Origin of the sequence: Methylophaga marina (assembly GCF_030296755.1) — a bacterium.
Lineage (GTDB): Bacteria > Pseudomonadota > Gammaproteobacteria > Nitrosococcales > Methylophagaceae > Methylophaga > Methylophaga marina.
The window spans coordinates 1,382,094-1,496,142 of the sequence record NZ_AP027741.1; the positions used below are offsets into that span (position 1 = coordinate 1,382,094).

Here is a 114,049-nt window from a genome sequence, read left to right on the forward strand (position 1 = left end):
ATTAATCACTCTGCCGGGACGCATTACACGTTGGAAAGGTCAGGCTGATTTTATAGAGATTATTGCTGAGCTAAAAAAATATTATTCTGATGTGCACGGTTTGATTGTTGGTGAAACTAAAAAAGGAAAATCGGCTTTTTTAGGTGAATTACAACAACGTGCAACTGAACTTGGCGTTTTAAATGATGTAAGTTTTATCGGCCACCGGAGTGATCTGAGAGAAATTATGTCAATTTCCAACATCGTCATGTCATTATCATTGCAGCCGGAAGCGTTTGGGCGAGTCAGTATAGAAGCCCTGAGTTTAGGGGTGCCGGTTATTGCTTATGCTCATGGCGGTGTGGAAGAACAACTAACGGCCGTACTGCCGGAAGGCAAAGTAAGCACGGGTGATAAAGCCGCTGTCGTCAGCTTAAGCACAAAATGGTTACTTGCACCGCCTGTTGTTCCAGAATCACATCCTTTTGTACTGGAGTCTATGTTAGAAACCACGCTATCTGTTTATAAACGCGCATTAAAACAACATTCGCCCACATGAACATCTGCCAATTGTTATTAAGCACAGGCGGTGGTGGGCTTGAAAAACATGTCAGAGAACTGTCTATCAGCCTCCACAAAGCCGGTCATTCTGTCAGTGTTATTGCCGACCCTCAATTTCTAGAGACCTTACCTGTACATATCCAAGGTTTTCCAGTTAATACTGAGCAAAGCCGGCGTAACCCACTTTTGTGGTTCAGCGTGCTTTATTATCTGCATAAGTCCAACGCGGATATAGTGCATGCTCAGGCTAATAAAGCGACGGCTGTACTAAATAAGTGTCGCTATTTTCATCGCGCAAAAACCGTAGGTACATTACATAACATCAAAAGCCGAGTGAAAGATTTTGCCAAGCTCGATCAGGCGATTGCGGTTAGTCATAGTCTTCGCTCACATCTGAACATAGCGAATGCCACAACAATATATAACGGTATTTCTACCCCAAAAGTTGCACCTATTGATATCCATCAAGAGTTTGGACTCAACCCTGAGTTACCAACATTTTGTGCCGTTGGTCGACTAGTAAAGGCAAAAGGCTTTGATTTGTTATTGGATGCCGCAGATGGCCTGGCTTTGAATTTACTGATTATCGGTGAAGGAGAAGAACGCCAACGGTTACATAGTCGAATTCAACAGATGTCAACACAGACACACTGTCGTTTGGTCGGTTATCGTCCAGATGTCAGTTCACTGATGCACGCTTGTGACGGCGTATTAATCAGCTCGAGAAGAGAAGGCTTTTCTTATGTAGTCAGTGAAGCATTATTATTAGGCAAACCCATTTTATCTACGAATGTACCTGTCGCTAACGAAGTCCTTGATAAGGCATTAATCACACCTATCGCTGATACCCAGGCTTTTCGTCAACAGCTGGCCACACTTAGCAAAGACATAGTGGGCTGGCAAGGTATGATGCAGAAAGCGATGCTGCTGGCTCAGCAATCAATGACACTGGAAGCCATGACGGAAAATACCCTTTCTGTTTACCAGGGTTTGCTGGAACCATAATTCATGACACAAGCAAATAAGATTTTGCTTATCAAGCATGGGGCATTTGGTGATCTAATTCAGGCAGACGGTATTTTCAAAGATATCCGCCAGCACTTCCTTGATGCTGAGATTATCTTGTTGACCATGTCCCGCTATGAATCCTTAATGGTGCGTTCACCTTATATCGATAGCATCATGATAGATGATCGCCAGCCACTGAGAAGGCTGAAACACCAATTCAGGCTACGCAGACAACTTATTCAACACCAGTTTGATCTGGTTATTGATTTACAAAACTCGGATAGAACAGCCTTATATCAGCGCTTTTTTTACCTGATGTTGACTGGATTAGTCGGCGTGGAGCAAAGGCGTCTGAGTCAGGTTTGAAAGGATTGAAAACCTTACTCACTCAGGCCGATATACCCACTCATCATGCTTTTTTTCCAGATGTGAAGTGGATGACGGAAAGTCACGCTATCGAATTTCTTTGGCGCCATGTTAAACAACCTTATATTGCCCTTATACCTGGCAGCTCTGCACAACATAAAGAAAAACGCTGGCCGTATTATGCCGAGCTCTCTTTTAAACTCATTGAGCTTGGATATGATGTGGTGAATATTTTGGGGCCAGATGAACAAGATATGGCAGCAAGACTGGCAGGTTACACACCGGCAAAAGACCATGGAATGCTTAACTGGTTTCAGTTGGCAACCATTCTGAATCATGCACAGTTTGTGGTTGGTAATGATACCGGCCCCAGTCATATCGCCTCATGTTTGGGTAAATCTGGTCTTGCTCTATTCGGACCAACAACTTCTGTTGAACGATCAGAACTTCAACGTGGGGACTTTCGCGCGCTTCAGGTTAACGATTTGTATGACTTAGATGTTCATGAGGTGTTAAAACACTTGCCCTAGATACCGCCAACGCCCAGCCAACACCTAACCAAACTAAAGCTGCCACCCAGTTGCTCAGCACACTAATCCCTCCGGACAATGGCCAAAAACTGACCGTTAGTAATGCAAAACATAATGCTGTTTGTAAGCCATTCTTGGCTTTAATACATGGCAGCAATACCTGCTTGTACAATAAACACAGCATTATCAGAAATAAAATTAATCCAACCACACCTGTTTCAGCCCCCAGTTGCAGGTAGAGATTATGCGGATGGCTGCACACCATGCCTGCACTAGCTAATAATTGCTGTTGTTGACAGACGCTTTGATAAGTATGCAAGCCACTGCCAAACCACCAATTATCCTGCCATACTTGCCAAGCGGCTTTAAAAACCAGCCCATAATCGGATTCGGCAAATGACGATAATTTAGTACCGATACTCATGATGCTCCGATCGAGCATATCTGGAGAGATCAGTATGATCATACCCAGTGATAATGCAAAAATTACCACCATACTTAACAAGCGTCGCTGATAGTCTCGGTAGATAAACAGCATAGTTATAAACACAACAGCAGCCCCGGCACAATAAAGAATTAATGCCATTCTCTCGCCTGTAAGATAGGTGAAAACAAACCCGACACTCATAATGGTCATTAATGATGTTATTTGTCGGACGGTCGTATATTTGAACCATGGCATAAGACAAGCGATGAATAGCACGATGAACCACAGTCGTAATAACATCGTTCCGGGAATAGGGCTTCTGAATGGCCCTGTTAAGCGTGTTTCAGTGAAACGTTCAATGCCAAACCAATCCACACCAAATAAATACTGCCATAAAGTATCAGCTACAACGAATGCCATAATAAGTGAGAGGCTGATAATAAAATGACGTCTAATGTCACTATTATCAAAAATCCAATACGCCAATGCCATTGCAAATAAAGGCCATCTTATAAAAGTAAGCACATACTTCAAACTTTCTGATGGTTCACTACTTTGGGGTAAATTAAGTAAAATTAGATAGGCGTTAAATACTAAAAAAGCAACAAACCATGACTGCTTTAGCCATGGCCAATACTGATTTTTATAGCTGATAAACAAAAAGGTGAATGCCACCAGAACGACTGTAATATCCGCTATTGCTCTCGAGAATAATAATAAGGCCGGTAGAAGATAAACAAAGACCTTTAAGGCAGGTGAGGGTGCGGTCAGCCTGATGGGATGCATAACGATATTCAATCAAAATGGATATCGTATCCGTAATATGTGACAGTTTAGTGGCAGACGAGTCAGCCAGACTTCAAGACTGGTTACATTAGCAGGGAATTATTCAGCAGTCTGAGGTTGCGCGACGATGATGGCTGCTTCCGGTGCCTCAATAGACAAACTTTCCATTAACCGCCCCATTGTTTCGGATAACCAGTAACAGGCGTAAATATGATCATAATAGGCATTGGCATAATCATTTCTGGCTGTTAGCAATTCATTTTCTGTATCAAGCAAGTCCAGTAAGGTCCGTCTGCCGACATTGAACTGTTCAAAATAGGCATCACGCGTTTTTTCAGCAGCCAGCATACGTTGCTCAAGAATAGGTAAACGTCTCGACAAGGTTTCAACATTACTCCATGCCAGCCGCACATCTCTATCAACGTCACGTTTGATAATTTCGGCGTTTTGTTTGGCTTGTTCACTGAGATACTTGGTTTCTTCAATACGTGCTTTGTCAGCGCCGCCATTCAAGAGGTTGTAGTCCATGCGAATCATCGCTTGAACTTCTTTCTCATGCCCACGTGTTCCGTCGAGATCATTATCTGCTCTGGCGCTCAAGTCAGCTCGCACTTGTGGATGAAATGGTGCTTTAGCTCCCTCTTGCTGGGCCAATGATGCTTCGTGATCAGACATAGCTGCCCATAATGCTGGATGCTGTCTGTAGGCAATTTGTATGGCATCTTCAACCTTAGCGGGTGCACTGTCACAGCATGACATACCTGGATCGGTTAGCGCTTCAGGGGCTTGCCCTACTAATCGCTCATAACGTGTTTCCGCATCTTTTAAATTACCTTCGGTAGAGCGTAAATTCGCTTCCGCTAACGCCACACGACCAGTGGTTTGATCAAGGTCTGAGCGATTGCCTACACCCGCATCTGTTCGTAACTTGATTTTATCGAAGATCTTTTCATGTTGAATCAAGTTCGCTTGAGTGTTTTCAAGTAATTGCTGACGTTTCATTACATCAAGGTAGCTTTGTACAGTGTTCAGACCAATACTCTCCGATAAATCTGTCACACTGTAACCAGCAGAATTAGCTTGTGCCTGAGTTTGTTCAACTGCACTTTTTGTGGCAAAACCGTCATACAGCATTTGAGTTGCTTCAATCTCAGCCTCGCCACGAGAAAGAGATTCATGACCGGGTCTTGTTGCTGAGTTTTTAGTTCGCTCAAAGCCGATACCCAGAGTCAGATCGACTCTTGGATAGTAACCGGCTCTCGCCTGATCAACCGTTTTATCAACGCTATAACGGCGGTTTGCTTCAGCCAGAACTTCAGGATTTTGTTTTAGTGTTTTATCTACTGCTCCCTGCAGAGTTTCAGAAAAAACGGGACTGCTGGCGATAGCCGTCATAAATGCAGCAATGAGAGTAAAGCGTTGCGATGTAACCATATGTCTAAATGCTCCAGATATTAACGCAGATCAATCTCAACCCGGCGGTTACGTACTTCTTCAGTGCCATTTGCCGTGGGTACTTTCAGATCCGTTTCCCCTTTCCCTGACACAGAAATCTGATTGGCTTCAACACCGGCATTGATCAAATCCTGCGCTACCTTGTTAGCGCGACGCTCTGAGAGCTTTTCATTGTATGCGCTGGCGCCAAGCGTGTCTGTATGACCGACAATTTCAACATGACGATTTTTTCTTTCCAGAATCGCTTTGTATACATCAACAGAATCACGGAGAGAGGCTGGTGTAAACGTCGTTTTGTCTAACTCAAAATAAAGCGTTGCGTGATAACGCTCTGGAACACGCACCACTTTTGGCGTGACTGCAACCACCGTTGCTTCCTGACAAAAAGGCGAACCACTATCAGAAACAGTCAGCGGCGCCTGCAAAGATTCTCGTAACTCAGACTGAGGAGTGTCTGGACCAATGGTATTGTGAATACTGCTACATGCAGATAAGGCCAAACCTATTAAACTGGCAAATACCAGTCGATAAACAATACACATCCTTTACTCCAGCATTCCTTTTGTGTGCTAATAGACTTTGTTAATGATAACAACAAAGTATCAATAACAGTAGAGTATTGACCTTGCTGGGTATATAGTCAACAAGCTATGCGTATCTCTTGAGCTTAGGGATTATCTTCATTCTTACTCAGAGTGGAATCAATAGTGTTTAACAATTCAGGATCATCTGGCTCAACTGAACTGGCAAAGTGTTTTACCACCTGCCCATCAGCATCAACGATGTATTTATTGAAGTTCCAATCTGGCGCTTGGCTTTGTTGATTAATTTCCCTGAAAACTGGGTTAGCACGCGAACCTGTTACATAACTTGGCGCAACCATGGTGAATGACACACCAAAGTTTTCTTTACAAATTCTCGCTGCTTCCACTTCTGTTTTGGCTTCTTGATCAAAGTCATTGCTCGCAAAACCAATTACCACTAAACCTTTATCTTGGTATTGCTGATGTAATGACTCCAAACCACCAAATTGGCGCGTATAGCCACAGTGACTTGCGGTATTAACGACTAATAAGGTTTTATCTTTGGCTATTTCACATAAATTCACCGTGTCATTCGAGTGAAGTTTGGGCAAGTCATAATCCATATATTGTGGGCAATCTTTTGCTTGGACAGTAGAAGCTACCATCATAAGTAAGCCAGCTTTGAACGAATTATTCATATTCTTTCTCCATGTATGTTTGTCTGATTTTGTCGACAGATCGATGAAAAAAATGTGATGACCGTATCCATACGGCTTATCGAAAATTGGCATCCGTAAAGCATTGTTATAAGAGAATTAAACTGCTAAATTAATGAGCACTGTTTCACAAATTTACACAAGGATCGTGTTTTGGAAGCCAGATCGTTATCAGAGTGCGGCGTCATATCAAATTGGGGCTTGGTAGAAGTCCAAGAAACCCAAGAACAACATATTTTTGGCCACTCCAGCCATTACGATTTTTTTATCATCACGCAACAAGTGACTGACTTTCACTATGATTTCAAAACACGGCAAGGCTCAGCCATTACCGATTCTGGCATTCTCTACTCGCTGACGGGCAAGCCCGTCCTCTATAAGCCGAACAAACAGTTACAACTGCGTGAGTTTATGGAAAAAAACAACTGTGTGCTTGTGCCGGTGAAGATCGGTCGATTTCATTTTTTTCACCTGAATGCTTTGGCGAAAAAACTTATCCCTGAATAAGTAATAAAGCCTGTATTAGTTCAGGATTCATGACAGCACTGAAAGGTCCGACTTTAGATCAATATCGGTCAAAACTGAAGACGATTTCACATTCACTTTTTCAATCAGCTTCTCGTTCTCGAGCAGAATACTTTTAGCCCCTACATCACCTGATAATGCCAGTAATGCATCACGATAAATTTGAGAAAAAGCAACTGGATGACCACGTCTACCCTCAAAATAGGGAGCAGCGATAGGAAAGCCTTGCTCAAGCTTATTGACCAGATTTTCAAGTATTTCTGGCTCAATCATTGGCATATCTGCCAAGCCTATCAAATAACCTTGTGATGAATGACAAGCTTCCACACCGGCAGCAAGCGAATGCCCCATACCCAACTCACTCTGTTCTGCTTTGATAAACTCAATGCTGTGATCAATAGAATGACAGGCTTCTTCAATAAGCTGATTCTCTTTGGGCGTCACCAGATAAACGCGCTCAAACACATCCAACCAGGGTGATAAAGTATGCAGTAGCAACGCTTGTCTGATGCCTTTAAATTCGACTTCTGCCAGTAACTTGTTGGATCCAAAGCGTGTTGACTTACCAGCAGCGAGAATAATCGGCGCTACCTTTTCAAGCGCCATGTTTAGGTGAGCACCTTATCCAATGAAGCTGAAGTCTGTTGTGCTCGAATACGTTGACGATAAATAGCGACTAACTCGGCCGCTATCGCCACCGCAATTTCTGCAGGCGTTTTACTACCTATGGACATACCAACCGGACCATGCAGCCGATCAATCTCTTGTTGAGTCAGATCAAATAATTTGAGTCTTTCCCGACGCTTATTGTTATTCGATTTGGCCCCCAAAGCCCCCACATAAAAAGCCGCTGATTTGAGCGCCTCAAGTAATGCCATATCGTCTAACTTCGGATCATGCGTTAAAGCCACCACTGCCGTATTTAGATCGGGCTGCAGTGAGGTCACAGCATCATCGGGCATCATTGTCAGTAATGTACTTTCTTGATGTGTCCATGTCTGCTGCATCTCAACTCTTGGATCACAAACATAGACTTGATAATCGAGCGCAGTGGCTATATTGGCCAGATAATATGACGTTTCTACAGCGCCAATAATGAGTAAGCGTAAACGCGGTCCGTAGACGAATGAGATGGACTCTGGCCGTTCGCAGACCAGAGGCTCATGACTTAGTGCTAAGGAGCAGGTTACCTGTAAAGACCTCAGAGAAACGTCTCTTTTGATCAGCTTTTGGGAGGAAATGGCGGTGATAACATCATCAAGCCATTGGTCATCAATGACTGGCTCTACCAGTAATTTTAATTGCCCTCCACAAGGTAGCTTGAAACGTGCTTGCTCTTCCTGATTAGCGCCGTAGGTTTTTATTTGAGCTGAAGCTGACGAAAGTGCACCATCACGTAAAAGTGTCACTAAATCATCTTCTACACAGCCGCCGGAAACGGAGCCAGTGAACAGCCCGTCATCACGTAATACACACATAGAGCCAGGCTGGCGAGGGCTGGAACCGTAAGTGCTAAGTACCGTCACTAACCAGACCTTATGCCCTTGCTGATACCAGCTTTGCAGCTGTTTTAGCACGTTTGTATCATGCCCCGTCATAACATTACGACTCTAGTTGATAACGTATTGGCAGTTCACGGATACGTTTGCCTGTTGCATTAAAAATGGCGTTACACAGAGCGGGTGCAATCGGTGGCATACCTGGCTCACCAACACCACCTAGCGGTTCACTAAAGTCATTAGCCGGCATCAGGTGCACATTAATTTCCTTAGGTGCAGCATCCATGCGAGCAACCTGATACCCATCAAAATTATCTTGAACGGTAACGCCGTCTTTAAAGGTAATCTCGCTAGACAGGGCAAGGCTCATGCCCATAATACATGCCCCTTCAATCTGTGAACGAATGCGTTCTGGATTCACTTGAGGACCGCAATCTACAGCAACATCCACTCTGGGCACGCTGACTTCTCCATCGTCATTCACCGTCACTTCAACGACAACCGCGACGTATGTCACGAAGCTATAATGAGCAGCCATTCCCTGACCAGAACCTGTCGGTAGTGATTTCCCCACTCAGCTTTGTCCGTCACCATGTTAATCACGCCTTTCATACGTTTTGTATTCAATGGGTAAAGCTCGGGGGACTCGCCATAGTTCCACTCATCTTTTAATGAGGTCGGGTCTACTTCTCGATCGGGCCCAATCAGAGACAATAAGAAGTCTTTATGGTCTTTTTGCTGTTGGTGAGCCATCTCAGCAATAAATGATTGAATAGCAAAAGCATGTGGAATATTCGCTACCGAACGATACCAACCAATACGTGTATGAGCTGGTGCTTCTGGGTTTTCGATTTGAATATTCTTTATATCAAAAGGAATATTCACCACCCCCATGCTCAACTCCATCGGCATTTCATGTTTGGCACCTTCCGAAAAGGTTGAAGCAATGGTTGGAGCGACTGTACGGTGCAACCAAGCGATGGTATCGCCCTGCTCATCAAACGCGGCTTCCATATGTTCAGCAGACACAGTATGAAAATAGGAATGCTGAATATCATCTTCACGTGTCCATACTGTTTTCACAGCGCGCCCATCCAATGCTTTGGAAATCAGCGCGGCTTCAACCAGGTAGTCTGGTTTCGACTTCCGCCCAAAACCGCCGCCCAATAGGGTCACGTTGACCTTAACCTGCTCAGGTTTTACTTCCAGCCATTTCGCAACGGTATCAACACCAGCCTGTGGGTTCTGGGTTGCAGTCCAAATCTCACATATACCATCAACAAACCGTGCCGTCGCAGCAGGAGGTTCCATTGGCGCTTGTGCTAGGTGAGGAATGTAGTAGTCAGCAGAAATTGTTGAACTGGCATTGGCCATTGCCTTATACGCTTGACCTTTGCTTCTGATGACCTTACCCCCTTTTTGCTGTGAGGAACGCTCTAAAGTCTTACGAAAGGCTTCTGAATCATACTGACGGTTAGGGCCCGCGTTCCATTCGATAGATAATTTCTCTCTACCTTGAATTGCCGCCCAAGTGTTGGTCGCGACAACAACCACCCCACCTAGTGGATTAAATACAGCTGGAGGCGGGCTACTGGGCAAGGTCAGAACTTTGAGTACGCCAGGTACTTTTAAGGTCTCCGTATCATCGTAAGATTTGAGTGTATCGCCATAAGCTGGAGGATGCGCGATAACAGCATAGACCATATCATCAAGGCGTACATCCATACCATACGTTGTTTGGCCAGTAGCGATATCGGCCCCATCAACGAGCCTATTGTCACTTTTGCCGATGTAATTGAATTCATCTGCAGTTTTATAAATCAGGTTTTGGCTTTCGGGCACATCCATTTCGGCCGCTTTCTGAGCAAGCTCACCATAACCTAGTGATTGTCCACTAGCCGCATGAACGACCTGATGATTCGCTGCTTTTACTTCACTGACAGGCACCGACCATATCGCCGCGGCGGCAGCTTCTAACATCATCCTGGCTGCTGCCCCGACGTTACGCATTGGCATGAAAAAATGGCGCATACTTCTCGAGCCATCGGTATTCTGGTTGCCATAGCGCATCTCATTACCCTCTGCCTGAACAACTTTTACTTTTGCCCAGTCAGCAGACATTTCATCGGCAACCACCATAGGTAAACTTGTTTTAACGCCTTGGCCCATTTCAGAACGATGAGCGACAATCGTGACAGTGCCATCTTCAGCAATTGAGACAAACACGAGAGGATCATCAACCCAGCCATTAGGCATCCCGTCACGTCCATATTTTGGGGTTTCATCCGCAGCAAATAATTGTGACGGCATACCAACAGCTAGTACGAGTCCGCTTAATGCGAAGCCCTTAAGAAGTTTACGTCGACTCACATTGGCTATTTCAGGAAGATCAGAATGATTCATTATTTACCCCCTGTTGCGCTGCTTGCTTAATTGCTTCGCGTATCCGCGTATAGGTACCACAACGACAAATATTGCCACTCATGGCAGTGTCGATATCTTCATCTGTCGGGTTTGGGTTGTCACGAAGCAAGGCCGTTGCAGCAACAATTTGTCCTGATTGGCAATAACCACACTGAGGCACATTTATCGATTGCCAAGCCGTCTGAACAGCTTGCCCAACTTTGTCCTCTGATACCGCTTCGATAGTGGTAATTTTTTTATCTTTTGCCGCACTGATTGGTGTGACACAGGAACGGATTGGTTTACTATCAAGCATAACTGTACAGGCGCCACAAAGCGCTTTACCGCATCCAAACTTTGTGCCTGTCATACCGAGTATGTCTCTGAGTGTCCATAGAATTGGTGTATCTTCAGGTGCGTCTACCTGACGGCTTTTACCGTTAATCATGAGCTTCATTTGATTCATCCTAATTCTGATTCGAGTAATCTTTTTTTTGCGCCTGACAATCACACTTAGTTAGCCAGCTAATTATTATTCAATTATACATGACCAGTATTGAAAAATTTAGTTCCTAGACAAAAAACCATGGTGTAAAAAAAGATAAAGGTTTCTCTATCTTTTATCAGTTATGGTAATTTTATGCCTGTCTTAAAATAGGAGTGTTTATGAAACCATTGGCTTTGTTACTATCTGTTTGTTTCATCTTATTTCTAGCTGGCTGTAATACGATGGAGGGCATCGGTAAAGATGTGGGTGCGGCAGGAGATGCTCTAGAAAAGAGTGCCAGCGAGAATAAAGGTTATTAATAAAAAAGCCTCAATGAATTGAGGCTTTTTTATTTTTATATATGTTAAGTGACATTAACTTTCGTCAAAGTATTGCTTCAATGCAGACTTAACAACAGACCTAGCTTCCTGACTATAACCAAATAAAACACCAGCAGCTAAAGTTGTTGCTAGAGACTTGCCTGGGTGTTTTTTGATCACATCAACCAGCACAGGGTCAGAAAATTTTTCCAAAAGTGCGGTTAACTCCTCAGTTTGTTGAGTATTGTACTCGCGCCCCTCTCTATTACGAGAGGGTGCTTTATCAGAAGTACGGTTCAGTACTTTTACAACGGCTAAAATAATTAACGCCACCAGAAGGTACGCGATGGCTGTTAACAAAGCTGCTAGAGGCGTATCAAAATATGCCTGAAGAGCTATATAGCCAGCAATCCCGGCAAAACCAATAGCAAATAATCCGAGAATGATTGCCAATGCAAACGCTAAGGTTGTTACTTGTATTCTTGAAAACAAACTCATCGTAACCTTCTTATTTAGTTAGGGTGAATAGAGTTATTTTCTATCGAGCGCTTTACCAATCACCAAGCCAATACCAAAAGCAACGGCCATACTTGTATATGGGTGTGCTTCAACTTCGCCTTGTGCTCTAGCAATACTCTCTTTTGCCTGTTGTTGTGCCTGCTGTGCAGTCGCTTTGACTTTATCTTGTCCTTGTTGTGCATATTCTGTAGTTAGATTTTTTAAAGTACTGGTAACTTCGGCAAAATCTTTACGTAATGCATCTAACTGTTCTTGTAATTCTTGATTTGTCGTTTGTGTAGCCATTTTTATCTCCTATTGATCTGTTATAAACGTATCTTCGAGACTATTATCCGTGGCAACTATTTATCCATTGCATCTTCAGCTTCATCTGCTGAATCTTCAATAGCATCACCAGCGTCATCTGCAGCATCGTCAATTGCATCTCCAGCATCTTCAACCGTGTTGTCGATTTTTTCACCCATTTCTTCTGCTGGACCATCGTTATCACAAGCTGAAAGCATACCAACGCCTGCAAAAGCAAACATAATTAGAAATGCTTTACAGATCATTGAAAAAGACTTTGATTCACTCATTGATTTCATACATACATCTCCATTTAGAATTGGGCTGAATAAAAACATTATTCAACTAGACTGACAAACTTATTAATGCGTTTGTTCATCAATACTGACATTAAAAGAGCTTTCATAGCAAAAAGTATTTATCGGAAATACTTATTGTTCGGCTCTTCTTAATCTAACCTATCGCTGATTAATGACTACTGCCTTAACCTATGTTAAAGACGAGGTAATCAAATACACATATCGTATTCATTCCCATTCACTATAAAGGAAGATAGATATGTTAAGTTGGGCATTGACGTTTTTAATCATCGGTATCATTGCTGGTGCGCTTGGTTTAAGTGGTGTTGCTGGTACAGCGACCAACATTGCTTGGATTTTATTTGTTATTGGTTTAGTTCTCGCCCTCATTTTCTTCATTACTGGTAGACGTCCACCTATGTAGACGTATATTCTCACGAAAAATATAGACATTCTTAATCGATGATGGCGTATTCAAGAAGGTCTCTTTTGAACTACATTATTTGAGCGAGTCTTCATGGAATCTGTTATCAGCGATACAGAAAGTTGTATTGTTCGTCAGTTTGAAAAAATGGTCGAGTTGTCAGAGTCAGAAGTAAACCTTCTTGCCGCTCTAGAAAGAGATGCTCGTAAGTTTGGCTCTGGTGAACGTCTAGCGTTCGCTGGTGAATACAGTGATCGTTTTTACACCCTAAAATCTGGCTGGGCCTGTGCGATAAAGACCATGGCAGATGGCCAAAGGCAAATTCTGGATATCTTTTTGCCAGGTCAGATTATAGGATTAAGGGAAATTGGACTGAGTCATTCACTCACAGAGTTTAGGGCGCTGACACCAATAGAAGCCTGTCCATTCCCTAAACAAAGATTGACTGAGATTTTTGAAAAATCACCAAGATTAACCGATTTATTCTTTTTGATCATGGCCAGAGAACAGGCCATGCTGATTGAGAGAATCGTCAATATAGGCAGACGAAACGCTGCTGAACGTCTTGCACATTTCATTGTTGAAATGAAAGTGAGATTACATCAGCGGGCATGTGAGTTTCACCTACCTATGAATCAGGCGATTATCGGTGATACCCTTGGTATTTCTTCAGTTCATGTAAGTCGTACGTTTAAACACTTACGTGATTTAGGTCTAATTGACAATAAAAATGGTCAAATAGAAATAAACGATTTAGACGGATTAATTGATCTATCTGGTTTTGATCGGAGTTATCTTGATACGTATCCGGACTGGACCAGACTTAATAAACCCTCTCAACAATAATTGGAGGAGCAAATTATGAAACTTACTACCTTATTAATTCCATTATCTTTGGCACTTTTCTTATCCGCTTGTAACACGATGGAAGGTGTTGGCAAGGATGTTGAATCAGCAGGCGATGCGATTGAAGATTCCGCCTCTGAAAATAAAAACTATTAAAACCTACCGGTTTACTCTCAGCCCCTTAATTGGGGCTTTTTTTACAAAAAAAGCTAGGTATATACCTAGCTTAATCAATTAGAAGGAGCAATAATTGTGAGAACTGAAACCCATCACCTCACAATAAGTGTAGCGTCGTACAGATAAAAAAATTGAATATAAAGACACTAAATTATGAGCAAGATCACATTTTCTATCAGTTTTATGGCGCCAATCGTTGTTTTATCCATTGACCATCTGTTTTTAAGCTATAAGCAATGCGATCATGTAGCCTACTAGATCGTCCCTGCCAGAACTCCCAATACTGAGGCATGAGTCTATACCCTCCCCATGACTCAGGTCTTGGCGGTGTTAGTCCAAACTTCAATGCGTATTTCGCGGCGTCTTCAACAATCACTTTCCGACTTTTAATAACTTGGCTTTGTGGTGATGCCCAAGCACCGATACGGTGGGTTAATGGCCTCGAAGTATAATACTCATCTGACAATGATGTAGTGAGTTTCTCAACTTTCCCTTCAATTCGGATAACACGCTCTAACTCTGGCCAAAAGAATTGTACTGAGGCGTAAGGATTAACATCTAGATTTTGCCCTTTTCTACTTTGGTAATTAGTAAACCAGACAATGCCATCTTCATCGAACCCTTTTATCAAGACAGGTCTAGTTGATGGTCTACCCTGTTCATCTGCTGTGGCTAAGGTCATTGCATTAGCTTCACACACACCTTTTTCCAGCGCGTCTGATAACCACAGCTTAAACTGTTCAAGTGGTGATGCTGCACTCATACTCTCGTCAAGAGAGTCTTTTTCGTAGCTTCTTCTTAAACCAGACAAATCCAGATCATCACTCATAACTACTCACATATTAATCAATTAATAACACCATGCCTGTCGTATTTTTTTATCACAACAGGGATATGCTGATGCTATGACTATAATCAATCTTTTGTGAATTATTTATCAATGTCAGGCATAAAAAAAGCCTTGGCAGAACTTAATACCAAGGCTTTGATTGTATTGGTGGGCCCACTAGGACTTGAACCTAGGACCAATGGATTATGAGTCCACTGCTCTAACCAACTGAGCTATAGGCCCTTTTGACTAGCTTACGAACCTTCTGAATCTAGGAAGCTTCGTAATTGATCAGAACGTGAAGGATGGCGCAGTTTACGTAATGCTTTCGCTTCAATCTGACGTATACGTTCACGTGTGACGTCAAATTGTTTGCCTACTTCTTCAAGCGTATGATCGGTATTCATATCGATACCAAAACGCATACGTAAAACTTTTGCTTCTCTCTCTGTCAGGCCGTTTAATACGCCTTGAGTCGCTTCACGCAAGCCTTCTATTATCGCAGAATCTGAAGGTGAAATCACGTTCACATCTTCAACAAAATCACCTAAATGTGAATCTTCATCATCACCGATCGGTGTTTCCATCGAAATTGGCTCTTTAGATATCTTCAGTACTTTACGTACTTTATCTTCAGGCATATCGACACGTTCAGCTAACTCATCCGGTGTCGGCTCACGCCCCATCTCTTGTAGCATTTGGCGGGCAACACGGTTCAGTTTATTGATTGTCTCAATCATATGCACAGGAATACGAATAGTGCGTGCCTGGTCGGCAATTGAGCGGGTGATCGCCTGACGGATCCACCAGGTTGCATAGGTTGAGAACTTATAACCACGTTGATATTCAAATTTATCAACGGCTTTCATCAAGCCAATATTACCTTCCTGAATCAAGTCCAAGAACTGCAAGCCACGGTTTGTATATTTTTTCGCAATAGAAATAACCAGACGTAAGTTCGCCTCAACCATTTCTTTTTTCGCGCGGCGGGCTTTAGCCTCTGCAATCGACATTTGGCGTGAAATTTCTTTTATTTCAGAAATTGACATGCCACGACTTTCTGCAATCTCAGCTAAAACTGATTGTGCAGCAATGATTTCGTCGTGATGCTTCTTAATGGTAGAAGAGTAATGTTTTTTGGCTCTGATATGCTTATCAGCCCAGTTAACATTGCTCTCATTACCTTGAAATGAATCAATAAAATCACGGCGATTCATGCGAGCTTGCTCTACTACGATATCCATAATAATTCTTTCTTGATTACGGATTTCGTTGACCGTATCGCTCATTAAGACATTGAGATAAGCCAATGTTTTTGGAGTGAGTTTAAACTCCATAAATTGAGCACTTGCCTGTTCGCGTAACGTCTCAGCTTCTTTATCTTCAGCTTTCAGATAGGCATTAAAGCTGTCTTTTAATGCTTCAAACCGAACCCGCGCTTCTTCAGGATCGATTTCACCTGAATCATCATCATCACTGACGTTGTCTACGCTATCGTCATCATCGTCATCATCTGAATCGCTGTCAGAATCATCATCTGAGTCGTCATCTGTATCGCTGAGATCATCCTGCTCTTCTACCAGCTCTTCTGCTGAAACAAAGCCTTTTATTAGCTCATTCAGACGCATTTCCCCTGCTTCTACAGCGTCATACAGCTCTAAAAATGATGAAATACATGCAGGATATGTTGATAGCATCATCAGGCTTTCACGCAAGCCCGCTTCAATGCGTTTGGCAATGACAATTTCGCCTTCGCGTGTCAGAAGTTCGACCGAGCCCATTTCACGCATATACATACGCACTGGATCAGTAGTTCGACCAAATTCGCCATCAGAGCTTGCTAGGACAGCAGCAGCTTCTTCATCGGAGACTTCGTCGTTCGACGAAACCGCTTCAGCAAGACGCTCCATTTCATCGGTATCCATGCCATCTTCGTGGACCATAATACCGAGGTCACTAAACATGCTGACAATATCTTCGACCTGATCAGCATCTACCAAATCTTCCGGAAGATGATCATTAATCTCACCATAGGTGAGATAACCACGTTCTTTACCTAAGGCGATCAGTTCCTTAACGCGTGATTGTTGATCTTTCATGCAGCCCCTTTAACCCTGTGACGCTTATAGACGTGAACACTTCATTATACTGAAATGACAAATTTATTGCATCAAATTAACATAAACATTTATTTCTGCGATAACCGTAACTCAGCTTTTTCTGCTTCGGTTAACTCACTGAGCGGTTTTGACTCGAGATAAATTCGTCGTTGTTCCTTAGCTTGTTTTTGTAGTTGCGAAAATATACCGAGCAACTCGTGTTTGAGCTCATCAGCTGACAAACTCAAACTTTGCAGCGCTAACTTCTCAAGATGCGCACCATTTTCCCTGTCGCGCCAACGTTCTAGAAGTGCCGCAGTAGTAAGATGGGGATACTGATGAAGAGTTTCAAGCAATTCTTTAAGAATATTCACACCTGGTAACTGAAGAGAACTAATCGATGCTGTGTCATCAATCTCTCTCGCCAATATGGGATATTGCAGAAGAATGCTAATAGCTAGCCTTAATGGCGTCATGGTCGCTAATGTTTGCTTCTTTGGTGCTCTCTGCAGTCTCGATGCGGGCTTCTCTATATGCCTGTTTAATGTAGCGATATTAGTTTGGCTTAACTCCGCTAAACGTTGTTCTAACATATCCCTATAGACCCCCGCTGGAACATGTTTCAGGTATGGCTTGGTGATTTCTACCAGACGAGCGCGTCCATCCATTGAACTGAGGTCAACCTTCTCGGTTAACCATGTGAAGAAAAAATCTGAATAATTTTGGGCATGTAGCACTTCTGACTCGAATGCCTCTGCACCATGCCTTCGCACCATACTATCGGGGTCTTCACCATCGGGCAAAAACATAAACTTCAGTTGCTGATTACCACCCAACATAGGTAATGCATTTTCCGCTGCTCGCCAGGCAGCTTCTCTACCTGCACGATCGCCATCGAAGCAAAAAACCACCTCCGGACTGGCCCTTAATAATTGTTTTAAATGATCTGGTGTGGTTGAAGTACCCAGTGTGGCAACTGCATTTGTAATACCATGTTCGGCCAAAGCAATAACATCCATATAACCTTCAACAATGAGTACTCGTTCAAGTTTACGGTTCTGTTTTTTTGCCTGATAGAGGCCGTACAGTTCTGTTCCTTTATGAAAAATCGGTGTTTCAGGCGAGTTAAGGTATTTTGGTGTTGAATCGTCTAATACTCGACCGCCAAAACCAATAACTCGGCCTCTGCGATCACGAATTGGAAACATAAGACGATGTCGAAAGCGATCGTAGGTCCGTCCAGTATCATTTTTGATCAACAAACCGGCATCCAGAAGCTGTTTAACTTGTGCTTGAGAAGAACCAAAGGTTTTTAAAACATTATCCCAACCATCTGGCGCCATACCGATGCCAAACATTTCAACTGTTTTTTTAGATAACCCTCGAGTCTTTAAATAATCCACAAAAAGCTGTCTGTCGGGGTGAGTTTGTAACTGATGGACGTAAAATTGGCTGACTTTATCCATCAAGTCATAGAGGTTTTTCTGTTGCGGAGATTGCGAGACATTTTGTGTGGTCGGCACAGTCATCCCCACATGATCAGCTAGTTCCTGAATAGCTTCAGGAAAACTAAGTTGATCGTATTCCATGAGGAATCCTATTGCTGTGCCATGTGCACCACAGCCAAAGCAATGATAAAACTGCTTTTCCGGACTAACTGTAAACGAAGGAGTTTTTTCATTATGAAAAGGACAGCAGGCATGCAAATTCTTGCCTGCTTTTTCAAAGCAACCCGGGCATCTATGATATCTACGATATCAACCCGGGCTAGCAGTTCATCAATGAATTGTGGGGGTATTTGACCAGCCATATCTGGTATTATGGCTGAATTTTATTGAAAATATTAACCATATCTTATGAGATACGGCAGCGTTGCTGTTTTAATTGCTTAACGCTGATTTTACTTTTCCACTAACTGCGGCCATATCAGCACGGCCTTGAATTTTTGGTCGCAACACATTCATGACTGCGCCCATGTCTTTAATACTGCTTGCATCAGCTTCTTCAATGGCTGTTTGGATTTCTTGAGCAACCTCTTCTTCAGATAGCTGCTCAGGCATGAACTCTTCAATAACGGCAAGTTCAGCTTTTTCGATATCCGCCAAATCTGCACGAGAGGCATTTTCATACTGTTCTAATGCTTCACGACGTTGTTTGCTCATCTTTGTCAGGATGACAACAATATCGTCATCAGAAAGGTCAACCCGGTTATCTACTTCAACTTGCTTAATCGCTGCTGAAATTTGACGAAGCACGGCAAGACGTTCTTTGTCTTTCGCACGCATAGCGTCTTTTATGCTGTCTTGAATAGTAACTTTTAACGGGCTGGCTTCTGCAGGCATGGTATTGGACTTGTCTCTGAATAACGATTTTAGTAAAGACGGATACGGCTTGCGTTTTCGCGAGACAGTTTCTTCTGGTGACGTTTTACGGCTGCTGCTGCGGCACGTTTACGTACAGTTGTTGGTTTTTCATAAGCTTCACGAGCACGGGCTTCGGCAACAGTGCCAGCTTTTTCACATGCACGTTTAAAACGACGTAGAGCGACGTCAAATGGTTCGTTCTCTTTAACTCTTACTGCAGGCATTCAAAAAACTCCCTAAACAATTCTTGTATGGAAACCCCTAATTGTACGAAATATTTACCGGAAAGCAAACAGTTAAATCACTTTATTTATAAAAAAGGGCATAATAGTCACGTTTACTCACAATATAGTTTAGGTAAAAAATGCGTGTTTTAGGTATTGAATCTTCCTGTGACGAGACAGGTATCGCCATTTACGACACTGAAAAAGGTTTATTAGCTCATCGCTTATTTAGCCAAATAGCTATGCATGCCGAATATGGTGGTGTCGTCCCAGAGCTGGCTTCGAGAGATCATATTCGTAAAACCTTACCTTTAATCGAAGAAGTATTATCCGAGGCAGGATTATCCAGAAGTGATATTGATGGCATTGCATACACGGCTGGACCAGGTTTAGCTGGTGCATTACTGGTTGGCGCCGCGATAGGTCGCAGCCTTGCCTGGGCTCTCAATATTCCTGCCTTAGCGATAAATCACATGGAAGGGCATTTATTATCTCCTTTACTCGAAACACCATCTCCAGCCTTTCCTTTTGTCTCATTACTCGTGTCAGGTGGTCATACTTTGCTAGTGGATGTAAAAGGGGTTGGCCAATACGAGCTACTGGGTGAATCCATTGACGATGCCGTTGGCGAGGCTTTTGATAAAACAGCCAAACTACTTGGGATGGATTATCCTGGTGGCCCCTATCTGGCTGCCAAGGCCGAACAAGGTATTGCCGATCGCTTTGTTTTTCCTCGTCCGATGACCAATCGACCTGGCCTCGATTTTAGCTTCAGTGGCTTAAAAACATTTGCTATGAATACCTGGCTGGACACAAAACAAACGGAACAGGATAAAGCGGATATTGCTTTAGCTTTTCAGACAGCTGTTGTCGAAACCCTCGCTATCAAATGTAAAAGAGCCCTCAAACAAACAGGGCATAAACGTTTAGTGGTGGCCGGAGGCGTGAGTGCCAATAAAGCGCTTCGTCATAAACTAGACTCGATGAAGGGCGTTGAAGTGTTTTATCCGCGACAAGCATTTTGCAGTGATAATGGCGCTATGATTGCTTTTGCAGGCGCCATGCGCCATGAGGCAATGAAATATCAAGATGTGCCAAGTTTTACTGTCAGACCTCGCTGGCCGCTGAATGAACTCAGCCCACCATAAACTAACCAGATTTAGATTCTTCTTTAGCGAGCAAACGGCGTATATTGCCATGATGTCGGGCAATCAATAGCAGTGCTGTCAGCAAGATAATCCAACGTGCATTAACACTGTCAATCAGCCACAAGCTGTAGACGGGTGTTAAGCCAGCAGCCACGAGGGCAGATAGCGATGATATTCGTGTCGCAGCAAAGATAATTAACCACGTCGCTAAGCCTGCAGCAGCCAGAGCAGGGGACAAAGCAATAAAACCGCCCAACGCTGTCGCGACTCCCTTACCCCCTTAAACTCAAAGAAAACGGGGAATAAATGTCCTAAAAAGGCTGCGAATGCCGTACCCGCTACCCATACCATTTCAAGACCGACTGCATGTGCCACTGCAACAGGAATGACACCTTTTAGAACATCAAACAGCAATACGGTAGCGGCAAGCTTCTTTCCTCCAAAACGCAGCACATTAGTGGCTCCAGGGTTGCCAGATCCCTGCGTTCTCGGGTCAGGTAAGCCTGCCAGTTTACAGAGAATGATGGCACTGGATAATGAACCAAAAAGATAAGCGACCACCAATAAGATGACGGGTAAGGTATAAGTCTCAAGCATGATATGATGCTACCTTTTAAAAACGTTGCGACATTATAGGTCGCGAATCAGTGATTGCCACCCTTTAACAGATCGAGATATGGATAAAATTTTTCTTAACGACCTTAAAATCGATACCATTATTGGTATTTACGACTGGGAAAGACACACCCAACAGACCCTGACTTTTGATCTCGAAATGGACTGGGATATTCGTAAAGCTGCGGAAACAGACGACATCAGTAACACTCTCGATTATGGTGCGATCGCCCAAAAAATTGTTAACTTTGTTAAAGCCAGTGACTATCAGCTCATTGAGACACTCGCTGAAGATCTTACGCAGATGCTACTCACTGAATTTTCAATTCCAAAACTCAAGCTGACACTAAGCAAACCTGTCGCTCTTCATGGGCAAAACACCGCGCGGATTGTGATTGAACGAAGCAAATAATGCACAAGAAAAGAAACGGCTACCTGCTTGGATTAGGCTGCAATATTGCGCCTTTTGAGAATTTTTCTCAGATTATTGCCCAGCTCTTGGCACATTTTGCGAGTTTTGATATCAGTCGGGTATTACACATTCCTCCAGTAGGAATGAACAGTCAGCATGACTTCCTTAATGCTGTAATTTTCATTGAGACTGATATATCGAAAGAAAGTCTGAAAGATATCTGTAACGACATAGAAACGACACTTGGACGAGATCGAGCAGATCCTGATCGCAAACATAAAGATCGACCTGCCGACTTAGATATTCTTTGCTCACTGACTGTACCGGATGACCTGAATACTCCTGCCAGACAAGTGACAGATGAGTATTTTCTTTACCCATTAATCGACGAGTTGTTTTTATTCTTAGCTGACAAGCCCATTACGAAGAGCATTCAAAGTGGCACCGCTATCCAAGTGGGTCATTTATCGTTTGGAGAGTCGGCGACCACCATCCACCGCGATTGATACACCGGTCAGAAAAGGGTTATCTAACAAACTTCTTACCGCCAAAAAGACTGGTTCGGCGCCACCTTCACAGCCTAATGGGGTTTCAGACATCATCTGTTGCCTCACCTCATCAGAGTGTGACTCGGTGAATAGCACAGGCCCTGGAGCAACGGCATTGACTTTTATCATTGGCGCATATTTCTTAGCCAACACCAGCATCATATTATGAAGTCCAGCTTTAGTGGTGCCATAAGTATCAAAACGAGCGGTCGGATTTTCCACGTTGATATCGGTAATATGCACGATATCAGCAGGCTTGTTTTCATCTCCCTGAAACTTATTCTTCAAGCCTTCGTTGATAAGAAAAGGCGCCATCATGTGCACATAAAAAAACTGTTCATACTGCTCAGCAGCCTCTGCTAAATCATCTGGTGTGGGTGAAAAAGAAGACGCATTATGGATAACGGCTCTTATAGACTCACAACGTTGTTGGCAATCCTCAATAAAGGTCATTATTGTTTCTGTCGAAGAAAAATCGGCCTGCACTGTTTCGATACCCAAGTCACGCATTTCTTGGACACCCGACGTCTCAGTACGATAATGTGCTAATACATTACAACCTTGTTCATGGAATCGTTTGGCCATATGCAAACCCACTCGACGACTCGTACCTGTCACCAATACAACCTGTTGCAATTGCTGCTCCTTAATGATGAATAATCCAGATACATTATCGACTGTTTCTCCCGAAGCGCAACAGCACAGTGATGCGTTAAAAGAAATCATAAAGACACAGATCTATTCTCAAGCTGGTTCAATTCCTTTTTCTGATTATATGCAAGCTTGTCTGTATACCCCAGGCTATGGATACTACAGTGCAGGCAGTCATAAACTGGGCAAGTATGGTGACTTCACTACAGCTCCAGAGATCAGTCATTTCTTTGGTTATAGTATTGCCACACATATACATGACGTGTTGGTACAGTTAACAAAAAAGCAGATACTCGAATTTGGGGCAGGATCGGGACAGCTGGCCGCCGATATCATGACTTATCTCAAAAGCCAGCACCAGTTACCTGAGTATTATTTCATTCTAGAAATCAGCGCAGATTTACGACAACGGCAACGGGCCTATCTGCAGCAACATATCCCTGAACTTATGGATCGCTTTATTTGGTTGGATAGCCTGCCAGAAAAGTTTGAAGGGGTTATTGTGGCCAATGAAGTATGTGATGCCATGCCAGTTAACCTTATAAAAATAAAAGATAATGAATTATTTGAACGTCATGTTGGCTGGAATAATAACGCGTTCGCATGGCAAGACAGGGCCATCACGAAAGCTGATCTTCAAAAACAAGCTGAGCGTATTCAATCCTTTATTTCAACTGAATATTACGAGACTGAAATCAACTTAACAGCACAGCAATGGCTACAAACTACGGCTCAATCACTAAAAGCCGGCGCCATCTTTATTATTGACTATGGTTATAGCTTTACAGAGTTCTACCGCGAAGAAAGAGAGCAGGGGACCTTATGTTGCTATTTTCGTCATCAAATCAATGATGACCCATTCTTTTTACCTGGGCTGCAAGACATCACGACACACACTGAGTTCTCAACTCTTGCTGACATTGCTTTGGAACAAGATATGGATGTCGCCGGATTCCATGAACAAAGTGATTTTCTAATAGCAGGCGATATCACCTCAATTGCGGCGAAGTGCCATAGTGAAATGACATCAGCTGACTGGCTACAACAAAGTGCGGCTTTAAAGCAGTTATTGATGCCAGGTCAAATGGGACAGCAATTTAAAGTCTTGAGTCTGATAAAGAACATTAATTCACTGCCACGACTTTCAGTAAGTGACAGGCGCTATCAACTCTAAAAAACAGGCACAAAAAAAGGGGCACAAGGCCCCTTTTATAGTAGAAAATGAACCGCTGGAATTATTTCTTCAGCGCTTCCAGTTCTTTTTGTAACTTATCCATTTTTTCACTCATATCAAATAATACTTCTTTGATATTAGCCATATCATCGCGAAGATTGCTGGTTTCTTGCTTATTACGCGCAATATCTTCTTTCAACTCTGGGCTGATGAGTGCATCTTTTGAATCAGCTTGACGTTCTGCAACGGTTTGTAAGACTGTAGGAATATCAATCTCAATCCAGTCTGTTCTTTCTTTACCCGTCTCAGGATCAATGTGATATGACATACCATTATCAAGAGCAACTCTTACAGCAGGTTCTGAGTCAAACTTTCTTGTACCAGGCAGCAAAGGATTAACACGGCGGTCAATTTCCTGACCTGTGTATTGATCTTTGTCACGATAATCTTCATGCAACAAACCGAAGATGATGTTTAAACGTCCACCACTCATGAAAACACGACCACTATCACTTTGACGCTCTTTCGCAATCATGCCCTGATGCACACCAAGGGTCACGAAAGTCACATCTTCATTTGGCTGCGCACGGCTCAATCCGTTCGCTAAGCCATTACTCAGAATTTGTAACTCTGCAGGTGAAAACAAGGGGTTTTGGCGTTGGTTGAACAGTACTTTTTCATTTACATAAAGAGACTCTAAAACCGTACGCATTGTATCTGGAGATATTGAGTAAGGATGGTCGTTAGCCACACCCGGCACATCACGATCGACAATTTTAACGTACTGCAAACCTGTTTCAAATAAGGTTTTTCCCTCTGTAGAAATTTCTACTTCATCAGATTTTTTCAGTGGGTTACCACAACCACTCAGCCCCAGGCTCAGGGCTAAAGCAACGGTCACTGCCGTGCTGTACTTCACAATGCCTCGCATAGATTCTTCCTCGTTTTAGTTAACCCGTTTATTAGCGGGAGGTGTGAGTTCTGCTTTTTGTTCTCTGCATAACAACGTCTGAACGGATTCTCGTGGATCGTACCCTTCAAACAAAATTTTGCATACTTGTTCCACTATCGGCATTTCAATTTTAGCTTGTCGAGCTCTTATCATGACCTCTTTGGCAGCATGCATGCCTTCTACCGTTTTACCTACAGCTTGAACAGCATCTTCAACACTGAGTCCTCTTCCTATCGCCAAACCTAATTGGCGGTTACGACTTTGGTCATCCGTACAGGTTAAAATTAAATCACCAATTCCAGACAAGCCAAACAGTGTTTCAGTTTCAGCCCCTAGTGCTGCGGCTAAACGTCTTATCTCCGCCATACCTCGTGTAATCAATGCTGCTCGGGCATTAGCCCCAAAGCCTAAACCATCAGAAATACCTGCGCTGATCGCTAATACATTTTTCACTGTGCCGCCAATCTGTACTCCCAGCACATCATAAGTTGTGTACACACGTAGTGTCGAAGAGTGAAATAGTCCCGCCAATTGCTCAGCAAAATGCCCCTCTTCCGACGCGACAGTAAAGGCAGTAGGAAGATTAGCGGCAACTTCTGCAGCAAAGGATGGACCGGATATGACAGCCAAAGGATGACTTTCACCTAATACCGAACGAGCAACATCATAGAGCAACTCACCCGTATCTGGAGCCAACCCTTTGGTCGCCCAACTAACTGGCGTTGTCTCTCCAAGCCTTGGCTTGATCATATGCAAGCTTTCAACAAACGCTTTACTGGGAACAGAAACTAGTACATGTCGACAATCACGTATGGCTGTATCGAGATCATCAACAACGGATAAGGCCTCAGGAAAAGCTTGACCTGGTAAATAACGCGTATTCTCACGCGACGACGTCATCTCCGAACGATGTTGTTTATCACGTCCCCATAACCAGGTCTGATAACCATTTCTGGCCATCGCCATCGCCAATGCCGTTCCCCAGGCACCGGCACCTATAACTAATGTTGGTGTTAAATTGGCCTGTTCTGCCACAGCCGCTACCCAAGTCTTAGTGAGTGGTGTTTGATTTTGCTTCGCGGGCTTGTCTTTCTACCTGTTCTTTCTGGTGCAAGTACATCGCATCAAAATTGACTGGCGCTAAGACAAGTTGTGGGAAGCCACCTTTGGTCACCAGATCAGAAACGACTTCTCTGACGAAAGGGAAAAGGGTATTCGGACAATAGCTGCCGACTAATGGTCCCATTTCTTCAGTGGTGTAGCCCGTTAAAGTAAAAATACCAGCTTGTTTGACTTCAACAAGAAATGCCGTCTTATCACCTACTTTTGCTGTGACAGTAACTGACAAAATAATTTCATGTGTATCATCGTCGATACGGTTGTATTCATTACCTAGCTGCAAATCCAATTGCGGACGCCATTCCTCACGGAAAATTTCTGGTGAATTAGGTGATTCAAAAGACACATCTTTTGTGTAAATTTTTTGAATCACAAAACGTGGTTTTTGCTGCTCTTCACCTGCTGCTGTATTTTCTTCAGCCATCTCTATTCCTTCTTGTTTTAAGATTGCGCCAGGAGGCTATCTAACTCTTTGCTGCGATCAATCGCAACTAAATCAGTGTAGCCGCCTATGGCTTTATTATTGATAAATATCTGTGGCACGGTTCTTTGTTGGCTCTTTTTCATCATCTCTTCTCTTTTAGAGGGATCAAGATCCACACGAATTTCGTCGTACTTAACACCTTTACGCTCCAGCAGTTGCTTTGCCATCACACAGTAGGGACAGTGAGCGGAAGAATAAACGATTACTTTTGCCACAATAAAAATCCTGCCATTTTGTTTAATTAACTAAAGAGGGGTAATTTTGCCTCTTTCCATCCATTAATGCCGCCAGTCATCACATAGACTTCTTCGAAGTCATTCGATTTGAACTTTTTAGCAGCATTTTTTGCACGCTGACCACTTGCACATACAATGACTAATGGCTGCGATTTATTTTTTAGCTTACTGATTTCTTCATCCAACTTGGAGAGTGGGAGGTTTACTGAGTCAGCAATATGCCCTTTTTCAAACTCTTCCGGTTCACGCACATCAACAAACTTACCTTTGTACTGATTGACTAGTCGGACTGACTGGTTCACATCAAGCGGATGTAATCCTGTCAGTTTACGATTAATTGCATCGGAAAAAACTAACCAAGCTAATACAATCCATGCCGTGCTTAAAATCCAATGATTAACAATAAACTCGCCCAAATTTTCCATATCAACCCTTAAAGCTGTCTTAAAATTAGATTAATTTTTTGCAGAACAGAATACTTCACGCATCATCTCAATCAAACGAAGCGTTCGTTCATCGTTTACACGATAATAAATGCGATTAGCGTCACGACGAGACATGAGAATCTCTTTTTCACGCAATTTTGCCAAATGCTGGGAGACGTTACTTTGTGTCGTGCCAACATGCTCTACGATATCCTGAACGGATAATTCATTTTCTCCAATCGCGCAGAGAATCTTCAAACGAAGAGGATGAGACATCGCTTTCAGTGCAAATGCAGCACGCTCGATATCATTATCAATCGCGATAGAATCCATGTTTAAAGCTTGTGCCACAATTTTGCCCGTCAGTACCCGTGACTGTATTTCATCACAAAACACCATATAATACACGGCATCAATTCTTAATGACATACAAGACAACGGTGAGTCAGCAGAGAGCCAGACCACCATTCGTTTTAAGGACTAATCAATGACTCAAACACACAGACCTCTGGCGCTCATCATCTTCGATGGATGGGGCTATAGCGAATCCGCAGAAAACAATGCTATTCTCGCAGCAGATACCCCAAACTGGGATAATATGTGGAAAAACTATCCACACACATTAATCAATGCCTCAGGAGAGGGTGTTGGGCTGCCTGGCGATCAGATGGGTAATTCTGAAGTCGGTCATTTGAATTTAGGCGCGGGGCGCGTGGTTTATCAGGAATTTACCCGTATTAGTCTGGCAATCAAGAATGGTGAGTTTTTTAACAATCGTGTTTTGATTGATGCCGTAGAAAAAGCAAAAAAACGGATAACGCGGTACATATCTTTGGCTTACTGTCTGATGGTGGTGTTCACAGTCACGAACAACATCTTCATGCGATGGTCGAACTAGCCGCGAAGCAGGGTGCTAAAAACATTTACGTCCATGCCTTCCTCGATGGACGCGATACACCGCCGAAAAGCGCTCACACGGCTATTGAAAAACTTGAGGACAGTTTTAAAACATCAGGCGCCGGAAGACTTGCTACAGTTATCGGTCGATTCTACGCCATGGACAGGGATAATCGCTGGAATCGTGTCGAAGAAGCTTATCAACTCATCACTGAAGGTAAGGGTCAGTATCAGGCAGCAACAGGCATCGAAGCCCTGCAGGCGGCTTATGAACGAGAAGAGACCGATGAGTTTGTTAAAGCCACTACCATTGGCGATCCAGTGAAAGTGAATGATGGTGACAGCATCATCTTTATGAACTTCCGTTCAGATCGTGCCCGCGAATTGACAGAATGTTTCATCAACCCTGAATTTTCAGGTTTTACACGACCACGACACATCGAAATAGCAGATTTTGTCACACTAACAGAATACAAAAAAGACTTTACCGCACCTATCGCCTTCCCCACAGAAAAGTTACATAACATCTTGGGGGAATATTTATCGGCTCAGGGTAAAACTCAACTACGTATTGCCGAAACAGAAAAATACGCACATGTGACTTTTTCTTCAACGGTGGTCAGGATGCGCCTTATGAGGGTGAGGACCGTATACTCATCCCATCACCTAAAGTGGATACCTATGATCAACAACCTGAAATGAATGCACCCGAAGTCACTGAAAAACTGGTCGAAGCCATTAACAGCGAAAAATACGATGTCATCATCTGTAACTTCGCCAACGCTGACATGGTAGGCCATACCGGTAATTTTGCTGCAGCGGTAAAGGCCATTGAAACACTGGATGTCAGTTTAGGTAAAATCTGGTCAGCAATAGAAAAAGTCGGCGGTGAAATGCTGGTAACCGCTGATCATGGAAACGCCGAGCGCATGGTCAATCATGAGACGGGGCAGCCTCACACCGCCCATACAAACAACGTTGTTCCGTTATTATTCGCGGGTCGTGAAGCCGACTGTGTTGATGGGGGCACTTTGTCTGATATCGCACCAACGATGTTGTCTTTGATGGGGCTGACAATCCCTGATGAAATGAATAAAAAACGATTAGTTCTGCCCAAGTAAACAAAAACGTGACATTAAAGATCTTACTGGCGAGCTTAAGTCTGCTGATCTGTTTCAGTGTTCATGCTGAGACAGATTCAGCGTCACGCTTAGATGACGTTCGTGATGAAATAAAATCCCTAAATAGCGATCTCTCGGCAAAGAAGGCTGACAGGGAAGCTCTGTTCGAGAAATTAAAAAAACAGAGCCGACAAGTTTCTGAACTGAACAAACAGCTGCGAAATATCGAAACCCAAATAGACAATAAACATAAAGAGGTTGAGGCCTTACGTCAGGAAATGGGCATTAAAGAAAAAGAACAAAAACAACAACTAGATGCCCTTTATAGTCAGATACGCACCGCTTTTATTCATGCCGAACCCAGTTATCTTGAACTCTTACTTAATCAGAAAGATATTTCTACTCTGAGTCGAGGCAGTACGTATTTTCGCTATTTCCATCAGGCCAGACAGCAAGAGCTACATAATATTCACCAACTGCTAACCAAGCTTAACAATGAGCAACGTGAAGTATTGCTTGCTCAACAGTCACTGGAAAACATGCTAACTCAACAGCGTTCTAAGCAAACTGAGCTTCAGCAACAAACCGAACAAAGAAAAGCGACATTGGTCGCGCTAGATAAAAGCATCTCCAGCCAAGATAGTCGTTTAGCCTCTTTAAAAGAAGAAGAAAAAACCTACAACAGCTACTCAATTCACTGAGTAAAAAGTCTACACCAACACCACCGGCACCCAAGCCAGGCAAGAAACTCACGGCTGTGAAACCAAACACACCTTTTTCACGTCTGACAGGTAAACTAGATTGGCCAGTGAGTGGAAAAATACTTGCCCGCTATGGTAGCTCGAGAAATCTTGGTAAACTCAAGTGGCAAGGTATCGTCATTGCGTCACCAACTGGAAATGATGTCAAAGCCACAGCAGCCGGCACCGTTGTCTTTGCTGACTGGTTGAGAGGGTTTGGTCTGTTAATCATCATTGATCACGGTGATAAATACATGACCCTCTATGGCAACAATGAATCACTACTGAGAGATGTCGGTGAATATGTTAAGGCCGGCGATGTTATAGCACAGTCAGGCGAACAAGGAATTCGCGGCCTTTCCGGCCTATATTTTGAAATTCGTCACCGAGGCAGCCCAACAAATCCATTAAAATGGTTGGGAAAACAAGGCTGACAAGTCTTATCGATTAAGGAAGGAATATGAGTTTGTTTAAACGTGATTTCGGCTTAATTACCAGCGGCGTAATTTTAGGTGCCACCCTCGTATTTGGCCAAATGGTTTTTGCTGACAGGGAAGCCACTAAACCCGATCTACCTCTTGAAGACTTGCGAACTTTTTCTGAGATTTTTGGCAGAATAAAAAGCAGTTATGTAGAGCCAGTAGAAGATAAACAATTATTAGAAAATGCCATTCGCGGCATGCTTTCTGGTCTGGATCCACACTCGACATACTTGGATAAAGATCAGTTCAAAGAGTTACGTGAAGGCACCTCTGGCGAGTTCGGTGGTTTAGGTATCGAAGTCAGTATGGAAGATGGCTTTGTCAAAGTAGTGACACCTATTGATGATACCCCTGCAGCTAAAGCCGGTATCAAGCCAGGTGATTTAATTATTCGTCTTGATGATACGCCAGTTAAAGGAATGACACTGAACGATGCCGTTGACATCATGCGCGGCAAACCTGGTACGGATCTGATGCTAACCGTCATTCGTGAAGGCGAAGATACACCGCTAAAAATTAATATCACTCGTGCCATTATCAAAGTGGAGAGTGTTAAGAAAAGAATGTTGGAACCCGGTTATGCCTATGTTCGGATTTCTACCTTCCAGTCTCGAACGGGTGAAAGCTTAAGAGAAGCTATTTCTGACCTGAAAAAAGAAAATAATGGCGCCTTAAACGGACTGGTTCTGGATTTACGTAACAATCCAGGTGGCGTACTAGATGCCGCCGTTGAAGTTTCTGATGCTTTCATAGAAAAAGGCCTTATTGTTTATACCGAAGGTCGTATTGCAGACTCAGATCAGAAATTCCATGCGACGCCAGACGATATGTTGAAAAGCGCGCCACTCGTTGTCTTAGTCAACGGTGGCTCTGCTTCCGCTTCTGAGATTGTGGCTGGTGCCTTACAGGATCATGACCGTGCCGTCATTATGGGAACAAAAACCTTCGGTAAAGGCTCTGTCCAAACAGTGATGCCTCTTACCAATGACACAGCTGTGAAGATGACGACTGCTCGCTATTACACGCCATCAGGTCGCTCAATTCAAGCAGAAGGTATTGTGCCTGATATTGAGCTTAAACCCGTGCATATTTCAGCCATCGAAGATGCAGAGTTTACGCCTCTTCGTGAGCGTGATTTGGCACATCATCTTATGAATGGTGATGAAGAAGAAGAGACCGATGCAAAACAGAACCAGGCTGATAAAGAGAAAGAGCAGCCGCTAGAAGTCTCTGATTATGCTTTATCTCAAGCACTTAATTTGTTGAAGGGAATGACCATCCTTAAAAAATAAAGGATAGCTTATGTCTACTGTATTGATACCTCTCGCCGAGGGTTTTGAAGAGATTGAAGCGGTTACCGTTATCGATCTACTGAGAAGAGCAGAGATCAATGTAGTAACGGCTAGCCTTAGCCAGCGACATCAGGTTACAGGCAGTAGACAGATTGTTCTGTTTGCTGACCATTTACTTGAGGATATGGTTAACGCTGATTTTGACATGATTGTTTTGCCGGGCGGACAGCCCGGCACAAACAATCTTAATCAAGACTCCCGTATTTCAGTGTTATTACAAAAGCAGTTAAATGCTAATAAACACATCGCTGCCATTTGTGCTGCTCCGCTGGTACTAGCTCATGCTAAAATTCTCAATCAGCATAAAGCCACTTGCTATCCGGGAGCAATAAAGCAAGAAGATTGGCCTGAAATCTCACTTTCCGATGAGTCTGTTATCGTCGATGACAGAATAATTACTTCAAAAGGACCTGGTACAGCGATGGATTTTGCCTTAACCCTTATTGAAGTTATGACAAACCATCAAACTCGACATACCGTTGAACAAGATTTGGTAAGAAAGTAAAACCTATGGCCTTACTTACAGCTAACGATTTGTCTATTCTTCTGGTTGAACCATCAGCCATGCAGCTCAAACTGATTATGCGTCATCTGCATGAAGAGGGTGTGCATAAAATTGATGGTGTCAGCAGCGGTAAAGAAGCATTAGACTTTATTGATAAATATCCGCCAGATCTGGTCATTACCGCCATGTATTTACCGGATATGACTGCCAATGAGCTTATAGAGACCGTTATACACAAACACCCTCAACTGAATATGTCCTATATGCTGATCTCAAGTGAAAAAGGGCATGCGGCACTTGAACCCGTTAGGCAAGCTGGTGTGATTGCCATTCTACCTAAACCCTTCGATCATAAAGATCTACAACGTGCTATCAGAGCCACACTCGATATCATTGATCCGGAAGAGATTACTCTTGAAAGCTATGATGTGAGTGAACTCAGTTTGTTGGTGGTAGATGACAGCCTGACATCGCGTAATCACATTATGCGTATTTTTAGTACGATGGGGATCTTACATATTGATGATGCCGAAAATGGCCGCAAAGCATTAGATAAGATCAATGAAAACCATTATGACCTCATTGTGACTGATTTGAATATGCCGGAAATGGATGGGCATGAATTAGTACAATACATCAGAAATGATATGGGTAATGACGCTATCCCCATCATGATACTCACCACCGAAAATAATGAAGCACGATTAGGGCAGGTCGAGCAGGCCGGAGTCTCAGCCATTCTCAACAAACCTTTCGAGCCGCATACCATTCGCGAAATGTTATTCCGTTTACTTGACTCATAAAAGAATTTTGTCGCTACATTGCTTGATATCAAGCCTATCATCATAGTTCGTTTTTTTAGCTGATTACACTGTTCAGCTCTGTCTGATAAGAGGAATAACTTATTCGCACCCACCTATTATAGCCAGTTGGTCGGTAAATTCTGATGCAAAAACTCCTGCAGAACCCTAACTTTTAATGTTTTAGCAAAACGATCAGCGACACAAAAATAATAGTCTAATGGCTCAGGCTCACCATGAAGCTCTGTATGACTTCCCTCCTCAAATAAAGAAATAAGCCTGCCTTCCGCCACATGTTGAGTCACAACAAAAGCGGCGATTCTAGCAATACCTCCTCCAGCGAGTGTGATATTAGCCAACATATCGATATCATCACAAACCATGGCTGTTCTCACTTCAGGCTGAAAGCGTTGCCCATGCCGTAAAAATGACCAGCCTACAATTTTCTCATCAACAGGTATCTTAAATAACAAACATCTATGCTGACGTAATTCAGCGATGGAATCCGGTATACCGTTTTTATTCAGATACTCTGGCGACGCACAATAAACTAACGGAACCGTGGTTAGTCTGTTCGCCACCAGACTGTCATCTAACTGCTCACGTATTCTGATGCTGACATCAATACCTTCCTGTCGATGATCGACATGTCTGTCACTGGCAATCAGCTCTATACTCAAATCCGGATATTGTTCATAAAATATGGGGAGGAGGGGAGCGAGAACATGTCGTGCAAATGCAGCTGAGCAGGCTATTTTTAGTCTTCCAGACACCTTGCCTTCTACGTATGAAACGGCCTCAGCTGCCAACTCCATTTCCTGCAATAAACCCTTAACACGCTGGTAATACACCTCACCAGTATCGGTCAATGCCAGACTTCTTGTTGTTCTGGTCAATAAACGTGTACCAAGAGATGACTCTAAGCGTGCAATATTTTGGCTGACCGCTGCGGCACTTATGCCAAGTCTTCTTGATGCCGCGGCAAGACTACCTAACTCCACCGATCTGACAAAACTCTCAACGCCACGCATTGTGTCCATTTGTACTTTACCAACAATAATAATGAAAAATTAATAAGCTTAGCTTAACAGTAAAATTAGTTTATATGGACTACAAACTTAACAATAGCAAGACTAAACTGCTCACATTGCTTAAGAGGAGTTAATTAATGAATACAAAAAAATTACCCGTTAAACTCACGTCGTATGTTTTTGCACTTTATATGGCAGGTATTATGGCCTTCTTAATGTGCTTAATTATTACTGGCGTTACTCAGGGCCTATCCTCACACTACATCAGTGATGCCCTAAACGCATACAAAGTTGCCATGCCCGCCGCCTTTATTTGTATTCTTATTGTTAGACCTTTTGTGGCTTTTCTGGTGAAAAAAACCGTGCATATGGCCTAAGTGTTCTCATACAGTGATATCAAGCTCAACCATGTCTCTGGTTGAGCTTGTACTGCACTGAAAAAACTAAAAAAGTGAAACAGGTTTAATCCAGATCGGTCTCGCGAATACGCAAAAAGCGGGCAAACCGAGGCAATCCAGTTTTAGTAACCCCCTGATAACGATAGGTAATGACACTGCCGATGGGAGGTGGGTTAATACGGTCTTGATCTGATAAGCCGCTACCGATCGAAAAGACCCGGCCTTGCTTATTTTTAACACGTAATGCGCCTAACTGATTAGTGTATTTACCTTTGCCTGGCAAATGCGCAATAACGGTGGCTTCAGCATCATCATATGGCTTGAGTTTTAATAAAGCCTGCGTTCTCCCACCGTGATGTTTAGCTGACGCCAGATGTAAAATCAGACCTTCAGCACCGTGTTCTATCTTATCTTGTAACAGGTCTTGTAAAGCCGTTTTGTTTATCAGCCGATATTGTTTAACAGGTTTAATATGTGGCAGATTTAGTTTTGTGATTAAACTTGTGTAGTTTTGATAACGTTGTTCAAAAGGCAGTTCACGATCGGGCATATCAAACACCCGATAACTCACTTTTCGCCAAGCTTCATCATCCGGTATTTGTGTTCTTATAATGCCACTGAGCCGTGCAAAGTCTTGATGTTTAGTCCACAACTCACCATCCAACCATACATCGGGTAGGGAAGCAGTAAACCAGTCTGGGGCGTTGATAATATTGCCACTACGGGTCAGAAGTTGTTGACCTGTCCAGATAGCCCGTACACCATCGAACTTTTCACTGACGAGATAGGCAGATACTGGCTCAGTCCTCTCTGGCTTATAGACACTGGCCAGTTGCACGGGTGGCATAGTCTGAGCAGCATGAACTAGCCCATTAAGACTAAGCAGGGTGAAAATGAAAACAACAGTGATAGCACGCTGTATACGTGGCATATTTGCCTCCTTGCAAATTAATTAATAGTAATTGCCTCTGGCATCCTGCCAATAGACGTCTTGACTCGGTTTACTCTAACTCTGATGCGATTGTTTGAGCTAATGTCGCTGACAGTGATGCGTTTCTTCTGCGCTCAGGACACAGAGCACTACGGAATCCCAGATAGTCGGGTTTTAATGCGCGTAGGGTAGCAATATCCTCAATGCGTAAAGCACCTGCCAAGCCACATAAACTTTCTGCGTTTTTCACTATGTTTACAAACGCTGTCAACGCATCAATTGACCATAAATCCAATAAAGAGCGACCATTTTTTTCTGCGGTATCAACCATCACACCGCTAAAACCTGCTTTTAGAACCTGTTCTATTACATCAGTTTCATAATTACGATCAGCAAATATCACAGCAATTACCGGCGTGGTGAGTTGTTTGATAACTGGCGTTAATGCTTGTAAACAGTCCGCTTGTTCTTCACCTCCGAATAAGCCAATTTTGACATAATCCACGCCTGTTCCAACCATATTCATGATTGCCGGCTCAATGACATCAAACTGCATTGGCAAATCACCAATTGTCGCGCTGGTTAGACAACGTCCCGATACCGACTTAACAATATCTTCCACTATATCTACAGGCAAAGCGCCTAAGGCCCCTTTTGCCGGCTGTTTCATATCAAGAATATCTGGCAGACAGCCATTGAGGCTCTGAGCTTCTTCCAATGACTGTACACTGGCTAGCCATTTTGTATTATTCGACATTGATACCTGCTTCTCTCACCTTTTTCATTAACCAGCCCCACGCTTCCCACTCGCGTTCACCCGCTGTTTTTTCCATACCGATGGTCAAATAGTCAATTTCATCGCGAATTTTTTGTTCTGGCAACATCGACAAACGGCTAACCAATATGGCGGCTTCAATGACGGCACTTTGTGCACGGTTATATCCACGAAATAAGCCATGTTGCTGTTCATGTACAACATCGCCATAAAAACAGGCGCGGGGATCATCGTCATCAACATTCTGGATAGCTATTTCTGTGTGGCTAAGTGCATTTGTTAAATAGAGACTATCTATCTTTTCACATGCTGAAGATGGCCATTGTCGGTGCCCGGTTAATGCTCCTGCAAACACGCGTACATCATCCGTGTAGTTAATACTACATGAGCGATGACGCATTAAGTTATTGTAAGTTGTCGATGGTTTAAAAGGTTTTATTTGAAAGTAACCATTTACTTCACTAACACCCATAGGCGCATGATGTGCTGTACCATCAGCATTTTTTGTCGTCACAATAACTTCATGAATTTTTGCGGTCAGCCGTACCACTAGGATGCTCCTTTTTTATTTTTCTTAGGTTCAGCCGTACCACACGCCGTGCGAGTTTTTTTGACTTTTGGGGCATGCTCGTCACGGACGACTTTTTTCATACTCTCTCTTGGTGTATCGGTTTTATCTGCTGTACCGCAGGCACGATCTTTCTTGGTTTTTTTCATGGTGGTACCTTCCACCTTTTGCTCTGTTAAATCTTCTTCTGCCACATCAACGGCACAACCCCATTGTAAATCTTCATCTTGGGTATAACGCTTACCTAACTGCCAGGCGACTTCGGCGCGGGCCAGTTCAACACCAAGATAAAATGCATGGCCGGGATCATTCTCTACGTCTAGATGGGGATAGAATTCAAATGGATCAATATCCTGCACAATACCATCACGATTGAACATAAAAATGCCTTCTTTTGCGACTTTTATCCGGTAGTTCGGGTCTCGAATCGTGTCGGCCAAAGCATGAATTTCATCAGCAGTATCCGTAAACGGGTGTCGTTCGTGTGACACCAACAAGTCACCTGTAAAATCTCTTGGTAGACTATTATCCTGTTTGGCGGCAAACATCATTCGTCTCGCCACATCGGCTTCACGTATGGCCCGTCGTGCATGCGAGCTAACTTCTGTTGCTAATACACAGTTAATATTTAACTCAGAAATCATGCCAAATAACATGGCATTGATTCCGGTAGTATCCGCGTCAGTTAACTCTGTCAGATTACCTACTCCCATCATGATCGGCGCATCAGGGTATTTCCGCCGTAATTCATGGTAACGAACAATTGAGGCCGTTAAACCAAAATGAATGGGATCTAAAATCGGATCTGCCACCCACGGTTTACCAATTTTATCCATGGCTTCCATAGCTCGCTCCAGTGAGGCAAGGGAACCTGGCTCAGCAGGAACTAAAATTGGGACGGCGTCTGTTTCTTTTGCCAGATCAATCGTTTTTTCAGTCAAACTTAATAAATAGTCAGCACCTGCTTTGGACGCACGCTGCAGGTCATGAATCGAAAGTGAGTCCACACTCACTTTAAAACCATTATCATGTAATGCTGCAATAGCTTCTTCCATTAATGGAAATTTTTCTTCAGGTAAACAGCCAATATCAATAACATCCGCCCCTTGGCTAGCATAATACCGGGCACGTTCTAACAGACTTTCAATAGAGCGTTCAGGAGCATCGACGATTTCGGCAAATATTTTGACAGCGTGGTGAGATAAATCTGGTTTTTTACGGGCTTTACCAAACTGCATTGGTAGATCTTTGATTTCATCTGGGCCACGCGTAATTTTAATACCCAGATCTTGGCTTAGTAGCTCGAGGTCTCCTCGACAGCGGCCTGGGACTATGATTTCATCAAACCCTTCAAAATCTTCAGGCTTGAGTCGTCTACCTATCATTTTATCTGTCATCAATGCTGCGACAGACACGCCTATCTGATGAACTCGATACTCAAAGGGGAGTGGCGCCATTTCTTCCAACACTTTATGCACACTGGGCTCAGCCAGTTTGCCTGTAAGAAATAATATCTTCCTCGCCATCAGAGGTACTAACCGACCTCAGCCAGACGTTGCTTCAGTACATTGAATAATTCATCAGCATTATCTACCACGGTTGTTGCCTCGAACTGTTTTAATGTAGCCGTATGTTGTAGATCTATCGCTCTGGGTGAAACATGCACAATTCTGTCTGGTGCAGGGGTATCTATTTCTGGTTCAGAATCACAGGCGAGCACAATGCTTGGTATACGACATTTTCCTGCTTGGGCATATATATTCGTTACCAAAGTATCAGATAAGCCCATGACCATCTTAGCAACGGTGTTAGACGTAGCTGGAGCTACAACAAGACTATGATAATCACCTCGATAAAATAAACCGACTGGCGGTGAGCTCGCCGCTCTATCACGGTAGACTCGTCCCTCTGGTACGAATGATTTTGGATCATAGCCATACATCCTTACAACTTCTTCACCAGCTCGGCTGTAAAACAAGTCCACGTCATCTAACTCATGGACAATTTCCAAACATTCTTTCAGATAATGTCCTGAGCCTGTAATAGCCCAAGCCAGACGTGGTTTTTCAGGCCTTGCTTGCATTTTGTTTCTCTGTGAATAAGTTAAGACGTAAATTTTGCCAGACTAAGTACACTTAGTAAAAATAAGATAGGTTTTATAGGGTTTTTTACGTTAAAATCGATAACTCATTGTAATTTTGCGTCAGATTGGAGTCTTTGCGAATGTCTAACAGTATTCCAAAAATTGTGGTTGTCGGAGGCGGGGCAGGTGGTCTTGAATTAGTCACTAAACTCGGCAAAAAGTTGGGTAAAAAAGGCAAAGCTGAAATTACGCTTGTCGATAATACACATACACACATATGGAAACCGCTTCTTCATGAGGTTGCTGCTGGTACACTCGATTCGCATGAAGATGAAATTGAGTACTTGAGTCAAGCCAATGCCAGTGGATTTCGTTTCCGTTTGGGTAAAATGGATGGCTTAGACAGAGACCGTAAGACTATCTCTCTGGCCCCCACGCTGAATCAAGATGGGGTGGAAATTATCCCACGTCGTGAATTTGAATACGACTACCTTGTTATATCTGTAGGTAGCGTTAGTCATGACTTTGGTATCAAAGGTGTTCGTGATCACTGCTTATTCCTTGATACAACCAAGCAAGCCGAATCTTTCCAAAACAAATTACTTGAAGCCTATCTTCGCGCGCACACTCAAGGTAAGCCTTTGCACGAAGGTCAGTTGAACATTGCTATTGTTGGTGCAGGCGCCACAGGTATTGAGCTTAGTGCTCAACTTCACGAAGTTTCTCACTTACTCACAGCTTATGGGCTTGATGAAGTACAGCCACAAGACGTCAAGATTAGCATTATTGAAGCAGCCAATCGTGTTTTACCTGGCTTACCAGAAAATCTCTCTGCGGCTACAACGGATGAATTGACGAAGTTAGGCGTTGACGTTCTTACTGGAGAACGCGTTGTTGAGGTCAATGACAAGGCTATATTCACAGAAAGTGGAAAAACCATTCCGGCTGCCATTAAAGTATGGGCGGCAGGTATCAAAGCGCCAGAGTTCTTAAAAGATATCGCTGGACTTGAAACCAATTGGATGAACCAATTGGTTGTAAGACAAACATTACAAACGACCTTAGATGATGATATCTATGCCATCGGGGATTGTTGTGCATGTAAGTGGCAGGGACATGATGAGAACGTACCACCACGTGCTCAAGCAGCTCATCAAATGGCATCTGTTGTGTATAAATCTATTCGTAATCGCATGGCAGGTAAGGTTGCCCCTGAATTTGAATACCATGACTATGGCTCACTAGTATCGTTAGGTAAATACAGTACTGTTGGTAATTTGATGGGTAACCTAAGTAAAGGTAGCATGATGATTGAGGGTTTCATGGCGCGCCTGATGTATCTTTCTTTATATAAGATGCACCAAGTTGCACTGTTTGGTCCTTTCCGGGTTGCTATGCTCTCTCTGTCGCATATCTTCAGACGTAGTGTTCACCCTAAAATCAAACTACACTAAACACTTGCTACATCTCATAAAAAAGGCCCTTTATAGGGCCTTTTTTATATTCTCTACATCTACTTTTTGGAAAACAATGACATGCGTTGAGTAATACCATTATTATTTATTCGGTGTTTTACTGCTGCACCTATATGCAAAAGTAATAATGCAATTAACGTAAATGCCAACACTTCATGTATTTCACTGAAGTACTCCCTCATATCTGGGTCTGCCTCCGCCAGGCGCGGTAAAACTATTCCCCACAGTTTCGTATCGTATTTACTGTACATTGATTGTAGATAGCCCGTTAGTGGCATAGCAATCATTAACACATACAATAGCCCGTGGACGCCGCCAGAGAGCTTCTGTTGCCATAATGGGATAGAAGAGGGAAGAGAGGGTGCTGGATGAAATATACGCCACGCTACACGCATTAAAATCAGTACAGCGATACTGATCCCCAAGGATTTATGTAATAAAAACCAAAATGCCCGAACACTTTCTTGACCTTCAGGCAACTCCCATTCTTTCGGAAGCTGAACCATGTATAGTCCGATTGCGATCATGGCTAGAATGGCGAACGCAATTAACCAATGTAACCATCGCTGTACCAAGTCGTACTGTTTTATCTGTTCGGGCATATAATTTCCTTCACTTTCTTTTTATGCATAAAAAAGCCACACAACCTTGCGGCTGTATGACTTATTTTACTCAGGAAAGATTCCTATATTAGATATCTAAATTTGACACCTGTAACGCATGCGTCTCAATAAACTCTCTTCTTGGTTCAACATTATCACCCATCAGTGTATTGAACGTCTCGTCAGCGACGATAGCATCATTGATTTTCACCTGTAAAAGTCGACGTTTATCTTTATCCATTGTGGTTTCCCACAACTGATCAGGATTCATTTCACCTAGGCCTTTATAACGTTGAACATGTTGGCCACGGCGTGCTTCAGCTAGCAACCAACTCACGGCTTGTGAGAAATAACTAATCTCTTGCTGCCTTTCACCACGTTCTACCCTTGCACCCTCACCAAACAACCCATTGATTTTATTAGAAAATGCAAGGATTTTTTGATACTCAGTGCTATCAAAGAATTCACCAGGGATATGGTAGTCTGTGCTGATACCATGTCGACTGTAGCTGATATTGATCAAACCAACTGGGTCATTTTCCTGTGTTTTAATACTCAGTTTAAACTGCGTACCTGTTGGTAAACCTTTATTGAGTTCCACCTCGATGACTGATAACCAGCTATTTATCGCATCACTATCACTCATTTCTGGAATCTGAGGCTGATAAACAAGCTTATCAAGAAACGCAGGATAATAATGATTAGACAATCTGCCAATTATTGAATTGACCGTTTGGTATTCAGTGACCAAAGATGCTAACGCACTGCCCTCGATAGCATTGGCCTCTTCTGTTGGGAATAACTTGGCATTTGTCAATGCAACCTCTGTTAGATAACGCTCCATTTCTGCATCATCTTTCACGTAACGCTCTTGTTTACCTTTCTTAATTTTATAAAGCGGTGGCTGTGCAATATAGACATGACCACGTTCAATCAACTCTGGCATTTGTCGATAGAAAAATGTTAATAGCAATGTTCGGATGTGTGAGCCATCAACGTCCGCATCGGTCATAATAATTATGTGGTGGTATCTGAGTTTTTCAGGATCGTATTCATCACGGCCGATTCCACATCCTAATGCGGTTATTAATGTGCCTACCTCAGCAGAGCTGATCATTTTGTCAAAACGCGCTCTTTCTACATTAAGAATCTTTCCTTTCAACGGTAGAATTGCCTGCGTTCTTCTATCACGACCTTGCTTGGCGCTGCCGCCCGCTGAGTCCCCTTCCACTAAAAAAGTTCTGAGAGGGCAGGGTCTCTCTCCTGACAATCGGCCAATTTACCAGGCAGACCGGCTATATCGAGTACGCCTTTTCTGCGCGTAAGTTCTCTAGCTTTTCTTGCGGCATCACGTGCACGAGCAGCATCAATCATTTTGTTAGCGATTAATTTTGCATCAGTAGGGTTCTCAATTAAGAAGTCATGGAAGAACTCGTTCACATAAGACTCAACAATCGTTCTTACTTCTGATGAAACCAGTTTATCTTTAGTTTGTGAACTGAATTTCGGATCAGGTACTTTTACGGATAGAACGGCGGTCAATCCTTCACGCGCATCATCACCACTTGTTGTCACTTTGGACTTCTTCGCTAGTCCTTCACTCTCAATGTACTGGTTGAGTGTTCTGGTCAATGCAGCACGGAAACCCGCTAAATGTGTTCCGCCATCGCGCTGCGGAATATTGTTTGTAAAACAATAAATATTTTCTTGATACGAGTCATTCCACTGCATCGATAACTCGACCGTTACATCATCTCTCATACCAGAAATTTTGATGATATTTTCGTGAATGAGATCTTTATTTTTATTCAAATGCTGAACAAAAGCAGTAATTCCGCCCTCATAAAAGAATGTTTCTGTTTTTTCATCACGCTCATCTGTTAAAACAATTCTGACCCCTGAGTTCAAAAAGGCTAGCTCTCTGATCCGTTTTGCCAGGATATTGTAATCAAACGTGACGTTAGTGAATGTTTCTTCACTTGGCCAAAACTGAATTTTCGTGCCTGTGATGTCTGTATCAGATACATCTGTTAATGCTGAATCTGGCACACCATGTGTGTAAGTTTGTTTATAAACCCGGTTGTGGCGATGAATTTCCATCGCTAATTTTTTTGATAAGGCATTTACGACAGAGACACCAACACCATGTAAACCGCCTGAAACTTTGTATGAATTGTCGTCAAACTTACCGCCTGCATGCAATACCGTCATGATAACTTCTGCTGCAGAGACACCTTCTTCTTCATGGATATCTACTGGAATACCCCGTCCATTGTCAATAACAGAGACGGAATCATCTGGGTGAATTCTCACCTGAATTTCACTACAGTGACCAGCTAACGCTTCGTCAATTGCATTATCCAAAACTTCAAAAACCATATGATGCAAGCCGGTACCATCATCGGTATCACCGATATACATACCAGGTCTTTTTCTTACCGCATCAAGTCCTTTTAGGACTTTTATATTTGAAGAATCGTATGTGTTGTTGTTTTTTTCCGTTGTCATAGTCAAACTATTCCTGGCCAAATGGAGGATGTGCTGAATAACCTTCTATTCTACTACTTATATAGAAGTGTTGACAGTCTCATTATCCTCTCTGATTTCTCCATGTTTCACGTGAAACACTTTCTCTTTTTCATTACTTATTAACCTAGCTAATTCAGTATTGGTACTTGTAATAAAAGTTTGTACGGGCAAACTTCTGAGTGTTTCCATTACTGTTTTTTGATGTTGCCAGTCTAATTCTGAGCTTAGGTCATCAAGCAATAAAATCGTATTTTTAACCCCTTTAATCTCCATCAATAGTGTTATCTGTGAGAGACACAATGACAAATAAAAGAGTTTTTGTTGACCACGGGATAACATTTCTTCAGGTGAATCATTGTTAATTCTTACCATCCAGTCTGCAGAGTGTGGTCCAGCTCGACTGTAACCTAAAATACGATCTCGCTCATAATTTTCAGCAAGTGTTTCGGGAAGTGATTTATCTTTATTCCATCCTTTGCTGTATCGAATTGTAAATTCACATTGATCAAAGGTCGGGCAAATTTTGCTAAATATAGGTTTGAATATATCAATAAGTCTATTGAGATAAGTAGTACGTAGGTCGGTAATTTGGTCACCATGTTTTACCAGATACTGATCCCATAGTTCTATTTCAGCTTTGGATTTCTTATTTTTCAGTGCTGCATTCTTTTGTATTAGTGCTTTTTTATATGTTTGCCAATGATAATTAAATTTATGTTCCACGTGAAACACACCCCAGTCGATCATGCGTCTTCTGAATTTTGGACCCAATTCAAAGAACTGATGACAGTTCGCAGAGATATATTGGAGTGGTGTGTTAACAGCAAGGTCAGAAAGTTTTTTTAGTGGGGCATTATTCAAGCGGATTTGAAGACCAGTGTTCGTATCAAAAAGTAAACCTACCGGTGTCATTTCCGATGAACGCGCAAAAACCGTGAATTGTGCATGCTCAAACTGAATGATGTTTTTTAAATTGCGCGAGCGAAACGAGCGACCCATAGCGAGCAAATGAATCGCTTCAAGAATGCTAGTCTTACCGGAGCCATTTTCGCCGATGAATAAGTTAATACCAACAGAAGGACTTAAAGAGACCTGGTTAATATTACGAAAATTTGAAAGCGTCAGATGTGATAACACAGAATCAGAGCTACAGGAATTAAAGCCATATTAGATATCATGCACTTGCTTTACATTGTTACAAAACAAATAAAAAGAATTAATATGGCTAAATGAATGTATCAATATAAATAATAATGAGGTTTAAATTTCTAGCATCTCAAAGTCATCTTTACCAACGCCACACTCTGGGCATTCCCAATCTTCAGGTATATCTTCCCAAGCCGTGCCAGGTGCAATACCTTCTTCAGGTAGGCCTTCAGCTTCGTCGTAAATAAATCCACAAACAATGCACTGCCACTTTTTCATACTGAAACTCCGAGATTTTTTAAGTTTATTTATGTGTGATGTTAACAAAATTGGGAGAGTTACGTTAGCGAAGTTTCAATAATGGAATAAAACTATTTACATTGTGACAGGTCGTACTTTTAAGACTTTTTAAATTAACTATATATTTATGCTATAACTTAATATTAGACAAATAAACGAAAAAGCCGATTATGCGACTCCCCACACTCAGACAACTTCAATACCTTACGGCAGTAGTAGAAGAAAAGCATTTTGGCCATGCCGCAGAGAAATGTTTTGTTACCCAATCAACATTAAGTGCCGGAATTCAAGATTTAGAGCAACTGCTTGAAGTCTCTTTATTAGAAAGAACGAATAGGAAAGTCTTACCAACTCCGATTGGAGAAGAAATTGCCAGCAGAGCACAACAAATATTGTCATTGAGTGAAGACCTTGTTGATCTGGCGTTATCAGAAAAAAATCCACTATCGGGTCGAATACAAATAGGGATTATTCCGACGATAAGTCCTTTTTTATTACCGAAAGTATTACCAACGGTTAGAAAGCAGTTACCAGAGCTGGAAATCGTATTAATAGAAGACCAATCGGAGCGACTTTTAGATCAGTTAGAAAGCGGTAATATTGACGTGGCGGTATTAGCATTTCCATACAACACACGTGGTCTCACACATAGAGAGTTTGCCAAAGAATCCTTCTGGATAGCGCTGCCTAAGAACCACCCCTTAGCTGAGAAAGAAGAATTAAAAGCGAGCGATTTACCTACAAACGAATTGCTTTTATTGGCAGAAGGGCATTGCTTGAGGGAGCACGCACTAAGTGCATGCCAATTGCCTGCATCCGCACAAAGAAAGAGTGTACAAGCGACAAGTCTTTATACACTGATTGAAATGGTCGCCAGTGGGTTGGGTATTACACTTATTCCAGACATGGCCGTTAATTCAGATATGGTTATTCATTCTGAGATTTGTTTAGTGCCCCTATCGGCAGATAACGATCAGGCATTAAGAGAGATTGGCCTGGTCTGGCGACCAAGCTTCAGAAGGACGGCGACGTTAGAACAATTAGCGAAGACTTTTTCTGATGCGCTCGCTGATACAAATTATTCACTACGTGCATAAAAATCGCGCAACCTGAAGAAAACATGCTGTATAGCAAGTGATGTAAATGGAGGTTTAAATACAGCATAGACACGACCTTGTGGATCGACTAGATAAATATAGTGTTGCTGCTCGACTTTATTACTGTTCTGATAACTTTCCGGTTCCAGGTATAAAAAATCAAAACTACTAATAACAGAATGAATAACATCAGCAGAACCACTATAAAGTTGTAGTGAGCTTTTAGGTAATGCAGAACTTTCGCCCTGATTGTCGAAGTTAATGAGTAAGAACTGGACTGTTTGCCCAGCAAATAAACGTTTAAGGTTTTGCATCACATCAATGACAACATCACATTCTGGCTGACAATGTGAGTGTGTGAAGTAGATAAAGCTCCAGCGACCATCAAAGCTGACATTCGTCAGAATCTGATTTGACTGACTATTAAGAACAAACTGAGGTAGTGTTTTAGGAGGTGAAATAAGAAACGGACTTAGCTCATCAGGAATATCTCGCCTATCTGGTTGCGAAATCTCCATCCGACTCACCCACAAAACTAAAATAATCAGGGTAATAGTGAGATATAACAGCAGAAAAGCCTTAGAATTGACACTTTTAATTGGCTTAAACATATAACATCTAACCTTGAATAGCCGGATGAACCCCTGTTGTGAGTAAAAAATGAGCGAGAAACTCTTCAAGTCTACCGCAGTTGTCAGTGTGATGACTTTTTTATCCCGGATATTGGGGTTTATTAGGGATATTGTCATAGCCAGAATGTTTGGCGCGGGCCTGGGAGCAGACGTATTTTTTGTCGCCTTCAAAATACCAAACTTTTTAAGACGCTTATTTGCAGAAGGGGCTTTTTCGCAGGCTTTTATACCAGTTCTTGCTGAGTTCAAAGAACATGGAGATAAACCTTTAAAAGACTTAATTGCCCAGACAAGCGGAACATTGGCTGTAATATTAACAATGATTACAGCAATAGGGATGATTGCCGCACCGGTCATCATCATGGTGTTTGCACCCGGTTTTATTGAAGATCCAGTAAAGGCAGATTTAGCTGCAGATTTACTGACGATCACATTTCCTTATATCTTCTTTATCTCTTTAACTGCACTTGCAGGATCCATTCTGAACAGCTTTGGCAAATTCGCCATCCCCGCATTTACACCGGTTTTTTTAAATATTTCATTGATTAGTACCGCAATATGGTTATCGCCTAATTTAAGTGAGCCAGTGACGGGCTTGGCCTGGGGGTCTTCATAGGCGGCCTTGTACAGTTTATTTTTCAATTACCTTTTCTGATAAAACTTGGATTATTACCCTGGCCAAAATGGGGATGGAAAAGTGAGGGTGTCAGAAAAATTACCAGATTAATGATACCCGCGATGTTTGGGGTATCAGTAGCACAAATAAATCTTCTATTAGATACCTTACTTGCCTCGTTTTTAGTGACGGGCAGTATTTCCTGGCTGTATTACTCAGATCGTCTTGTTGAGTTTCCATTAGGCGTTTTTGGCATCGCTTTGTCTACCGTCATTTTGCCGAGTCTTTCTAGAAAACATGCGGCCAAGTCGACAGAAGAATTCTCAGACACTATCGACTGGGCCTTACGCTGGGTATTTCTAATTGGTACACCAGCAGCGATAGGGCTTATTTACTTGGCAGAACCACTACTAATGACCTTGTTTCAATATGGCGAATTTACGGTGATGGATTCACATAAAGCTTCATTGAGTTTAATGGCTTATGGTTTGGGACTGTTGCCATTCATATTTATTAAAGTATTAGCGCCAGGTTATTACGCGAGGCAGGATACAAAAACTCCCGTGAAGATTGGCATTATTGCGATGATTAGTAATATGGCATTGAACGTCGTACTGATGATCTATCTTGATCATGTTGGTTTGGCATTAGCAACAGCACTGTCTGCCATGCTGAACGCGGGTTTGCTATATCACGGACTGAGGAAAAGATCCGTTTATACCCCCAATTCAGGCTGGGGTAAATTCTCATTAAAATTACTCATTGCTAATAGCGGTTTGTTCGTTTTTTTACTCCTACTTAATCCACAACACAATGAATGGGTAATATGGGATGCATGGCAACGAGCCGGACATTTATTCGGTCTGATCGTTGGTGCTGCAGTCACTTACTTCACTTTTTTACTCGTACTACGTATCAATCTAAAAAGTTTAGTCAGGCCAATAATGAGATAAAAAAAGGCCCTCCGAGGAGGGCCAAGCACTACGAGGACATAAATTTCTTAGAAGCGGCGTCCGATACCAATACCCCAAACGAATGGGTCAATATCTGCTTCAATTTTTGCTTTACCGACAGGTGTACCAGAGAAATGAGCTTCAGTATCAATATCGATGTATTTCACATCAAAGTTAACAAACCAATCGTCATTTAAAGCCACGTCTACACCGGCTTGTGCCGCTAGACCCCATGAACTATCCAATTTGACTTTCGCACCTGGAACATCCAGAACAGGGCCGTCCACTTCTTCGTCAAAAAAGTATGTGTAGTTGACACCGGCACCGATATAAGGACGAATGTTTGAATCAGGCATAAAATGATATTGCAACGTTAATGTAGGGGGTAATACTTTAGTATCAATAACATCACCTAGACCCTGAGCCGCCCAATAACCTTCAGATTTCACTGTATGTTGAGAATAACCAAGAATTAGCTCAACACCCCAGTTTTTAGTCATCATATAAGTGATATCTAATTCAGGAACAGTGTCAGAATTAACACTCACACCTTTTTGACCTGAATCTGCGCCACCTACATATAAGGTTCCACTATCATCATTAGGGTTGACGTTAATGATACGACCACGAACTAACCAGTCGCCTGCTTCATAGGCCATTGCTGGTGCAGCAACAGTAGAAAGACCTAATGTAGTAAGTAGTGCTGCAGCTAATGTTGTTGTTTTCATTTTTTCCTCCTGGGACAAACTATGTTCTGTAAGACATGGTTTGAATTTTACGGAGGTGTGGACTTAATGCATTGACCTGGATCAATAAAGCGAGCGCTTACCAATTTTTCCCAATATTAACCACACAATGCTTTCAATTTTTCAACATCACGGATGGAAATCGACTTATTATGAATGTCGATCAAGCCTTCATCTTGAAAGCGAGAGAAAAGGCGGCTGACTGTTTCTACAGCTAAGCCCAGATGATTAGCGATATCACCACGAGACATACTCAGTTGAAATTCACGCGCAGAAAAACCCCGATCTTGGAAACGACGGGAAATGGATAATAAAAATGTCGCTAGTTTTTCTTCAGCGGTTTTTTTGCCAAGCAAAAACATCAGGCTTTTATCACCTGATAATTCCTTACTTAAACGCGACATCATCTGCACTTGCAGTTGAGGCATATTTGCGCCTAGCTCTTGCAACATATCAAAAGGTAATTCACAAACACTGCTGCTTTCTAAAGCCTTGGCATTCGAACGGTAGGCTTGTTCGTAAATGGCATCAAGGCCAACAAACTCACCTGGAAAATAAAACCCGGTGACTTGTTCCCGACCATCGACAGCAGACACCGTAGTTTTAAATGAGCCTGAGCGGACAACATAAATAGAATTGAACGGTGTTTGAGTGCTGAATAAAGGCTGACCACGTGAGTAACTCTGACTACGTTTAATGATTTTATCTAATTGAATCAGGTCATTATTATGTAAACCAAGAGGCAAACATAATCGATAAAGTGAGCATTCCTGACACGCAAGATTATGCTCATGTTCAACTTTGGCGAGGTCCTGAAATAGGGGGTAACGTTGCCTAACTGAGTCATTGTTAATCCTGTGTTGTGAACATCGACTATAATAACGCTTCAAACCCTTGTTCGAAACAGTTATTATCTCTTTTTATTATTAATTTCAGGAACTCAAATGACCACTCGTAGCGCGTCAGTTGCGCGAAACACGCTAGAAACACAGATCGAAGTATCAATCAATCTGGATGGAAGCGGTCAATTCAATGCCGAAACCGGTGTCCCATTTTTAGATCACATGATGGATCAAATTGCTCGTCATGGTTTGTTTGATTTATCGGTCAAAGCCAATGGTGACTTACATATTGACGCACATCACACTGTTGAAGATGTCGGCATTACGATAGGTCAAGCGCTGAAGAAAGCCTTGGGTGATAAAAAAGGGGTTGTTCGCTACGGACATGCCTATGTCCCCTTAGATGAGGCTCTGTCTCGAGTGGTACTCGATCTCTCTGGTCGTCCTGGTCTCGAATTTGATGTCACATTTACCCGCGACAAGATTGGCGAATTCGATGTCGACCTGTTCTATGAGTTTTTCCAGGGCTTAGTGAATCATGCTGGTATGACTCTGCACATCGATAATTTAAAAGGCCGCAATGCTCATCATATTGCTGAAACCATATTTAAGGCATTTGGTCGTGCATTACGAATGGCTGTTTCACTGGATCAGCGCGCACTGGAGCAATTGCCTTCAACCAAAGGTGCTTTATAATCCTTTATTAAGAATTATTAGCCAATAAAACTAAGTAAATAAACAGGTTTAACATGCATCACATAGCAGTGATTGACTACGGCATGGGTAATTTACGCTCAGTATCAAAAGCACTGGAAGCAGTTTCTAATAATGCCTCTGTTGTTGTCACATCTGACCCAAAAACCATTCTTTCTGCCAGTCATGTTTTATTTCCGGGTGTCGGCGCAATTCGTGATTGTATGGCGGAACTCAAACAGCTGGAATTAGAAGATGTTATTTTGCAAGCAACACAAGAAAAGCCTTTTCTAGGTATCTGCTTGGGTATGCAAGCATTGCTGTCGCATAGTGAAGAAAATAGTGGTGTGGACACGCTGAACCTTTTTTCAGGTAGCGTTAAATTATTTCGACCTGATGCTTTAATTAATGGCGAAAAATTAAAAGTGCCGCATATGGGCTGGAACCAAGTTCATCAAACCTGTTCACATCCTTTATGGAAAAACATAGAGCAAAATAGTCGTTTTTATTTCGTTCACAGTTTTTATGCTGAACCCACAGATAAAGCAGTCATTGCAGGTACTTCAGCTTATCCAGATGATTTTGCTGCAGCATTGTACAAAGATAATATTTTCGCTGCGCAATTCCATCCAGAAAAAAGCCAACGTGCTGGACTGCAGTTATTAGAAAATTTTGTAAACTGGGACGGTCAGTCCTAACAGACATCAACAAACGGAGTAAGAATATGTTGTTAATCCCTGCCATTGATCTCAAACAAGGTCACTGCGTGCGCTTGCGTCAGGGGCGAATGGAAGATAACACGGTATTTTCAGAGGATCCTGTTGCAGTTGCTCGGAAATGGGTAGAAGCAGGGGCGAAAAGACTTCATATGGTCGATCTTGACGGTGCTTTTGCAGGTAATCCGGTCAACGCTGACGTCATCCACGAAGTTTGCAAAACATTTCCTGACTTGGATGTCCAAGTTGGAGGTGGTATTCGTGACGAGGAAACCATTGAAACCTATCTTCATGCTGGTGTTCGCTATGTCATTCTTGGAACAAAAGCGATTAATGCACCGCATTTTGTGGGTGATGTCTGTGCTGAGTTTCCAGGGCATATCATTGTCGGCCTAGATGCAAAAGACGGTAAAGTAGCCATTGATGGCTGGTCAAAATTGTCTAATCATGACGTTATCGACATCGCTCAACAATTCGAACAAGATGGCGTTGAAGCCATTATTTATACTGACATCAGCCGAGATGGCATGATGCAGGGTTTCAACCTCGAATCAACGCGTGACTTAGCTCGAGCCATTCAAATCCCAGTGATTGCTTCAGGCGGTGTCAGTTCATATGAAGATATTGAGTCGTTATGTGCCTGTGAAGATGAAGGTGTGATGGGTGCTATTCTAGGCCGTTCTATATATGAAGGCAGTATTGATTTGAAAAAAGGTCAGGAGATGGCTGATAAATTAAATCCGCCTCTGGAGTTTTAAATATAACCATGTCTCTTGCAAAACGCATTATTCCTTGTCTTGATGTTGATGGTGGGCGTGTTGTTAAAGGTGTCCAATTCGTTGATATAAGGGATGCTGGCGATCCGATTGAAGTCGCTAAACGCTATGATCAACAAGGTGCTGATGAAATTACCTTCCTTGATATTACAGCTACTCATGCTGAACGTGACACTATGGTTCATGTGGTTGAAGCGGTAGCCAGTCAGGTCTTTATTCCATTAACCGTCGGCGGTGGAATCAGAACGGTAGAAGATATTCGTCGCATGCTGAATGCCGGAGCCGATAAAGTTGGCATCAACTCAGCAGCTGTTAACAATCCAGAGTTTGTTCGTGAGGCGGCAGAAAAGTTCGGCTCACAATGTATTGTCGTTGCTATTGATGCAAAAAAGTCTCTGCTGAAAACGAAACTGATAAATGGGAAATTTTTACCCATGGTGGACGAAAACCTACAGGTATTGATGCCGTAGAGTGGGCTAAAAAAATGGTCGAGTATGGTGCGGGTGAGATTTTATTGACCAGCATGGATAAAGACGGCACAAAGTCAGGTTTTGATCTGGCGCTTACCAGAGCAGTCAGTGATGCTGTTAACGTACCAGTGATTGCTTCAGGTGGTGTTGGCAAACTTCAAGACTTAACGGATGGCATTAAATTAGGTCATGCGGATGCCGTTCTGGCTGCAAGTATCTTCCACTTTGGTGAACACACTGTTGAAGAAGCCAAACAACAAATGGCTGCACAGGGTATTGAGGTGAGGTTGTAAATGACAACTTGGCTGGATCAAGTGAAGTGGAATAGTGATGGTTTAGTTCCTGTCATTACGCAAGAGTTTGAAAGCAAGCAAGTACTCACTTTAGCTTGGATGAATAGAGACGCATTAGCGCTGACAGCTGAACAAGGACATGCCATTTATTGGTCACGTTCACGACAAAAGTTATGGCATAAAGGTGAACAATCAGGGCACCAACAGATCGTTAAATCAATACGAATGGACTGTGATAACGATGCTATTTTGTTGGAAGTGATTCAAAAAGGGGGCATTGCCTGCCACACTGGACGGCATCACTGCTTCTTTAATGAATTACAGTCAGATAAATGGCAAGCAATTGAGCCAGTTTTAAAAGACCCAAAAGACATTTATTCATGAGCGATATAATTAAACAACTTAGTCAAGTACTTACCGAACGCAAAACAGCTGATGCTGATAGCTCATACGTTGCCAGCCTCTATGCTGCAGGCACAGATAAAATTCTGAAAAAGCTGGGTGAAGAAGCCGTTGAGACAGTCATCGCAGGCAAAGGTGGTGTGAAAGACGAAATTATCTATGAAACTGCTGATTTATGGTTTCATAGCCTTGTCTTACTGGCGCATAATGATATCGATTCTCAAGCTGTTCTTGATGAACTTGCCAGACGCTTTGGCTTGTCTGGCCTGGAAGAAAAGGCTAACCGGAGCAAATCATGAACGATTGTATATTCTGTAAAATCGTCGCAGGTGAAATACCTTCAAACCGCGTTTATGAAGATGAACTAATTTATGCCTTTACTGACATCGCTCCCAAGGCATCTGTACATGTGTTAGTGATTCCGAAACAACATATCGCCAGGCTGGATCACGCAAATCAAGAGCACGCTTCGCTCCTTGCCCATATGATGCTCAGCTTACCCAAAATAGCTGAATCACAAGGCCTTAAAAATGGGTTCCGTACGATTATTAACACCGGACCTGGTGGTGGCCAGGAAGTCGATCACCTGCACATTCATATCCTTGGCGGTAGTAAAATGCCTGGATTCAATTAGGAGATAACCCCATGTTAGGTGGTATTAGCATTTGGCAATTACTTATCGTTTTAGCGATTGTTATTTTATTATTTGGCACAAAAAAACTGCGATCGCTTGGTGGTGATTTAGGTAGTGCAATCAAGAGCTTCAAAGACTCTGTGCAAGATGGCAAAGATGATATCGATAAAGAAAAAAATGACGCTATCCAACATCATGATGCACATGATGACATTTCACAGAAAAGTGATAATAAAGATAAAACTTCTCACTAGTCTAAATCGGCACATTCGCCATGTTTGATATTGGATTCTGGGAAATCTTAGTCATTGCTCTGGTGGCATTGATTGTCGTCGGTCCTGAAAGACTGCCAAAACTGGTCAGAGTGACTGGACTTTGGATAGGCCGGGCTCAAGCCTCATTACATGCCATAAAAACAGATATTTCCAGAGAGCTTCGAGCGCAGGAGTTAAAAGATGCGCTTAATAAAACTAATCAAACCATGTCTGATATGAATCAAACGATTCATATTGACGAAAGTCTGCAAGAGAATAAAAAAACCGCTCAAAAAGAAGAGACCGATAAAAAAGATGGATAATCACGATCAACAACCTTTTATATCCCATCTGGTTGAGCTAAGAGATCGTTTACTAAAGGGCGTGCTAGTCGTTTTAGTTATTGCTTTATGTTTACTGCCTTTTTCCAATAACCTTTATCACTTTTTGTCTGAACCTTTACTCGAGCAGCTACCAGAAACCAGTACCATGATAGCGACAGAAGTCGCCTCACCATTCTTAACGCCGTTTAAACTCACGTTGAGCACGGCCATACTGCTGGCTGTACCAGTATTGTTATACCAATTATGGGCTTTTGTCGCGCCGGGTTTATATGCACATGAGAAAAAGCTGGTGTTCCCATTATTATTTGCCAGCACGATTCTATTTTTCTTAGGTATTGTTTTTGCCTATTACGCCGTCTTCCCACTGATATTTGCCTTTTTGACTCAAGCCGCGCCTGAAGGGGTGGCGGTGATGACAGATATCAGCAGTTATCTGGATTTTGTTTTAAAACTGTTCTTTGCTTTTGGCTTGGCGTTTGAAGTCCCTATTGCCACTGTGTTGCTCATATGGACACAAGCAACCACAGTGGAGTCATTAAAGCAAAAGAGGCCTTACATCATCGTAGGGGCTTTTGTCGTAGGTATGTTACTCACGCCGCCAGATGTCATTTCTCAAACCTTACTCGCTGTGCCTATTTGGTTATTATTTGAAATGGGGTTATTCAGTGCCCGTTTTTTACCTAAAAAACAGCAGCAACTTTAGTTCTTGTATCGCATCCGCGTGCCATGTTGTAAAGACAGCAAGACTTCTTCTGCTTCTATCTGTTTAGGAAAATACACACCAGAAATCTTTGCACCATGAATACTGGCGCCTTCCATGCTGACACACTCAGTAAAATCGATACCCCTTAAGTCAGCCTGGCGAAAATAACTATTTGAAAAATCTAAGCCTTTCGCAAGTAGTCCGACCAGTGTCAAGTGTCTAAAATCACACCCTCTTAAATCGACTTGCTCACCAGCAGCGACTCTCTGATTAAACTCCTGTACCTTACCGTCTCGAAGCAATTGATATAGCGGATTATCTGTAATGATTGGAGCAGCCATCGTTATTTTCTCCCTTATTAACGTTATTATTGTTTAGCGGCTAAATATTAAATAAGTTCATCATATTTATATACAACAGAAAATATTCGGATGTATTTCACAAATAGCTAAATCAGTATCACCCTTTATGCTATGTTAAATCCATAAATACAACAAAGGGCTCAGACAATGACAATCAACAAATACCTAATAGAAGAAATCGAAGTCTTACTTCAATTCCCTCTGGATAGCACTCAGGCGGGTATTAAAGTCCATCATAATGCCAGACAGGAAATGATTGATGCCACTGAGAACCTATATAAAAAAGGACTTATCAGTCAACATGATGGTGGCTATCTGACCGATCTCGGTTATGAAGCGGCTGAACACTTACAGCACGCTTTACAAATCATACGTTCTGAATCCGTTTAAAAAGTCTGAAACTATAGTCATATTGATTTTTTTCATCGGCTTGATAGTCTTCTGAACTCAGTAAAGTCCAGTCGGAACGATCCCATTCTGGAAACCAGGTATCTCCACCATCAATCGTGGTATGGACTTGAGTAATATAGAGTTTGTCGCATAGTGGGAAGCATTGTTTATATAACGATGCACCTCCCATTATCATCACTTCATCCACATCCTTACACTCTTCAAGAGCTTGCTCCACAGAGTGGACGACTTCACAGCCTTGTGCGATGTAGCCCTGTTGGGTCGTCACGACAATATTTCGCCTGCCTGGCAAAGGTCTACCGATAGATTCATGTGTATTTCTACCCATAATGATAGGTTTGCCCATTGTTGTCCGTTTAAAAAACTGTAAATCCGCTGATATTTTCCAAGGTAAATCATTATCTTTACCAATCACACCTTGCTCATCCATTGCCACAATCATTGCTATTTTCATTGACTCTCCAAAGACCTTTTTATTGCCCAATTAAGACTAAATTTTATCCATGATAACTGCTGTATAAGATTCCTATAAGATCGATCACAAGTTGTGGATAACTTTTCCTGTGGATAACTCGTCTTTTTATCCACAAGATTTAGACTGCGCAGCTTTGTAGTTATTAACATGTCGTAACACAGATAAAATATTGATTTATATGTTGTAATAAGAACTATCCAACAATCCACAGGCATAAATCATTAACATCACTAAAAAAATATCTTTCTTTCTTTATGTTTAATTAATGACTTGCATACTTCACATTAGCGTACCCTGTCCTCTCAGACAATTGTTTGATTACACCTCTGACTTACCCATCACAGAGTGGAAGATAGGAGCACGAGTAAAAATAAACTTTGCTAACCGACTCTGTACTGGCATCGTTATGAAAATTAGCGAAGTCACTGAACAAACAGAAATTGCCAAGTTAAAACCCATTGAAGAAAAATTAGACAATGAGCCCCTCATTCCAAAAGAGTTAATACAAACATTGTTATGGGTAAGCCGTTATTACCATCATCCTTTAGGAGAATGTTTCCAAACGGCTTTACCTAAACTCTTAAGAACAGGCAAACCTGCAGAAATCGAGACAGAAAATTGGTGGAGCAGAACTAACAAAACCGTAGAGAAAAAAATAGGGTCGAAACAACAGCAGTGCTTAGATTTACTTAATGATTATCCTGACGGTATTAGTCAATCCCAGCTAAAGCATTACCTTGGAAATATTAATACTTCTTTAAAATCGCTTGAAACAGCAGGTCTTATATCGCAACAACAAAAAGCAAAGTTACCGATAGCAAGGAATGAACTTCATTTTGATTTAGAACTTAATGATCAACAACAAAACATTGTAGAAAACGTTTGGAAAAAAAGGACCAATTTCAACCATTTTTGCTAGAAGGAATAACAGGAAGTGGTAAGACGGAAGTCTATATTGAACTCACCGAAAGGGTGTTAAAGGACAATCAGCAAGTATTAATACTTATCCCAGAAATTGGTCTGACGAGTCAATTTGTTGATCGATTCAAGAAAAGATTGAATACAACCATTGTCATCTTAAACTCATCCGTGTCTGATAAAGAGAGAAAACAAGCCTGGCTATTAGCAAAAGCAGGATTAGCTCATGTCATTATTGGTACACGCTCTGCCGTTTTTACTCCTTTAAGCCAACCTGGCCTTATCATTATTGACGAAGAACATGACAGTTCTTACAAGCAACAGGATGGTTTGCGCTATCACGCCAGAAATGTCGCGTTGATTAGAGCTCAGAAGTACGATATTCCTATCGTAATGGGAAGTGCGACGCCTTCTCTGGAAAGTTTGTATCAAGTAAAAAAACAACGCTTTGAACTTCTGGAATTAACACAACGTGCAGGAAGTGCTCAATTACCCAAAGTACGTTTAGTTGATTGTAGTCAGGCTAATCCTGATCACGGTTTTAGTGACATCCTACTTAAGGCAATAAAAAAACATCTTGATGCGGGCAATCAAGTCATTTTGTTTATTAATCGGCGTGGTTATGCTCCCGTTTTGATGTGTCACGACTGTGGCTGGCAAGCAAAATGTAAACACTGTGATGCAAGAATGGTGGTTCATCAACATCGTCATATTCTGTTTTGTCATCACTGTGGCTATATTCAGCGTTTAGTTGAGGAATGTCCTGAATGTGAATCCAGCTCTCTTAAAAGTTATGGAGCTGGTACAGAAAAAATAGAGCAGCATTTACAACAACTTTTTCCCGAAACGCCGGTGATTAGGGTAGATCGGGATACCACACAAAGAGTGAATGCTTTTTCTGACTTAGTCGCTGATATCAAACAGGGAGAAGCGAGAATTTTAGTGGGCACGCAAATGCTGGCAAAAGGTCATGACTTCCATGATGTGACTTTAGTGGGGGTGCTTGATACGGATCAAGGCCTATATAGTGCAGACTTCAGAGCCACAGAAAATCTGGCACAAATGATTACTCAAGTCACAGGAAGGGCTGGTAGAGGAGAAAAGTCTGGTGAAGTTATTATTCAGACTGAACAGCCCGCACATAATTTCTGGAAAACATTGATCTCCAATGGATACAAAAAAACGGCAGAAAGTCTATTACAAGAACGAATAGAAATGGCATTACCTCCAGCATCAAACTGGGCGGTCATTCGAGCTGAGTCTGCTGATAGAGAAGAAGCCACCGCTTTTTTAGAAGCATTCAGCGCACAGTGTCATCAACAACTCGCTGAGGATGTCCTCATTTTAGGTCCTGTCCCTGCCATTATGGAAAAAAGGGAGGACGATTCAGAGCACAATTATTATTAAGTAGTGCACAACGAAAACCCTTACACCAACTGTTGGATCAACATATCAGTGTGATTTCAAGACATAAACTGGCGCGAAAGGTAAGGTGGTCTATTGATATCGATCCGGTCGATATTCTTTAAGCAGGCATACAGTAGTCAAACTTGAGACAATCAAGGATGTAAACCGAGTGGATGATCGGGTAAAATGCGCGACACTATTCAAATTGCATTCAAGGTTCATTAACGTTGAAAAATCAACTGAAAAACCTGCTCGGTCAGGCTTTATCTACGTTTATTCAAAAACACGCTTTAGACATTGAGCTACCTGAGATACAGATAGAGCGAACTAAAGATAAATCTCATGGTGATTTTGCCGCCAATATCGCGATGATGCTGGCCAAACCAGCCAAAATGAATCCTCGTCAAATTGCCACCGAAATCGTTGAAGCATTGCCCGCGACAGAGTTTGTTACCAAAGTTGAGATTGCCGGCCCTGGATTTATCAATTTTTTCCTTTCTGCTGAAGCGAATCAGAAAGTCATCACAGATGTACTTGAGCAAGGTGAAAAGTTTGGTTTAAGCCAAGTTGGGCAGGGTAAGAAGGTACAGGTAGAGTACGTTTCCGCGAATCCAACTGGACCTTTGCATGTCGGGCATGGTCGTGGTGCTGCTTATGGCTCTGTTGTGAGTAGCCTGCTATCCGCGGTCGGTTTTGACGTTCACCGCGAATATTATGTGAATGATGCCGGCAGACAAATGGATATACTGGCTACCAGTGTCTGGCTGCGTTATTTGGATGAATCTGGTGAAGTGTTTACTTTCCCGAGTAATGGTTACCAAGGCGAATATGTAAGAAATATTGCAGGTGAGTTAAAAACTGAGTTCGGTAACCAGTTTTTACTTTCGGCCAGTCAGGTTTTTGAAGATATCCCTGCGGATGAGCCTGATGGTGGCGACAAAGAAATGCATATTGATGCATTGACCAATAAAGCGAAAAGCTTATTAGGCGAAGCCAATTATCGGATTATTTTTGATAAAGGTCTCAATGCCATCCTGAATGACATTCGTGATGACTTGGCTGAGTTTGGTACAGAGTATGACGAATGGTTTTCCGAACGTTCCCTCGTTGAGTCAGGCGATGTAGACAAAGCGGTTGAAGTGCTCAAAGCTGCTGGTCACTTGTATCAGGACAAAGGGGCATGGTGGTTTAAATCCACGGCATTTGGTGATGAAAAAGATCGTGTTGTTGTGCGTGATAATGGCCAAGCTACCTATTTTGCTTCTGATATTGCTTATCACCTCAACAAATACCAACGTGGTTTTGATCGTATTATTGATATCTGGGGTGCTGATCACCATGGGTACATCCCACGCGTTAAAGCGGCTGTCGAGTCAATGCAACTTGATGCAGACAAATTAAATGTCTTATTAGTGCAGTTTGCGGTGTTATACCGGGGAACTGAAAAAGTAGGTATGTCTACCCGAAGCGGTGAGTTTGTAACGTTGCGTGAATTACGTAACGAAGTGGGTAAAGACGCAGCGCGTTTCTTTTATGTGATGCGTGGCGCTGATCAGCATATGGATTTTGATCTGGAGCTCGCAAAATCTCAAAGCAATGATAACCCCGTGTATTACGTACAGTATGCTCATGCTCGTGTGTGTAGTGTTTTCAGACAGCTGGCTGAGCGCGGACAAGACTGGAATCCAGATAGTGCAAAACAGTACCTGAACAAACTGACAGAACCTCAGGAAGAGACATTAATGACGATGCTGTCACGTTATCCAGAAATTCTGGAAACAGCAGCATTAAATCATACCCCTCATTTGTTGGCTCACTATCTGACTGATTTGGCTAGAGATTTTCACGCTTACTACAACGCACATCAATTTATTGTGGATGATGTGGAGTTAAGTCAGGCACGTTTATTACTGGTCTCAGCAGTCAGACAAGTGATTAGAAATGCCTTATCTGTGATGGGTGTTTCAGCGCCTGAGTCGATGTAAGAGGTTGAGCTTTGGCGGCAAAAAGAAATACACGTAACGAGCCATCATCCCGTTCCCTACCATGGGGACCGATGTTGTTGAGCTTTGCTGTTGGTGCTTTTGTGATGTTTTTACTGCACCTTAAAGATAATGTTCCAGCCGATAAGTCTGGTAGTGTAAAAACAACGGAGTCTAAACAGCAGAAAAAGCCTGAAAAGAAGGAAGGGGTTGAACCCACATTTGATTTTTATACCTTACTTCCTGAGATGGAAGTGATGGTGGATAAGAAAAATAAAGGGTCACAACCGATCGTCACTTCGCCTTCTGATGATTCAGATGCTGCTGAGGCCACAAATAGTACAGAAGCGGAAACGTCAGCTGAAACTGATGTCAGCTATATGATACAAGTTGGTTCCTTCAAGAGGGCTGCGGATGCGGACGGTTTTCGCGCGAAGTTAGCCTTATTAGGTATTGAGTCTAAAGTTCAGAGCGTTACTATAGACAATAAAGAAACCTGGCATCGAGTTCAGGTGGGTCCTATTGCTGGTCGCAGCAAGGCAGATGCTTTGCAAAAGCAATTACGTGAAAATAATATCGACTCGCTACTGTTACGGGCCAAACACAATTGATAATAGAAAGTTGAATAAATTCGTGACTGTCATGGTCCAGGCTGTTTATTATCAAGCGCTACTGATTTCAGTTTTGTAATTTGAGTAATTGAGGACACCGACATGACGGACAATACAGAAACTCACATCTTTGAAGATGTAGTCAGTCCTTTTTGTGGTATTGCTTCTGATGATTTGGTCATCGAAGTTAAGGGTAATACCATCACGGTGAAAGAGAATGGCGATGCGGTCACCAAACCTGGTTTTGAGACACCGATAACTGATCTTTCACCACGAATAAAAGGTCAGGATGTTTCATTTGAACAAGCAGTCAATCACATTGCAGGTTTGCTGAAATCAAGCAAACAACCTCTAATAGGTGGAATGGCGACTGATTTAAATGGTGCCAGGGCGGCAATGTCACTCGCCGATATGACGCGAGCTACGGTTGATAGTTTTTATTCTGATAACGCTTTCAAAAATATTCTGGTACTACAAGACACTGGTTACATGACAACCACACTGACTGAGGTCAGAAATCGTGTTGATTTGTTGATTGTTGTCGGTAGTGATATCGAAAAAGGCTTTCCTCGGTTTTATGAGCGCATGATCTGGCCACAAGAAAGTATGTTTGGTCAGGATATTGAGTCAAGGGAAGTTATTTATCTCGGTAAATCACCTTCTGGTGACGCTTCCACCTCTCCTGCAGGTAGAAAAGCCAGTGTATTACCGTGTGATATTGATGATTTGCCAGAAGTCATTTCTGTATTAAGGGCCTTAGTCAAAGGCAAAACAATTCAGTCAGAATCTGTGGGTGGGATAGCCACTTCCGAACTTGCTGAGCTGGCAGAAAAAATTAATACTGCAAAATACTCTGTACTTACTTGGTCTGGCTCTGAAATGAGTATGGAGCATGCTGAAGCAAGCATTCAAAACCTGTGTGAAATGATAAAAGAGATCAATGAAACCAGGCGTTGTAATGGATTAATGTTGGGTGGTAAAGATGGTGATACCACAGTGAATGCCGTGTCATCCTGGCAAGCTGGCTATCCGATGCGAACCAGCTTCAGCAGAAATATGCCTGATTACGATCCCTTCCTGAACCGTGGACAACGTATGCTGGATGAGGGAGAAGTGGACTGTCTGCTTTGGATTTCCAGTTTCAACACGAAGTTAACGCCACCAAAAACTGACGCAGCAACAGTTGTTTTAGGCCGTTCTGGAATGACGTTTGAGAGTGAACCAGAAGTCTTTATTCCGGTGGGGGTTCCCGGTATCGACCATGTAGGACGAACATTCCGTTGTGATAGCTCAGTATCACTTCCACTTACAAAATTACGTGACAGTGGTTTACCCAGCACACATGAGGTATTAACGGCTGTTGAGAAAGCCCTGTAAACGGAGAAAAAATATGCTGACAAAATTAACAGGTGGACGCATTTTTGACCCAGAACATGGGCAAAATGATGTAGTGAGAGATATTTATATCCGCGATGGTCGAATTGTAGACGCACCAGCGGACGGAAAAGTCGACGAAGAAATTGATGTCCGTGGCAAAGTCGTTATGTCTGGCGCGATCGATATGCACACCCATATTGGTGGCGGTAAGGTCAATATTGCCCGTACTATGCTACCGGAAGATCATGCCGAATCGTTAATTGAACGTACAGAACTCATGCGAAGCGGTAGCGGTCATGCTGCACCAAGTACGCTAACAACAGGTTATCGTTACGCTGAAATGGGCTACACAGCCGGATTTGAACCTGCGGTGATGCCAGTTAATGCGCGTCAGGCACATATGGAAATGCATGACACACCGATTATCGATAAAGGTGGTTATGCCATGTTGGGAAGCGATGACTTCCTATTACGCATGATGGCGGCCAATGAAGATCAGGAAGCCATTAATAACTATGTGGCCTGGACATTAACACACAGTCAGGCTATTGGTTTGAAAGTGGTCAATCCCGGTGGTATTAATGCATTTAAATTTAACCAACGTAAGTTGGATCTGGATGAGAAAAACAGTTTTTATAACGTCTCTCCACGTGAGATTTTGCAGCGTTTATCTCGTGCGGTGACTGAACTGGGTGTGCCACATCCTTTACATGTTCATGGTTGTAATCTAGGTGTACCAGGTAACAAAGATACGACACTCGATACGATTCAAGGTATTGAAGGCTTGCCGATGCATTTAACCCATATTCAGTTCCATAGTTATGGCACTGAAGGGGACTTTAAATTCTCATCAGGTGCAGCTGAGATCGCTGAATCTATCAATAGAAACAAAAATATCACCGTTGACGTTGGTCAGATTCTGTTTGGTCAGACAGTGACCGCCTCTGGCGATAATATGCGTCAGTTTGATGGCAGCAAACATGCCCATCCTAATAAATGGGTGTGTATGGATATCGAATGTGATGGTGGTTGTGGTGTTGTTCCATTCAAATACAAAGATCAAAGCTTTGTAAATGCCTTGCAATGGATGATTGGTCTGGAAACCTTCCTGATGGTGGATGATCCATGGCGTATCTTCCTGACCACAGATCACCCCAATGGTGCACCGTTTACCAGCTACCCACATTTAATTAAATTATTGATGGATAAGTCTTTCCGTAACGATATGCTGTCTACGCTGCATCCAGAAGCACAAAATGCCACCCATCTAGCCTCATTGGATCGTGAATACAGTCTTTATGATATTGCGATTATGACGCGTGCTGGTGCAGCAAAACTGGTTGGACTGGCTGACCGTGGTCATTTAGGTGTCGGTGCTGCTGCAGATATTACGGTGTATACCGATCATGCTGATCGTGAAAAGATGTTCACTTCACCAGATTATGTGTTTAAAGATGGCAATATTGTTGTGAAAAACGGCGAGCTGGTTAAAGTCACTTGGGGTACGACGCATGTGGTCAAACCTGAATATGACAAAGGTATTGAAAAACCATTAAAAGAATACTTCGATAAATATCACACAATGACCATGGGTAACTTCAAAATCAGTGATGATGAAATCGTTGATGATGGCCGCGGAAGTTTGACCGTACAGCCGTTGAAAAAAGGAGGCAAGTTATGATTATCAACGGCGTCACTATAGATGAGACGTTTGCTGAAGCTTTTCCAATGAAAGGCACACGGCTGATTATTACAGCATTAAATGCCAAATGGGCCATGATTTCAGCACAAGCATTCACCGGTTTTGCGACTTCTGTTATCGCCTGTGGTTGTGAAGCAGGTATTGAGCGCGAACTGGATCCGAGTGAAACACCGGATGGTCGTCCAGGTGTCTCAGTACTTATCTTTGCAATGGGTGGTAAAGGTCTGGCGAAACAAGTAGAAACGCGTGCTGGCCAATGTATTTTAACGTCACCTACATCAGCCTTGTTTTCTGGACTGGATAACAGCGAAAAAGAAATCGCTCTAGGTCAGAACTTGCGTTATTTCGGTGACGGTTTCCAGATTTCGAAAATGATTGATGGTAAACGTTACTGGCGTATTCCTGTCATGGATGGTGAGTTTTTAACACAGGAAAAGACCGGTGTTCATGACTCTGTCGGCGGTGGTAACTTCCTGGTCTTAGCTGAATCACAAGCGCAAGCATTAGCGGCGTGTGAAGCGGCGATTGAAGAAATGAGAAAAATTCCAAACGTCATCATGCCTTTCCCGGGCGGGGTTGTAAGGTCAGGTTCTAAAGTGGGCTCCAAGTTTAAAGCGCTGAATGCGTCTACCAATGATGCTTTCTGTCCGACCTTAAAAGGTCAGACTAAGAGTGATTTATCACCAGAAGTTGAATCGGTCATGGAAATTGTAATTGACGGTTTGACCAAAGAAGATATTGATAAAGCAATGCGTGTGGGTATACAGGCGGTCTGTGATTTAGGTGCTGAAAATGGTATTCGTCGTATCAGCGCGGGTAACTATGGCGGTAAATTAGGTCCATACCACTTCCACTTGCAGGAGATCATGGCATGAGTGCATTAACATTCACGTTAAAAACATCACCTGCACAGCGGGTGGATTGTTCACCATTAACAGCCGACAAATTGGCTGATAAAACAACGGCGGAAATTGCAGCAACCACCCTAGTGGTTGGTAACCAAGCTGTACGTACGGATGAGATTTTTGATATTCAGGGTGATGATGTTGCGAATATTCATTTCGCTAAAGCCTCAGATAAACTGGATCATATCGGTCATGCAATAACCACGGGTAAGATAACTGTGGATGGAAATGCAGGCGCTTATCTTGGACAGTTTATGGAAGCTGGCGATATCACCGTTAATGGTAATACCGGCATTTACACTGCCTGTGAAATGAAAGGCGGTACCATTAAGGTTAATGGTAATGCCGGTGATTTCCTGGGTGGTGCCCGTATTGGTTATAAGAATGGTATGACGGGTGGTACTGTGATTGTCACTGGTAATACAGGTGCAAGAACAGGTGATCACATGCGTCGCGGCTATATCTTTATTGAAGGTGATGCCGGTGATTACTGTGGCTCAAGAATGGTGTCAGGGACGATTGCCGTATTAGGTAACGTGGGTAAACATTTTGGTTACGCGATGAAACGTGGCACCTTATTACTGACCTCAGCACCGAAACAAGGTATATCTGCTAACTTTAATGATTGTGGTTCACATACATTAGCGTTTTTGCCGCTGATGTTTGCGTCATTTAAAAAGTTTGATACCAAGTTTGCCGAGATTGAACCTTTTTCACGTGTTCAACGCTATGCTGGCGATGTTTCCGGCATAGGCATGGGTGAGATTTTAATTAAGATTTAAACCAGAAAAACCCGGCTTCTAGCCGGGTTTCTTTTCTCTCCGTGTTAGAAATGATGATAGCTTTAATGTGTTAATGACGGGGATGTCTTTATGTCTGATATCGGACAATCAGTTAATCAATTCATTGTTGAAACGCAACGTGCTCACCCATCAGCGACAGGTGATTTAACAGGACTGTTGAATGATGTCATTAGTGCCTGTAAAAAAATCGCAAACCTGGTCAATCGAAGTAGTATTTTAGGTCTGGAAGGCTACGCTAACAGCAATAATGTGCAGGGCGAGCATCAGAAAAAACTCGATATTCTGACCAATGATGTCATGGTGGAGCACTTAAACTGGACCGGTCATCTGGCGGCGATGGTGTCAGAAGAAATCGATGACATTATCACTATTTCTGATGATTACCCAAAAGGTAAGTACTTACTTTGTTTTGACCCATTAGATGGATCGAGCAATATCGATATCAATCTGAGCGTAGGTACCATCTTTTCCGTATTACGCTGTCCTGAAGGCATTGAAAATCCCAGTCACGAACATTTTTTACAAAAAGGCAAAGAGCAAGTCTGCGCCGGTTTTTGTGTGTATGGTCCCAGCACTATGCTCATTCTTACCACTGGTTTTGGTGTAAATGGCTTTACCTTGGATAGAGAAGTGGGTGAGTTTATTTTGACTCATCCGGATATGCAGATCCCAGAGGACACGTCTGAGTTTGCAATTAATATGTCGAACCAGCGTTATTGGGAACCACCCGTTAAACGCTATATTGATGAATGTATTCAAGGTGTAGATGGTGTGCGTGAGAAGAATTTCAATATGCGCTGGAATGCTTCCATGGTCGCCGAGGTCTATCGCATTTTGACACGTGGAGGGATTTTTATGTATCCACTCGATAGTCGTATCGCACAGCAAGGTGGGAAGTTACGACTGCTGTATGAAGCCAACCCGATGAGTTTTATCATTGAGCAAGCAGGAGGGGCTAGTAGTACGGGTAGAGAACGTATTCTGTCTCTACAACCCGAATCTATTCATCAGCGTGTACCCGTTATTCTGGGCTCAAAACATGAGGTAGAAAGACTGGAGTCTTATCATCTTTGAGTTGTCCATCCCAAAAGGATTTTGGAGGTTAAGGATGTTACGTGTTTTATTGTTACTAATTCTGGGCATCAGCATGGTTGCTCAGGCAGATATTTATAAATGTGCTGAAAAAGGCCAGGTGCATTTTCAGGATAAACCTTGCCTGTCACAGTCTGAAAAGGTTGAAATAAAACTTCATCAGCCTTCTAAAGACGATATTGATCAACAAAAGCAACGCACGGCCGCTTACAAAGAAGATGCGCGAATTCAAGAAATTTTAACGCTCAAGAAAAAGAATATAGCGCTACAACGCCAAATTGATGATTTGGCGGTAGAAAATAAGGCGAAATATGAGGCCTTGCAGCAGCAGACTTATGATGTGGGTAATGGCATGGTTGCCACACGTGATCCCACAGTATTAGAAAATATGCGAGTAGTGCTGCAACAGCATTTACAAGAAATAAAACACTTACAGCAGGAAATAGAAAACAATAAAAACCATATACAAACGCTATCTGCTCAACGATGATAGTCATATGAGAGGGGAGTGCGATGAAGAAAGTATTACTGTTACTCACTCATAGTGTCATGCTGGTAATGGGGTTTGCCTTGGGCATTTATGCATTACCTATTCTCACGCAGCCAGATAAACCTTCGATGGTTGAGATTGGTCAAGTGGCCACCTCAGCACTATTCACCGGCGACTTTGAACGTGATCTTGAGGGGAGTGATGTGCTGCATTATGGTAGCGGCACGGTCTACATCAGTGCTGACAAGATCGCCTTTGATGGACAGATTACACCTGGTCCAGATTACAAGTTGTATTTATCTCCTCTGTTTGTTGAAACGAAACAAGCGTTTCTAGCCAATAAAGATAAGATGATAAAAGTAGGTGATGTCAGAACCTTTAATGGTTTTATGCTGGATATGCCTGAGGGTATTAGTCCGACTGATTATCAGGCTGTAGTGATTTGGTGTGAATCATTTAATATTTTCATTACAGCCGCCAAATATCATTAATGATGTTAAGGCAAACTAAGTTTAAAAAGGTAATAAGGTAGTGATGACATATATGTTCCGCATCCTGAGTTTTTTTGTCGTTTTGTTGCTCATCTGCAGCGCCGCATCAGCAAAGAATAAATCCGGTTTCAGATTAGAGAATTTTGACTATCCTTATCCAGTCCAGTTTATGTCTCTTTCCAGCCAGAAAAAGCAGCTTGAAATGGCATATATGGATGTAAAACCGACTACTGAAGCGAACGGGAAAACCGTCGTTCTGTTACATGGTAAAAACTTCTGTGCAGCCACATGGGGGAGACTATCCGCGCGCTGTCAGCTGCCGGTTATCGTGTTGTGGCAATCGACCAGATAGGCTTTTGCAAATCATCCAAGCCTATTGATTATCAGTACAGCTTTCATCAACTGGCAACCAATAGCAGAAGCCTGTTAAACCAGTTAAAAATTGATAAAGCAGTGGTAGTCGGACATTCAATGGGTGGAATGCTAGCCACACGTTATGCCCTATTGTATCCGGATAATGTTGATGCTTTATTTCTAGTAAACCCCATTGGGCTCGAAGATTGGTTAGCGAAAGGTGTGCCTTATGTGTCGATTAAAGACTGGTATAAAAACCAGTTAGGTCTGACCGCTAAAAAAGCCAGAAACTATCAGCAAAACACCTATTATGCAGGTCAGTGGCGTGATGATTATCAACACTGGATCGATATGTTGATGATGCCATACAAAGCAGATAAGGAAGATTCAGCCTGGTTGTCGGCTATTCACTACGACATGATTCTAACGCAACCTGTAGTGCATGAATTTGATCAGCTTTCGGTGCCGACCTGGTTATTTATTGGCGAAAAAGACAATACCGCGATTGGTAAAGCTTTCGTCTCTGATGAGGTGAAAAAACGACTGGGTAATTACCCAGTGTTAGCGAGAAAAACAGCAAAAGCGATTCCAGGATCACATTTAGTGTTATTCGATGACTTGGGGCATTCTCCTCAAATTCAAGATCCTGAACGTTTTCAACAGTCATTGATGAATGCATTAAACAATGTGTTTTCTAAATAAAGCGAGTGATTTATGCCAGTTCTATTATGGGTGTTATTTATTGTAGCGATTCTACCAATGTTATTGGCCATGTTAGGTGGCTATTGTCGATATAAACAGTTTGGCAAATTTGATAACCATTACCCACGTGCACAACAAGCACATATGACCGGGTTGGGGGCGCGGGTACTCGCCGCTCAACATAATGCTTGGGAGTCGTTGATTTTATTTTCTGCTATGAGCTTGTTGGCCTATGCCTCAGGCCTGAACCTGGCAGATTTTAGTTACCCGGCGGGTTTGTTTTTGTTAAGCCGACTGTTCCATCCGTTGTTCTACATTCTCGATATGGATACATACCGTTCGCTAGTATTTTTGATTGGCTTTTTTAGTGCTGTATACATTGGAGTCAAAGCCTTACTGGCATTTTAGTTTTTTATAGTGTCTAAAGGGAAACAATAGCGCCTGTTTGTGTCCTACTGATATAGCCTCATCCATAATAATAATCAAAGGAGAGAGATATGCGTCTATTCGGGATGCTGTTTTTTTTAGTTATCAGCGCTGTGGCTTGTACTGGCACACCAAAAGGCGTGACAGCAGTAGATAATTTTGTTCTAAATCGCTATCTCGGAAATTGGTATGAAATAGCCAGATTAGATCATGGCTTTGAGCGGGGGTTAAGTAACGTCACGGCACAATATTCTCTAAAAGGAGATGGTGGTGTCAAAGTGATTAACCGTGGTTACTCAGCAGAAGAAAAAGAGTGGAAACAAGCAGAAGGTAAAGCCTACTTTGTTGATGGTCCTCATAAAGGTCATCTGAAAGTTTCATTTTTTGGTCCATTCTATGGAAGTTATGTCATCTTTGAACTAGATGATGATTATCGTTATGCCTTTGTTTCGGGTCCGAATCATGATTATTTATGGTTACTCTCACGAACACCTACAGTGTCTGATGAGGTAAAACAACGCTTTATCAATAAAGCAAAAGCAGCTGGATTTGATACCGAAGAACTCTTGTTTGTTGAACAAAAAACGTTGAATTAAAGTACTCGCTAATGGCATGGTAGGACTTACAACTCAATGAGATAGCATCATGCCCGAAATTAACTTTGATCAGGTTTGGTTTAATTTATATCAAATCGGTATTGCTTTTATCCTAGCTCTACCTATCGCAATGAATAGAGAATATGTCGATACCGGGGGGCCGGTTTAAGAACCTATCCTTTAGTGTCTATTGCTTGTTGTGCCTTTATGCTAGTCGCAATGGATGTCTATCAAGGAAGTGATGCGGAAGCACGAGTGATGTATGGCGTGATTACCGGTATGGGATTCATCGGTGGTGGTGCTATTGTTAAAGAGTCTGGTAGAGCGATGGGAACAGCCAATGCGGCTGGAATATGGTTAACAGGTGCAATAGGGCTTTCAGTCGCTTACCGTAGGTATGAAATTGCTATTGTTCTGTCGCTGATAGGTTTTCTTATCTTTCAATTTGGTAGCTACCTGAAACGACGCCATGAATCATAAAAAGTGAGTGTGAGTTTATTCGGACCAGACTGCATATTCATTACCATTTGGATCTGTAAAATGAAAACGGCGTCCACCGGGGAATGAAAAAATGTCTTTAACAATTTCACCGCCAGCCGCTCTTACGTGTTCAAGGGTAGTCTCTAACGTTTCGCTATAAAGCACAATCAACACGCTACCGGCATCTTGAGTCGATGAAAGTGGCGTTCTATAAAATCCACCATCAATACCCGCGTCTTCGATGGCTATATAATCTGGACCATAATCAATAAATTTCCACCCGAACACATTACTAAAAAAAGCTTTGGTTTTGTCTAAATCCTGAGAGGGAATTTCAAGGTAGTTAATTTTTCCCGTTTGTTTCATTCTTTTCTCCGGCAGTATCGCTTAAGTTGAGACACTAACTGTAAATCTGTTTTATAGATGGAATAATACAGTTGTATGCAAATGAAATAAATTTGCTTTCTAATAAAAACAAAAGTTTGCATACGATATGTGTTTAAATGATAATAGTTATCATTAATATCTTTTACGGTTTCACCGCTGAACATGTCGAGTAATAAACAGATTGCTTTTAATCAGCCGAGTGATGAAAGCAGTTTCATCACCTCGTTGTATGAAAATCATCACTATTGGTTGACTGGATGGTTATGTAAAAAATTAGGCTGTTCACAAAATGCCAAAGATCTCACACAGGACACCTTTGTTAATGTTATCAGTAAGCAAAGAGATTTAACTCAAATCGAAGAACCTCGTCCTTGGTTGCTGACCATTGCCAAACGCTTATTAATTGATAAACGGCGCCGCTCTTTATTGGAACAAGCGTATTTAGAAGAGTTAAAAGTTAGCTTGGATGATGCTGAACCAATACCATCAGCAGAAGATGTTTATGTGGCGATCAATGCATTGGATAATATTTCTCAGGCGTTAGATAAGTTACCTATACATGTCAGACAAGCTTTTATTCTTCGGCATATTGATGGTTTAACCCAGTCTGCTATTGCCAAAAAACTGGGTGTATCCACAAGTATGGTGCAGAAGTATTTGATTCAAAGTTTAGTCGCCTGTCAGCAGGTGTTTGAAACAGAGTCGTATTAATGTCCACGAATTCATCAGCTGAAAGGACAGATTCGGAAAATATCTCTACTCAAGCTGCAGAGTGGCTTGTGTTAATGTCTGATGAAGAAAACCCACCGTCAGCAACACAAAAACAAGCCTTCTTTGACTGGAAAAACCGGGATCCGCGCCATGCCGATGCGGTGGATAAGTTAAACGCCATGTTGGGCAGTATTCAGCAATTCCCCCGGTCAGCATCGAAGGCGGCATTATCTGTCTCGGTCAATGACAGACATCATCAACATTCCTGGCAAACCCTGGCAAAAACATTTGTGCTGCTAATGGTCGTTTTTCTGCCAATACTTACTTGGTTGCCAAATAGCATTACGCTGAAGATGGCCGATAAAAAAACAGATGTGGGACAATGGCAATCCTTCACCCTGGCAGATAATTCAGTTATCACGTTGAGTAGTGATAGCGCTATTAATGTCGATTTTAATAACACTCAACGAACCATTCATCTGTTGAAAGGGGAGATACGAGTCAAGGTCAGTAAAAATCCGCAGCGACCGTTTGTAGTGAGAACAGAGCACGGTCGTCTCACCGCTCTGGGTACAGAGTTTAGTGTGGATAAGCGGGACGATTACAGTTTACTGAAAGTGATCGAATCTAGTGTAGCGGCGACCTGTCAGCGACAAGGGTGTGATGTTAAACCTATTCACCCAGGACAGCAGATTCGTGTTTATGCAGAACATCTGGGGAAGGTTACTGACTTTAGTGTCAGCGATGCAAGCTTGATGTGGGACAAACACCAGTTAATGGTGGATGGTATGCCGTTAGGGGATGTGCTTGCGATTCTGAGTCGTTTTCATAAAGGGTATATCTACTTTGATGATCAACCGTTAGATAATTATCATGTCTCAGCGGTACTGCCTCTAGATAAGCCGCTGGAGGCATTAGCCTTATTAGCAGATTCATTCCCAATAAAAGTCAGCACACTCACTCCGTGGTGGACAACGATTACGATGACATCAAAATAATAAAATGATGTTCTTGGTGGTGATTTCCTTATCTCATTCGTCAACGTTAATAAGACAAATGAAATAAGGGAGTCTCATGTTTATCAATCGTTTTCTTTCACCAGCACGGTTTCGCTATAGCCTGATGGTGTTTTTATTAAGCTGGCTTTCCATTGCTTCGGCAGTAGAGAGTGGCAAAAAGCCAATTGACATTGCTGCAGGTTTTTTATCAATCAGTCTCACTCAACTTGCCAGTCAGGCAGATATATCCATCGTGGTGAATACCGATCTTGTAAAAAATAAATCAGCAAAAGCAATTAAAGGTTTATACACGCCAGAGAATGCGTTAGCTACATTATTAAGCGGTCATAAGCTTAAAGCAGAAAATACCGGGACAGGCTTTGTGATTAAAGCTGTAGCAAATGATGAAGTGGTATTAAATGCCATTGATATCAATGCAAAAGTAGTAAGAAAGTCATTACAAATGGAAAAGTACGCCGGTGGTCAGGTAGCCAAACAAGGTCGTGTCGGTATCTTAGGTAATCGCGATGTGATGGATACTCCGTTTAATATGACTAACTTCACCAGTGATTATATTGACGATATACAAGCAGAGACATTAGCCGATGTAGTGGCGACAGATCCTTCAATTAGAACAGCACATGTGAGTGGTGGCATGCTGGATTCTTTCCGTATTCGTGGGTTTACTATGAATGAAGGTAATTCAGGCGATATCGCCTTTGATGGTGTGTATGGTGTGGCTTCTAATTACCGGGTGTTGGCTGATTATGTCGACAGAGTCGAGGTTATAAAAGGCCCAGCGTCTATGATCTATGGCATGTCACCAAACAGTAGTGTTGGCGGCAGTATCAATATCGTGCCCAAACGTGCTCTGGATGAAGACTTAACACGATTTACCGCATCTTATGCTTCTGATAGTCAGTTAAAAGGCCATCTTGATCTGAGTCGACGTTTTGGTGATGACGAGCAATTTGGGGTCAGATTTAACGGTACTGTCAGTGATGGTGATACCGAACGTGAAAACCAATCACGCGAGGTCGATTCATGGGCCTTAGCTTTGGATTATCAGGGCGAAAAACTGAGAGTGACAGCCGATCTTATTCATCAAAAAGAAGATCTCGATGCCCCATTGCGCCATCTCTGGTTAGCCAGTGGTGTGGATGTCCCATCGGCCCCGGATGGTGAACATAATATTACTCAGGACTCGGAATGGTCGAAGGTGGATGACAAATCATTACTGGTCAAAGCCGAATATGACATCTATGACCAATTAACCCTTTTTGCTGATATCGGTGTAGGCAGAACCCGTGTATCCAGATTATTTGGCTACCCTAGCATTACGAGTGCATCTGGTGATGTGACCGTTACACCAAGTAATGCGGATTTTAATGTGGATAGATATACCGTCAGTACCGGCCTGAGAGGCTGGTTTGACACGGGTATGATTAATCACAATATGACGCTGCAATTAACCGAGTATCGCGATCAGCTCGAAAAAGCGACAATCAATGCCAGTTCTTCCTATTTAAATAATCTGTATTCACCGACCGATCAGGCTGAGATTATAGTTGCTAATCCGCAGCATGCGCCCAGAGTCAGTGAGAGTCGGCTGCGGGGGATTGCCTTAGCAGATACTTTGTCTATTCTGGATGACAGAGTGCAACTGACATTGGGCGTCAGAAGGCAGCAGGTGGAATCAGACAGCTTTAATGCCAGCACAGGTGCCGTCACTACTCATTACAATGAAAGTGCCTTAACACCGATGGTCGGCATAGTATTTAAACCCTGGGAAAATGTATCGCTCTATGCCAACCGTAGCGAAGGTCTGAGCAAAGGCGATATTGCTCCTGATAGTTCAGCGAATGCGGGTGAAGTATTTGAGCCTTATAAAACCAAGCAATATGAAGTAGGAGCTAAGGTCGATTTTGGTGAGTTTACCTCGACAGTCAGCTTGTTTCAGATTGAAAAGCCCAGTTATCAAACAGTGAACAATATCTCGTCTGTTTCGGGTGAGCAACGTAACCGAGGTATTGAAATGAATGTCTTCGGTCAATTAACGTCGGATATCCGTGTATTAGGTGGTTTCATGTTGCTGGATGCGGAATTAAATAAAACTAATAATCCTGCAACCAAAGGTAATACACCTGTCGGTGTAGCTGAGCGGCAGGCGAATATCAGTGCCGAATGGGATATGCCAATGGTGCCTGAGTTAACCTGGACGGCAAACCTGATCTACACTGGCAAACAATACGTGAATCAGACCAATACTCAGAAGATACCCAGCTGGACCCGGCTCGACTTAGGCGCACGTTATGGTCTGCTGGTGGCCGGTAAAGATGTCACGATTCGTGCCGGTATTCATAATGTCTTTGATCGTGATTACTGGTCTGGTGTCGATACCTGGAGTGGTATGGCTTATGGTGCACCACGTACATTCACCGTCTCTACCACCATCGACTTTTAAGACATGCCTCTCTTGTTGCCATGACAAGGGAGGTTTTCTCTATTTGATGTTATAGGCATTACACTTCAGAATGCTGCCTTGAAAATTTTTGATTGAAATAATAATGCGGATTGAAAAAGCAACAAAAGCAGATTATCAAAAGCTGATAGAAATATGGGAAAGCTCTGTTAGAGCAACGCATGATTTTCTGGCCGAGCAGGATCTTCAGGTATTGAAACCATTGATATTGGAAAACTATTTTGATGTGGTTGAGTTAAATATTGCTAAACGTGATGATGGTGAAATAGTCGGATTTTGTGGTGTGAGTGATGGCAATATTGAGATGTTGTTCGTTTCACCAGAAGCAAGAGGGCAGAGAGTTGGGGTAAGACTTGCTACTCACGCAATAAATGATCTCGGTGCAAATAAGGTCGATGTGAATGAACAAAACAGACAGGCATTAGGCTTTTATGAGCACATTAGTTTTGCCGTGGTTGGACGTTCAGCTGTTGATGGTCAGGGTAAACCTTATCCATTGCTGCATATGCAACTAGCAGAACGTTAACGCTGCTTATATTGAAAAATGAAGATTAAAACAATCACTGCCGATGAAACATTAAGCTTAAGAAGTGAAGTTCTGCGTTCTGGTAAACCGCTTTCTCAATGTGTGTTTGAGGGTGATAAGGCTGTCACTACCAGACATTTTGGTGCTGTGGATGAAAAAGGCACTATCGTAGGAGTTGTATCAGTTTATTTGAAGGATAATCCTTTGCTTAAGCAGACTAACACCTATCAAATAAGGGCGATGGCGACAGCGACAAATTATCGAGGTAAAGGGCTTGGAAAAGCACTATTGAGTGCTGGAGAAGACTATGCAGAATCGCAAGATGCAGAGCTAATCTGGGCTAATGCCAGAAGCACAGCAATGGGTTTCTATACAAACTCAGGTTATAAGCAGGCTTCCAAAGAGTTTATTATTCCAGAAATCGGCCCACACTTTTTAGTGACTAAAGTCTTGTAATAAACACATTGTTATTCGCTTTTTAGTTCTAATCTTATGTCGTTGATATCTCTTTTTTCTGGAAGAAAAGCGTTCAGCCCAGTTCAATACTGTAATTAATAAACTGGGTAAAAAGGTCAGTGTGACAATCATTGAACATAAAATCCCAACCAGTACCACGATACCGACACCGCGATAGAGCTCAGTACCAGCACCTGGAATAAAGACTAAAGGTGCTAGACCAAATACGGTAGTGGCAGTGGACATCAAAATTGGACGTAAGCGCGTGGCAACGGCCTGATTGACGGCATCACGAACCGATACAGCTTTATCTTCCAAATTTCTTCGTGCCTGTTCAACAATCAGAATCGGGTTATTGACGACTGTACCCAGTAAAATCACAAAACCGAGCATGGTAATCATATCGAATGGCTGAATAATGGCGGGTAGACCAAAGATATTTAGCACTGGCCCAGCGGCATTTACCGCCGCTAAGCCAACAATACCACCGGCGATGCCTAGAGGGACTGTCGCGAGAATCAGCAGTGGATACCACCAGTGACTAAAAATAGCGACCAGCAGCAAATAAATAAGAATTAAGGCAATGACCAGGTTGCCTGATAAGGATTCACGAGTGGCATCTAACTGATCGGCGGCCCCAGATATGCTGATAGACACACCTTTTGCCACTTCACCCTCTGCCTGCATATTGGGCAGCATTTGAGTACGAACCTGATTCACGGCAGTTTCCAGCGCGATCTCTCTTGGCGGAATAATCAATAAAGTGACGGTACGACGACCATTCACACGTCGTAACTGATCGCTATCAACTGTATCCACAATATTGGCTAGTGCATTTAAGGGTAAAACAGTCCCTTGTGGCGTCATGATAGGCACATTAGCCAGTGAGGACAGGGTTTGGTTTTGTCCGGCGGTGCTGAAGATGAACATATCAATTTTGTCATCATTCATAAAAAACTCGTCCACATAAGCGCCATCACTCAGTGCCGCGACTGTGTAACCAAAATCATCTGCAGACATATTGATCTCAGCTAGTCGATCCCAGTTTGGACGAATTTCGACTAAGGGTTGATCTAAAGACAAGGCGGAAGGTTCGGATTCAATCTGTGGGTTACCAAACAGCTTTTCAGCACGTCTTATTGCGTATTCAGCTGTACTATAGAAGCTTTCCTGATCGGCACCAGAGATATCAAGATTCACGGCTCGTGTGCCGCCTTGGCTGCTGGAAATAATTGAGCCACGGTTTGAGAAGCCACGCATGCCTGGATATTCCTTAAACATGGATGTCAGTGCATCCATCATGGCTTCTAAGTCTTGTGGTCGAACAGGTTCACTCAGAATCCATATTGAGCCTGGATTAATACGCTGAAAATAATATTTCAGGGCGGGTAGTTTGTGTTCATCCTCATCAAATTTATTTGGGTCAGCCTGCAAGGCTTCACTTAAATGCTGGCGGATATCATCTGCCAGTAAACGCATTTCAGGTAAGTTATAGCCAGGTGGAGCCACCATCATACTGAACGCTTTCGGTTCCTCACCCTCTGGTAAATATTCGGCCGGTGGAAGTAAATACCAGCCAGCACCCATTGTGCAGGTAAAAATAATGACAATGGAAAGGAGGCGTTTAAAGGGCGAAGTATTGAGCCAGCTGACCATTTTTAAAATCGGGCCGGGATGACTCAAATCATCACCATGATCACGGTCATCACCAAAGCCAACGCGGGCACAAGCAGCAGGTACGACAGCGACGGCGAATAACATGGAGGCTAATATCGCTGTCGATATCGCAATAGCAATATCTGAATAAAGCTGCCCGGCTTCTTCATCGACAAATAATACTGGTGCAAATACGAGTACGGTGGTCATGCTGGAGGCCAGTACCGCGGTCCAGACTTCTTTTACACCAGTGATCGCGGCTTGAATACGGTCCAGGCCACGTCGACGCGCCTGCTCAATGCTCTCTAGTACCACAATCGTGTTATCCACTGTCATACCGATAGCAAAGGCGATCCCCGCCAGTGAGATGACATTGATGGTGCGATCAAAGGCTAATAGACCAATAAAAGCAGCAATCGTACACACCGGCATACCGAGCAGGCCAATTACGGTCGCTCTGCCTGAACGCAAGAATAAATACAGAATAAGTGTCGCGAGAATAGCCCCTAGAGCCAGATTTTGTGTGACCTTTTCTACCGAGGCCTGAACATAGCGAACATCATCACCAATTAACGAAATCGTTAAACCGTTAGGATGAAGTTGATCTTGCCGAATCTCATCCACTTCTTTCAGCATGGCCTGTTTGATATCAATAACGTTTGAGCCTGTTTCACGTTTTACTGCCATGGTCAGTGCGGCTTCGTCATTGACGATGGATAAGCCCCGGACTTCATAATGATCTAGGCGGACTTCCGCTACATCTTTGAGTTTGATGTCGGTGTTATTTCGGTGGGCAAGTGTCAGTTCTTTCAGGCTTTCAACATCCTTAAACCGACCGACCGTTCGAATAAAATAGCGACGCTTACCATCATCAAGATCACCGGCTGAGGTATCTCTGTTACGCTCACGAATAGCATCTCGGACATCAGTTAGAGAGAGTCCACGCTGCGCCAGTTTTGCAGGATCAATATGGATCTGTATTTGTCTTTCAGCACCACCTCGAAGTTGAACCTCAGACACACCTGCTACACGTTCCATTCTAGGTCTGACATCATCATCGATAAAGTCAGTGACCATATCCATATCCAGGCTCAGAGGGTTGCCAGGCAGTGGGGTCACAGCAAAATACATAAAGGCATTTTCAGAAAATGAACTGCTGTAGAGACGAGGTTGATCAACATTTTCGGGATAATTGGAGACCTGACTGAGCGCGTTAGAGACCTCAATTAATGTTTCATTAATATCCACACCAAATGGAAACTCAAGCTCAATGGTGGCCTGTCCGGTATCGGCCAGTGACTCCATTCGCGCCAGATTGGGAACACTTCGCAGATAACGCTCTTGTTCTATCAGGATTTCTTTTTCAATATCCTGTGGTGTGGCACCGGGCCATCCCGTGACGACGCTGATGGTTTGCACATCAAGATCAGGAATCATTTGTACGGGGATACGTTTTGCCGCGGCGATACCCAGCACCATAATGATCAGAACAATGACCGTGAGCAGCTTTCCGTTTCTAATGGGGGCTTCAAGCATGATGAAATGACACCTGGTTATTGTTCTTGGTCAACAAGCGTGACGTTTTCTCCGTCTCGTAAAACTTCATTACCACGTGTGACGACCTTATCTTCTAATGTGATGCCTGACAGAATGGTGACACCCTGACTGCTTTGGTTGCCAATCTGGACTTTCTGACGCTTAGCTATGCCATTCTCAACAATAAAAACACTATAGCCTCCGTCAGGATGTAGCAGTAAAGCATCGCGTGGGATGATGATGCGCTGTTGAGTTTGCTGATTATCATTGAGTCCAATGATGGCTTGGGCAGAGGTGCCAGGTAATAAGCTAATGTCGCCAGTATCAATCAGAATTCGGACTAAAAAAGCTCTTGCCTGAGGATCGCTGACCGGCACAATGGCATTGATGGTGCCTTTGAAGCGTTTATCTGGAAAAACATCGGGAATGACTTCTACCTGATTTTGCTGGTTAATTTCTGAAAAACGTTCTTGAGGGACTTTGACATCTAAGCGGACTTTATCGGTCGCCACCAGTTCCAGCACAGTGGTACCTCGATTGACCCATTCACCCACCTCAGTCAGTTTAGCGCTGATAACTCCAGAAAAAGGCGCTGGAAGATGATGACGAGCTAACTGTTCCTGAGCAGATGCTTCTGCTGCCTTGGCTGCCATAAGTGCAGCTTCAGAAAGATTTAAGTTTGATAAACGGCTGGCATTTTCACTCGCTGAAATATAATTTTTCTCCCGTAAGCCTTTGGCTTCGTTAACCAGGCGCTTTGCTTCATCACGAGCCGCTTCTGCTTCAGCGGTCGCCGCTCTTGCCTGAGCGAGCACTTGTTTAGATAAAGCGGGATCAAGTTCGAGTAAAACGTCTCCTTTTTTACCTGACTGCCAGCATCCACTAATACAGTTGAAACCAAGCCATCTACACGGGGTGAGAGCATGGCTCGCTTTTCAGCGGTGAGGGTTCCTGAGAGTGTTAAGTTATCACTTACTTTCGATTTTTCTGGCGATATAACTGAAACAGGTGTTTCAGCATAGAGATTTGATGTACTGAGAAAACCAGACAAAACAAACAAAAATAGGCAGACTCTTTTCCAATGATAATGATTCTTCATGTTGTTCCGTTTACGGCTGTTATCGCATATTTAGGTAGCTGGTCACCGCTTAGTTCCCGAAGATGTAAATATTTGTTAAGGCTGTTAATGAAGATTACATCGAATAAACAATTTTTACTAATGGAAGCTTGTTAGTGCGTTGATCTGTCTGGCGGGAAGCAGAAATGGTTCTAAGTGATGTTTAATTTACAACATCAACATGAAGTAAAGATGAAAAGGCGCAAAGAAACAAAACGTCCCTTACGCCAATTGATGGTTAGCCAGACTTTTTATTAGTTTTATTCAATGGTTTGTTTCTGGGTGGGCGCCGAGCAGGACGTTTCGCTGACGTATTTTCCGAATGCGGTCTGGCTGAGCGTGGTTTAGCCGGATGACGCTTGGCCGAGGTCTTTTTCGTTAAGCTATAACTATCAGGCACATCATGTGTGGGTTCAAAACCATCCACATACACACGTTCCAGTTTATTCCCAATTAATTTTTCAATATCTTTGAGCTGATCGATTTCATCGGCACTGACCAAGGAGATGGCCTCACCTGCGGCACCCGCACGTCCAGTTCGACCAATTCGATGCACATAATCAGCAGCCACGTTAGGCAAATCAACATTGATAACATGGGGCAGTTGATCAATATCTAAACCGCGCGCGGCAATATCTGTTGCCACTAACACTTGAATGGTATTGGATTTAAAGTCGGCAAGTGCTCGTGTTCTCGCACCTTGGCTTTTATTACCATGAATGGCGGCGGCTTTCAGCCCATGATCTTCCAGGTATTTAGTGAGTTTGTTGGCACCATGTTTTGTTCTGGAAAAGACCAGAACCTGATACCAGTTATTATCCTGGATAAGTTGATTCAGCAAAGCGGGTTTTTGTTTTTTATCGACAGGAATAATCCACTGTTTCACTTTTTTTGCTGTGGTGTTGGCTGGGGCGACAGAAATTTCGACAGGATTCTTCACCAGACGTTTTGCCAGCTCACGGATTTCTTTGGAAAACGTGGCTGAAAACATTAAGGTCTGACGTTTTTGTGGCAGTAAATTAATAATCTTACGAATATCGTGGATAAATCCCATATCCAACATACGATCAGCTTCATCCAGAACAAGCACTTCTAACTCATCAAAACGGATGGCATTTTGTTGATAGAGATCCAGAAGTCGCCCAGGGGTAGCCACTAACACATCAACACCACGACGCATACGCATCATTTGTGGGTTTATCTTTACACCACCAAACACAACGGCAGAACGTAATGGTAAATATTTACCATAGGTCTTAATGCTTTCTTCCACTTGAGCGGCGAGCTCGCGAGTGGGGGTGAGTACAAGTGCGCGTGCCTGATTTGCTCGGGCAGGTTTACCCTCAGAAAGTTTATGCAGAATAGGCAAGGTAAATCCTGCGGTTTTGCCGGTACCTGTTTGAGCTGCTGCCATAACATCATTACCTTCCATGATGGCAGGAATGGCTTTGGCTTGAATTGGGGAGGGGGTCGTATAACCTGACTCTGTCACGGCACGTTGCAGTGGCAAAATGAGACCTAACTCGGAAAATGTCATAATTTACTCAATATAAAACGTATATAGTGAAAACAGCGTCTTCGCATTATTCAGCGTGTGTTTTTGGATAAGGTTAACAGTCACGGTTGTGTTACATCGACAAAGCGGGATGTAAAAGTGGAGGTCATGCCAGAACGTGTGTTAACACATGGAACTTATTGTCTACCCTGAAGCAGGTAACGACGAGTTCTGTAGGCACAATTATGACAGAGTTTTGATAGGAATATTGTTTTCTCTACAAAAATCGTCAGTTTAGAATGTTATCATTCATTTATCACTTTTTACTTGGGAGGAATCATGAAGAAAAAATCCATTTTAATTGCCATTGTAATTGCGCTATTGGCGATCTTTGTTGTTGCTGCTGTATCTACAGTCTTTGTAAATGACAGTAAAGAACGTTATGCCAATGTACCTTCTTCTAATAAAGAAGATAAAGTGGGTGATGCGGTTGCGCCAGCATCTGTTGAAAGCGAGATGACTCAGCCCATTGAACAAAACGAAGTGGGTGGTGTGAATGAAACTGTCACCGAGCATATGGAAGATACGAAAGAGGCGGTACCTGAAACAGTAGTAGATGAAGCGGCCATTGCCGAGCCAGACACCAGTGAAGCGAATGATGCCGCTGAAGACGTGAAAGCGGCTGTTGAAGAAGTGAAATCTACTATTGCCGAACCTGATAATAATGAAGCGACAGATGCCGTTGAAGAAGTGAAGGCTGCTGTTGAAGAAACACAAGCTAAAGCGGCGCCTGAAGAACAAGAGCAAGCGTCTGCAGAAGCGAAAACGCACATTGTTACTGCGGTTGGTCTCAAATATGATCCACTGGTCATTCAGATTCAGCCTGGCGATAAAGTCGCTTGGGAAAATATGCCTACGCATGATACACAATCATTAGAAGGCCTGATTCCGGAAGGTGCTGAAGCATGGCATTCACAAATGGGTGAAAACTATCAGCGTACCTTTACCGTTGAAGGTATCTATGTGTACAAATGCACACCTCACTTTGGTGCAGGTATGGGCGGCGCCATCATCGTTGGTAATCCGGTCAACCTCGAGCAAATCAAAGCGGCTGATGCGAAAGGCGCTGCAGGACGTTTAGTAAGAAAAGCGATTGCTGCCGCTGAAAAAATGTAAGACAACCGCTGATGATGTCAAACAACCCTCTGTTCGTATTGAGCAGGGGGTTATTTTTTGGAAAAAATCATGACTGAACAAACATTTATTAAAGGTAAAGATCGTGATCTGGAAACCAGTATCACGACCATGCAAGCGAAGTTGAAAGCGTTTGGTTTTGATGTCGAAGAGGCATCGTGGCTAAATCCGGTCAGCCATGTTTACTCGGTGCATATTCGTGATAAAAGCTGTCCGTTGATGTTTACCAATGGTAAAGGGAGTTCTGCTAAAGCCTGTTTAGCCAGTGCCTTAGGTGAATATTTTGAGCGTTTGAGTTGTAATTATTTTTTTGCTGACTTCTATCTGGGTGAGCAACATAGCCAGGCGCCTTTTGTGCATTATCCCAATGAACGTTGGTTTGTTTCTAACGATGGTGAAATGCCCGAAGGCATATTAGATGAAGGTCTGTGGGATCACTTTGATCCGGAAAGGGCGCTAACCGCAGATAAATTATTTGATACCAATTCTGGCGTTGGGGAGCGAGGAATTTGTGCTGTTCCTTATATTCGTCAGCGTGATTACCAGACCATCTATTTCCCCGTTAATATCATTGGCAATATTTATGTCAGTAATGGTATGTCAGCCGGTAATACGCAAAATGAGGCGCGGGTTCAGGGTTTATCTGAGGTCTTTGAGCGTTACGTCAAAAATCATATTATTGCTGAAGGCATTTGCCTACCTGAGGTCCCTCAGTATGTCATTGACCGCTTTCCAAAAATTAAGGCCGCATTACAGGAGCTTGAACAGCATGGTTATCATCTGAAAGTGGCTGATGCCTCTCTGGGCGGGCAATTCCCGGTGATGAATGTCACCTTGATTAACCCAAAAGATGGTTCTGTATTTGCTTCCTTTGGTGCTCACCCAAGTTTTGAAGTGGCGTTGGAGAGAACGGTCACCGAATTACTGCAAGGTAGAGGTCTAGATCAGTTAGATGTTTTCCATCCTCCAACATTTGATATGGAAGAAGTCGCCTCACCGCAAAATCTGGAAATGCATTTTATTGATTCCAGTGGTTATGTGTCTTATGACTTTTTCGTGAAGCACCGGATTATGAGTTTTATGATTGGGATCATGATGCCCCTACGCGCGATGAACTGACTTATTTGACCGATATTATTCATGAGATGGGTTTTGATATTTATATCGCTGATTATGAGCATTTGGATGTTTACGCCTGCCGTATTCTCGTGCCCGGTATGTCGGATATTTACCCCGTCGATGAGTTGCTCTGGGAAAATAATAATGAAGGTGCCTTGTTCCGCGAAGATTTATTATCACTGAAATTTCGTACCAAAGAACAATGGCGTGAGTTATTAGTGGCACTGGAAGATGGTGGCTATAACGATCATACGCCGGTTGCTCAATTTATCGGCTTGGCACCTGATCCCGGCACATTGTGGTCTACTATCCGCTTGGGTGAAATCAAATTAATGCTGTGTTTGGCTCTGGAAGATGAACAGGCACTGGAGTGGGTCGATTGGTGTTTGTCGCTGGGCCAAGGTGATGAGGCGCAATTACGTTTCTATCGTTGCTTAAAAGCCTTATTGGACATCAAATGGGATGATGAGCGTGGATACCAGGATTATCAGCAGTATTTGTCACTGATGTACGGTGAGCAAAACGTGCAAGATGGCATCGCGATTGTTGAGGCAAAAACAGTGTTTCATCAATTACATACACCGGGTCTGAGTCTGCATGGATTTGAACGACATAATGCCTTACTGGCCGGCTATGAAAAACTGCAACAAGCCAAAAAAGCCTACTGGGAGAAAAGGGATTAACGTTGATGAAGAGGTGAGAGAAAAATTTTTTACATGAAACACTAACACCTTTGTAAAAATTGCTGTATATTCTCTCGCTTCTTCGGCCAACAGACGATTTTTTAAGTCTGCCAAGAAGGATAGTGGAGCGGTAGTTCAGTTGGTTAGAATACCGGCCTGTCACGCCGGGGGTCGCGGGTTCGAGTCCCGTCCGCTCCGCCATTATTCCTTATCTAAATCCCTGCACCTCATTTCAAAAATCTCGTTTCTAAATGAGCAAAAAGCTCACGACGAACTTCTGCATTGCTAATTCGCCAGATACAGCTGTCAACAAAATAATGATGAATATTTATCAGGCTTGAAACCAGTACAGCAAATGTAAACTGTTGGTTTTCGATAGAAATAAATTCCGGAAAGTAAAAAAAGGCGATCCCCGCGCAGAGCAGTAACAGGTAATACTTTATAGCCCAGCCTTTTAAGGCGACTTGTTTGATATCGACTAAGTTTGCTTGTCGACGGTTTAACTCAACACGCATTGGGAAAGGCAGATACTGTAAGGCGTGTGATACCTGAACCAGTAAATATGCTTCTGGCATAAAAAATAATACGAAGTACCAAAGGTAAATAGATAACCACGAAGCAATAATGCGTTTATCAGGTATCCGCTTTGTTCGTAAATAAATGCCGTACCACACTGCTGAAGAAGCTAGAAAAGAGACACATGCTGCAATATTAGCTAAGCTAAGCAATGTACCAATATGGGCATGTAAAACACCAGCAAACCAATCTGCAGGCAAATCCTGAGCACCCCAGATAACATGCCATACGAGTAATGTCCGTAATCCTAGACGAAGTGTAAACCGTTCACTTTTTTCAGCATCAGCTGACTTAATTTGCTGTAAGTGGCAATCATTCCCCATGCCTGTCCCGTGTAATGCCAGGCAAGATAAAAAGCAGCGACCAACCAACAAAAATAAGTTACATCCTGATTAACAGTAAATATCGATAGGGGCCCCTCTATTGACTCGCCGGTGACTAAACCAACGATTAGAACCAGTATAAGCAGGGCTGGAACATAGATAGTGGCGGCTTTGTAACGTTTTATATTGTTTTTAGGGGTATAAACAAGACGATAAGCACCCATAAAATGAGGCCAGTTAATAAATATCTGTAGTACGATGGCAGTGCCTAATATGTTGGTAATGTTAGCTGTAGACTGTGGGATACCTGTAAAAAAGATATAGACCAACAATAAAAGCATAACAAGAATGGAAGCACCGCCCGTCATCCAAAAATCGATGTTTTCAGACAGGATATAGCCGGGATGATTAGGACGAGGTGTTTTTTTGTGTTTCATGGAGTTTCTTCATGGCTCTTAAGGTGATGGCCTGGATAGTCAAACCTGGGGACTCTCCACCGCCAGAGCTTGGAAACACACTGCCATCAACGATATACATATTCTTCCAGCGGTGACTTTGGCACCATTGATTGACAACCGAGTGCTCTGGATTATTACCCATACGACAGGTACCAAACACGTGTGAGCTGCTAAAAATATCGTAAGAGCTAAATTCTTCAAAGATAGTGTTCGCGCCAGCCTGATTTAGGATATCCCGGCACATATTAGCCATAAACCGTATACGTTTGGTGGTCAGCTCATCGACATAGCTGTGAATTCTAGCGGCAGGTTGATTATGTCTCGTTTTGATAACCGGGTCGAGGTCAATAAAGCTTCCCGGATGAGTATGGCTCTCTGCTATCCCACTCAAAGATAACACATGCCCAAATTGCTTCCGCATTTGTTGCTTGTGTTGTATTCCCCATCCAGGAATAACACGCTGTGCATAACTTATTGGTCCGATAAGATCGGACTCTGCTACAGAAGGTGAGAACCGACAACCACCAAACACACCTGGAATGCTATCAGGTTGATTAAAATCCCAGCAAATACTGTCAACAGCCAAGCCGCGGTGACTGCCTAACGGGGCATCTAATGTGGCGTTGGATGTCCAAAGAATGGTTTCCATGAAGTTTTTTCCCACCTGCCCTGACTCATTGGCAAGTCCTGTAGAGGAGGTAATATCAGAAGCGAGTAATAATCGCGGTGTTTCCACGGCTCCAGCGGCAAGGATAAGGTAGGGTGTTGCGATAAAGTGTTCCATTCCCTCACTATCCGTATAGTGAATGCCTTTTATACTGTCTTTTGGACCCGTCTCTATATGAGTAACGTAACAGCCAGTTTTTAGATAGCAGCGTTCTGTTTTTCTGGCCATTCGTAAATAGGTGACATCTATACTGCCTTTATCAGTTCGGGGACAACCTTTAAGACAACAGTTACAGTAGTTGCAATGAGGTCGATCATGATGAGGAGAGCTTAATATCGCCACACTATTTTCTGTCAAAGTGAGGTTTCTTTCAGCAAATGCTTTCTTCAAAAGCTGGCTACTATAACTTGGATGATGGGCTTTTTGTGGGTAAGGATGAGAACGAGGGCGTAAGTTATCCACTGTCGGTCCTGCAACGCCGACTAATTGCTCAGCCTGAATATAAAAAGGTTCGAGCTCTTCATACGAAAATGGCCAGTCAGCTGATAATCCATAGTCAGAAAACATTTTCATTGAGCGGGGATTAAGCCTGTGTGCTTCGCCACTAAAATGTAATGAGCTACCGCCAACACCTTGAACATGTTGGTAGCCAAAAGGGATGCGGTGGTCGGTTTTATTTAATCTGCCCTGAATATGATTCCATGAACGCAGATCATCATTCGCTTCAGAGAGTTGTTGCATATCAGCATAGCCATAGTTTCCCTGACTAAGGTTTTTTTGTGGAAATAGTGACTCCCACTGACTGGTTGAGGCTAAATAATCTTTTTCAGGATGAAAGTATGGGCCAGCTTCAATAACAAGCACGTTCCAGCCGTGATGACTTAAATACCAGGCAGCTGTGCCACCCCCAGCACCTGAACCTACGATCACAGCATCATATGACGATTTAGCGTTATTCATAATTTACAGGCTTAAAGTAGTTTTTATAACCGGTTGGCTGTGGTGGCGAAACATTTAAGCCTGTCCAGCTTGCCGGCTTTGCATAATAAAACCGAAATATATCCTGTCTTATATGAGAAAAAAATTGTGCCTGAATACTCATCGCATCACAGTTGGCGGCTTTTTGGATAATACCGTTCTGTTGATCAATACTTAGCTGAAGAAAATGTTGCTGATGAATAAGGCCTGCTTGTTTATCTAACCACTCACATCCAAGCTGGATAAGCTCAGGATAGTTTTTAATATCTTTAGCATAAAGTAACAGTGTTTCATGAAGTTTGAGCTGTGATGCTGATGGCGTTATATCTGCTGGAATTAATGCGTCAATAAATGCGATTAATGTTCGTGTCTGCTGAAAAGACAGTAAATTAGCCAATGCTTTTGGCAGATAGAAGTAGGGTAATAGAATGCCAATACCTATCCCGCTCTTTATGATATCTCTGCGTTTCATAGTCAGATAAATATACGCTATAAATGAAAAAGGCACCTTGAAGGTGCCTTTTTTATAACGATTTTGTGATTAGAAAGTCCAGTCAGCATAGAGTTGACCGTTATAAGCCCGGTAGCCGGAAGAGGCTTCAGCACCAAGCTCAACACCCAGTGACAAAGTGTCCGTTTTAGCCCAATTGACTCGACCACTAACACTACCAGTATTACGATCTACTTTTTGGCCAACACTTTCAAACTGACCGCCGCCGCCCAGGAATGATGATGTTGTGGTGATGCCATCTTCTTTAAACTCATGGCGCCAACTTACTTGTAGTGTAGGCGTTAGGATACTACCGTCGGATAACTCAAACTCTTTACTGACTTTTGTACCCACAAGTGAACGGAAGCGGTTAGACTCGTTACTATTGATATGCATGGAAAGGTAGTCCGCACCAGTCTCTGTATATCCGCGTTGTCTTGTGTGGTAACCCTCTACGCCGATAAAAGGTGTAATAGTGATTTGCTCAAGATAGAGTGGCATGCCTGTTACCAGTCTTGCTGCAAACATATCACCATCAAAGTCACCTTTGGCTACACCGATGACATGTGTATTTCGTTTGGTCTCATAATTCTGATATGCATAGGTCAACATACCTTCGACGTAAAAACGCTCAAAAGACTGATTGAAGTAGGCGGTTAATTGATAGGTATCAATATCGGCACCATCGCCATCACGATAATCATTCATATTAACGTCGGTTCTGGCGTAAGCAAAGGCTGCCCCTAATGTGAGGTCTGAGCTGGTGGTAAAGTCCATACCACCCATGACTCCGTGATAACGCGAGTCCGCACCGGCAAAGCCATCTTCACTATCCTGCTTAGATTTACCGCCCAGTGCTTTTACCCAAGCATGGCGCTCAAGTATGCCATCAAGAACGCCACCAGACGATAACCCTGATGCATGATTTGCATTTTGCACATCTGCAGCACCTATCCTGAGCGAGTCAAGGCGTACTTGGACAGTATCAAAACTCCCGGAAACCGTATTATTAACAGATTGGCCTAATGCCTGACTTTGTTCAGGGGAGATACTTTTTAATACTTCTTGTTGCTTTTCTGGAGTTTGGCCAGCCAGCAGCGTAATGAAGTCATCAAGTTTTCCCCCAACATTACCGCCAATTTGATCTAAGTGTTGCCCAACCCCGGTTTTCTGGTTTGATCCGGCATTCGATTGAAAAGTGGATGAGGAAACCACTTGTGATTGGTCTATCGGGCCTGAACCGGAACCGTTATAGGTAGATCCATTGACGTATATTCTATAGCCTTCAAAAGTAAATTGTCCTGAAGTTGATTCTATCGTAAATTTTGTTGTGCCTGTTGGAGTTATATTTGCTGCAGCGAGTGTTGGATCTGTCGCTGATAATTTGTTAGAGGTTTGTGATGAACCAGTAAAATCAGTAGTTAAAGTATCATATTTGAATGTTTGGACCCATGAGCCAATCGTGACCTTGATGCTGTCACCAGCTGACCATAGTAGGCTATTATCTGAACCACCACTTTGATAAAAATCGATAGTAACCAGACCATTAGTGCCGGCGCCCTCGTAAGATAATTGAGTAACTTCGATACCTTGACCTGACTTCAAGTTAATTGGTGTATTACTCGAACCTTGTGTAAACAAATGTCCAGCATTGGCAGAAAACGAAACCAGAAAAAAACAAAGAAATGCAAAACGCAAAAGAAGATTGACCATGAACGTGCCTCATTAACAAATCTCGCCCAATAAAGCTTGGTGAGATTTGCATATTATATTTCTGTTTTTGTAAAAATACACATGATTAATGTGTGTTATTTTACAATTTTTTTAACGTTGCTTATTTCAGCTTGTTAGAGTCTAGTTATCGACTCAAAGGAATAAAAATTGAAACAAATATTTTTGTTTTTTTTAAAAGCTTGTCTTGTTGTTTCCACTGTTTTTGTTACGGCTCATGCTGATAAGTTTTCCGAGGGGATGCAGGCCGCACAACAGGGGAATTATCAAGCTGCTCAGCAAAGCTGGTTAGCAGCTGCTAAGCAGGGAAATGTTGAAGCTCAATATAATCTTGGTGCATTAATGCTTTCAGGAAAGCTTGGGCATCCAGATTACGATTCAGCAATGAGCTGGTTAGATATAGCTGCACAAAAAGGCCATGATGAGGCCGCCTATGCTCTGGGTATGCTTTACTACACTGGCAATGAACCTGATGTTGAAAGAGATCAGAAAAAAGCTTTTGAACTTTTTAGAAAATCAGCAGAAAGAGGGAGTGCTGCGGCTCAATTTAACGTCGGTGCCATGTTGATGAATGGTCAGGGAGTGAGCAAAGATCTCATTAGTGCGGCAGATTGGTTTGAAAAGGCAGCCGAGCAAGGAAATAGTCAGGCGCAATTCAATTTAGGTCTGCTTTATTTAAGCGGCTCAGGGGTAAAGCAGGATCCTAAACAGGCTTACTTATGGTTTAAACGTTCTGCTGAGTTGGGATATCCAAACGCACAATATCGTGTAGCGAAAATGCTATTTGATGGCGATGGTGTGGCTTTAGATCATGAGCAGGCAAAGAGCTGGTTTCTAAAAGCTCAAGAAAACAAGAGTGTAGAAGCCGCATTTATGTTGGGTTTTATGAGTTATCTTGGATTGGGGGGAGCCAGGATTATGTAATGGCTAGACATTGGTTTGATGTTTCTGCGAAAGGCTGGGATCGAAATGCACAATTCTATTTAGGTTTGATGAGTTTTAACGGTGATGGCGAAGAAAAGAATCTTATCGAAGCCTATAAATGGTTTGATTTAGCGGCCTCAAGTGGACATGAAGATGCCCACTACTATCGCTCAGCAGTGGCGGCAATGTTAACTGAAGAGCAAAAGAAACAAGCGAGTCAATTAGCTCAGAAGTGGTTTGACGAAAACCACGATACGCCACACAAGCATTACAACAAAGTTCCTCACCAACATTAAGAAACGGTTTATCACAGTTTGGGTATGTCTGATAACTGAATAACAGAGATTCTGTCTATATTGCTGGCGCTGTCTTTGTCTGTTGTGGTGTTATAACCCCAGCCGGCCAGATAAAGCTGAATATCGTCCAGACGATCATCGGTAATCACATTAATCAGCGTGGGTAACCTATCTTCAATAAACAGGATCTTCAGGCTGGGGTTTTCCCCATGAAGATCATTTAGAATCTGTTGTTTGCTCATATTTCTATCCAGACCATAAACCTGTTCAATGGGCAGAGCAATCTGATTAGCTTTGAGTATATGATCAACAAAACGCTCTTGTTTGGTGGTGATAATCACCAAGCTATCTGTTGGAATGCGGCGAAGCTTTTCTGCAATGCCATCAAATAATGGATTCATGGCAATCCAGCTATCAAAATCATCTCGAATCCACTCATCTCGAGTAGAACCAAAAATGTCTTTTAGTTCATCGACGAACATATCATCACGAATCATCAGCGCTTCCATTTGATGATGAAAAGCCGACATGAGGGTGTCAGGAGACATGCCTTCGTACAGCAGCCGCATGATAAGCACAGCCTCATACCCTGTTTCCATCACTGGACGAACCTGACGAAACTTTTCTATCAAACCCTCAGGTATGGCCTTGGGCATATCAGTCCACAGCTTTAAGGCGACTTTCCAGCCAGCCATACCTGTTTCAATCGCGCTGTCGCAGATGACACCGTCAAAATCGAGTGCGTAGAGTTTATTTGTCATTGCTTGGGAATATGCAGAAACGAGTAAAATCGGCTGCCTCATTCGCAGTCCAGTCGCCTTTAGCTTTGTCTTTCATCATTTGGCACCAGTCTTCACTTCCCACTTCAGGGTTGCAGGCCGTGATGAGTAAAAATGAACCCAGCAGAGCAGCAGAATATATTAGGGTCTTTAGTAATTGCATATCGTTTCCTTAAACTTAATCTCGTTCATGAACTAAGCGGCCATGGAATAATGTATGGCTGACCTGATGGTTAAACAACCAGCCTTCAAAGGGACTGTTTTTGCCAGCACTGACGAAGTTCAGTGGTCGGCACTCATATTCCGAATCAGGATCTATCAGACAAATATCAGCCACTGCACCCACTTTGATCTGGCCTGAGTCGATGCCCAGAATATCTGCCGGGTTACAGGTTAAAGCGGCCAGCGCGGTGTGCAAATTGACCTCGTCATCTTCTACCAGTTTCATTGTTAATGGTAATAAGGTTTCAAGACCAGAAATACCGGGTTTGGTTTCAGCAAAAGGACCGAGTTTATCGTCGATATCAAGTGGCTGATGATGTGATGAGATTGCTGAAATAACGCCATCGCGAACACCTTGTTGTAACTGCTCGCGATCACGGATACTACGAAAAGGCGGTAGGACATGGCTTAACGCATCATAGTTACCTAAATCATGCTCAGATAAATGTAGGTGATGGGCACTGACATCCGCGGTCACCGGTAAGCCACGATTTTGTGCTTCCCGAATCAATTTGACCGCTTTACCCGTCGATAAATTATGGAAGTGAGCGCGTACTCCGGTTTGTTCAATCAGGATGAGATCACGACTTAGGGCAACCGTTTCAGCACTTTCGGCAATGCCGCCTAATCCAAGCCTGGAACTCACTGCGCCTTCATGTACACATCCCTGACTTTGCAGCCAAGGATCTGAAGCCGTAATAAAGACGGTCATATCTAAGGTGGCAGCATAAGCCATGGCTCTTTGTAAGATGACGCTATTTTTTATCGGTGATAGGCCATTACTGATGCCAACACAGCCAGCCGCTTTTAGTCTGGCCATTTCGGCAAGTAATTCATTCCCCAGGTTTTGCGTCATGGCACCCATTGTCAGAACCATGCTGCGGCCAGACTTTTTCGCCCGATCCTCAATGAGTTCGACTACGGTCGGGTTATCAATAACAGGTGCGGTATCAGGTGGTACACAGATAGTCGTCACGCCACCAGCGGCGGCGGCCTTGGTCTCTGTCAGGATTGTCGCTGTATGTTCCTGACCTGGCTCACGCACTCGGACACTCAGATCAACCAGGCCGGGGCTAACGATTAAACCTGTTGCATCAATTGTTTTATCAGCTTCAAAACCTTCTGGTTGTTCACCAATAGCAACAATCTTTCCGTGACTTATGTAGAGATCTTGTCGCGCATCAAACTGACTGGCTGGATCAATGACACGCCCATTTTTTATACGAATTTTCATGCTGGCAGCTCATTTTGTTCTGATTGTGCACCCATCGCCATAGACATAACGGCCATCCTGACGGCAATACCGTGAGTCACTTGTTCTAGTATGACCGATTGCGGCCCATCAGCTACGGAGGAAGCAATTTCAACTCCGCGATTGATAGGCCCAGGGTGCATCACAATGGCATCAGGTTTAGCGAGTTTGAGCTTATCGTCAGTCAGCCCAAAACAGTGGAAATACTCTCTGGCACTGGGAATGAGTGCACCTTGCATGCGCTCAAGCTGTAGACGCAACATGATAATGACATCAACGCCTTCTAAACCGGCCTCCATGTCATGATAGACATGGACACCCAAGGTCTGGCAATCAGCAGGCAGTAAGGTTTTGGGTCCAATTACCCGAATCTCGCCAACACCTAATGTCGCTAACGCTTGAATTTGTGAGCGAGCCACCCTTGAATGCAATATGTCCCCAACGATAGCTACCCGCAGATCTGGGAAGCTTTTTTGTGGCGACGAATGGTAAACATATCAAGCATGGCCTGTGTGGGATGGGCATGACAACCATCACCGGCATTGATGACGCTGACATGAGGTGACACATGCTGTGCAATAAATTCAGCCGCGCCACTTTGGTTGTGTCTGACCACAAACATATCAGTGTGCATCGACTCAAGGTTATGCAGCGTATCCAGCAAACTCTCACCTTTCGACGTTGCAGAGGTGCTGATATTGAAGTTCATGACATCCGCTGACAGGCGTTTGGCCGCGAGCTCAAAGGTTGAGCGAGTACGAGTACTGTTTTCAAAGAACAGGTTAACGATGGTTTTACCACGCAGAATAGGGACTTTCTTTACCTGACGATTAGTAATGCCTGAAAACTGCTCTGCACGGTCCATAATTTCCGTCAGTAATGGCTTTTTCAGCCCTTCAATCGTGAGAAAATGGCGAAGTTGACCGCTTTCCGTCAATTGGTTGTTATTCATTCGGCCTTGCCTTTATTTCGATACTCCAACTGTAATCCTGCATTGTTGGTCAGCTTAATATGTTGTCCTTTGGCGACTTCTACCATTTTGCCAATGATATCGGCTTGTATGGGGAGTTCACGTCCATTTCGATCAACTAATACCACCAGCGTGACACTGGCTGGACGCCCATAGTCAAAAATTTCATTCAGCGCTGCACGAGTTGTTCGTCCACTGTGCAGTACATCATCCACCAAAATCAGATGACGACCATCGACACTGAAAGGTAGATCAGACGGGGTCACTTGAGGATGCATACCTATGCGGGTGAAATCATCCCGGTAATAAGCAATATTGAGTGTGCCTAGTGGGGCATCAAAAAAATCATCACCCAAAATATCCTGTAAGGCTTTGGCTACCCAAACCCCTCCAGTATGGATACCGACGAGTAAGGGTTGCTTATCAGCGAGTTTCTCGCGAATATCTGCAGCCATATCATTGAGCAGATTCTGAACTTGAGTTTGAGTCAGTGCGATGGTCATTGTTGGTTCAGCCATGATTGAAGTATGAGTTGTGCAGATAACTGATCGACGTCACTGCGTTGACGAGAGTCCATTTTACTGCGGATTCCCATTTGGTCTAGTGCTTCGTATGTTGTCAGTCGTTCATCTTGCCATTCCACAGGGATATTAAAGCGACCATTGAGACGATTTCCAAACCGTTTCGCTGCTGCAGTCATTTCCTGTTCAGTGCCGTCCATATTCAGTGGAAGGCCGACGATAAGCAAATCGGGTTGCCATTCTTTTAGCAGTTTTTCAATGTGTGACCAGTCTGGAATACCATCACGAGCTTTAATCGCGGTCAATGGATTCGCAGTGGCGGTTAACTCCTGTCCCACAGCAATGCCGATGTTCTTCATGCCAAAATCAAAGCCCAGCAGGGTTCTGGCCACACTCATGAGTGACCTGCGATGTTAGACATCAGATTCATATCAACACCAATCGATTTGGCTGCCGCATGCCAGCGTTGATCTGCGGGCGTATCAAATAATAAGGTATGGCTGGCAGGAACGGTGAGCCAGCTGTTTTCCATTATTTCTTCTTCTAACTGACCCTCTGACCAGCCGGAATAGCCTAAGGTCACCAACGCATTGCTAGGTCCCTCATCGGTGCCAAGGGCTTCAAGAATATCAGTAGAGGTCGTTAAGATAATATCGTCAGTCAGCTGCAAACTTGATTTCCAGGGAGATTGGGCTTGATCGTGAATGACCATGCCTTGACCTTTTTGCACAGGTCCACCAAATAACACGGGCGTATTTTTAATGCTTTCAGAAGGATTTTCAATATGCAGATGAGATAGGAGCTCTTCTAACATGACACGAGTAGGTCGGTTGATAATCAGACCCATCGCGCCATTTTTATCATGTTCGCAAATGTAAATGACCGAACGGTAAAAAAATGAGTCGGCCAAGTTAGGCATGGCGATCAGAAAATGATTTTGTAATGAAGACTCCATAGCACTCCTAAAAGAAGGTAAAGCCAACCTGGAATAAACGTTCGACCTCTTTTATGTAGCGTTTATTCACTAAAAATAAAATAACGTGGTCTTCGGATTCAATCAGTGTGTCGTCTTTAGCAATAATCACTTCTTCACCCCGAACAATCGCTCCGATGGTGGTACCCGGTGGTAAGTCGATTTCATCAATGCGTCGACCAACCACAACAGAAGAACTGCTATCACCATGCGCAATAGCTTCCAGTGCTTCGGCAGCACCGCGACGTAAAGAGTGAACAGCGACAATATCACCACGCCGAATGTGGGCCAAAAGACTGCCGATGGTGGCCTGCTGTGGCGATAAAGCAATGTCTATGCTGCCGCTTTCTACCAAATCAACATAAGCCGCGCGATTAATCAGCGATAAAACCTTACTGGCGCCGAGTCGTTTTGCCAGCATAGCGGAAAGAATATTTGCCTCATCGTCATTGGTTAACGCACAGAATAGGTCGACTTTATCGATCTCTTCTTCCAGCAATAGTTCTTCGTTAGCAACATCACCTAACAGCACAATACTGTTACTCAGCTCTTCAGAGAGAAACTCTGCACGATCCGGGTTAGCCTCGATCAATTTGATTTGATAATCATTTTCTAAGGCCTTAGCCAGGCGAGCACCGATGTTACCTCCACCTGCCAGCATAATACGTTTGTAAGGTTTTTCCAGACGACGCAATTCACCCATGACTGCACGAATATCTTTAGTTGCAGCAATAAAAAAGACTTCATCGTCTGCCTGAATCGTTGTATCGCCTGTCGGTGTGATGGGGTGACCATCACGGAAGATAGCAGCAACCCGGGTTTCAGTTTTGGGAATATGTTTGCGTAAGTCTCGTAGAGGGTGTCCAACTAAAAGGCCACCGTGAAATGCTTTTACGGCCACAAGCTGTACTTTGCCTTCAGCAAAATCCAAGACCTGCAACGCATTCGGGTGGCTGATAAGCCGCTGAATATATTCCGTCACAATTTGTTCCGGGCTGATCAGCATGTCTATGGCAATGGCTTGTGGGTTTTCTTTATCAAATAACTGCGGCGTGGAGAGGTAACCGGTGGAGCGAATCCTAGCAATCTTTGTTGGCGTATTGTAGAGCGTGTGACAAATCTGACAGGCCACCATATTGGTCTCATCACTATTAGTCACCGCCAGAATCAAGTCTGCATCTTCAGCGCCAGCACGAGCCAGAACATCGGGGTGTGAGGCTTGCCCTTGTATGGTACGGATATCGTAATGGTCCTGCAGCTTGAGCAAGTTGGTGCTGTCTGTGTCGACAAGCGTCACATCATCATCTTCTCGCGCTAGCGTTGCCGCAACAGAGGCGCCGACTTGTCCGGCTCCGAGGATCAGAATCTTCATGGTCGGTTCCTAAATCTGTTTGGTATCAATACCGAGAGAGCGAAGCTTTCGATAAAGATGGGTTCTTTCCATACCCGCCAATTTGGCGGCTTTACCGACATTACCATCGGTTTCCTGTAATTTTTGCAGCAAGTAAATACGTTCAAACTGTTCTCTGGCCTCGCGAAGTGGCAAGTCAAAATTGATAGTTTCATCGCCGTTTTCAATGGCTTCTGCTTCCGAGGCAAGTGCCATGTCGACATCGGCGACATCAATATCTTCACCATTGCCCAAGACAAGCAAGCGTTGAATCACATTTTTGAGTTCAAGAACGTTCCCTGACCAGTCGTGATTTCTAAGGCGGTTTTGCGCTGCCACGGTAAAACGTCGATATGGCAGGCCAGATCGTGTTGTCTGTGTATCCACAAAATGGTGTACCAACTCAGGGATATCTTCAATATGATCACGTAAAGGTGGAACTACCAATGTGATGCTGTTGAGCTGATACAGGAGACTTTCCAGAAAATCACCATTATCAACCGCTTTCTGCAAGGAATATTGTGTTGCACAGATGAGTTGACAGTGTTCAAGTTTATTACTTTCAAGAAGGTGTAATAATAGTGCCTGTGCTTCATCACTCAACAATGCCAAATCATTGATAAACAGACAGTTGTTTTTAGCCAGCGTGACAGCCTTGAGACTATCTAAAGGAAAACTTTCAGGGCTGACTTCAATAAACTTACCCCCTGCGTATTGTCCCAGGCTGTGTAGGTAATGAGAGAAACAATGTTTACCTGTGCCTGGTTCGCCCACCAGAAGAATAGGCATTTCATGTTTAGCAACCCGTTCAACCTGTTCTCGTAATAGTTTGATTTGATGGCTTTTGCCAACCGGTGCTTGTGCTAATTCCCGTTGAATAATCGCTTGTTTTTCTCGATTTTCCAGTGCCTGTTCGACGCCTCGAAGTAACTTAGCGGTAGATAGCGGTTTCTCGATAAAATCACTTGCGCCTAAACGGGTTGCCTCCACAGCTGTTTCGATGGTGCCATGACCTGACATCATCACAATCGTGACACTTTTATTTTGTTGTTTGAACTCTTTCAGCAAACTGATGCCATCAATATCTGGCATCCAGATATCCAGCAGGATTAGGTCTGGTTGTTCTTCACTAAAGACTTGCTGTGCTTCTTGCCCATCAGCGGCTATTCTGACGTGATAGTTTTCGTCTTCCAGAATGTCTTTGATGAGCTCGCGGATATCCGGTTCATCATCTACAACAAGAATCAGTGGTTTATCGTTACTCACGACGGTGACTCCTCCAATGGCAATCTTATAATTATACTCGTTCCCTCTGGGTCCAGATTTTCTGCCCAGACATCACCACCATGTTCTTCAATCATTTTTTTAACGATGGCTAAACCCAGGCCCGTACCTTTATGTTTAGTTGTGGCGTAAGGTTCAAATAATTTATCAATGATAGAAACAGGAATGCCTGGACCGTAATCCCGAACAGAAATTTCAAGCCAACGGCGTTGTTGGTGAGTAAGTGGATGGTAACTGATAACGATATCAACGGGAAGTTGAGCATCTTCACAAGCCTCAATCGCATTTTTCAGTAGATTATGCATGACCTGTCGGAAACGGTTGACATCAATTTCAACAGCGACATTTTCAGGGCTGTTCAAGAGGGTAAATTGGTGATTTGGATTGCTCTGATACATGGTCAGCACTTCCCGAATCAGCTGACCAATGTCATATGACTGGAGTTGAAGCGCAGGTGTTCGGGCATACTCTGAAAATTCATTCACCATCTCTTTCATTGCTTCGACTTGCTGAATAATGGTGTTGGTCAGTTTATCCACAGTTTCGAGCTGATTTTCCGGCACAATGGCATTGTATTTACGTTGTAGGCGTTCTGCAGAGAGCTGAATCGGTGTTAATGGATTCTTGATTTCATGAGCCAGCCGGCGCGCGACTTCGCCCCAAGCCGCATTACGCTGGGCTTGTAGCAGAGTAGTGATGTCTTCAAAGACAATCACCCAGCCACTGTTATTGGGTAACTCGGTACCATGACAAATCAATGTTTGGTTACCGTTTTGTTTTTGCAGTTCTACTTGTTGCTCCCAGGCGATGCCTTTGACAGCACAACGTTCAATCATTTCACAGAAGGTTTTCATGTTTTTATTAATTTCTGCGAGCTTGGATAACGGGCTTTCCAGACGTTGCTGTAACTTCACCCCTAGAATTTTACTGCTGGCGTTATTGGCGGTGTGTAGATAGAGGCGTTTATCCACAGTCACCACACCGCTGGATAAGCTACCTAGAACAGTGGTGAGGTAACTGGTTTGTTGTTCGAGTAAACGGTGACTTCGTTGTGAGGCGTTACGGGCATGGGTCAGACGTTGAGTCATCTGGTTAAATGAGCGTACCAGAAAGCCTATTTCGTCATGGCCTGAGGCGGTCAGTTGCATATTATAGTTACCAGATGCCACTGCTTGGGTGCCTTCAGCCAATTCTTGCAAAGGCTCGACAATACGGCGGGATATCCAGATAGCAAACCAGATTGATACCAGAATGGTTAAAAATACGATTAAGCTTAACGTGAGGGTGAAGACACTGATTAATGGTTTTCTCAGGTAGCTTAATTCTTTGTAATCCGCATAAGCATCTTGCACGGTTTTTCCCAAATCACTGAGATGATCGTTGATGGGAAACAGCACATTGAGAATCCGCTCTTCAGCCAAGACCGATTTTTGTGGAATCCTAACAGCAGCGCGTAATTGAAGTTTATCGTTCTCGGATGGATCCATGCCAATATAGTCTTCACCCTGAAGCAGCTGATGCATGATGGTATCGTTTGGTCTGTTTGGTACCATAATGGTTGGGCTTTCAATACTGGAAGCAATCGGTTGACCATCTCTGGCCCAGATGCTGAGCTCCAGTGCGCCACTTAACTGCGTTAAATCTCGTAGGCTATGTGATAGCTCATTATCGGGCAGTTCACTTAATACCCCGGCCATCATCCGAGTTTGGCGTAACAGGGTGCGCATCCGTATACCAAAAGCCGTTCGACTTAATTCAAGCGAGTCATTGAGCGCTTGCTCTACCTTGACATCAAACCAGCTGTTAATGCCGCGATGCAGAAAGTGAATCGAGAAGCTATAAACAATCGATGTCGCGACTAAAATTAGCAGAACAAATAAGCTGACTAGCCTCACTGTCAGGCGTGAGCCTGCTTCATGCTTTTTAAAGTCACGATATAAACGATAGAGGCTACGTGCCAAAATGCCCACAAGCAATAATAAGCAAGCGACACCAATACCAAAGATAACGAGAAATAGCTCATTAAGCCGTGAGCTGTCCTGAGTGGCTGCACTTAGCAGATAGGCAAGAACAAGCAATAAAAAAGCGAGTGAAAAGTAGGGAGCCGTACCTGAGCTTAATCGCTTAATGAGGCTTATAGCCATACTGCTTGAACCCATGGACTAGTTAATTGCCATTTGTCTGAGATCAATGCGCCTGGACGCATGGGGGTGGGTAAGGCATTGAGATCTAAGCCGCTACGTATTTCGAGCACAAGATTATCTGGCTCTTGTGTAAATTCTGGTGGTAGCGATAAGGCATTAATATCACCTAGCGCTTTTAAGGCACCACTCAAGCTAGGGAAGTTTTGCTGCTCATGGGTGTCGAGAGACTCCACAATATATTGTTCAGACAGAGCATGATAGCGCAGCTCGTAAGTCATCGTGCTTTCCCATAGCGTTGTTTCCCACTGCCAGAAACTCCCTAGCAAAGGGAATGCATCTATTAGCCGGAATTCCTGTAAGAAAGTAATGGGTACACCGTTTTGCAGTGCTTCAATCACTCGTGGTGTCAGTGGGTAACTGATTTGAGCGGTGAGTACATAGGCATTACCAATGGGATGAACTACAGGGTTGTTAACGCTAAAAACAGAGGCTGTGGCGGATGTTTGAATAAACAACCATAAGAAGAGTGATAGGAAAAGGCGTTTACTTACGACGTAGGCAGGCATAATAAAAACCGTCCATAACATCGTCACCAGGGAGTCTTTGGTAGCCAAAGGGTCTCGGTGTGGCTGGTGTTGGTGAGAGTCTAAGCTCTTCAGCTTCCGGATGTCGTTGTAGAAACGCTTCAATTTGCTGCTCATTTTCTTTTTTAAAGGCAGAGCAGGTAGTGTAAACCATTAAGCCATCAGGTTTTAGTAATGGCCATAAATTATCTAGCAAAATTTGCTGTTGACTGGCTAAGCTATCGATATCTTTGGGGTGGCGCAGCAGCTTAATGTCTGGATGTCGACGAATCACACCGCTACCGGTACATGGCGCATCAATAAGAATACGATCAAAAGCCTGTCCGTCCCACCACGCTGATGTGTCGGCTGCATCAGCTGCGATTAGGGTGGCATGTAATCCAAGTCTATCTGTATTTTGTTGGATCTGAAGTAAGCGATCAGCTGAGATATCAATGGCTGTGATGTCATTGTTAGGAGATGATTCGAGAATATGGCATGTTTTACCACCAGGTGCAGCGCAAGCGTCTAGCACACGTTGTCCTGGCTTGATATCCAATATCATTGTGGCTAGTTGAGCAGAACCATCTTGTACCGAAACCCACCCTTCCTCAAAGCCTGGGAGCTTATAAACATCACAAGGTTGGTCTAGTAATATCCCATTATCAGTAGCCTCTATGATTGAGGCTGTAATTTGCTGTGACGTTAACTGTTTTAAATATGCTTCACGTGAAACCTTCTGCTGGTTAACACGAAGCATCATTGGCGGCTGTTTATTGTTAGCCTCAATAATGTTTTGCCAGTTTTCTGGCCAGTCACTTTGATATAAATGGAGTAGCCAGTTTGGGTGAGCCTGACTTGCGGCTTCGTTTGCCAACAATTTTTGATCGATATGTTCTTGTTGCCTTAAGTAGTTTCTCAGGCAAGCATTTAATAAACCACCCGCCCAGACTTTTTTGAGTTTTTTACTGGCATCCACAGTCTCTGAAATAGCGGCATGGTCCGGTGTATTTAAAAACCGTAACTGCAAAATTCCGAGTATTAAAAGCTGCTCAATATCCTTATCTTTTGCTTTGAACGGTTTTTTTATGAGTTGATGGGCGATAAATTGCAGAGTGGGGTAATGCCGTAAACTGCTATAACAGAGTTGCTGGCAGAAGCTACGATCTTTTTCATCGACATGAGGCAGGTAGTGAGCTAAAGCTGTATTGAGTGAGCGCTGCTGCACAACCACTTCATTCAGTATAAGTGCAGCATTCGTTCGTGCACCTTTTAAGTGGTTGGGCTTAGCCAAAATGATCGCCTACTTCGATTGAATGTGCATTGAGAAAGTCTTGAACAGACATGGCGCGTTTCCCGGGCAGTTGTAGCTCAGTGATGCGTAGTGTTCCATCGCTGGTGGCAACATCAATACCGGCTTTTGATACATGGATGATTTGACCCGCTGCTTGTGCCGAGTGCTCTTTTATCCATTCTGCTCGCCATATACGAAAAACAGCATCATGCCAGAGTGTTTGAGCCACGGGCCAAGGATTAAAAGCGTTAATTTTGTGAAGAATATCTTGAGCGGTGGTGTGCCAATCTATATCCGCTTCTTTTTTATCCAGTTTAGCGGCATAGGTACTTAAAGCATCATCTTGTGATTGCGCATTTTTTTGTTGATCTTCGATATTGTCGAGAGACTCAACCAAGGTTTTTGCTCCCAATACAGCGAGGCGATCATGTAAGGTTTGAGCTGTGTCTTGTTCAGTAATCGGGCAACGTGCTTCAGCAAGAACAGGGCCGGTATCAAGACCGGCTTCCATTTGCATAATGCATACTCCTGATTCTTTATCACCAGCTAATATGGCTCTTTGAATAGGTGCGGCACCTCGCCAGCGAGGTAAGAGTGAAGCATGAACATTAATACAACCCAGTCTTGGGGTGTCCAACACGATTTGTGGCAATAAAAGTCCATAAGCGACAACAACCATTAAATCAGCTTGATAAGCAGCCAATATGTTTACGGCATCATCAGATTTAAAGTTAAGAGGCTGTTCAACAGGAATATCGTGTTCCTGTGCAACTTGTTTTACTGGACTGGCCGTCAGTTTACGACCCCGGCCCGCAGGACGATCGGGCTGAGTGTAAACAGCGCATATTTCATGCTCGGTATGAATCAGTGCTTTCAGTGTTTCTGCGGCGAAAGCCGGAGTACCGGCAAAAATAATGCGCATTCAGAATCCTTATAGTTTTTGTTTTTGATGTTTTTCTAGGCGTTTTTTTATACGTTGACGCTTTAGATTGCTCAGGTAGTCAACAAATAATTTTCCATCTAAATGATCGATTTCATGCTGAACACAGGTTGCCAGCAATCCCTCTGCGGCAAGCTCAAATTCCTCACCATGTCGATTTAATGCCCTGACTTTTATTGTGTCAGCACGAACAACAGTTTCATAAGCTTCAGGGACTGATAAGCAACCTTCCTCGTACTCCCGCTCGCCTTCTTTATCAAGGATTTCCGGGTTTATTAGAATCAGAGGGTCGGATTTATCTTCTGAAATATCGATCACAATCAGGCGCTTTTGCACATCCACTTGATTCGCTGCGAGTCCGATTCCTGGCGCATCATACATCGTTTCGAGCATATCGTCGGCAAGTTGGCGAATGTCGTCAGTCACTTTCTGGATGGGCTCGGCTTTTTTGCGCAACCTTGGATCAGGGAAATGAAGAATATTTAAAATGGCCATGAGTAATACCTATCAGGATGAGTTGCTGCATATACAAACCTTATATTGTAGTCTGCCAGCGACGTATTGAAAATATGACGCGATTACAATGCACATAACTTATGGCTCTGATTGTTCAGCATTCGTCTACACCCGAATACAGGTAAAGTCATAAGCGGCATTGATTAACGTTTTTTCAATACTTTTTTCTGTATTGTGTGCCTGATGCAACAGATAAAGTGGAAGACTAGTTTCTCGAGCAAGCCTGAGAATTGATGGTCAGAGTTTACTTGTCGCATAAAAATGATTAAGTTTGACGCTGGTAGCGATACTTGATTAGTTATAAGGCTTATAACACACTACTCAAATTGCCCATAACAGGATTGTGGCGAGATTAAGTCCATGAGGATGGTTCGATGATAAAGCACATTGCGATGAGTTTGTTTTTTCTTCTGCTGAGCACGCCTTTGCTGGCTAAGGAAGTGGAGCTTAATCCAGAACATCCCCAGCAATACACAGTTAAGAAAGGTGATACCTTGTGGGATATCTCAGGGATGTTTCTCAAGTACCCCTGGCATTGGCCTGAAATATGGCATGTTAACCCTCAAATCGAAAATCCACACCTGATTTACCCAGGGGATGAATTGTCTCTCAGTTATCGTAATGGCAAACCTGTTATTGAAGTCAATCGTGGTAAACGCAGTGTCAAGTTATCACCTGAAGTTCGTGAAACGATTCTGGATAAACCGATTATGACAATACCGTTGTCAGCGATTGGTCCTTTTTTATCTAAGCCAAGAGTGGTTGGGGAAGAGGCCTTAGATAACGCCCCTTATGTTGTAGCAAGTGCTGATGAACGTCTGATTTCAGGGGCCGGTGACTATGTTTACGTAAAAGGCATCGCTGATAGAGAAAGTGATACATACAGTCTTTTCCGTGGTGGTAAAGCCTACAAGGATCCTGATAATGGAGAAGTGTTGGGCTATGAAGCGATTTACTCAGGTGATGCTGAGCGCTTAACCAAGGAAGATCCTGCAAAAGTACGACTCACCTACACTAATAGAGAAATTCAGGTAGGCGATCGTTTGCTAGAAATTGAAGATCAGGATTTTGATCTGAATTTTATCCCACGTTCACCTGAAAAGCCTCTCAATGGTCGTATTATTTCTGTGTTTGATGGTGTTTCTCAGATAGGGCAGTACCAGATAGTGGTTTTGACGTTAGGTAAACGAGATGGTCTGGAAACGGGGCATGTGTTATCCGTTTATCAAGCAGGAGAAACGATCAAAGACTCCGTTTCTGCAGACAACAAAGATACCGTGACGTTACCCGATGAGCATGCTGGTGAAGCGATGGTATTCAAACTATATGACAAAGTCAGTTATGCCATCATTATGAAAGCAACAACGGCCATTCATTTATACGATCGAGTGAAAAGCGCGCCTTAAAAGGACTTATTCAGCGGAATGACAGCTAACAAGCAAAGTGAATTGGCTTGTTGGATTGCTTTACAACGAGTGCCAGGGATTGGCCCAGTAACATACCACAAGCTGTTGCAGCAGTATGGCAGTCCACAATACATACTAAATAACCCTAATCAGTTAAGCGGTTTCAATGAAAAACTGGTAGAGAACCTCCGTCATCCCGACTGGCAACAGGTTGAGCAAGACTTACTCTGGTTGGAGCAAGACGATCGCTATATTCTCACCATCGACGATGAACGTTATCCCGTTTTGCTTAAAGAAATTTCAGACCCGCCGCCATTACTCTACGTACAGGGGGAGGTTTCATTATTAAACGATTGGCAGTTGGCTATAGTCGGTAGCCGTAACCCTTCTGCTTCAGGCAGAAATACCGCCTATGACTTTGCTCATTATCTTGCTGATGGTGGTTTAGTCGTCACCAGTGGACTTGCGATGGGCATTGATGCCGCTGCACATAAAGGTGCGTTGAGTTGTGGGAAAACCATTGCCGTTGTTGCTACAGGGCTTGATCGTGTTTATCCAGCGAAACACAGACAGTTAGCTCATGATATTGTTAAAAATGGGGTTATCGTTTCAGAGTTTCCCTTGGGTACATCACCCAAACCAGAATTATTTCCCAGACGAAATCGAATTATAAGTGGCTTATCGCTGGGTACCTTAGTTGTGGAAGCTGCCTTAAAGAGTGGTTCTCTAATCACTGCCAGAATGGCGATGGAGCAATCACGTGAAGTCTTTGCCATTCCCGGCTCGATTCATAATCCTTTATCGAGAGGCTGCCACCAGTTAATTCGTGATGGTGCCAAACTAGTGGAAACAGCTCAGGATATTTTAGAAGAGTTGGGTGCGCTGGCCGGTCTTAAGCCACAAGTAATACAAACTGAAGAAGAAATAGAATCTACACATGAAAAGGATGGCGATTATCAAGTTCTGCTTAACCATCTTGGATATGACCCCATCGCTATTGATAGGTTGATAGAAAATACTGGATTGACGGCTGATGCGGTTTCATCCATGCTGTTATTACTAGAGCTAGAGGGTGAGGTCGAGTCATTACCCGGCGGCCGTTATGTTCGGACGGGTTCCTGAACCAGGCTTATTAAAGAGAGTCAAATGAAAGAAAATGTCATTGATGTGTTGTTATATCTGTTTGAAACCTACATCGATACGGAAGAGCGAAACAAACCTGACAATGAGATATTAGAGCTTGAGTTAGAGCAGGTTGGTTTTCAGGAATTAGAAATCCACAAAGCGCTAGAATGGCTAGATAACATGACCGTTGCATCGGATCAGCCGCTCAAAAGACATGCCACAATGCGTGTATTTTGTGATGTTGAACTAGAGCGCTTGGATGTGCACTGTCGTGGTTATTTACTGTTTCTGGAACAAGTCGGTGTTTTAGACGTCGAAACCCGTGAAATAGTGTTAGAACGAGTCATGGCACTGGATGCTGAAGAAATTGACCTTGATCAGCTTAAGTGGGTCGTGCTGATGGTGTTGTTTTATCAACCAGGAAGAGAAGTCGCTTTTGCCTGGATGGAAGACTTGGTCTTTGAAGACATAGAAGCCGTCGTTCACTAGACTAAAAATATTAGAATAAAAACTCCAACATCGCCCGTCACAAAGGGCTTTGCTTGTATGTGCGTAGGTTTTTGGTATCGGAGAAAATGGGAAAAAAACTAGTCATCGTTGAGTCGCCAGCCAAGGCGAAAACAATCAAAAAATACCTCGGTAAGGATGTAGAAGTATTAGCATCTTATGGGCATGTACGTGATTTATTGCCAAAAGAGGGGGCTGTCGACACCGCTAAAGATTTTGCGATGAAATATCAAGTCATTGATCGCAACAGTAAGCATGTCGATGCGATTGTAAAAGCGATGAAAAAAGCCGATGCCCTCTATCTCGCGACTGACCCTGATAGAGAAGGGGAAGCGATATCCTGGCACTTGTTCGAGTTGCTGAAAAAGCGTGGCGCGCTTAAAGACAAAGATACTCATCGCGTTGTTTTCCATGAAATTACTAAACAAGCTGTTAATGATGCGGTAGCTCATCCGCGTGAGTTATCCATGTCACTTGTTAATGCCCAGCAAGCAAGACGAGCACTTGACTACCTTGTCGGCTTTACTCTCTCCCCCTTGTTGTGGAAAAAGGTGCGACGTGGTCTATCTGCTGGACGCGTGCAAAGTCCAGCACTGAGAATGATCGTCGAGCGAGAGCTGGAGATTGAAGCATTCATTGCCAAGGAATACTGGAGTATCGAAGCGGATGCTGTCGCTGAAAAGAAAGATTTCCAGGCCAAGCTAACTTATTTTGAAGGTGAGAAACTCAGTCAGTTTAGTGTTACTGACGAAAAACAATCATCGAGCGTTGTAAAAAAATTAGAGAAAGCGGCAGAAGGCAAACTGCTGGTTTCGAATGTGGAGAAAAAACAACGTAAACGTAATCCGGCAGCCCCGTTTACAACCTCTACTCTTCAGCAGGAAGCGTCACGAAAAATTGGCTTTGGTGCCCAACGCACTATGAGCGTTGCCCAGCAACTTTATGAGGGTGTTGATACGGGTGAAGGCGCGGTTGGTTTAATCACCTATATGCGTACTGACTCCGTCACATTAGCTCAAGAAGCCTTAGACGAAATACGTGGATTCATTGCAGAAAAATATGGCCAGAAAATGGTGCCTGCAAAACCACAGGAATACAAAACCAAATCAAAAAATGCACAAGAAGCCCATGAGGCGATACGTCCGACTTCTGTGCTAAGAACACCAGAAGAAATGAAAGCGTATCTTTCAGCTGATCAGTTGAAGCTTTACACGCTGATCTGGCAGCGCACCATGGCAAGTCAAATGATTCATGCTACCTTGAATACGGTTGCTGTTGACCTTGCCTGTGGTAAGGGTAATACATTCCGAGCCAATGGGTCGACCGTAGTTAATCCCGGTTTCATGAGTGTCTATCTGGAAGATAAGGATGACGCTGCCAGTAGCGATAAAGATGAGAAGCTTTTGCCTGCAATGGAAGTGGGGCAGGTGGTTGAGTTAAAAGCCATCAGACCAGAGCAGCATTTTACAGAACCACCACCACGCTACAGTGAAGCCAGCCTGGTGAGAAGTCTTGAAGAACATGATATTGGTCGACCATCGACTTACGCCAGCATAATTTCTACTCTTGTGCAGCGTGAATATGTGGAAATAATCAATAAACGTTTTCATCCCACAGATGTTGGTCGTGTGGTAGGGAAATTCCTTGTTGATCATTTCACGAAATACGTTGATTACAATTTTACCGCTGAATTGGAAGATGAGCTTGATGCGGTAGCCAGAGGCGAGGAAGAGTGGATACCGTTGCTGAGGAAGTTCTGGGGACCATTCAAAGAACAAGTCGAAACGAAAGATAAAGAAGTTCAGCGTAGTGATGTAACACAAGAGCTTCTGGATGAAGACTGTCCAAAATGCGGTAAAAAGTTATCCAGCCGTCTTGGTCGCAGTGGCCGCTTTATTGGTTGTACTGGCTATCCTGAGTGTGATTACACACGAAATATCGATGGTGAAGAGACAAGCAATAATGAACCTGAGGTTGTTGAAGGCAGAAAATGTCCGAAGTGTGACTCTGATTTATGGATACGAACTGGTCGTTATGGAAAATTCATCGGTTGCTCCAGTTATCCTAAATGCAAACATATTGAGTCATTAGAGCGCCCAGTTAATACCGGTGTTGAATGTCCGCAATGTCACAAAGGCGAGATTCTGACGCGTAAGTCACGTCGAGGCAAAGTGTTCTATTCGTGTTCTGAGTACCCAGATTGCGATTATGCTTTGTGGAATGAGCCATTAAAAGAACCTTGTCCGAAGTGTAATTGGCCAATCTTAACGCTCAAGACAACCAAAAGCCGCGGCACAGAGAAAGTCTGCCCACAAAAAGACTGTGATTACTCAGAGAAAGTGGAAAGCTAGAGCCTGTTTTACTTAGGGCAGGCTTTATTTAAGTTGTTGTTGGATACTTAACGCCAGCTCTCTATCTTTTTTTGCTGCTTCTAAGGCGGATTGTTGGCGAACCTCATCGTCTTCAAGCAGCCCATTTTTCAAGTCAAGACCAATGTATATCAAATTTTCATAAATGGTGAATAAAGGGGCGCTTGGCTGACCATTTAAAAATGGCTCATTATGTTTAAAGTCCCGGCTGTATTTGTTTTTTAGAGAAATATATTCAGGTGTCCATGCGTGGTTGCGATACTGAATAAACTCAAAAGTATTCTTGTTCTGTTTCGCCTGTTGATAATGCTGGATTAGTTGATCCTGAATCTTGATGTAATTGCTGACCATTTCATTGGTATAGGCATTTATATTTTTTTGACTTAACTCCGTCAACTGGTGTCGTTTTGGCGTTTGAGGTGAAGGTGCATTAGTGTCATCACAGCCCATCAGCAACAGTGTAAACAACATCAATAAACTGATTTTTAAGATACGGTGCGGGCTTGTGAGATGAATACGCATTATGAATACCTTACCTTTCAGATTGAGCAGTTTTGTCGGATTTCTTCTCACTATGCCCCAGAGATTTGTCAGGGGCAATCACATCACGCACGAGTTGTTTCAACTCAGTAATGTCAGGGAACCGTCCCTCTTGCTTTCGAGACCAAAGTAGTTGTTCATTTGCGTGTACCTCAAAAAGGCCACCGGAAGCAGGAATTAAGCTTAATGATGTAATTTCATCATCAAAAGTCGTTAATAGCTCTTGAGCCATCCAGGTGGCTCTTAATAACCAGCGACATTGTGTGCAGTAGCTGATCGCAATATGATTATTCTGAGTAGCCAAGTTAATCTGCTTTTAAATTTTCAAAACATGTTTCAGCTTGTTGCATCGCTTGTTCAACTGTTTCAGCCAACACATTGAAGTGACCCATTTTACGGCCAGGACGTGCTTCTTGTTTCCCATACAGATGGAGTTTTATATTTGTCTCTGAGAGCAATGTTTCCCAGTGAGGCTGGCTGTGACCCCAGACATCACCCAATAAGTTCACCATGACAACAGGGCTGATTAAGTCACAATCCCCAGCTGGTAAGCCACACAACATACGAACTTGCTGTTCGAATTGTGACGTAGAGCAAGCATCAAGCGTGTAATGACCAGAGTTATGTGGACGAGGCGCAATTTCATTCGCGATGATTTCACCATCCTGACTCACAAAAAACTCTACTGCCATGGTGCCAACATACCCTAGACCTTTGGCGATATCATTAGCGATCTGAATCGCTTTTTGGGACTGCTCGGCACTAACGGATGTGGGAACGGTTGTCGTATGTAAGATGCCATTCACGTGGGCATTTTCAGCGACTGGAAAGTTAATAATTGTACCTGTCTGACTTCTTGCTAAAACAACAGAAATTTCTTTGTCTAAATCAATGCGTTGCTCTAAAACACATTCTTTCTCTGCTAATGTTTCAAAGCCTGCGTACACATCTTCAATAGTCTGACATGGGACTTGACCTTTACCGTCATAACCAAAGGTCGCGACTTTGAGAATCGCAGGAAACCCAATGACTTTCTCTGCTTCAGCAATATCTTGTTTGTTACGAATTGTGAAAAAAGGGGCCGTTTGTATACCTAGTGAGGCGATAAAATTTTTCTCAACATTACGGTTTTGTGTTGAGGCAAGCGCCTTCGAAGAAGGGTGGACTGTGGTTCTTTGTTCAAGAAAGGCTAATGTTTGCGCAGGAATATTTTCAAACTCTGTTGTGATGGCATCACAGAGTTTTGCCATATTTGCTAATGCCTCTTCATCATCATAAGCAGCGCAAATATGCTGATCTGCAATAATGCCAGCTGGGCTCTGAGGATCGGGATCGAGGACAATTACTTTATAGCCCATCACTTGTGCTGCTGAGGTAAACATGCGGCCGAGTTGTCCACCACCCAGCATACCTAAAGTTGAACCGGGTAATATCTGTGTATTCATCATGGACCTCATTAAATTTATGCTAATCGTAAAGTAAGTGAAGCTATCTTTAATATAAATGTGTCATTGATTAAAATTTAATCAATGTTTCATCAGTTTGTGTACTATTGAGGTGGTAAAGTCATCTCAACAACGGTTTGATGTTGTTTTTTACGGAAAGCGTCGAGCTTTGCCGAGAGCTGTTCGTCGTTGATGGCTAACTGGGCTATAGCGAATAAAGCCGCATTGGCTGCGCCAGCTTCACCGATGGCAAAGGTTGCAACCGGCACGCCTTTTGGCATTTGTACGATAGATAGCAGTGAGTCTTGACCTTTCAGGTATTTGGATGGCACTGGCACACCTAAAACCGGGACGATCGTACTGGCGGCTAACATGCCTGGTAAGTGCGCTGCTCCGCCGGCGCCTGCTATAATACAAGCCAGTCCTCGCTGTTGAGCTGATTCCGCATACGCTGTTAAAAGGTCAGGGGTACGGTGAGCTGAGACCACTTTGGCTTCATAGCTGATGCCAAATGCGTCAAGTTGCTCAACGGCTTTTTGCATAACGGGCCAGTCACTGTTGCTGCCCATGACGACACCGATTAAGGGTTTGTCCATGATCGTTCCGTAGTTTTCGTCAAAAACAGTGCATTTTAGCTATTTTATTGAAAATAGGAAAATTTAACGCTCATATTTTGCCAAGGAAGGTATCGTAATAATTGAATGGCAAGGTATCCATCGTTATAATAGATGATCCTTTCTGCCGTATTTGGTCAACGCTCCTCGAAGACGATTCCGAATACCGCCGGACTATCCGACGGGTGAGCAGTGACGGCGCTAACTAATATGAAGGTACGTGACGTGAGTCAGCCAACAGAAATGAATCAAGGTCTTTACAGACCGCAATTTGAACGTGATAACTGTGGTTTTGGCCTAATCGCCCAGATGGACGATAAAGCCAGTCATTGGTTAATCGAGACTGCAATTGAAGCCTTGGGTAATCTTACCCACCGTGGTGCTATTGGCGCTGATGGGAAGACCGGGGACGGTTGCGGCTTATTGCTGAAGAAACCAGATAGCTTTTTTAAAGCCATAGCGGAAGAGCATGGTTATAGCTTATCTCCACTCTATGCCGTGGGGATGGTTTTCTTATCGCAGGACGATGCCAAAGCAGATTTTGCGCAAAACGCGGTTGCTCAGAGTCTGACCAAGCAAGGCTTAGAGGTTTTAGGCTGGCGTGATGTGCCCGTTGATCCAGCTTCGGCTTGCGGTCAGCAAGCATTAACATCACTGCCTGTGATGCGCCAAGTCTTTGTCAACGCCGCGAAAGATATGTCTGAAGCTGATTTTGAACGTCAGCTGTATATTGCGCGCCGTCAAGCTGAGAAAGCTGTGACTGGTGACGCGGATTTCTACATTCCTAGTTTGTCTTCACACGTGGTGTCTTATAAAGGTTTGGTTATGCCGTCTTACTTGCCGGTATTCTATAAAGACCTGAATGACAAACGCATGGAAACATCGATTGCTGTTTTCCATCAACGCTTTTCAACCAACACTTGGCCGCAATGGCGTTTGGCTCAACCATTCCGTTATTTAGCGCACAATGGTGAAATTAACACTGTTCAAGGTAACCGCAATTGGGCATTAGCGCGTGGTGCCAAGTTTGCGACATCTCTCATTGAGAACATGGATGATATTCGCCCATTAGTCGGCACTTCTGGTTCCGACTCATCCAGCATGGATAATATGCTGGAAGCTTTATTAGCCGGTGGCGTCAGTCTCTTCCGTGCGATGCGTTTGATTATTCCACCTGCATGGCAGAATGATCCAACCATGGATGCTGATTTAAAAGCATTTTACGATTACAACTCCATGCATATGGAGCCATGGGATGGTCCTGCAGGTGTAGTGACAACGGATGGTCGTTATGCTGCATGTACATTAGACAGAAATGGTCTGCGTCCTGCCCGCTACATCATCACCAAAGATCGCCATATCACATTGGCTTCTGAAGTGGGTGTATATAAATACGAACCGGAAGATGTTATTGCGAAAGGTCGTTTGAAGCCAGGACAAATGCTTGCAGTTGACACACAAACCGGTGAGTTATTGATGCCGGAAGA

The 114,049-nt window shown here is 43.2% G+C and carries 124 protein-coding genes, 2 tRNA genes and 7 pseudogenes (2 of these 133 only partly in view); 65 read left to right on the forward strand and 68 right to left on the reverse strand.

Annotated elements, in window-relative coordinates:
* The 4 genes in view from QUE24_RS07050 to QUE24_RS07065 are tightly spaced (at most 3 nt apart) and all read left to right on the forward strand, a layout consistent with a single transcriptional unit that may run on beyond the window.
* On the forward strand, positions 1–538 hold the final stretch of the coding sequence (locus QUE24_RS07050) for a glycosyltransferase family 4 protein (protein ID WP_286305897.1). The gene continues 584 nt to the left of window position 1, outside the view; 538 of the gene's 1,122 nt are visible here — the last part of the coding sequence; the start codon falls outside the window, past its left edge; it ends in the stop codon at positions 536–538.
* Entirely contained in the window at positions 535–1,545 is a 1,011-nt protein-coding gene (locus tag QUE24_RS07055; protein WP_286305898.1) for a glycosyltransferase, read from the forward strand. Before QUE24_RS07050 ends, QUE24_RS07055 begins: the two co-directional genes overlap by 4 nt.
* 3 nt (positions 1,546–1,548) lie before the next feature.
* Complete coding sequence (locus QUE24_RS07060; protein ID WP_286305899.1) at positions 1,549–1,914, forward strand: glycosyltransferase family 9 protein; 366 nt, start codon at positions 1,549–1,551, stop codon at positions 1,912–1,914.
* A complete protein-coding gene (locus QUE24_RS07065; RefSeq protein WP_286305900.1) occupies positions 1,911–2,444 on the forward strand; it encodes a glycosyltransferase family 9 protein in 534 nt (177 codons plus the stop codon). Before QUE24_RS07060 ends, QUE24_RS07065 begins: the two co-directional genes overlap by 4 nt.
* Here the strand turns inward: QUE24_RS07065 and QUE24_RS07070 are convergent.
* The 4 genes from QUE24_RS07070 to QUE24_RS07085 form a co-directional block, all read right to left on the reverse strand.
* On the reverse strand, positions 2,392–3,657 hold the full coding sequence (locus QUE24_RS07070) for an O-antigen ligase family protein (RefSeq protein WP_286305901.1): 1,266 nt from the start codon (positions 3,655–3,657) through the stop codon (positions 2,392–2,394). The genes QUE24_RS07065 and QUE24_RS07070 overlap by 53 nt on opposite strands.
* Positions 3,658–3,756: 99 nt before the next feature.
* Entirely contained in the window at positions 3,757–5,091 is a 1,335-nt protein-coding gene (locus QUE24_RS07075) for a TolC family outer membrane protein (protein WP_286305902.1), read from the reverse strand.
* A gap of 20 nt (positions 5,092–5,111) precedes the next feature.
* Positions 5,112–5,654 carry an OmpA family protein gene (locus tag QUE24_RS07080; protein ID WP_286305903.1) on the reverse strand — a complete coding sequence of 181 codons (543 nt, stop codon included), beginning with the start codon at positions 5,652–5,654 and terminating at the stop codon, positions 5,112–5,114.
* A 125-nt stretch (positions 5,655–5,779) separates the two neighbouring features.
* Positions 5,780–6,334, reverse strand: coding sequence for a glutathione peroxidase (locus tag QUE24_RS07085; protein ID WP_286305904.1), 555 nt, complete (start codon positions 6,332–6,334; stop codon positions 5,780–5,782).
* A 171-nt stretch (positions 6,335–6,505) separates the two neighbouring features.
* On the opposite strand from QUE24_RS07085, the gene QUE24_RS07090 reads away from it, so the two are divergent.
* Positions 6,506–6,859, forward strand: a complete 354-nt coding sequence (locus QUE24_RS07090; protein ID WP_286305905.1) for a hypothetical protein — start codon at positions 6,506–6,508, stop codon at positions 6,857–6,859.
* Between the two features lie 27 nt (positions 6,860–6,886).
* On the opposite strand, the gene QUE24_RS07095 is transcribed toward QUE24_RS07090, so the two are convergent.
* Genes QUE24_RS07095 through QUE24_RS07115 form a run of 5 tightly spaced genes read right to left on the reverse strand, consistent with a single transcriptional unit; the run spans position 6,887 to position 11,236 of the window.
* Positions 6,887–7,483: a nucleotidyltransferase family protein gene (locus QUE24_RS07095; protein WP_286305906.1), complete on the reverse strand. Its 597-nt coding sequence runs from the start codon at positions 7,481–7,483 to the stop codon at positions 6,887–6,889.
* A gap of 2 nt (positions 7,484–7,485) precedes the next feature.
* Positions 7,486–8,454, reverse strand: a complete 969-nt coding sequence (locus QUE24_RS07100) for an XdhC family protein (RefSeq protein WP_286305907.1) — start codon at positions 8,452–8,454, stop codon at positions 7,486–7,488.
* A 25-nt stretch (positions 8,455–8,479) separates the two neighbouring features.
* A complete protein-coding gene (locus tag QUE24_RS07105; RefSeq protein WP_286305908.1) occupies positions 8,480–8,914 on the reverse strand; it encodes a molybdopterin cofactor-binding domain-containing protein in 435 nt (144 codons plus the stop codon).
* Positions 8,890–10,779 carry a xanthine dehydrogenase family protein molybdopterin-binding subunit gene (locus tag QUE24_RS07110; RefSeq protein ID WP_286305909.1) on the reverse strand — a complete coding sequence of 630 codons (1,890 nt, stop codon included), beginning with the start codon at positions 10,777–10,779 and terminating at the stop codon, positions 8,890–8,892. Before QUE24_RS07110 ends, QUE24_RS07105 begins: the two co-directional genes overlap by 25 nt.
* Positions 10,766–11,236 carry a (2Fe-2S)-binding protein gene (locus QUE24_RS07115; protein ID WP_286305910.1) on the reverse strand — a complete coding sequence of 157 codons (471 nt, stop codon included), beginning with the start codon at positions 11,234–11,236 and terminating at the stop codon, positions 10,766–10,768. Before QUE24_RS07115 ends, QUE24_RS07110 begins: the two co-directional genes overlap by 14 nt.
* 209 nt (positions 11,237–11,445) lie before the next feature.
* Between QUE24_RS07115 and QUE24_RS07120 the strand changes: the two genes are divergently transcribed.
* On the forward strand, positions 11,446–11,586 hold the full coding sequence (locus QUE24_RS07120) for an entericidin A/B family lipoprotein (RefSeq protein WP_286305911.1): 141 nt from the start codon (positions 11,446–11,448) through the stop codon (positions 11,584–11,586).
* A 54-nt stretch (positions 11,587–11,640) separates the two neighbouring features.
* On the opposite strand, the gene QUE24_RS07125 is transcribed toward QUE24_RS07120, so the two are convergent.
* From QUE24_RS07125 to QUE24_RS07135, 3 genes are read right to left on the reverse strand one after another with little or no spacing between them, the layout of a single operon-like run.
* On the reverse strand, positions 11,641–12,084 hold the full coding sequence (locus QUE24_RS07125) for a phage holin family protein (RefSeq protein WP_286305912.1): 444 nt from the start codon (positions 12,082–12,084) through the stop codon (positions 11,641–11,643).
* A gap of 33 nt (positions 12,085–12,117) precedes the next feature.
* A complete protein-coding gene (locus tag QUE24_RS07130; protein ID WP_286305913.1) occupies positions 12,118–12,390 on the reverse strand; it encodes a hypothetical protein in 273 nt (90 codons plus the stop codon).
* A 56-nt stretch (positions 12,391–12,446) separates the two neighbouring features.
* Entirely contained in the window at positions 12,447–12,689 is a 243-nt protein-coding gene (locus QUE24_RS07135) for a hypothetical protein (RefSeq protein WP_286305914.1), read from the reverse strand.
* Positions 12,690–12,948: 259 nt separating this feature from the next.
* Here QUE24_RS07135 and QUE24_RS07140 point away from each other — a divergent pair, with 259 nt between their 5' ends.
* The 3 genes from QUE24_RS07140 to QUE24_RS07150 all read left to right on the forward strand — a co-directional run bounded on the left by QUE24_RS07140 (position 12,949) and on the right by QUE24_RS07150 (position 14,115).
* Positions 12,949–13,113, forward strand: a complete 165-nt coding sequence (locus QUE24_RS07140; protein ID WP_007144291.1) for a DUF1328 domain-containing protein — start codon at positions 12,949–12,951, stop codon at positions 13,111–13,113.
* A gap of 93 nt (positions 13,114–13,206) precedes the next feature.
* Positions 13,207–13,959: a Crp/Fnr family transcriptional regulator gene (locus QUE24_RS07145; protein WP_286305915.1), complete on the forward strand. Its 753-nt coding sequence runs from the start codon at positions 13,207–13,209 to the stop codon at positions 13,957–13,959.
* 15 nt (positions 13,960–13,974) lie between these two features.
* Complete coding sequence (locus QUE24_RS07150; RefSeq protein WP_286305916.1) at positions 13,975–14,115, forward strand: entericidin A/B family lipoprotein; 141 nt, start codon at positions 13,975–13,977, stop codon at positions 14,113–14,115.
* A 202-nt stretch (positions 14,116–14,317) separates the two neighbouring features.
* Here QUE24_RS07150 and pdxH read toward each other — a convergent pair whose 3' ends face one another.
* The 6 genes from pdxH to rpsU form a co-directional block, all read right to left on the reverse strand.
* Complete coding sequence (pdxH, locus tag QUE24_RS07155) at positions 14,318–14,965, reverse strand: pyridoxamine 5'-phosphate oxidase (RefSeq protein ID WP_286305917.1); 648 nt, start codon at positions 14,963–14,965, stop codon at positions 14,318–14,320.
* A gap of 166 nt (positions 14,966–15,131) precedes the next feature.
* Positions 15,132–15,208, reverse strand: a tRNA-Ile gene (locus QUE24_RS07160).
* Between the two features lie 11 nt (positions 15,209–15,219).
* Positions 15,220–17,064: an RNA polymerase sigma factor RpoD gene (rpoD, locus tag QUE24_RS07165; RefSeq protein WP_286305918.1), complete on the reverse strand. Its 1,845-nt coding sequence runs from the start codon at positions 17,062–17,064 to the stop codon at positions 15,220–15,222.
* 89 nt (positions 17,065–17,153) lie between these two features.
* Entirely contained in the window at positions 17,154–18,770 is a 1,617-nt protein-coding gene (gene dnaG / locus QUE24_RS07170; RefSeq protein WP_286305919.1) for a DNA primase, read from the reverse strand.
* Between the two features lie 174 nt (positions 18,771–18,944).
* Complete coding sequence (locus QUE24_RS07175; RefSeq protein WP_286305920.1) at positions 18,945–19,406, reverse strand: GatB/YqeY domain-containing protein; 462 nt, start codon at positions 19,404–19,406, stop codon at positions 18,945–18,947.
* A gap of 29 nt (positions 19,407–19,435) precedes the next feature.
* Entirely contained in the window at positions 19,436–19,651 is a 216-nt protein-coding gene (gene rpsU, locus QUE24_RS07180; RefSeq protein WP_007144284.1) for a 30S ribosomal protein S21, read from the reverse strand.
* Between the two features lie 140 nt (positions 19,652–19,791).
* Here rpsU and tsaD point away from each other — a divergent pair, with 140 nt between their 5' ends.
* Positions 19,792–20,799: a tRNA (adenosine(37)-N6)-threonylcarbamoyltransferase complex transferase subunit TsaD gene (tsaD, locus tag QUE24_RS07185; protein ID WP_286305921.1), complete on the forward strand. Its 1,008-nt coding sequence runs from the start codon at positions 19,792–19,794 to the stop codon at positions 20,797–20,799.
* 1 nt (position 20,800) lies between these two features.
* On the opposite strand, the pseudogene plsY reads toward tsaD, so the two are convergent.
* A pseudogene (gene plsY, locus QUE24_RS07190) lies at positions 20,801–21,396 on the reverse strand (glycerol-3-phosphate 1-O-acyltransferase PlsY).
* Positions 21,397–21,475: 79 nt separating this feature from the next.
* Here plsY and folB point away from each other — a divergent pair.
* Both folB and folK read left to right on the forward strand, forming a co-directional pair.
* Entirely contained in the window at positions 21,476–21,826 is a 351-nt protein-coding gene (gene folB, locus QUE24_RS07195; protein ID WP_286305922.1) for a dihydroneopterin aldolase, read from the forward strand.
* Complete coding sequence (gene folK / locus QUE24_RS07200; RefSeq protein ID WP_286305923.1) at positions 21,826–22,332, forward strand: 2-amino-4-hydroxy-6-hydroxymethyldihydropteridine diphosphokinase; 507 nt, start codon at positions 21,826–21,828, stop codon at positions 22,330–22,332. Before folB ends, folK begins: the two co-directional genes overlap by 1 nt.
* Here the strand turns inward: folK and QUE24_RS07205 are convergent.
* A complete protein-coding gene (locus tag QUE24_RS07205) occupies positions 22,291–23,010 on the reverse strand; it encodes an SDR family NAD(P)-dependent oxidoreductase (RefSeq protein WP_286305924.1) in 720 nt (239 codons plus the stop codon). The two genes, folK and QUE24_RS07205, sit on opposite strands and share 42 nt — an antisense overlap.
* A gap of 13 nt (positions 23,011–23,023) precedes the next feature.
* On the opposite strand from QUE24_RS07205, the gene QUE24_RS07210 reads away from it, so the two are divergent.
* The gene (locus tag QUE24_RS07210; protein WP_286305925.1) at positions 23,024–24,199 is read left to right on the forward strand and encodes a class I SAM-dependent methyltransferase; all 1,176 of its coding nucleotides are present in this window, start codon (positions 23,024–23,026) and stop codon (positions 24,197–24,199) included.
* A gap of 61 nt (positions 24,200–24,260) precedes the next feature.
* On the opposite strand, the gene QUE24_RS07215 is transcribed toward QUE24_RS07210, so the two are convergent.
* Genes QUE24_RS07215 through QUE24_RS07240 form a run of 6 tightly spaced genes read right to left on the reverse strand, consistent with a single transcriptional unit; the run spans position 24,261 to position 27,844 of the window.
* A complete protein-coding gene (locus QUE24_RS07215; RefSeq protein WP_286305926.1) occupies positions 24,261–25,130 on the reverse strand; it encodes a hypothetical protein in 870 nt (289 codons plus the stop codon).
* 15 nt (positions 25,131–25,145) lie between these two features.
* Positions 25,146–26,186, reverse strand: a complete 1,041-nt coding sequence (locus QUE24_RS07220; RefSeq protein ID WP_286305927.1) for an NAD(P)H-dependent glycerol-3-phosphate dehydrogenase — start codon at positions 26,184–26,186, stop codon at positions 25,146–25,148.
* A 16-nt stretch (positions 26,187–26,202) separates the two neighbouring features.
* A complete protein-coding gene (secB, locus tag QUE24_RS07225; RefSeq protein WP_286305928.1) occupies positions 26,203–26,694 on the reverse strand; it encodes a protein-export chaperone SecB in 492 nt (163 codons plus the stop codon).
* Between the two features lie 17 nt (positions 26,695–26,711).
* Entirely contained in the window at positions 26,712–26,969 is a 258-nt protein-coding gene (gene grxC / locus QUE24_RS07230) for a glutaredoxin 3 (protein WP_343749747.1), read from the reverse strand.
* Positions 26,970–26,995: 26 nt separating this feature from the next.
* Positions 26,996–27,415: a rhodanese-like domain-containing protein gene (locus tag QUE24_RS07235; RefSeq protein WP_286305929.1), complete on the reverse strand. Its 420-nt coding sequence runs from the start codon at positions 27,413–27,415 to the stop codon at positions 26,996–26,998.
* A 30-nt stretch (positions 27,416–27,445) separates the two neighbouring features.
* Positions 27,446–27,844, reverse strand: coding sequence for an ArsR/SmtB family transcription factor (locus QUE24_RS07240; RefSeq protein ID WP_414673369.1), 399 nt, complete (start codon positions 27,842–27,844; stop codon positions 27,446–27,448).
* Between the two features lie 58 nt (positions 27,845–27,902).
* Between QUE24_RS07240 and gpmI the strand changes: the two are divergent.
* The 6 genes and pseudogenes from gpmI (at position 27,903) to QUE24_RS07270 (ending at position 33,315) form a co-directional block, all read left to right on the forward strand.
* Positions 27,903–29,433: pseudogene (gene gpmI / locus QUE24_RS07245) on the forward strand (2,3-bisphosphoglycerate-independent phosphoglycerate mutase).
* A gap of 8 nt (positions 29,434–29,441) precedes the next feature.
* Positions 29,442–30,134: a murein hydrolase activator EnvC family protein gene (locus QUE24_RS07250; RefSeq protein ID WP_286305930.1), complete on the forward strand. Its 693-nt coding sequence runs from the start codon at positions 29,442–29,444 to the stop codon at positions 30,132–30,134.
* A 56-nt stretch (positions 30,135–30,190) separates the two neighbouring features.
* The gene (locus QUE24_RS07255; RefSeq protein ID WP_286305931.1) at positions 30,191–30,607 is read left to right on the forward strand and encodes a murein hydrolase activator EnvC family protein; all 417 of its coding nucleotides are present in this window, start codon (positions 30,191–30,193) and stop codon (positions 30,605–30,607) included.
* 26 nt (positions 30,608–30,633) lie between these two features.
* Positions 30,634–31,947: a S41 family peptidase gene (locus tag QUE24_RS07260; protein WP_286305932.1), complete on the forward strand. Its 1,314-nt coding sequence runs from the start codon at positions 30,634–30,636 to the stop codon at positions 31,945–31,947.
* Positions 31,948–31,957: 10 nt separating this feature from the next.
* Positions 31,958–32,512 (forward strand): DJ-1 family glyoxalase III, encoded by a 555-nt coding sequence (locus QUE24_RS07265; protein WP_286305933.1) that lies wholly within the window; start codon positions 31,958–31,960, stop codon positions 32,510–32,512.
* A gap of 5 nt (positions 32,513–32,517) precedes the next feature.
* Complete coding sequence (locus QUE24_RS07270; RefSeq protein ID WP_286305934.1) at positions 32,518–33,315, forward strand: response regulator transcription factor; 798 nt, start codon at positions 32,518–32,520, stop codon at positions 33,313–33,315.
* 116 nt (positions 33,316–33,431) lie between these two features.
* On the opposite strand, the gene QUE24_RS07275 is transcribed toward QUE24_RS07270, so the two are convergent.
* Positions 33,432–34,352 (reverse strand): LysR family transcriptional regulator, encoded by a 921-nt coding sequence (locus tag QUE24_RS07275; protein ID WP_286305935.1) that lies wholly within the window; start codon positions 34,350–34,352, stop codon positions 33,432–33,434.
* Positions 34,353–34,480: 128 nt separating this feature from the next.
* Here QUE24_RS07275 and QUE24_RS07280 point away from each other — a divergent pair, with 128 nt between their 5' ends.
* Positions 34,481–34,720, forward strand: a complete 240-nt coding sequence (locus tag QUE24_RS07280) for a DUF2798 domain-containing protein (protein WP_286305936.1) — start codon at positions 34,481–34,483, stop codon at positions 34,718–34,720.
* A gap of 85 nt (positions 34,721–34,805) precedes the next feature.
* Here the strand turns inward: QUE24_RS07280 and QUE24_RS07285 are convergent, their stop codons facing one another.
* The 5 genes from QUE24_RS07285 to QUE24_RS07305 all read right to left on the reverse strand — a co-directional run bounded on the left by QUE24_RS07285 (position 34,806) and on the right by QUE24_RS07305 (position 39,098).
* Positions 34,806–35,672 (reverse strand): DNA ligase, encoded by an 867-nt coding sequence (locus QUE24_RS07285; protein WP_286305937.1) that lies wholly within the window; start codon positions 35,670–35,672, stop codon positions 34,806–34,808.
* 70 nt (positions 35,673–35,742) lie between these two features.
* Entirely contained in the window at positions 35,743–36,429 is a 687-nt protein-coding gene (locus QUE24_RS07290; RefSeq protein ID WP_286305938.1) for a (5-formylfuran-3-yl)methyl phosphate synthase, read from the reverse strand.
* A complete protein-coding gene (locus QUE24_RS07295; protein ID WP_286305939.1) occupies positions 36,419–36,997 on the reverse strand; it encodes a DUF447 domain-containing protein in 579 nt (192 codons plus the stop codon). The genes QUE24_RS07290 and QUE24_RS07295 overlap by 11 nt, the downstream gene beginning before the upstream one ends.
* Positions 36,997–38,541: a DUF6513 domain-containing protein gene (locus QUE24_RS07300; protein WP_286305940.1), complete on the reverse strand. Its 1,545-nt coding sequence runs from the start codon at positions 38,539–38,541 to the stop codon at positions 36,997–36,999. Before QUE24_RS07300 ends, QUE24_RS07295 begins: the two co-directional genes overlap by 1 nt.
* A gap of 8 nt (positions 38,542–38,549) precedes the next feature.
* Positions 38,550–39,098, reverse strand: coding sequence for a flavoprotein (locus QUE24_RS07305; protein WP_286305941.1), 549 nt, complete (start codon positions 39,096–39,098; stop codon positions 38,550–38,552).
* A gap of 140 nt (positions 39,099–39,238) precedes the next feature.
* On the opposite strand from QUE24_RS07305, the gene QUE24_RS07310 reads away from it, so the two are divergent.
* The gene (locus tag QUE24_RS07310; protein ID WP_286305942.1) at positions 39,239–40,552 is read left to right on the forward strand and encodes an NAD(P)/FAD-dependent oxidoreductase; all 1,314 of its coding nucleotides are present in this window, start codon (positions 39,239–39,241) and stop codon (positions 40,550–40,552) included.
* A 59-nt stretch (positions 40,553–40,611) separates the two neighbouring features.
* Here QUE24_RS07310 and QUE24_RS07315 read toward each other — a convergent pair whose 3' ends face one another.
* The 4 genes and pseudogenes from QUE24_RS07315 to rd all read right to left on the reverse strand — a co-directional run bounded on the left by QUE24_RS07315 (position 40,612) and on the right by rd (position 45,129).
* A complete protein-coding gene (locus QUE24_RS07315) occupies positions 40,612–41,175 on the reverse strand; it encodes a cytochrome b (protein WP_286305943.1) in 564 nt (187 codons plus the stop codon).
* Positions 41,176–41,263: 88 nt separating this feature from the next.
* Positions 41,264–43,683: pseudogene (gyrB, locus tag QUE24_RS07320) on the reverse strand (DNA topoisomerase (ATP-hydrolyzing) subunit B).
* Positions 43,684–43,740: 57 nt separating this feature from the next.
* Positions 43,741–44,841 (reverse strand): DNA replication/repair protein RecF, encoded by a 1,101-nt coding sequence (gene recF, locus QUE24_RS07325; RefSeq protein WP_286305944.1) that lies wholly within the window; start codon positions 44,839–44,841, stop codon positions 43,741–43,743.
* 123 nt (positions 44,842–44,964) lie between these two features.
* The gene (gene rd / locus QUE24_RS07330) at positions 44,965–45,129 is read right to left on the reverse strand and encodes a rubredoxin (RefSeq protein WP_286305945.1); all 165 of its coding nucleotides are present in this window, start codon (positions 45,127–45,129) and stop codon (positions 44,965–44,967) included.
* A 191-nt stretch (positions 45,130–45,320) separates the two neighbouring features.
* Between rd and QUE24_RS07335 the strand changes: the two genes are divergently transcribed.
* Entirely contained in the window at positions 45,321–46,247 is a 927-nt protein-coding gene (locus QUE24_RS07335) for a hydrogen peroxide-inducible genes activator (RefSeq protein ID WP_286305946.1), read from the forward strand.
* Here QUE24_RS07335 and QUE24_RS07340 read toward each other — a convergent pair.
* Positions 46,229–46,765, reverse strand: a complete 537-nt coding sequence (locus tag QUE24_RS07340) for an SCO family protein (protein WP_286305947.1) — start codon at positions 46,763–46,765, stop codon at positions 46,229–46,231. The genes QUE24_RS07335 and QUE24_RS07340 overlap by 19 nt on opposite strands.
* A gap of 238 nt (positions 46,766–47,003) precedes the next feature.
* Between QUE24_RS07340 and murJ the strand changes: the two are divergent.
* Positions 47,004–48,448 (forward strand): annotated as a pseudogene (gene murJ, locus QUE24_RS07345) (murein biosynthesis integral membrane protein MurJ).
* Between the two features lie 47 nt (positions 48,449–48,495).
* Here murJ and QUE24_RS07350 read toward each other — a convergent pair.
* Together QUE24_RS07350 and fnr are read right to left on the reverse strand one after the other, a co-directional pair.
* On the reverse strand, positions 48,496–49,176 hold the full coding sequence (locus QUE24_RS07350; protein WP_286305948.1) for an OmpW/AlkL family protein: 681 nt from the start codon (positions 49,174–49,176) through the stop codon (positions 48,496–48,498).
* 116 nt (positions 49,177–49,292) lie between these two features.
* Entirely contained in the window at positions 49,293–49,940 is a 648-nt protein-coding gene (fnr, locus tag QUE24_RS07355) for a fumarate/nitrate reduction transcriptional regulator Fnr (protein ID WP_286305949.1), read from the reverse strand.
* 198 nt (positions 49,941–50,138) lie between these two features.
* Between fnr and hisB the strand changes: the two genes are divergently transcribed.
* The 10 genes and pseudogenes from hisB (at position 50,139) to tatC (ending at position 55,321) form a co-directional block, all read left to right on the forward strand.
* Complete coding sequence (gene hisB, locus QUE24_RS07360) at positions 50,139–50,732, forward strand: imidazoleglycerol-phosphate dehydratase HisB (protein WP_286305950.1); 594 nt, start codon at positions 50,139–50,141, stop codon at positions 50,730–50,732.
* A 53-nt stretch (positions 50,733–50,785) separates the two neighbouring features.
* Entirely contained in the window at positions 50,786–51,427 is a 642-nt protein-coding gene (gene hisH, locus QUE24_RS07365; RefSeq protein WP_286305951.1) for an imidazole glycerol phosphate synthase subunit HisH, read from the forward strand.
* 26 nt (positions 51,428–51,453) lie between these two features.
* Positions 51,454–52,203, forward strand: a complete 750-nt coding sequence (hisA, locus tag QUE24_RS07370) for a 1-(5-phosphoribosyl)-5-[(5-phosphoribosylamino)methylideneamino]imidazole-4-carboxamide isomerase (protein ID WP_286305952.1) — start codon at positions 51,454–51,456, stop codon at positions 52,201–52,203.
* 8 nt (positions 52,204–52,211) lie between these two features.
* A pseudogene (hisF, locus tag QUE24_RS07375) lies at positions 52,212–52,984 on the forward strand (imidazole glycerol phosphate synthase subunit HisF).
* Positions 52,985–53,368 carry a phosphoribosyl-AMP cyclohydrolase gene (hisI, locus tag QUE24_RS07380; RefSeq protein ID WP_286305953.1) on the forward strand — a complete coding sequence of 128 codons (384 nt, stop codon included), beginning with the start codon at positions 52,985–52,987 and terminating at the stop codon, positions 53,366–53,368.
* Positions 53,365–53,685 carry a phosphoribosyl-ATP diphosphatase gene (locus QUE24_RS07385; RefSeq protein WP_286305954.1) on the forward strand — a complete coding sequence of 107 codons (321 nt, stop codon included), beginning with the start codon at positions 53,365–53,367 and terminating at the stop codon, positions 53,683–53,685. Before hisI ends, QUE24_RS07385 begins: the two co-directional genes overlap by 4 nt.
* A complete protein-coding gene (locus QUE24_RS07390) occupies positions 53,682–54,020 on the forward strand; it encodes a histidine triad nucleotide-binding protein (RefSeq protein ID WP_286305955.1) in 339 nt (112 codons plus the stop codon). The genes QUE24_RS07385 and QUE24_RS07390 overlap by 4 nt, the downstream gene beginning before the upstream one ends.
* Positions 54,021–54,031: 11 nt before the next feature.
* Entirely contained in the window at positions 54,032–54,274 is a 243-nt protein-coding gene (gene tatA / locus QUE24_RS07395) for a twin-arginine translocase TatA/TatE family subunit (RefSeq protein WP_286305956.1), read from the forward strand.
* 20 nt (positions 54,275–54,294) lie between these two features.
* Entirely contained in the window at positions 54,295–54,597 is a 303-nt protein-coding gene (gene tatB / locus QUE24_RS07400) for a Sec-independent protein translocase protein TatB (RefSeq protein WP_286305957.1), read from the forward strand.
* Entirely contained in the window at positions 54,590–55,321 is a 732-nt protein-coding gene (gene tatC, locus QUE24_RS07405; RefSeq protein WP_286305958.1) for a twin-arginine translocase subunit TatC, read from the forward strand. The genes tatB and tatC overlap by 8 nt, the downstream gene beginning before the upstream one ends.
* Here tatC and QUE24_RS07410 read toward each other — a convergent pair.
* Positions 55,318–55,662, reverse strand: a complete 345-nt coding sequence (locus QUE24_RS07410; protein ID WP_286305959.1) for a pentapeptide repeat-containing protein — start codon at positions 55,660–55,662, stop codon at positions 55,318–55,320. The genes tatC and QUE24_RS07410 overlap by 4 nt on opposite strands.
* A gap of 168 nt (positions 55,663–55,830) precedes the next feature.
* Between QUE24_RS07410 and QUE24_RS07415 the strand changes: the two genes are divergently transcribed.
* Positions 55,831–56,073, forward strand: coding sequence for a TIGR02647 family protein (locus QUE24_RS07415; RefSeq protein WP_286305960.1), 243 nt, complete (start codon positions 55,831–55,833; stop codon positions 56,071–56,073).
* Here the strand turns inward: QUE24_RS07415 and folA are convergent.
* Complete coding sequence (gene folA, locus QUE24_RS07420; RefSeq protein ID WP_286305961.1) at positions 56,051–56,548, reverse strand: type 3 dihydrofolate reductase; 498 nt, start codon at positions 56,546–56,548, stop codon at positions 56,051–56,053. The genes QUE24_RS07415 and folA overlap by 23 nt on opposite strands.
* Positions 56,549–56,834: 286 nt before the next feature.
* On the opposite strand from folA, the gene QUE24_RS07425 reads away from it, so the two are divergent.
* The 15 genes and pseudogenes from QUE24_RS07425 (at position 56,835) to QUE24_RS07500 (ending at position 70,905) form a co-directional block, all read left to right on the forward strand.
* Positions 56,835–57,488, forward strand: coding sequence for a primosomal protein N' family DNA-binding protein (locus tag QUE24_RS07425; RefSeq protein ID WP_286305962.1), 654 nt, complete (start codon positions 56,835–56,837; stop codon positions 57,486–57,488).
* Positions 57,482–59,016: pseudogene (priA, locus tag QUE24_RS07430) on the forward strand (replication restart helicase PriA). The gene QUE24_RS07425 and the pseudogene priA overlap by 7 nt, the downstream one beginning before the upstream one ends.
* 105 nt (positions 59,017–59,121) lie before the next feature.
* On the forward strand, positions 59,122–60,879 hold the full coding sequence (gene argS, locus QUE24_RS07440) for an arginine--tRNA ligase (RefSeq protein WP_286305964.1): 1,758 nt from the start codon (positions 59,122–59,124) through the stop codon (positions 60,877–60,879).
* An 11-nt stretch (positions 60,880–60,890) separates the two neighbouring features.
* Complete coding sequence (locus QUE24_RS07445; protein WP_286305965.1) at positions 60,891–61,487, forward strand: SPOR domain-containing protein; 597 nt, start codon at positions 60,891–60,893, stop codon at positions 61,485–61,487.
* Between the two features lie 102 nt (positions 61,488–61,589).
* Entirely contained in the window at positions 61,590–62,864 is a 1,275-nt protein-coding gene (locus QUE24_RS07450) for a formylmethanofuran dehydrogenase subunit B (protein ID WP_286305966.1), read from the forward strand.
* A gap of 13 nt (positions 62,865–62,877) precedes the next feature.
* Complete coding sequence (locus QUE24_RS07455; protein WP_286305967.1) at positions 62,878–64,545, forward strand: formylmethanofuran dehydrogenase subunit A; 1,668 nt, start codon at positions 62,878–62,880, stop codon at positions 64,543–64,545.
* On the forward strand, positions 64,542–65,441 hold the full coding sequence (fhcD, locus tag QUE24_RS07460; RefSeq protein ID WP_007144228.1) for a formylmethanofuran--tetrahydromethanopterin N-formyltransferase: 900 nt from the start codon (positions 64,542–64,544) through the stop codon (positions 65,439–65,441). The genes QUE24_RS07455 and fhcD overlap by 4 nt, the downstream gene beginning before the upstream one ends.
* A complete protein-coding gene (locus QUE24_RS07465) occupies positions 65,438–66,253 on the forward strand; it encodes a formylmethanofuran dehydrogenase subunit C (RefSeq protein WP_286305968.1) in 816 nt (271 codons plus the stop codon). Before fhcD ends, QUE24_RS07465 begins: the two co-directional genes overlap by 4 nt.
* A gap of 90 nt (positions 66,254–66,343) precedes the next feature.
* The gene (locus tag QUE24_RS07470) at positions 66,344–67,348 is read left to right on the forward strand and encodes a class 1 fructose-bisphosphatase (protein WP_286305969.1); all 1,005 of its coding nucleotides are present in this window, start codon (positions 66,344–66,346) and stop codon (positions 67,346–67,348) included.
* 34 nt (positions 67,349–67,382) lie between these two features.
* On the forward strand, positions 67,383–67,856 hold the full coding sequence (locus tag QUE24_RS07475) for a DUF4124 domain-containing protein (protein WP_286305970.1): 474 nt from the start codon (positions 67,383–67,385) through the stop codon (positions 67,854–67,856).
* Between the two features lie 23 nt (positions 67,857–67,879).
* Positions 67,880–68,347: a DM13 domain-containing protein gene (locus QUE24_RS07480; protein ID WP_286305971.1), complete on the forward strand. Its 468-nt coding sequence runs from the start codon at positions 67,880–67,882 to the stop codon at positions 68,345–68,347.
* A 288-nt stretch (positions 68,348–68,635) separates the two neighbouring features.
* Positions 68,636–69,403: an alpha/beta fold hydrolase gene (locus QUE24_RS07485; RefSeq protein ID WP_286305972.1), complete on the forward strand. Its 768-nt coding sequence runs from the start codon at positions 68,636–68,638 to the stop codon at positions 69,401–69,403.
* A 12-nt stretch (positions 69,404–69,415) separates the two neighbouring features.
* Positions 69,416–69,811 carry an MAPEG family protein gene (locus QUE24_RS07490; RefSeq protein ID WP_286305973.1) on the forward strand — a complete coding sequence of 132 codons (396 nt, stop codon included), beginning with the start codon at positions 69,416–69,418 and terminating at the stop codon, positions 69,809–69,811.
* An 89-nt stretch (positions 69,812–69,900) separates the two neighbouring features.
* Entirely contained in the window at positions 69,901–70,425 is a 525-nt protein-coding gene (locus QUE24_RS07495) for a lipocalin family protein (RefSeq protein ID WP_286305974.1), read from the forward strand.
* A 183-nt stretch (positions 70,426–70,608) separates the two neighbouring features.
* Positions 70,609–70,905, forward strand: a complete 297-nt coding sequence (locus QUE24_RS07500) for an MgtC/SapB family protein (RefSeq protein ID WP_286305975.1) — start codon at positions 70,609–70,611, stop codon at positions 70,903–70,905.
* A gap of 15 nt (positions 70,906–70,920) precedes the next feature.
* Here the strand turns inward: QUE24_RS07500 and QUE24_RS07505 are convergent, their stop codons facing one another.
* Positions 70,921–71,271 (reverse strand): VOC family protein, encoded by a 351-nt coding sequence (locus QUE24_RS07505; protein WP_286305976.1) that lies wholly within the window; start codon positions 71,269–71,271, stop codon positions 70,921–70,923.
* Between the two features lie 183 nt (positions 71,272–71,454).
* On the opposite strand from QUE24_RS07505, the gene QUE24_RS07510 reads away from it, so the two are divergent.
* The 5 genes from QUE24_RS07510 to QUE24_RS07530 all read left to right on the forward strand — a co-directional run bounded on the left by QUE24_RS07510 (position 71,455) and on the right by QUE24_RS07530 (position 76,465).
* On the forward strand, positions 71,455–72,003 hold the full coding sequence (locus tag QUE24_RS07510; protein ID WP_286305977.1) for a sigma-70 family RNA polymerase sigma factor: 549 nt from the start codon (positions 71,455–71,457) through the stop codon (positions 72,001–72,003).
* A complete protein-coding gene (locus QUE24_RS07515) occupies positions 72,003–73,001 on the forward strand; it encodes a FecR family protein (protein WP_286305978.1) in 999 nt (332 codons plus the stop codon). The genes QUE24_RS07510 and QUE24_RS07515 overlap by 1 nt, the downstream gene beginning before the upstream one ends.
* Before the next feature lie 76 nt (positions 73,002–73,077).
* A complete protein-coding gene (locus QUE24_RS07520; RefSeq protein ID WP_286305979.1) occupies positions 73,078–75,465 on the forward strand; it encodes a TonB-dependent receptor in 2,388 nt (795 codons plus the stop codon).
* 103 nt (positions 75,466–75,568) lie between these two features.
* Positions 75,569–76,009, forward strand: a complete 441-nt coding sequence (locus QUE24_RS07525) for an acetyltransferase (protein ID WP_286305980.1) — start codon at positions 75,569–75,571, stop codon at positions 76,007–76,009.
* A gap of 18 nt (positions 76,010–76,027) precedes the next feature.
* Positions 76,028–76,465: a GNAT family N-acetyltransferase gene (locus QUE24_RS07530; RefSeq protein WP_286305981.1), complete on the forward strand. Its 438-nt coding sequence runs from the start codon at positions 76,028–76,030 to the stop codon at positions 76,463–76,465.
* Here QUE24_RS07530 and QUE24_RS07535 read toward each other — a convergent pair.
* The 3 genes from QUE24_RS07535 to QUE24_RS07545 form a co-directional block, all read right to left on the reverse strand.
* Positions 76,445–79,657 (reverse strand): efflux RND transporter permease subunit, encoded by a 3,213-nt coding sequence (locus tag QUE24_RS07535; protein ID WP_286305982.1) that lies wholly within the window; start codon positions 79,655–79,657, stop codon positions 76,445–76,447. The genes QUE24_RS07530 and QUE24_RS07535 overlap by 21 nt on opposite strands.
* A 17-nt stretch (positions 79,658–79,674) precedes the next feature.
* Entirely contained in the window at positions 79,675–80,472 is a 798-nt protein-coding gene (locus tag QUE24_RS07540; protein ID WP_286305983.1) for an efflux RND transporter periplasmic adaptor subunit, read from the reverse strand.
* A gap of 540 nt (positions 80,473–81,012) precedes the next feature.
* Positions 81,013–82,311: a DEAD/DEAH box helicase gene (locus QUE24_RS07545; RefSeq protein ID WP_286305984.1), complete on the reverse strand. Its 1,299-nt coding sequence runs from the start codon at positions 82,309–82,311 to the stop codon at positions 81,013–81,015.
* A gap of 297 nt (positions 82,312–82,608) precedes the next feature.
* Here QUE24_RS07545 and QUE24_RS07550 point away from each other — a divergent pair, with 297 nt between their 5' ends.
* The 4 genes from QUE24_RS07550 to QUE24_RS07565 all read left to right on the forward strand — a co-directional run bounded on the left by QUE24_RS07550 (position 82,609) and on the right by QUE24_RS07565 (position 85,466).
* Complete coding sequence (locus QUE24_RS07550) at positions 82,609–83,445, forward strand: plastocyanin/azurin family copper-binding protein (protein WP_286305985.1); 837 nt, start codon at positions 82,609–82,611, stop codon at positions 83,443–83,445.
* 69 nt (positions 83,446–83,514) lie between these two features.
* Positions 83,515–84,582, forward strand: a complete 1,068-nt coding sequence (locus QUE24_RS07555) for a YcaO-like family protein (RefSeq protein WP_286305986.1) — start codon at positions 83,515–83,517, stop codon at positions 84,580–84,582.
* A gap of 5 nt (positions 84,583–84,587) precedes the next feature.
* A complete protein-coding gene (locus tag QUE24_RS07560) occupies positions 84,588–85,265 on the forward strand; it encodes a hypothetical protein (RefSeq protein WP_286305987.1) in 678 nt (225 codons plus the stop codon).
* Positions 85,266–85,389: 124 nt separating this feature from the next.
* A tRNA-Asp gene (locus QUE24_RS07565) sits at positions 85,390–85,466 on the forward strand.
* 26 nt (positions 85,467–85,492) lie between these two features.
* Here QUE24_RS07565 and QUE24_RS07570 read toward each other — a convergent pair.
* The 5 genes from QUE24_RS07570 to QUE24_RS07590 are packed head-to-tail and all read right to left on the reverse strand — an operon-like array spanning position 85,493 to position 90,470.
* Positions 85,493–86,164 (reverse strand): hypothetical protein, encoded by a 672-nt coding sequence (locus QUE24_RS07570; protein ID WP_286305988.1) that lies wholly within the window; start codon positions 86,162–86,164, stop codon positions 85,493–85,495.
* Positions 86,089–86,601 carry a hypothetical protein gene (locus QUE24_RS07575; RefSeq protein ID WP_286305989.1) on the reverse strand — a complete coding sequence of 171 codons (513 nt, stop codon included), beginning with the start codon at positions 86,599–86,601 and terminating at the stop codon, positions 86,089–86,091. Before QUE24_RS07575 ends, QUE24_RS07570 begins: the two co-directional genes overlap by 76 nt.
* Entirely contained in the window at positions 86,573–88,249 is a 1,677-nt protein-coding gene (locus QUE24_RS07580) for a GMC oxidoreductase (RefSeq protein WP_286305990.1), read from the reverse strand. Before QUE24_RS07580 ends, QUE24_RS07575 begins: the two co-directional genes overlap by 29 nt.
* The gene (locus tag QUE24_RS07585; protein WP_286305991.1) at positions 88,242–88,775 is read right to left on the reverse strand and encodes a gluconate 2-dehydrogenase subunit 3 family protein; all 534 of its coding nucleotides are present in this window, start codon (positions 88,773–88,775) and stop codon (positions 88,242–88,244) included. Before QUE24_RS07585 ends, QUE24_RS07580 begins: the two co-directional genes overlap by 8 nt.
* 33 nt (positions 88,776–88,808) lie before the next feature.
* On the reverse strand, positions 88,809–90,470 hold the full coding sequence (locus QUE24_RS07590; RefSeq protein WP_286305992.1) for an autotransporter family protein: 1,662 nt from the start codon (positions 90,468–90,470) through the stop codon (positions 88,809–88,811).
* 168 nt (positions 90,471–90,638) lie between these two features.
* Between QUE24_RS07590 and QUE24_RS07595 the strand changes: the two genes are divergently transcribed.
* Both QUE24_RS07595 and QUE24_RS07600 read left to right on the forward strand, forming a co-directional pair.
* Complete coding sequence (locus tag QUE24_RS07595) at positions 90,639–91,412, forward strand: tetratricopeptide repeat protein (protein ID WP_286305994.1); 774 nt, start codon at positions 90,639–90,641, stop codon at positions 91,410–91,412.
* The gene (locus QUE24_RS07600; protein WP_286305995.1) at positions 91,412–91,708 is read left to right on the forward strand and encodes an SEL1-like repeat protein; all 297 of its coding nucleotides are present in this window, start codon (positions 91,412–91,414) and stop codon (positions 91,706–91,708) included. The genes QUE24_RS07595 and QUE24_RS07600 overlap by 1 nt, the downstream gene beginning before the upstream one ends.
* Positions 91,709–91,719: 11 nt before the next feature.
* On the opposite strand, the gene QUE24_RS07605 is transcribed toward QUE24_RS07600, so the two are convergent.
* The 14 genes and pseudogenes from QUE24_RS07605 to def all read right to left on the reverse strand — a co-directional run bounded on the left by QUE24_RS07605 (position 91,720) and on the right by def (position 104,535).
* A complete protein-coding gene (locus QUE24_RS07605; protein ID WP_286305996.1) occupies positions 91,720–92,469 on the reverse strand; it encodes an HAD family hydrolase in 750 nt (249 codons plus the stop codon).
* The gene (locus QUE24_RS07610) at positions 92,459–92,650 is read right to left on the reverse strand and encodes a DUF3012 domain-containing protein (protein WP_286305997.1); all 192 of its coding nucleotides are present in this window, start codon (positions 92,648–92,650) and stop codon (positions 92,459–92,461) included. Before QUE24_RS07610 ends, QUE24_RS07605 begins: the two co-directional genes overlap by 11 nt.
* A 15-nt stretch (positions 92,651–92,665) precedes the next feature.
* The gene (locus QUE24_RS07615; protein ID WP_286305998.1) at positions 92,666–93,943 is read right to left on the reverse strand and encodes a dihydroorotase; all 1,278 of its coding nucleotides are present in this window, start codon (positions 93,941–93,943) and stop codon (positions 92,666–92,668) included.
* Positions 93,940–94,913, reverse strand: a pseudogene (locus QUE24_RS07620) (aspartate carbamoyltransferase catalytic subunit). The gene QUE24_RS07615 and the pseudogene QUE24_RS07620 overlap by 4 nt, the downstream one beginning before the upstream one ends.
* Complete coding sequence (gene pyrR / locus QUE24_RS07625; RefSeq protein WP_286306084.1) at positions 94,910–95,434, reverse strand: bifunctional pyr operon transcriptional regulator/uracil phosphoribosyltransferase PyrR; 525 nt, start codon at positions 95,432–95,434, stop codon at positions 94,910–94,912. Before pyrR ends, QUE24_RS07620 begins: the two are co-directional and overlap by 4 nt.
* Entirely contained in the window at positions 95,431–95,850 is a 420-nt protein-coding gene (ruvX, locus tag QUE24_RS07630) for a Holliday junction resolvase RuvX (protein WP_349675869.1), read from the reverse strand. Before ruvX ends, pyrR begins: the two co-directional genes overlap by 4 nt.
* Positions 95,847–96,407 (reverse strand): YqgE/AlgH family protein, encoded by a 561-nt coding sequence (locus tag QUE24_RS07635; protein WP_286305999.1) that lies wholly within the window; start codon positions 96,405–96,407, stop codon positions 95,847–95,849. The genes ruvX and QUE24_RS07635 overlap by 4 nt, the downstream gene beginning before the upstream one ends.
* Positions 96,408–96,414: 7 nt before the next feature.
* Entirely contained in the window at positions 96,415–97,797 is a 1,383-nt protein-coding gene (trkA, locus tag QUE24_RS07640) for a Trk system potassium transporter TrkA (protein ID WP_286306000.1), read from the reverse strand.
* A 9-nt stretch (positions 97,798–97,806) separates the two neighbouring features.
* Positions 97,807–99,081: a sigma-54-dependent transcriptional regulator gene (locus QUE24_RS07645; RefSeq protein WP_286306001.1), complete on the reverse strand. Its 1,275-nt coding sequence runs from the start codon at positions 99,079–99,081 to the stop codon at positions 97,807–97,809.
* Entirely contained in the window at positions 99,078–101,243 is a 2,166-nt protein-coding gene (locus tag QUE24_RS07650) for a sensor histidine kinase (RefSeq protein WP_286306002.1), read from the reverse strand. The genes QUE24_RS07645 and QUE24_RS07650 overlap by 4 nt, the downstream gene beginning before the upstream one ends.
* Positions 101,234–101,809 (reverse strand): DUF4390 domain-containing protein, encoded by a 576-nt coding sequence (locus QUE24_RS07655; RefSeq protein WP_286306003.1) that lies wholly within the window; start codon positions 101,807–101,809, stop codon positions 101,234–101,236. Before QUE24_RS07655 ends, QUE24_RS07650 begins: the two co-directional genes overlap by 10 nt.
* Positions 101,787–103,100 carry a 16S rRNA (cytosine(967)-C(5))-methyltransferase RsmB gene (gene rsmB / locus QUE24_RS07660; protein ID WP_286306004.1) on the reverse strand — a complete coding sequence of 438 codons (1,314 nt, stop codon included), beginning with the start codon at positions 103,098–103,100 and terminating at the stop codon, positions 101,787–101,789. The genes QUE24_RS07655 and rsmB overlap by 23 nt, the downstream gene beginning before the upstream one ends.
* Complete coding sequence (gene fmt, locus QUE24_RS07665; RefSeq protein ID WP_286306005.1) at positions 103,093–104,022, reverse strand: methionyl-tRNA formyltransferase; 930 nt, start codon at positions 104,020–104,022, stop codon at positions 103,093–103,095. Before fmt ends, rsmB begins: the two co-directional genes overlap by 8 nt.
* Before the next feature lie 9 nt (positions 104,023–104,031).
* The gene (def, locus tag QUE24_RS07670; RefSeq protein ID WP_286306006.1) at positions 104,032–104,535 is read right to left on the reverse strand and encodes a peptide deformylase; all 504 of its coding nucleotides are present in this window, start codon (positions 104,533–104,535) and stop codon (positions 104,032–104,034) included.
* Between the two features lie 395 nt (positions 104,536–104,930).
* On the opposite strand from def, the gene QUE24_RS07675 reads away from it, so the two are divergent.
* The 4 genes from QUE24_RS07675 to topA all read left to right on the forward strand — a co-directional run bounded on the left by QUE24_RS07675 (position 104,931) and on the right by topA (position 109,945).
* Entirely contained in the window at positions 104,931–105,962 is a 1,032-nt protein-coding gene (locus QUE24_RS07675; RefSeq protein WP_286306007.1) for a LysM peptidoglycan-binding domain-containing protein, read from the forward strand.
* An 18-nt stretch (positions 105,963–105,980) separates the two neighbouring features.
* The gene (gene dprA / locus QUE24_RS07680) at positions 105,981–107,084 is read left to right on the forward strand and encodes a DNA-processing protein DprA (protein WP_286306008.1); all 1,104 of its coding nucleotides are present in this window, start codon (positions 105,981–105,983) and stop codon (positions 107,082–107,084) included.
* Between the two features lie 24 nt (positions 107,085–107,108).
* Positions 107,109–107,576 (forward strand): Smg family protein, encoded by a 468-nt coding sequence (locus tag QUE24_RS07685; protein ID WP_286306009.1) that lies wholly within the window; start codon positions 107,109–107,111, stop codon positions 107,574–107,576.
* A gap of 86 nt (positions 107,577–107,662) precedes the next feature.
* Complete coding sequence (topA, locus tag QUE24_RS07690; RefSeq protein ID WP_286306010.1) at positions 107,663–109,945, forward strand: type I DNA topoisomerase; 2,283 nt, start codon at positions 107,663–107,665, stop codon at positions 109,943–109,945.
* 24 nt (positions 109,946–109,969) lie between these two features.
* Here topA and QUE24_RS07695 read toward each other — a convergent pair whose 3' ends face one another.
* From QUE24_RS07695 to purE, 4 genes are all read right to left on the reverse strand, one after another.
* Positions 109,970–110,485, reverse strand: a complete 516-nt coding sequence (locus tag QUE24_RS07695; RefSeq protein ID WP_286306011.1) for a hypothetical protein — start codon at positions 110,483–110,485, stop codon at positions 109,970–109,972.
* Positions 110,486–110,495: 10 nt separating this feature from the next.
* The gene (locus tag QUE24_RS07700; protein ID WP_286306012.1) at positions 110,496–110,807 is read right to left on the reverse strand and encodes an Rdx family protein; all 312 of its coding nucleotides are present in this window, start codon (positions 110,805–110,807) and stop codon (positions 110,496–110,498) included.
* A gap of 1 nt (position 110,808) precedes the next feature.
* Complete coding sequence (locus QUE24_RS07705) at positions 110,809–111,948, reverse strand: 5-(carboxyamino)imidazole ribonucleotide synthase (RefSeq protein WP_286306086.1); 1,140 nt, start codon at positions 111,946–111,948, stop codon at positions 110,809–110,811.
* Positions 111,949–112,052: 104 nt separating this feature from the next.
* A complete protein-coding gene (purE, locus tag QUE24_RS07710; RefSeq protein ID WP_286306013.1) occupies positions 112,053–112,544 on the reverse strand; it encodes a 5-(carboxyamino)imidazole ribonucleotide mutase in 492 nt (163 codons plus the stop codon).
* A 228-nt stretch (positions 112,545–112,772) separates the two neighbouring features.
* Here purE and gltB point away from each other — a divergent pair, with 228 nt between their 5' ends.
* Positions 112,773–114,049 carry the beginning of a glutamate synthase large subunit gene (gltB, locus tag QUE24_RS07715; RefSeq protein ID WP_286306014.1) on the forward strand. 3,208 nt of this gene lie beyond the right edge of the window, so only the first 1,277 of its 4,485 coding nucleotides appear in the window; its start codon is at positions 112,773–112,775; the stop codon falls past the right edge of the window.

Coding starts and splice junctions, on each gene's coding strand:
- QUE24_RS07175 (WP_286305920.1), bottom strand. CDS start 19,406: ATGCCTGCAGAAGCCAGCCCGTTAAAAGTTACTATTCAAGACAGCATA.
- QUE24_RS07705 (WP_286306086.1), bottom strand. CDS start 111,948: ATGAATACACAGATATTACCCGGTTCAACTTTAGGTATGCTGGGTGGT.
- QUE24_RS07415 (WP_286305960.1), top strand. CDS start 55,831: ATGACAATCAACAAATACCTAATAGAAGAAATCGAAGTCTTACTTCAA.
- QUE24_RS07055 (WP_286305898.1), top strand. CDS start 535: ATGAACATCTGCCAATTGTTATTAAGCACAGGCGGTGGTGGGCTTGAA.
- QUE24_RS07085 (WP_286305904.1), bottom strand. CDS start 6,334: ATGAATAATTCGTTCAAAGCTGGCTTACTTATGATGGTAGCTTCTACT.
- QUE24_RS07125 (WP_286305912.1), bottom strand. CDS start 12,084: ATGAGTTTGTTTTCAAGAATACAAGTAACAACCTTAGCGTTTGCATTG.
- QUE24_RS07285 (WP_286305937.1), bottom strand. CDS start 35,672: ATGCCACGTATACAGCGTGCTATCACTGTTGTTTTCATTTTCACCCTG.
- QUE24_RS07315 (WP_286305943.1), bottom strand. CDS start 41,175: ATGCCCGAACAGATAAAACAGTACGACTTGGTACAGCGATGGTTACAT.
- QUE24_RS07080 (WP_286305903.1), bottom strand. CDS start 5,654: ATGTGTATTGTTTATCGACTGGTATTTGCCAGTTTAATAGGTTTGGCC.
- secB (WP_286305928.1), bottom strand. CDS start 26,694: ATGGCTGAAGAAAATACAGCAGCAGGTGAAGAGCAGCAAAAACCACGT.
- QUE24_RS07470 (WP_286305969.1), top strand. CDS start 66,344: ATGTCTGATATCGGACAATCAGTTAATCAATTCATTGTTGAAACGCAA.
- pyrR (WP_286306084.1), bottom strand. CDS start 95,434: ATGACCATCGCACTGACTCAAACTCAAGTTCAGAATCTGCTCAATGAT.
- QUE24_RS07130 (WP_286305913.1), bottom strand. CDS start 12,390: ATGGCTACACAAACGACAAATCAAGAATTACAAGAACAGTTAGATGCA.
- pdxH (WP_286305917.1), bottom strand. CDS start 14,965: ATGAGTGATGATCTGGATTTGTCTGGTTTAAGAAGAAGCTACGAAAAA.
- fhcD (WP_007144228.1), top strand. CDS start 64,542: ATGATTATCAACGGCGTCACTATAGATGAGACGTTTGCTGAAGCTTTT.
- QUE24_RS07465 (WP_286305968.1), top strand. CDS start 65,438: ATGAGTGCATTAACATTCACGTTAAAAACATCACCTGCACAGCGGGTG.
- folB (WP_286305922.1), top strand. CDS start 21,476: ATGGATAAAATTTTTCTTAACGACCTTAAAATCGATACCATTATTGGT.
- folK (WP_286305923.1), top strand. CDS start 21,826: ATGCACAAGAAAAGAAACGGCTACCTGCTTGGATTAGGCTGCAATATT.
- QUE24_RS07070 (WP_286305901.1), bottom strand. CDS start 3,657: ATGCATCCCATCAGGCTGACCGCACCCTCACCTGCCTTAAAGGTCTTT.
- tatC (WP_286305958.1), top strand. CDS start 54,590: ATGGATAATCACGATCAACAACCTTTTATATCCCATCTGGTTGAGCTA.
- QUE24_RS07685 (WP_286306009.1), top strand. CDS start 107,109: ATGAAAGAAAATGTCATTGATGTGTTGTTATATCTGTTTGAAACCTAC.
- QUE24_RS07060 (WP_286305899.1), top strand. CDS start 1,549: ATGACACAAGCAAATAAGATTTTGCTTATCAAGCATGGGGCATTTGGT.
- QUE24_RS07455 (WP_286305967.1), top strand. CDS start 62,878: ATGCTGACAAAATTAACAGGTGGACGCATTTTTGACCCAGAACATGGG.
- def (WP_286306006.1), bottom strand. CDS start 104,535: ATGGCCATTTTAAATATTCTTCATTTCCCTGATCCAAGGTTGCGCAAA.
- purE (WP_286306013.1), bottom strand. CDS start 112,544: ATGGACAAACCCTTAATCGGTGTCGTCATGGGCAGCAACAGTGACTGG.
- hisB (WP_286305950.1), top strand. CDS start 50,139: ATGACCACTCGTAGCGCGTCAGTTGCGCGAAACACGCTAGAAACACAG.
- QUE24_RS07385 (WP_286305954.1), top strand. CDS start 53,365: ATGAGCGATATAATTAAACAACTTAGTCAAGTACTTACCGAACGCAAA.
- QUE24_RS07075 (WP_286305902.1), bottom strand. CDS start 5,091: ATGGTTACATCGCAACGCTTTACTCTCATTGCTGCATTTATGACGGCT.
- QUE24_RS07580 (WP_286305990.1), bottom strand. CDS start 88,249: ATGAATAACGCTAAATCGTCATATGATGCTGTGATCGTAGGTTCAGGT.
- QUE24_RS07270 (WP_286305934.1), top strand. CDS start 32,518: ATGGCCTTACTTACAGCTAACGATTTGTCTATTCTTCTGGTTGAACCA.
- tatB (WP_286305957.1), top strand. CDS start 54,295: ATGTTTGATATTGGATTCTGGGAAATCTTAGTCATTGCTCTGGTGGCA.
- hisA (WP_286305952.1), top strand. CDS start 51,454: ATGTTGTTAATCCCTGCCATTGATCTCAAACAAGGTCACTGCGTGCGC.
- QUE24_RS07105 (WP_286305908.1), bottom strand. CDS start 8,914: ATGGCTGCTCATTATAGCTTCGTGACATACGTCGCGGTTGTCGTTGAA.
- QUE24_RS07450 (WP_286305966.1), top strand. CDS start 61,590: ATGACGGACAATACAGAAACTCACATCTTTGAAGATGTAGTCAGTCCT.
- QUE24_RS07265 (WP_286305933.1), top strand. CDS start 31,958: ATGTCTACTGTATTGATACCTCTCGCCGAGGGTTTTGAAGAGATTGAA.
- QUE24_RS07290 (WP_286305938.1), bottom strand. CDS start 36,429: ATGTCGAATAATACAAAATGGCTAGCCAGTGTACAGTCATTGGAAGAA.
- QUE24_RS07305 (WP_286305941.1), bottom strand. CDS start 39,098: ATGCAAGCAAGGCCTGAAAAACCACGTCTGGCTTGGGCTATTACAGGC.
- QUE24_RS07095 (WP_286305906.1), bottom strand. CDS start 7,483: ATGGCGCTTGAAAAGGTAGCGCCGATTATTCTCGCTGCTGGTAAGTCA.
- QUE24_RS07145 (WP_286305915.1), top strand. CDS start 13,207: ATGGAATCTGTTATCAGCGATACAGAAAGTTGTATTGTTCGTCAGTTT.
- QUE24_RS07110 (WP_286305909.1), bottom strand. CDS start 10,779: ATGAATCATTCTGATCTTCCTGAAATAGCCAATGTGAGTCGACGTAAA.
- tatA (WP_286305956.1), top strand. CDS start 54,032: ATGTTAGGTGGTATTAGCATTTGGCAATTACTTATCGTTTTAGCGATT.
- QUE24_RS07425 (WP_286305962.1), top strand. CDS start 56,835: ATGACTTGCATACTTCACATTAGCGTACCCTGTCCTCTCAGACAATTG.
- topA (WP_286306010.1), top strand. CDS start 107,663: ATGGGAAAAAAACTAGTCATCGTTGAGTCGCCAGCCAAGGCGAAAACA.
- QUE24_RS07655 (WP_286306003.1), bottom strand. CDS start 101,809: ATGCCTGCCTACGTCGTAAGTAAACGCCTTTTCCTATCACTCTTCTTA.
- QUE24_RS07550 (WP_286305985.1), top strand. CDS start 82,609: ATGAAGAAAAAATCCATTTTAATTGCCATTGTAATTGCGCTATTGGCG.
- QUE24_RS07410 (WP_286305959.1), bottom strand. CDS start 55,662: ATGGCTGCTCCAATCATTACAGATAATCCGCTATATCAATTGCTTCGA.
- tsaD (WP_286305921.1), top strand. CDS start 19,792: ATGCGTGTTTTAGGTATTGAATCTTCCTGTGACGAGACAGGTATCGCC.
- QUE24_RS07650 (WP_286306002.1), bottom strand. CDS start 101,243: ATGGCTATAAGCCTCATTAAGCGATTAAGCTCAGGTACGGCTCCCTAC.
- QUE24_RS07495 (WP_286305974.1), top strand. CDS start 69,901: ATGCGTCTATTCGGGATGCTGTTTTTTTTAGTTATCAGCGCTGTGGCT.
- QUE24_RS07505 (WP_286305976.1), bottom strand. CDS start 71,271: ATGAAACAAACGGGAAAAATTAACTACCTTGAAATTCCCTCTCAGGAT.
- QUE24_RS07150 (WP_286305916.1), top strand. CDS start 13,975: ATGAAACTTACTACCTTATTAATTCCATTATCTTTGGCACTTTTCTTA.
- hisH (WP_286305951.1), top strand. CDS start 50,786: ATGCATCACATAGCAGTGATTGACTACGGCATGGGTAATTTACGCTCA.
- QUE24_RS07235 (WP_286305929.1), bottom strand. CDS start 27,415: ATGGAAAATTTGGGCGAGTTTATTGTTAATCATTGGATTTTAAGCACG.
- QUE24_RS07275 (WP_286305935.1), bottom strand. CDS start 34,352: ATGGACACAATGCGTGGCGTTGAGAGTTTTGTCAGATCGGTGGAGTTA.
- QUE24_RS07335 (WP_286305946.1), top strand. CDS start 45,321: ATGCGACTCCCCACACTCAGACAACTTCAATACCTTACGGCAGTAGTA.
- QUE24_RS07610 (WP_286305997.1), bottom strand. CDS start 92,650: ATGCAATTACTAAAGACCCTAATATATTCTGCTGCTCTGCTGGGTTCA.
- QUE24_RS07140 (WP_007144291.1), top strand. CDS start 12,949: ATGTTAAGTTGGGCATTGACGTTTTTAATCATCGGTATCATTGCTGGT.
- rpoD (WP_286305918.1), bottom strand. CDS start 17,064: ATGAAAGATCAACAATCACGCGTTAAGGAACTGATCGCCTTAGGTAAA.
- QUE24_RS07485 (WP_286305972.1), top strand. CDS start 68,636: ATGGGGGAGACTATCCGCGCGCTGTCAGCTGCCGGTTATCGTGTTGTG.
- ruvX (WP_349675869.1), bottom strand. CDS start 95,850: ATGAGTGTGGCCAGAACCCTGCTGGGCTTTGATTTTGGCATGAAGAAC.
- QUE24_RS07120 (WP_286305911.1), top strand. CDS start 11,446: ATGAAACCATTGGCTTTGTTACTATCTGTTTGTTTCATCTTATTTCTA.
- trkA (WP_286306000.1), bottom strand. CDS start 97,797: ATGAAGATTCTGATCCTCGGAGCCGGACAAGTCGGCGCCTCTGTTGCG.
- QUE24_RS07530 (WP_286305981.1), top strand. CDS start 76,028: ATGAAGATTAAAACAATCACTGCCGATGAAACATTAAGCTTAAGAAGT.
- QUE24_RS07475 (WP_286305970.1), top strand. CDS start 67,383: ATGTTACGTGTTTTATTGTTACTAATTCTGGGCATCAGCATGGTTGCT.
- QUE24_RS07695 (WP_286306011.1), bottom strand. CDS start 110,485: ATGCGTATTCATCTCACAAGCCCGCACCGTATCTTAAAAATCAGTTTA.
- QUE24_RS07545 (WP_286305984.1), bottom strand. CDS start 82,311: ATGACATTTTCCGAGTTAGGTCTCATTTTGCCACTGCAACGTGCCGTG.
- QUE24_RS07480 (WP_286305971.1), top strand. CDS start 67,880: ATGAAGAAAGTATTACTGTTACTCACTCATAGTGTCATGCTGGTAATG.
- rpsU (WP_007144284.1), bottom strand. CDS start 19,651: ATGCCTGCAGTAAGAGTTAAAGAGAACGAACCATTTGACGTCGCTCTA.
- folA (WP_286305961.1), bottom strand. CDS start 56,548: ATGAAAATAGCAATGATTGTGGCAATGGATGAGCAAGGTGTGATTGGT.
- QUE24_RS07600 (WP_286305995.1), top strand. CDS start 91,412: ATGGCTAGACATTGGTTTGATGTTTCTGCGAAAGGCTGGGATCGAAAT.
- QUE24_RS07515 (WP_286305978.1), top strand. CDS start 72,003: ATGTCCACGAATTCATCAGCTGAAAGGACAGATTCGGAAAATATCTCT.
- QUE24_RS07575 (WP_286305989.1), bottom strand. CDS start 86,601: ATGAAACACAAAAAAACACCTCGTCCTAATCATCCCGGCTATATCCTG.
- QUE24_RS07260 (WP_286305932.1), top strand. CDS start 30,634: ATGAGTTTGTTTAAACGTGATTTCGGCTTAATTACCAGCGGCGTAATT.
- QUE24_RS07240 (WP_414673369.1), bottom strand. CDS start 27,844: ATGTCATTAAGAATTGATGCCGTGTATTATATGGTGTTTTGTGATGAA.
- QUE24_RS07340 (WP_286305947.1), bottom strand. CDS start 46,765: ATGGAGATTTCGCAACCAGATAGGCGAGATATTCCTGATGAGCTAAGT.
- QUE24_RS07300 (WP_286305940.1), bottom strand. CDS start 38,541: ATGGCGAGGAAGATATTATTTCTTACAGGCAAACTGGCTGAGCCCAGT.
- QUE24_RS07510 (WP_286305977.1), top strand. CDS start 71,455: ATGTCGAGTAATAAACAGATTGCTTTTAATCAGCCGAGTGATGAAAGC.
- QUE24_RS07555 (WP_286305986.1), top strand. CDS start 83,515: ATGACTGAACAAACATTTATTAAAGGTAAAGATCGTGATCTGGAAACC.
- QUE24_RS07210 (WP_286305925.1), top strand. CDS start 23,024: ATGATGAATAATCCAGATACATTATCGACTGTTTCTCCCGAAGCGCAA.
- QUE24_RS07525 (WP_286305980.1), top strand. CDS start 75,569: ATGCGGATTGAAAAAGCAACAAAAGCAGATTATCAAAAGCTGATAGAA.
- dprA (WP_286306008.1), top strand. CDS start 105,981: ATGACAGCTAACAAGCAAAGTGAATTGGCTTGTTGGATTGCTTTACAA.
- QUE24_RS07135 (WP_286305914.1), bottom strand. CDS start 12,689: ATGAAATCAATGAGTGAATCAAAGTCTTTTTCAATGATCTGTAAAGCA.
- QUE24_RS07350 (WP_286305948.1), bottom strand. CDS start 49,176: ATGAAAACAACAACATTAGCTGCAGCACTACTTACTACATTAGGTCTT.
- QUE24_RS07605 (WP_286305996.1), bottom strand. CDS start 92,469: ATGACAAATAAACTCTACGCACTCGATTTTGACGGTGTCATCTGCGAC.
- QUE24_RS07615 (WP_286305998.1), bottom strand. CDS start 93,943: ATGAAAATTCGTATAAAAAATGGGCGTGTCATTGATCCAGCCAGTCAG.
- QUE24_RS07115 (WP_286305910.1), bottom strand. CDS start 11,236: ATGAAGCTCATGATTAACGGTAAAAGCCGTCAGGTAGACGCACCTGAA.
- QUE24_RS07520 (WP_286305979.1), top strand. CDS start 73,078: ATGTTTATCAATCGTTTTCTTTCACCAGCACGGTTTCGCTATAGCCTG.
- QUE24_RS07215 (WP_286305926.1), bottom strand. CDS start 25,130: ATGCGAGGCATTGTGAAGTACAGCACGGCAGTGACCGTTGCTTTAGCC.
- QUE24_RS07675 (WP_286306007.1), top strand. CDS start 104,931: ATGATAAAGCACATTGCGATGAGTTTGTTTTTTCTTCTGCTGAGCACG.
- QUE24_RS07280 (WP_286305936.1), top strand. CDS start 34,481: ATGAATACAAAAAAATTACCCGTTAAACTCACGTCGTATGTTTTTGCA.
- rd (WP_286305945.1), bottom strand. CDS start 45,129: ATGAAAAAGTGGCAGTGCATTGTTTGTGGATTTATTTACGACGAAGCT.
- QUE24_RS07390 (WP_286305955.1), top strand. CDS start 53,682: ATGAACGATTGTATATTCTGTAAAATCGTCGCAGGTGAAATACCTTCA.
- QUE24_RS07535 (WP_286305982.1), bottom strand. CDS start 79,657: ATGCTTGAAGCCCCCATTAGAAACGGAAAGCTGCTCACGGTCATTGTT.
- QUE24_RS07590 (WP_286305992.1), bottom strand. CDS start 90,470: ATGGTCAATCTTCTTTTGCGTTTTGCATTTCTTTGTTTTTTTCTGGTT.
- QUE24_RS07570 (WP_286305988.1), bottom strand. CDS start 86,164: ATGGGGAATGATTGCCACTTACAGCAAATTAAGTCAGCTGATGCTGAA.
- QUE24_RS07635 (WP_286305999.1), bottom strand. CDS start 96,407: ATGGAGTCTTCATTACAAAATCATTTTCTGATCGCCATGCCTAACTTG.
- QUE24_RS07310 (WP_286305942.1), top strand. CDS start 39,239: ATGTCTAACAGTATTCCAAAAATTGTGGTTGTCGGAGGCGGGGCAGGT.
- fmt (WP_286306005.1), bottom strand. CDS start 104,022: ATGCGCATTATTTTTGCCGGTACTCCGGCTTTCGCCGCAGAAACACTG.
- QUE24_RS07490 (WP_286305973.1), top strand. CDS start 69,416: ATGCCAGTTCTATTATGGGTGTTATTTATTGTAGCGATTCTACCAATG.
- hisI (WP_286305953.1), top strand. CDS start 52,985: ATGACAACTTGGCTGGATCAAGTGAAGTGGAATAGTGATGGTTTAGTT.